The organism is Chryseobacterium glaciei (assembly GCF_001648155.1).
Lineage (GTDB): Bacteria > Bacteroidota > Bacteroidia > Flavobacteriales > Weeksellaceae > Chryseobacterium > Chryseobacterium glaciei.
In genome coordinates, this window is the sequence record NZ_CP015199.1 from 2,638,944 (window position 1) to 2,754,286 (window position 115,343).

General features: G+C 33.8%; 83 protein-coding genes, 8 tRNA genes and 1 other RNA gene (1 of these 92 only partly in view). 63 read left to right on the forward strand and 29 right to left on the reverse strand.

Features of this window, described 5'->3' with window-relative positions; genetic code table 11:
* The first annotated feature begins 207 nt into the window (after window positions 1–207).
* The 3 genes from A0O34_RS11805 to A0O34_RS11815 all read left to right on the forward strand — a co-directional run bounded on the left by A0O34_RS11805 (window position 208) and on the right by A0O34_RS11815 (window position 10,246).
* Complete coding sequence (locus A0O34_RS11805) at window positions 208–3,129, forward strand: reprolysin-like metallopeptidase (RefSeq protein WP_066754855.1); 2,922 nt, start codon at window positions 208–210, stop codon at window positions 3,127–3,129.
* 177 nt (window positions 3,130–3,306) lie between these two features.
* Window positions 3,307–6,285, forward strand: coding sequence for a reprolysin-like metallopeptidase (locus tag A0O34_RS11810; protein WP_066754857.1), 2,979 nt, complete (start codon window positions 3,307–3,309; stop codon window positions 6,283–6,285).
* A 397-nt stretch (window positions 6,286–6,682) separates the two neighbouring features.
* Entirely contained in the window at window positions 6,683–10,246 is a 3,564-nt protein-coding gene (locus tag A0O34_RS11815) for a GEVED domain-containing protein (RefSeq protein WP_066754859.1), read from the forward strand.
* Between the two features lie 109 nt (window positions 10,247–10,355).
* On the opposite strand, the gene coaE is transcribed toward A0O34_RS11815, so the two are convergent.
* The 4 genes from coaE to ruvB are packed head-to-tail and all read right to left on the reverse strand — an operon-like array spanning window position 10,356 to window position 13,531.
* The gene (gene coaE / locus A0O34_RS11820) at window positions 10,356–10,982 is read right to left on the reverse strand and encodes a dephospho-CoA kinase (protein WP_066754861.1); all 627 of its coding nucleotides are present in this window, start codon (window positions 10,980–10,982) and stop codon (window positions 10,356–10,358) included.
* Between the two features lie 9 nt (window positions 10,983–10,991).
* A complete protein-coding gene (locus tag A0O34_RS11825) occupies window positions 10,992–11,858 on the reverse strand; it encodes an MBL fold metallo-hydrolase (RefSeq protein ID WP_066754862.1) in 867 nt (288 codons plus the stop codon).
* A 35-nt stretch (window positions 11,859–11,893) separates the two neighbouring features.
* The gene (locus A0O34_RS11830) at window positions 11,894–12,502 is read right to left on the reverse strand and encodes an FMN-binding negative transcriptional regulator (protein WP_066754864.1); all 609 of its coding nucleotides are present in this window, start codon (window positions 12,500–12,502) and stop codon (window positions 11,894–11,896) included.
* Between the two features lie 6 nt (window positions 12,503–12,508).
* The gene (gene ruvB / locus A0O34_RS11835; protein WP_066754866.1) at window positions 12,509–13,531 is read right to left on the reverse strand and encodes a Holliday junction branch migration DNA helicase RuvB; all 1,023 of its coding nucleotides are present in this window, start codon (window positions 13,529–13,531) and stop codon (window positions 12,509–12,511) included.
* Between the two features lie 200 nt (window positions 13,532–13,731).
* On the opposite strand from ruvB, the gene hutI reads away from it, so the two are divergent.
* The 3 genes from hutI to A0O34_RS11850 all read left to right on the forward strand — a co-directional run bounded on the left by hutI (window position 13,732) and on the right by A0O34_RS11850 (window position 17,399).
* On the forward strand, window positions 13,732–14,955 hold the full coding sequence (hutI, locus tag A0O34_RS11840; protein ID WP_066754867.1) for an imidazolonepropionase: 1,224 nt from the start codon (window positions 13,732–13,734) through the stop codon (window positions 14,953–14,955).
* A 96-nt stretch (window positions 14,956–15,051) separates the two neighbouring features.
* Window positions 15,052–15,972, forward strand: a complete 921-nt coding sequence (gene hutG, locus A0O34_RS11845; RefSeq protein ID WP_066754874.1) for a formimidoylglutamase — start codon at window positions 15,052–15,054, stop codon at window positions 15,970–15,972.
* A gap of 134 nt (window positions 15,973–16,106) precedes the next feature.
* Window positions 16,107–17,399 carry an aldehyde dehydrogenase family protein gene (locus A0O34_RS11850; protein ID WP_066754876.1) on the forward strand — a complete coding sequence of 431 codons (1,293 nt, stop codon included), beginning with the start codon at window positions 16,107–16,109 and terminating at the stop codon, window positions 17,397–17,399.
* An 84-nt stretch (window positions 17,400–17,483) separates the two neighbouring features.
* On the opposite strand, the gene pyk is transcribed toward A0O34_RS11850, so the two are convergent.
* From pyk to A0O34_RS11875, 5 genes are read right to left on the reverse strand one after another with little or no spacing between them, the layout of a single operon-like run.
* Window positions 17,484–18,929: a pyruvate kinase gene (pyk, locus tag A0O34_RS11855; RefSeq protein ID WP_066754878.1), complete on the reverse strand. Its 1,446-nt coding sequence runs from the start codon at window positions 18,927–18,929 to the stop codon at window positions 17,484–17,486.
* On the reverse strand, window positions 18,922–19,395 hold the full coding sequence (locus A0O34_RS11860; protein ID WP_066754880.1) for an IPExxxVDY family protein: 474 nt from the start codon (window positions 19,393–19,395) through the stop codon (window positions 18,922–18,924). The genes pyk and A0O34_RS11860 overlap by 8 nt, the downstream gene beginning before the upstream one ends.
* Window positions 19,373–20,131 carry a ribonuclease III gene (gene rnc, locus A0O34_RS11865; RefSeq protein ID WP_066754884.1) on the reverse strand — a complete coding sequence of 253 codons (759 nt, stop codon included), beginning with the start codon at window positions 20,129–20,131 and terminating at the stop codon, window positions 19,373–19,375. The genes A0O34_RS11860 and rnc overlap by 23 nt, the downstream gene beginning before the upstream one ends.
* A 9-nt stretch (window positions 20,132–20,140) precedes the next feature.
* Entirely contained in the window at window positions 20,141–21,385 is a 1,245-nt protein-coding gene (fabF, locus tag A0O34_RS11870) for a beta-ketoacyl-ACP synthase II (RefSeq protein WP_066754885.1), read from the reverse strand.
* A gap of 35 nt (window positions 21,386–21,420) precedes the next feature.
* Entirely contained in the window at window positions 21,421–21,660 is a 240-nt protein-coding gene (locus A0O34_RS11875) for an acyl carrier protein (RefSeq protein ID WP_002976354.1), read from the reverse strand.
* A gap of 410 nt (window positions 21,661–22,070) precedes the next feature.
* Between A0O34_RS11875 and A0O34_RS11880 the strand changes: the two genes are divergently transcribed.
* Both A0O34_RS11880 and A0O34_RS11885 read left to right on the forward strand, forming a co-directional pair.
* On the forward strand, window positions 22,071–22,967 hold the full coding sequence (locus A0O34_RS11880) for an oxidoreductase (protein WP_066754886.1): 897 nt from the start codon (window positions 22,071–22,073) through the stop codon (window positions 22,965–22,967).
* Between the two features lie 72 nt (window positions 22,968–23,039).
* Entirely contained in the window at window positions 23,040–23,843 is an 804-nt protein-coding gene (locus A0O34_RS11885) for a helix-turn-helix domain-containing protein (RefSeq protein WP_066754887.1), read from the forward strand.
* On the opposite strand, the gene A0O34_RS11890 is transcribed toward A0O34_RS11885, so the two are convergent.
* A complete protein-coding gene (locus A0O34_RS11890) occupies window positions 23,840–24,568 on the reverse strand; it encodes an AAA family ATPase (protein ID WP_066754888.1) in 729 nt (242 codons plus the stop codon). The genes A0O34_RS11885 and A0O34_RS11890 overlap by 4 nt on opposite strands.
* A gap of 212 nt (window positions 24,569–24,780) precedes the next feature.
* Here A0O34_RS11890 and A0O34_RS11895 point away from each other — a divergent pair, with 212 nt between their 5' ends.
* Window positions 24,781–25,737 (forward strand): beta-1,6-N-acetylglucosaminyltransferase, encoded by a 957-nt coding sequence (locus tag A0O34_RS11895; protein WP_066754889.1) that lies wholly within the window; start codon window positions 24,781–24,783, stop codon window positions 25,735–25,737.
* A gap of 296 nt (window positions 25,738–26,033) precedes the next feature.
* A complete protein-coding gene (locus A0O34_RS11900) occupies window positions 26,034–27,329 on the forward strand; it encodes a phage integrase SAM-like domain-containing protein (RefSeq protein ID WP_066754890.1) in 1,296 nt (431 codons plus the stop codon).
* A 136-nt stretch (window positions 27,330–27,465) separates the two neighbouring features.
* Here A0O34_RS11900 and A0O34_RS11905 read toward each other — a convergent pair whose 3' ends face one another.
* The 3 genes from A0O34_RS11905 to A0O34_RS11915 all read right to left on the reverse strand — a co-directional run bounded on the left by A0O34_RS11905 (window position 27,466) and on the right by A0O34_RS11915 (window position 30,736).
* Window positions 27,466–29,292 carry an NACHT domain-containing protein gene (locus A0O34_RS11905; RefSeq protein ID WP_066754892.1) on the reverse strand — a complete coding sequence of 609 codons (1,827 nt, stop codon included), beginning with the start codon at window positions 29,290–29,292 and terminating at the stop codon, window positions 27,466–27,468.
* Window positions 29,293–29,437: 145 nt separating this feature from the next.
* Window positions 29,438–30,289 (reverse strand): hypothetical protein, encoded by an 852-nt coding sequence (locus A0O34_RS11910; RefSeq protein ID WP_066754894.1) that lies wholly within the window; start codon window positions 30,287–30,289, stop codon window positions 29,438–29,440.
* A 198-nt stretch (window positions 30,290–30,487) separates the two neighbouring features.
* Window positions 30,488–30,736 carry a helix-turn-helix domain-containing protein gene (locus tag A0O34_RS11915; protein ID WP_066754897.1) on the reverse strand — a complete coding sequence of 83 codons (249 nt, stop codon included), beginning with the start codon at window positions 30,734–30,736 and terminating at the stop codon, window positions 30,488–30,490.
* 135 nt (window positions 30,737–30,871) lie between these two features.
* On the opposite strand from A0O34_RS11915, the gene A0O34_RS11920 reads away from it, so the two are divergent.
* The 5 genes from A0O34_RS11920 (at window position 30,872) to A0O34_RS11940 (ending at window position 40,991) form a co-directional block, all read left to right on the forward strand.
* Window positions 30,872–32,323, forward strand: coding sequence for a hypothetical protein (locus A0O34_RS11920; RefSeq protein WP_157886008.1), 1,452 nt, complete (start codon window positions 30,872–30,874; stop codon window positions 32,321–32,323).
* Window positions 32,323–33,438 carry a hypothetical protein gene (locus A0O34_RS11925; protein WP_066754901.1) on the forward strand — a complete coding sequence of 372 codons (1,116 nt, stop codon included), beginning with the start codon at window positions 32,323–32,325 and terminating at the stop codon, window positions 33,436–33,438. The genes A0O34_RS11920 and A0O34_RS11925 overlap by 1 nt, the downstream gene beginning before the upstream one ends.
* 9 nt (window positions 33,439–33,447) lie before the next feature.
* Entirely contained in the window at window positions 33,448–34,602 is a 1,155-nt protein-coding gene (locus A0O34_RS22350; protein WP_066754903.1) for an RHS repeat-associated core domain-containing protein, read from the forward strand.
* A gap of 27 nt (window positions 34,603–34,629) precedes the next feature.
* A complete protein-coding gene (locus tag A0O34_RS11935) occupies window positions 34,630–35,088 on the forward strand; it encodes a hypothetical protein (protein WP_066754905.1) in 459 nt (152 codons plus the stop codon).
* Window positions 35,089–35,789: 701 nt separating this feature from the next.
* A complete protein-coding gene (locus tag A0O34_RS11940; RefSeq protein ID WP_066754907.1) occupies window positions 35,790–40,991 on the forward strand; it encodes an AAA domain-containing protein in 5,202 nt (1,733 codons plus the stop codon).
* A gap of 200 nt (window positions 40,992–41,191) precedes the next feature.
* Here A0O34_RS11940 and A0O34_RS11945 read toward each other — a convergent pair whose 3' ends face one another.
* The 7 genes from A0O34_RS11945 to A0O34_RS11975 form a co-directional block, all read right to left on the reverse strand.
* Window positions 41,192–42,034 carry a hypothetical protein gene (locus tag A0O34_RS11945; protein ID WP_066754909.1) on the reverse strand — a complete coding sequence of 281 codons (843 nt, stop codon included), beginning with the start codon at window positions 42,032–42,034 and terminating at the stop codon, window positions 41,192–41,194.
* A complete protein-coding gene (locus tag A0O34_RS11950) occupies window positions 42,018–42,452 on the reverse strand; it encodes a hypothetical protein (protein WP_066754911.1) in 435 nt (144 codons plus the stop codon). Before A0O34_RS11950 ends, A0O34_RS11945 begins: the two co-directional genes overlap by 17 nt.
* 19 nt (window positions 42,453–42,471) lie before the next feature.
* Window positions 42,472–42,879: a hypothetical protein gene (locus tag A0O34_RS11955; RefSeq protein WP_157886009.1), complete on the reverse strand. Its 408-nt coding sequence runs from the start codon at window positions 42,877–42,879 to the stop codon at window positions 42,472–42,474.
* A 12-nt stretch (window positions 42,880–42,891) separates the two neighbouring features.
* Window positions 42,892–43,176 carry a hypothetical protein gene (locus A0O34_RS11960; RefSeq protein ID WP_066754915.1) on the reverse strand — a complete coding sequence of 95 codons (285 nt, stop codon included), beginning with the start codon at window positions 43,174–43,176 and terminating at the stop codon, window positions 42,892–42,894.
* A 351-nt stretch (window positions 43,177–43,527) separates the two neighbouring features.
* The gene (locus tag A0O34_RS11965; protein ID WP_066754917.1) at window positions 43,528–45,411 is read right to left on the reverse strand and encodes a hypothetical protein; all 1,884 of its coding nucleotides are present in this window, start codon (window positions 45,409–45,411) and stop codon (window positions 43,528–43,530) included.
* Window positions 45,411–46,097: a recombinase family protein gene (locus A0O34_RS11970; protein ID WP_228394285.1), complete on the reverse strand. Its 687-nt coding sequence runs from the start codon at window positions 46,095–46,097 to the stop codon at window positions 45,411–45,413. The genes A0O34_RS11965 and A0O34_RS11970 overlap by 1 nt, the downstream gene beginning before the upstream one ends.
* The gene (locus A0O34_RS11975; RefSeq protein ID WP_066754920.1) at window positions 46,057–46,599 is read right to left on the reverse strand and encodes an antirestriction protein ArdA; all 543 of its coding nucleotides are present in this window, start codon (window positions 46,597–46,599) and stop codon (window positions 46,057–46,059) included. Before A0O34_RS11975 ends, A0O34_RS11970 begins: the two co-directional genes overlap by 41 nt.
* Window positions 46,600–47,012: 413 nt before the next feature.
* Between A0O34_RS11975 and A0O34_RS11980 the strand changes: the two genes are divergently transcribed.
* Window positions 47,013–48,311, forward strand: coding sequence for a PIN domain-containing protein (locus tag A0O34_RS11980; RefSeq protein ID WP_066754921.1), 1,299 nt, complete (start codon window positions 47,013–47,015; stop codon window positions 48,309–48,311).
* Window positions 48,312–48,333: 22 nt separating this feature from the next.
* Here the strand turns inward: A0O34_RS11980 and A0O34_RS11985 are convergent, their stop codons facing one another.
* Window positions 48,334–49,092 carry an XRE family transcriptional regulator gene (locus A0O34_RS11985; protein ID WP_066754923.1) on the reverse strand — a complete coding sequence of 253 codons (759 nt, stop codon included), beginning with the start codon at window positions 49,090–49,092 and terminating at the stop codon, window positions 48,334–48,336.
* Window positions 49,093–49,153: 61 nt separating this feature from the next.
* Here A0O34_RS11985 and dinB (A0O34_RS11990) point away from each other — a divergent pair, with 61 nt between their 5' ends.
* The 6 genes from dinB (A0O34_RS11990) to A0O34_RS12015 all read left to right on the forward strand — a co-directional run bounded on the left by dinB (A0O34_RS11990) (window position 49,154) and on the right by A0O34_RS12015 (window position 61,264).
* Window positions 49,154–50,296 carry a DNA polymerase IV gene (gene dinB, locus A0O34_RS11990; protein ID WP_066754924.1) on the forward strand — a complete coding sequence of 381 codons (1,143 nt, stop codon included), beginning with the start codon at window positions 49,154–49,156 and terminating at the stop codon, window positions 50,294–50,296.
* Between the two features lie 5 nt (window positions 50,297–50,301).
* On the forward strand, window positions 50,302–53,355 hold the full coding sequence (locus A0O34_RS11995) for a DNA polymerase III subunit alpha (RefSeq protein ID WP_066754927.1): 3,054 nt from the start codon (window positions 50,302–50,304) through the stop codon (window positions 53,353–53,355).
* A gap of 145 nt (window positions 53,356–53,500) precedes the next feature.
* The gene (locus A0O34_RS12000) at window positions 53,501–55,306 is read left to right on the forward strand and encodes an ATP-dependent nuclease (RefSeq protein ID WP_066754929.1); all 1,806 of its coding nucleotides are present in this window, start codon (window positions 53,501–53,503) and stop codon (window positions 55,304–55,306) included.
* Entirely contained in the window at window positions 55,290–57,314 is a 2,025-nt protein-coding gene (locus A0O34_RS12005; protein ID WP_066759674.1) for a UvrD-helicase domain-containing protein, read from the forward strand. Before A0O34_RS12000 ends, A0O34_RS12005 begins: the two co-directional genes overlap by 17 nt.
* A 121-nt stretch (window positions 57,315–57,435) precedes the next feature.
* The gene (locus A0O34_RS12010; protein ID WP_066754933.1) at window positions 57,436–60,132 is read left to right on the forward strand and encodes a UvrD-helicase domain-containing protein; all 2,697 of its coding nucleotides are present in this window, start codon (window positions 57,436–57,438) and stop codon (window positions 60,130–60,132) included.
* A gap of 121 nt (window positions 60,133–60,253) precedes the next feature.
* A complete protein-coding gene (locus A0O34_RS12015; RefSeq protein WP_066754935.1) occupies window positions 60,254–61,264 on the forward strand; it encodes a C40 family peptidase in 1,011 nt (336 codons plus the stop codon).
* A 177-nt stretch (window positions 61,265–61,441) separates the two neighbouring features.
* Here A0O34_RS12015 and ssrA read toward each other — a convergent pair.
* Window positions 61,442–61,840: a transfer-messenger RNA gene (gene ssrA, locus A0O34_RS12020) on the reverse strand.
* Window positions 61,841–61,967: 127 nt separating this feature from the next.
* Entirely contained in the window at window positions 61,968–65,105 is a 3,138-nt protein-coding gene (locus A0O34_RS12025) for a T9SS type B sorting domain-containing protein (protein ID WP_066754936.1), read from the reverse strand.
* 456 nt (window positions 65,106–65,561) lie between these two features.
* Between A0O34_RS12025 and rpsU the strand changes: the two genes are divergently transcribed.
* The 15 genes from rpsU (at window position 65,562) to A0O34_RS12105 (ending at window position 76,707) form a co-directional block, all read left to right on the forward strand.
* On the forward strand, window positions 65,562–65,759 hold the full coding sequence (rpsU, locus tag A0O34_RS12030; protein WP_066754938.1) for a 30S ribosomal protein S21: 198 nt from the start codon (window positions 65,562–65,564) through the stop codon (window positions 65,757–65,759).
* A gap of 85 nt (window positions 65,760–65,844) precedes the next feature.
* Window positions 65,845–66,732, forward strand: a complete 888-nt coding sequence (locus A0O34_RS12035) for a tyrosine-type recombinase/integrase (protein ID WP_066754940.1) — start codon at window positions 65,845–65,847, stop codon at window positions 66,730–66,732.
* Window positions 66,729–67,019: an HPF/RaiA family ribosome-associated protein gene (locus tag A0O34_RS12040; RefSeq protein WP_066754944.1), complete on the forward strand. Its 291-nt coding sequence runs from the start codon at window positions 66,729–66,731 to the stop codon at window positions 67,017–67,019. The genes A0O34_RS12035 and A0O34_RS12040 overlap by 4 nt, the downstream gene beginning before the upstream one ends.
* A gap of 111 nt (window positions 67,020–67,130) precedes the next feature.
* A tRNA-Thr gene (locus tag A0O34_RS12045) sits at window positions 67,131–67,204 on the forward strand.
* Window positions 67,205–67,221: 17 nt separating this feature from the next.
* Window positions 67,222–67,302, forward strand: a tRNA-Tyr gene (locus A0O34_RS12050).
* A 90-nt stretch (window positions 67,303–67,392) separates the two neighbouring features.
* Window positions 67,393–67,465, forward strand: a tRNA-Gly gene (locus A0O34_RS12055).
* 92 nt (window positions 67,466–67,557) lie between these two features.
* Window positions 67,558–67,631, forward strand: a tRNA-Thr gene (locus A0O34_RS12060).
* Between the two features lie 18 nt (window positions 67,632–67,649).
* Window positions 67,650–67,730 (forward strand) — tRNA-Tyr (locus A0O34_RS12065).
* 86 nt (window positions 67,731–67,816) lie between these two features.
* Window positions 67,817–67,889 (forward strand) — tRNA-Gly (locus tag A0O34_RS12070).
* Window positions 67,890–67,932: 43 nt separating this feature from the next.
* Window positions 67,933–68,004: transfer RNA gene (locus A0O34_RS12075), tRNA-Thr, on the forward strand.
* Window positions 68,005–68,538: 534 nt separating this feature from the next.
* On the forward strand, window positions 68,539–69,219 hold the full coding sequence (locus tag A0O34_RS12080) for a response regulator transcription factor (RefSeq protein WP_066754946.1): 681 nt from the start codon (window positions 68,539–68,541) through the stop codon (window positions 69,217–69,219).
* A complete protein-coding gene (locus tag A0O34_RS12085; protein ID WP_066754948.1) occupies window positions 69,220–70,584 on the forward strand; it encodes an ATP-binding protein in 1,365 nt (454 codons plus the stop codon). It begins immediately after the preceding gene.
* A 365-nt stretch (window positions 70,585–70,949) separates the two neighbouring features.
* The gene (locus A0O34_RS12095) at window positions 70,950–72,191 is read left to right on the forward strand and encodes a TolC family protein (protein WP_082891253.1); all 1,242 of its coding nucleotides are present in this window, start codon (window positions 70,950–70,952) and stop codon (window positions 72,189–72,191) included.
* A gap of 1 nt (window position 72,192) precedes the next feature.
* Complete coding sequence (locus A0O34_RS12100; protein ID WP_066754952.1) at window positions 72,193–73,281, forward strand: efflux RND transporter periplasmic adaptor subunit; 1,089 nt, start codon at window positions 72,193–72,195, stop codon at window positions 73,279–73,281.
* Between the two features lie 327 nt (window positions 73,282–73,608).
* Entirely contained in the window at window positions 73,609–76,707 is a 3,099-nt protein-coding gene (locus A0O34_RS12105; protein WP_066754954.1) for an efflux RND transporter permease subunit, read from the forward strand.
* A gap of 86 nt (window positions 76,708–76,793) precedes the next feature.
* Here the strand turns inward: A0O34_RS12105 and A0O34_RS12110 are convergent, their stop codons facing one another.
* The gene (locus tag A0O34_RS12110) at window positions 76,794–78,296 is read right to left on the reverse strand and encodes a DUF4394 domain-containing protein (RefSeq protein WP_066754956.1); all 1,503 of its coding nucleotides are present in this window, start codon (window positions 78,294–78,296) and stop codon (window positions 76,794–76,796) included.
* A 330-nt stretch (window positions 78,297–78,626) separates the two neighbouring features.
* Here A0O34_RS12110 and tuf point away from each other — a divergent pair, with 330 nt between their 5' ends.
* From tuf to A0O34_RS12220, 23 genes are all read left to right on the forward strand, one after another.
* A complete protein-coding gene (tuf, locus tag A0O34_RS12115; RefSeq protein WP_066754958.1) occupies window positions 78,627–79,838 on the forward strand; it encodes an elongation factor Tu in 1,212 nt (403 codons plus the stop codon).
* A 54-nt stretch (window positions 79,839–79,892) separates the two neighbouring features.
* Window positions 79,893–79,963, forward strand: a tRNA-Trp gene (locus A0O34_RS12120).
* Between the two features lie 12 nt (window positions 79,964–79,975).
* Complete coding sequence (secE, locus tag A0O34_RS22095; protein WP_072412212.1) at window positions 79,976–80,182, forward strand: preprotein translocase subunit SecE; 207 nt, start codon at window positions 79,976–79,978, stop codon at window positions 80,180–80,182.
* Window positions 80,183–80,199: 17 nt separating this feature from the next.
* Window positions 80,200–80,742, forward strand: coding sequence for a transcription termination/antitermination protein NusG (gene nusG, locus A0O34_RS12125; protein ID WP_066754960.1), 543 nt, complete (start codon window positions 80,200–80,202; stop codon window positions 80,740–80,742).
* Between the two features lie 388 nt (window positions 80,743–81,130).
* Window positions 81,131–82,003 carry a hypothetical protein gene (locus A0O34_RS12130; RefSeq protein WP_066754962.1) on the forward strand — a complete coding sequence of 291 codons (873 nt, stop codon included), beginning with the start codon at window positions 81,131–81,133 and terminating at the stop codon, window positions 82,001–82,003.
* A gap of 277 nt (window positions 82,004–82,280) precedes the next feature.
* Window positions 82,281–82,724: a 50S ribosomal protein L11 gene (gene rplK / locus A0O34_RS12135; RefSeq protein ID WP_034760648.1), complete on the forward strand. Its 444-nt coding sequence runs from the start codon at window positions 82,281–82,283 to the stop codon at window positions 82,722–82,724.
* Window positions 82,725–82,735: 11 nt separating this feature from the next.
* Window positions 82,736–83,428 carry a 50S ribosomal protein L1 gene (gene rplA, locus A0O34_RS12140; RefSeq protein ID WP_066754964.1) on the forward strand — a complete coding sequence of 231 codons (693 nt, stop codon included), beginning with the start codon at window positions 82,736–82,738 and terminating at the stop codon, window positions 83,426–83,428.
* A gap of 17 nt (window positions 83,429–83,445) precedes the next feature.
* Window positions 83,446–84,042, forward strand: a complete 597-nt coding sequence (gene rplJ / locus A0O34_RS12145; RefSeq protein ID WP_066754966.1) for a 50S ribosomal protein L10 — start codon at window positions 83,446–83,448, stop codon at window positions 84,040–84,042.
* A gap of 47 nt (window positions 84,043–84,089) precedes the next feature.
* Complete coding sequence (gene rplL, locus A0O34_RS12150; protein ID WP_066754968.1) at window positions 84,090–84,455, forward strand: 50S ribosomal protein L7/L12; 366 nt, start codon at window positions 84,090–84,092, stop codon at window positions 84,453–84,455.
* A 375-nt stretch (window positions 84,456–84,830) separates the two neighbouring features.
* Entirely contained in the window at window positions 84,831–85,292 is a 462-nt protein-coding gene (locus A0O34_RS12155) for a hypothetical protein (protein WP_162271027.1), read from the forward strand.
* A gap of 112 nt (window positions 85,293–85,404) precedes the next feature.
* Window positions 85,405–86,928 (forward strand): hypothetical protein, encoded by a 1,524-nt coding sequence (locus tag A0O34_RS12160; RefSeq protein WP_066754972.1) that lies wholly within the window; start codon window positions 85,405–85,407, stop codon window positions 86,926–86,928.
* A gap of 38 nt (window positions 86,929–86,966) precedes the next feature.
* A complete protein-coding gene (locus tag A0O34_RS12165; RefSeq protein WP_157886010.1) occupies window positions 86,967–89,561 on the forward strand; it encodes a T9SS type A sorting domain-containing protein in 2,595 nt (864 codons plus the stop codon).
* 162 nt (window positions 89,562–89,723) lie between these two features.
* Window positions 89,724–92,357 carry a T9SS type A sorting domain-containing protein gene (locus tag A0O34_RS12170; RefSeq protein ID WP_066754975.1) on the forward strand — a complete coding sequence of 878 codons (2,634 nt, stop codon included), beginning with the start codon at window positions 89,724–89,726 and terminating at the stop codon, window positions 92,355–92,357.
* 464 nt (window positions 92,358–92,821) lie between these two features.
* A complete protein-coding gene (gene rpoB, locus A0O34_RS12175) occupies window positions 92,822–96,643 on the forward strand; it encodes a DNA-directed RNA polymerase subunit beta (RefSeq protein WP_066754976.1) in 3,822 nt (1,273 codons plus the stop codon).
* An 82-nt stretch (window positions 96,644–96,725) separates the two neighbouring features.
* A complete protein-coding gene (gene rpoC, locus A0O34_RS12180; RefSeq protein ID WP_066754977.1) occupies window positions 96,726–100,991 on the forward strand; it encodes a DNA-directed RNA polymerase subunit beta' in 4,266 nt (1,421 codons plus the stop codon).
* An 86-nt stretch (window positions 100,992–101,077) separates the two neighbouring features.
* On the forward strand, window positions 101,078–101,392 hold the full coding sequence (locus A0O34_RS12185) for a DUF3467 domain-containing protein (protein WP_066754979.1): 315 nt from the start codon (window positions 101,078–101,080) through the stop codon (window positions 101,390–101,392).
* Between the two features lie 240 nt (window positions 101,393–101,632).
* Window positions 101,633–102,289 carry a Crp/Fnr family transcriptional regulator gene (locus tag A0O34_RS12190; RefSeq protein ID WP_082891150.1) on the forward strand — a complete coding sequence of 219 codons (657 nt, stop codon included), beginning with the start codon at window positions 101,633–101,635 and terminating at the stop codon, window positions 102,287–102,289.
* 118 nt (window positions 102,290–102,407) lie between these two features.
* A complete protein-coding gene (locus tag A0O34_RS12195; RefSeq protein WP_066754981.1) occupies window positions 102,408–103,250 on the forward strand; it encodes a DUF5777 family beta-barrel protein in 843 nt (280 codons plus the stop codon).
* A gap of 1 nt (window position 103,251) precedes the next feature.
* Window positions 103,252–103,602, forward strand: a complete 351-nt coding sequence (locus A0O34_RS12200) for a c-type cytochrome (protein WP_066754983.1) — start codon at window positions 103,252–103,254, stop codon at window positions 103,600–103,602.
* A gap of 15 nt (window positions 103,603–103,617) precedes the next feature.
* A complete protein-coding gene (locus A0O34_RS12205) occupies window positions 103,618–104,163 on the forward strand; it encodes a YceI family protein (protein ID WP_066754985.1) in 546 nt (181 codons plus the stop codon).
* The gene (locus A0O34_RS12210) at window positions 104,160–104,687 is read left to right on the forward strand and encodes an ankyrin repeat domain-containing protein (RefSeq protein ID WP_066754987.1); all 528 of its coding nucleotides are present in this window, start codon (window positions 104,160–104,162) and stop codon (window positions 104,685–104,687) included. The genes A0O34_RS12205 and A0O34_RS12210 overlap by 4 nt, the downstream gene beginning before the upstream one ends.
* 3 nt (window positions 104,688–104,690) lie before the next feature.
* A complete protein-coding gene (locus A0O34_RS12215; RefSeq protein WP_066754989.1) occupies window positions 104,691–105,467 on the forward strand; it encodes a T9SS type A sorting domain-containing protein in 777 nt (258 codons plus the stop codon).
* 180 nt (window positions 105,468–105,647) lie between these two features.
* Window positions 105,648–106,925: an alkaline phosphatase family protein gene (locus A0O34_RS12220; protein ID WP_066754991.1), complete on the forward strand. Its 1,278-nt coding sequence runs from the start codon at window positions 105,648–105,650 to the stop codon at window positions 106,923–106,925.
* Window positions 106,926–107,244: 319 nt separating this feature from the next.
* Here A0O34_RS12220 and A0O34_RS12225 read toward each other — a convergent pair whose 3' ends face one another.
* The gene (locus A0O34_RS12225; RefSeq protein ID WP_066754992.1) at window positions 107,245–108,123 is read right to left on the reverse strand and encodes an NAD(P)H-binding protein; all 879 of its coding nucleotides are present in this window, start codon (window positions 108,121–108,123) and stop codon (window positions 107,245–107,247) included.
* A gap of 81 nt (window positions 108,124–108,204) precedes the next feature.
* On the opposite strand from A0O34_RS12225, the gene A0O34_RS12230 reads away from it, so the two are divergent.
* On the forward strand, window positions 108,205–108,573 hold the full coding sequence (locus A0O34_RS12230) for a winged helix-turn-helix transcriptional regulator (RefSeq protein ID WP_066754994.1): 369 nt from the start codon (window positions 108,205–108,207) through the stop codon (window positions 108,571–108,573).
* Window positions 108,574–108,733: 160 nt separating this feature from the next.
* On the opposite strand, the gene A0O34_RS12235 is transcribed toward A0O34_RS12230, so the two are convergent.
* Both A0O34_RS12235 and A0O34_RS12240 read right to left on the reverse strand, forming a co-directional pair.
* Window positions 108,734–109,786 carry an NAD(P)-dependent alcohol dehydrogenase gene (locus A0O34_RS12235; protein WP_066754996.1) on the reverse strand — a complete coding sequence of 351 codons (1,053 nt, stop codon included), beginning with the start codon at window positions 109,784–109,786 and terminating at the stop codon, window positions 108,734–108,736.
* 22 nt (window positions 109,787–109,808) lie between these two features.
* Window positions 109,809–110,213: a cupin domain-containing protein gene (locus A0O34_RS12240; protein WP_066754997.1), complete on the reverse strand. Its 405-nt coding sequence runs from the start codon at window positions 110,211–110,213 to the stop codon at window positions 109,809–109,811.
* A gap of 131 nt (window positions 110,214–110,344) precedes the next feature.
* Between A0O34_RS12240 and A0O34_RS12245 the strand changes: the two genes are divergently transcribed.
* Together A0O34_RS12245 and A0O34_RS12250 are read left to right on the forward strand one after the other, a co-directional pair.
* Window positions 110,345–111,247, forward strand: a complete 903-nt coding sequence (locus A0O34_RS12245) for a helix-turn-helix domain-containing protein (protein ID WP_066759679.1) — start codon at window positions 110,345–110,347, stop codon at window positions 111,245–111,247.
* 165 nt (window positions 111,248–111,412) lie between these two features.
* Window positions 111,413–112,753 carry a carboxylesterase family protein gene (locus tag A0O34_RS12250; protein WP_066754998.1) on the forward strand — a complete coding sequence of 447 codons (1,341 nt, stop codon included), beginning with the start codon at window positions 111,413–111,415 and terminating at the stop codon, window positions 112,751–112,753.
* A 106-nt stretch (window positions 112,754–112,859) separates the two neighbouring features.
* On the opposite strand, the gene A0O34_RS12255 is transcribed toward A0O34_RS12250, so the two are convergent.
* Entirely contained in the window at window positions 112,860–114,332 is a 1,473-nt protein-coding gene (locus A0O34_RS12255) for an alpha-amylase (RefSeq protein WP_066755000.1), read from the reverse strand.
* A 42-nt stretch (window positions 114,333–114,374) separates the two neighbouring features.
* On the reverse strand, window positions 114,375–115,343 hold the 3' portion of the coding sequence (gene dinB, locus A0O34_RS12260; protein WP_066755002.1) for a DNA polymerase IV. It continues 129 nt past the right edge of the window; the window shows 969 of its 1,098 coding nt (coding positions 130–1,098); its start codon lies beyond the right edge, outside the window; its stop codon occupies window positions 114,375–114,377.

Genomic DNA, 115,343 nt, shown 5'->3' on the forward strand with positions numbered 1-115,343 from the left:
TAAAGTTGCTTTTAATTATTCGTTTGTGTTTTTTTTTATTTAAAATAATATTTTAAATAAGTTTATTGTTATTGATTTCATATGTAAAATGATAAATAAATAATATTTTGTAAGTTAGATTATTAATAATTTAGTAAGATGTTCATAAGTGTAAATTATTAAAAAAAATGTTTAAATTTATTACAATTATAAACATAAATATTTTTTATGAGAAAAAGAATTATTACTGCCTTATTGTGTAGTTTAATTGGAGGGTCTGCTTTAGGACAATGGACTCCAACTACATTTGAGAGAAAATCGACAGAAAAATTTTCTGGGATTAAAAATTATTACAAGCTGGACATTAGTAAAATTAGAACACAGCTTAAAGATGTTCAGGAAACAGGTAAAAATGCAAAACCTGTAGAAATTTCATTACCAACTTTAGAAGGAAAGATTGAAAAATTTGCTGTATATAGTTTTCCTGTAGTGGTTAAAGAATTAGCAGATCAATATCAATTGGGATCGTATGTTGGGGTAGGAATTAATGATCCTTCCAAATATGTGAGATTTTCTGTTTCACCTAATGATTTCCAATCAATGATTATCAAAGATGGAAGCTATGAATTTATAGAACCACAAAATACAGACAAAACAGTATATGGGATACATCCCAAAACTGATAAAAGTAAAGAAGGCTTTTTATGTTCTACAAATGAGACTAAATTTTCAAAGCAAGAGCTAGCTGATCTTTATGAAAAAGGAAAATCATTCAGTAACCAAACAACTGATTTTTCTAAAAATTCTGATAAGAAGTACAGAACAATGCGTTTGGCAATGTCTGTAACAGGTGAATATACACAGTTTTTTGGAGGAACGGTTGCAGGAGCCTTAACGGCAATTAATGCAACAATGACCAGAGTAAATGGTGTTTTTGAAAAAGATTTTGCATTACATTTAAATGTACAGAGTTATCCGGGGATTATTTATACCAATCCGGCTACAGATCCATATTCACCTTCAGCACAATTGGGTAATTGGAATCTTGAATTACAAAATACGTTAACTACTAATGTTGGAAATACCAATTATGATATCGGGCATTTATTTGGAGCTTCTGGAGGAGGTGGTAATGCGGGGTGTATCGGTTGTGTATGTACAGATCCTACCACAGCAGATCCAGAAGGAAAGGGTTCAGGAATTACTTCTCCTGCTAGCGGCGGTGCCCCACAAGGAGATAACTTTGATATCGACTATGTAGCCCACGAAATGGGACATCAATTAGGAGCTAACCATACATTTTCCAAGTCTCTCGAAGGAACCGGTGTTAATATGGAGCCTGGTTCAGGTTCAACCATTATGGGCTATGCAGGGATCACAGGTCCAACTACAGATGTTCAAGCTCATTCTGATGCCTATTTTCATATCGCTAGTATCAAGCAGGTTCAAGCGAATTTAATTAGTACAACTTGTGACGTAGAAACTACAATTACAAACAATCCTCCTGTAATTGCAGCTTTACCTACCTATAACATTCCTAAGGGAACGGCATTTGTGTTAACGGCTTCTGCGACTGATGCTGAGAACGATCCAATGACATATACCTGGGAAGAGGTTGACAATGCAAGTGTTACTACAAATGCTAATAATTTAGGAACAACAACCAGTGGACCTTCATTCAGATCTTTAACTCCTACAGTAACTCCTACAAGATATTTCCCTTTGCTATCTTCAGTACTAAATGGAGTATTGAATAATAGCGGAAATACATGGGAATCTGTTTCAATGGTTCCGAGAACAACTAAATTTGCAGTAACTGTAAGAGATAACAACGCTTCTGCTACTCAACAACAAACTCAATTTGCGGAGCAAACTATTACTGTTGGTAATGACGGTCCATTTAAAATAAATACGACTCAAGTTTATCATAATGTATCAACTGCGGTTTTATGGGATGTAGCTAACACAGCATCAGCTCCTTATAATGTTACGAATGTAAAAGTTGACTACACAACTGATAATGGTGTGACTTGGACGTTGTTGTCTGCTTCTACTCCTAATGACGGCGCAGAAAACTTTATGTTTCCTGTAGCGCTAAACGGACAAAATATAAAGCTAAGAATCTCATCGATAGGAAATATATTTTATGCTATAAAGCAAGTACTGGTAACATCTGCAGCCAATTGTGATGGGACTGCTCCTACTGGTTTAGCTATTAGTAATATAACCACATCTGCTGCATCAGTAAATTGGAATGCTGTTGTTGGGGCAACATATCAAATTAGATATAAAAAATCCACAGACACCACTTGGCAACAAACAACTTCCACAACAAATAATGTAACTCTTAATAGTTTAGAAGAGGAAACAAAATATGATGTACAGGTGGCAGCGGTTTGTTCTGGAACTCCGGGTGCATTTAGCTCAACAGTTCAGTTTACAACTTTATCCTCTGTGGTTTATTGTAATCTAACCTCTGGAGATTCGAATGATGAGTATATTTCAAATGTAACGTTAGCGAATGTAAATAATACTTCCGGAGCTGGTACTTATACTAATTATGGAATAGATCCTTCTAAAACAGTGAATCTGGTAAAAGGATCAACTAATAATACGGTATCAGTTACTAAAACGTGGACTGCGGATCTATATAATGAAGCAGTAAGAGTCTGGATAGATTTTAACAGAAATGGAACTTTTGAAACAAGTGAAATGGTTATGGATTCTGCTCCAAGTCAGGTTACCCCTGTATCGGTTACCTTTACAGTTCCTAATACATCAGTATTAAATAAAAATTTAAAAATGAGAGTCGCTCTACGCTATAATACAGTTCCGTCAGCATGTACATCATATACATATGGTGAAGTTGAGGATTATAATGTAGTCGTTAATGATGTTTTAGCTACAAATGATATTGCTAACCCTAAAGATGATATTCAAATTTATCCTAATCCTGTAAGTGATATTTTAAATATTACTAATGTTTCAGAAAAGACTACTTATAAAATTTATGGTGCTACAGGCCAACTTTTACAAAGTGGAAATATTAATAATAAACAAGTTAATGTGAGTTCTTTAATAAAAGGTGCTTATGTTATAACAATACAAGATAAAAATATTTCTAAAAATAACAAGTTCATAAAGAAGTAGTAAAAAACATAAAAATATAGTTTTTAGTGTGTAAAACAGACTCCAAGAATGCTTGGAGTTTGTTTTTTTTACAAGTAGCTGCGATGTTTCTTTGTGTTTTTATTATATTATTGTTTTATTTTTAGGGATAATAAATGGAAAATAGCTATATTTGGCGGAAAATATAATTAAAAATTTATGAAAAAACTACTTACTATTTTATTTTGTAGTTTGGTTGGTGGCTCTGCCTTTGCGCAATGGACGCCGACTACATACAAGAGAGGTACAGAAATAAAGTACGCTCTTGTTAACTACTATAAGCTAGATATTAATGCAATTAAAGAAAAGCTTAAAAATGCTCAGGAGTCAGGTCCTAATGCAAAGGCTGTAGAAATTTCTTTACCAACTTTAAATGGTAAAATTGAAAAATTTGCAGTATATAGCTCTCCGGTTGTTGTAAAATCTCTTGCAGACAAATATCAACTAGGATCTTATGTTGGTGTTGGAATTGATGATGCCTCTAAGTACCTAAGATTCTCTTTATCAGGTAATGATTTCCAATCTATGGTAATAAATGATGGGAATTATGAATTTATTGAACCGCAAAATGCAGATAAAACTGTATATGCTGTTCATCCTAAAACTAATAAAACAGAAGGAACAGGAAAAGGTTTCTTTTGTAGTACAACAGAAAACCCAGCTGAGGTAGCTCAGATTAATCAGATGTTGGAGCAAGGTAAATCATTTGCAAACCAACCAACTGATTTCTCAAAAATGTCTGATAAGAAATTCAGAACGATGAGGTTGGTTATGTCGGTTACTGGTGAATATACTCAGAAATTTGGAGGTACTGTTGCTGGTGCTTTAACGCAGATTAATGCGACAATGACAAGAGTAAACGGTGTTTTCGAAAAAGATTTTGCTTTACGTCTTATTTTACAGGATTTTCCAAATGTAATTTTTACGAACAGCTCAACAGATCCATATTCAATCCCTTCAGTTGGAACAGCTTCAGCTAATGCAAGTAATGCTAATGGTTGGAATGTTCAGCTTCAGCAAACATTGAGTGTGAATGTTGGAAGTGCTAACTATGATATCGGACACCTTTTAGGTGATTCTGGTGGTGGTGGAAATGCAGGATGTATCGGATGTGTTTGTATAGATCCTACAGGAACACCTGCTACTTCTCTTTCTAAGCAAAAAGGTTCTGGATTTACATCTCCTGGAGATGGTATTCCTCAAGGTGATAACTTTGATATTGACTATGTAGCTCACGAAATGGGTCACCAGTTAGGAGGTAATCACACATTCTCTCACGCTCTTGAGGGAGCAGGTGTAAATGTAGAGCCAGGTTCTGGAACTACAATTATGGGATATGCTGGTATTACAGGTACTACAACTGATGTTCAGGCGCATTCTGATGCTTATTTTCATAAAGTAAGTATTTCTCAGATTCAAGCTAACTTAATCAGCAAAACTTGTGATATAGAAACTTCTATCTCAAACAATGCACCGGTAATTACTCCTTTAGCTGCTTATAGCATTCCAAAAGGAACTGCATTCGTATTAACAGCTGCTGCTACTGATGCAGAAAACAACCCATTAACTTATACATGGGAAGAAGTTGACAATGCAAGTGTTTTAATTAATAAAACTAATTTAGGTACTACTACAACAGGTGCTTCATTTAGATCATTTACACCTACTGCGAGCCCAACAAGATATTTCCCTAAATTATCTTCTGTATTAGCAGGAGTTTTAGATAACTCAAATAATGGATGGGAGTCTGTTTCTATGGTTCCTAGAACAACTAATTTTACTGTAACAGTAAGAGATAATAACCCTGATCCGGCTCAACAGCAGAGTCAATTTGCACAGCAGACAATTACTGTAGGTAATGATGGACCATTTAAAGTTAATACTCAATATGCTAACGTAAACGTTGCAACTCCAATTGAGTGGGATGTAGCAAATACTACAGCTGCACCTTACAGTGTTGCTAATGTTAAAATTGACTATACAACAGACAACGGAACAACTTGGACTGTACTTTCTGCTTCAACAGCTAATGATGGTGCAGAATCATTTACTTTCCCTACTTCATTGAACGGACAAGTAATTAAACTTAGAGTTTCTTCAATCGGAAACGTATTCTATGCAGTGAAATCAGTAACTGTAGTAGCTTTCGCTCCATGTGATGGTACTGCTCCAGTGGGGATCACTACAAGTAATATTACTGCTTATGGTGCTACTGTAAGCTGGACGCCAATTTCAGGAGCAACTTATATGATTCGTTATAGAAAAGTAGGTCAAACTGCTTGGATAGCAACAACATCTACTTCTCCTACTGTAACGTTAGCTGGTCTTACAGATGCTACATCTTATGAAATTCAGATAGCGGCTGTTTGTTCTGGAACTCCTGGTGCTTATTCAGCTTCAGTAAATTTCACAACTTCATCAATATCTTATTGTGCTGCTGCATCAGTTACTGCTGCGAATCTATTTATTTCAAATGTAACGGTTGCGAATCTTAATAATACTTCAACTGGAGCTATTTATACAAACTTTACAACAAACCCTGCTCTTCAGGTTAATCTTGTAAAAGGAGTTAGTAACACGATGACTATTACGGCAAATGTTGCTGCTTATAACCTTGCAATGGTATTTATCGATTATAACAGAGATGGTACTTTTGATGCTTCTGAAAGAGTAATGAACTTCCCTGTAACGAATGTTGCTTCATTCACAGGATCATTTACAGTTCCAAGTACTGCTATCGAAGGACAGACATTAAGAATGAGAGTTCTTTTTGGTTTTGCCGGACAAGCTAACCTTGGATTAAACGGACCTGCAACTTGGGTTTGTGGAACTAATTACAATGACGGTGAAGTTGAAGATTACAACGTTGTTGTAGCTTCTACATTAGGTACAAGCGATGTTGCTAATCCGAAAGACGGTATTCAGATTTATCCTAACCCGGTAAGTGATATCTTAAACGTAACTAAAGTTTCTGACAAAGCTGCTTTCAAAATTTACAGTGCTGCTGGTCAGTTAGTAAATAGCGGAAATATCAACTCAGGAAAAATCAACGTTTCTGAATTAGTAAAAGGAGGATATGTAATTACAATTGAAGAAAAAGGAAAAGATTTATTCAAATCCAAATTCATTAAAAAGTAATAGAACTTTCATAACAATAATAAATCCTCAGGTTTTGCCTGAGGATTTTTTTATTATTAATATATAAGCTATGTTATTATGAGGTTTCCGTAAAAAAAATATTTCAATTGGCAAATTAATAACAAAAAATCATTAGATTTGTTTAATTAATATAATATAGAGAACATATGAAGAAAACCTTTACTTTTTTAATTCTTTTTCTGGCTCTGATAAATATAGGTTTTGCAACGCAATCCTATGAACAGGCAACAACATTGCCTTGCAGCCAAGTGAACAGTAATAATACTATTACAAATAATCCCCCTGTTGAAAGCGGATATTGAATTCTTAATTATTAAGAATATAAAAGTTATAAATGAATGTATTATGAATTTATTTTTTTAAAACAATTTGACTTATGAGAAAATTTTATCTTTTATTTTTATTTTTTCTGTCATTTTTGGGATTGAAAGCTCAGTACTGTACTCCAACGGCGGGTGGATCAAGTACGACCTATTATTTAAAAACAATCTCCCTATCTGATCAGAATAGTATTAATTATACAGCAACAGCATACCAAGCTTATGTTAATAATTCGGCCCAGGCAGTAAATACATCTCCGGGTGGAACTATACTTCTAAACTTGGCTACCAGTTCAAGTACGGCAAAATATTATGTGTACATAGATTGGAATAATGATCTTGACTTTAACGATGCTGGTGAAAACCCTATTGCTACTACAACGTATGCAGCTACTTATACCGGAAATATAACTGTTCCGGCTGCACAGGCTTATGGCTCTTACAGAGTAAGAATAGAGAATGGCTATATAACACCTGCTACTCCTATTACTGCATGTGGACCTAATGCCTGGGGAAACTTTGTAGATTTTACAATTCAGGTGGGAGCTCCTCCAACTTGTATTGTTCCTACAGCATTAGTATCATCAAATATTTTAGCTAATGCTGCAACCTTGTCTTGGACTGCTTCGGTGACGACTCCGGCAAATGGTTACGAATATTATATGAATACAACGGGTGTTCCTCCTACTGGTGCAACTGCGGGAACAGCAGTTCCTACAGGAACTTCAGTTACGGTAGGTAGCCTTGCAGCTAATACTACTTATTATTGGTGGGTTCGAGCAATTTGTTCTTCTACAGATAAGAGTTTCTGGGCTGCGGGAACACCTTTTAAGACACTTTGTACGGCAATTACAACTCTTCCTTGGACTGAAAATTTTGACACTCTAACTCCAATAGGATCAGGTATTGTACCAAGTTGTTGGAAACAAGTAACTGGTACTTATGCTTGGGCTTCTGCAAATACGGGCACTACAACATTTAATGCGCCAAAATCTGCACCGAATTATATGAGTATTCAATACGGTAATACCACTGCCAGCCAACTTTGGACACCGGGCTTTGCTTTGACAGCAGGTACAGCGTATGAATATTCTTTCTATTATAATACGGGAGGTACAACAAGTTCTTATATAGGATTTACAGGTAATGCATTAGTGAATACTTCACAGTCTGCTACAGGAGCAACAACTTTAGGAGCATTCATTACAGCAACACAAGGAACAAATGGATATGTATTGTATAAAGTATATTATACGCCTACAGTTTCTGGTACATATAATTTCGGAGTAAGCGTTAGTGCTACAAGTGCTCCTTGGTATTTAGGTGTGGACGATTTCAAAGTAAGAGTTGCACCAACATGTCTGGATCCACAAGGTTTAGCAGTAGTGAACACTACAACTTCAAGTACTACAATACAATGGACGGTACCGGCTCCGGCACCTGCAGGTGGTTATGATGTTTATTATACTACAAGTGCTGCAACTCCTGCTCCAACTGTTACTCCTCAATACACTGGAGTTACAGGGCCAACTCAATTAATCTCCGGATTAGCTGCAAGTACAACTTACTACATTTGGGTAAGAGCGAGATGTAGCTCAACTGATATTGGTGATTGGACAGGTCCTCTTTCGGTTTACACTAATTATTGTGTTCCTACAGGAGGTTCATCTTCAACAACATATTATTTGAAGAATATTACAACTACAGGAGGATTTACCAATCTTGCTTATACTGCTTCTACATATAGTGCATATGTGAACAATTCTGCAACAAGTTTCTCTGCATTGCCGGGAACTACTGTAGATGTTAGCATGACTACTGGAACAAGTTCATACTATTATTATTTATGGATAGACTGGAATAACGATATGGTGTTTGATCCTTTAACGGAAACGGTTTATGCTTCGACTACTTATGTTCCGACAGCAACAACAACAATTAACACAGCAGGTCGCCCTGCAGGTTCTTATAGAGCGAGATTTGCAACATCATTTAGTGGAGCAATCACACCTTGCGGATCAGCTCCTTATGGTAATTATGTAGACTATACTTTTATTATTAAACCTTGTTCTACAACGGCACCAACAAATGTTTATGTAGACACAATTAGCCATATTTCTGCAACGGTACATTGGACTCAATCTACTAATAACCTTAACTATAAAGTATATTGGAGAGAAGTAGGAACTGCCGGATGGCCAAATTCATCTGCATTATTAGCGCCACCTACAAACAGCTTTGTTATTCCAACAGGTTTACAGCCTGCTAAAAATTACGAAGCAATAGTAGTTGCTGTTTGTAATACGACTGAAGGAACTGCTACTCCTGTAGCATTTGCAACAAAATGTGATCCTACTCCTCCGAATGTTACGGTAAGTAATATCACAACAACTTCGGCATTGATAACATGGGCTCCTTTAGCTGCAAGTTCTACTTATGTAATGAGATACAGAATCGTAGGAAGCGGTGCTACAGGATGGAGCGCTAATATACCTTTACCGGTAGCTCCAGCAAATACTTATACTCTTGCTAATTTAAATGTATATACTTCGTATGAAGTTCAGATAGCAAATATTTGTAATGGTACTACACTTGTTAATCCGTGGTCTAATCCTAAAGTATTTACTACTGATAGAACTTGCGTATTGCCTCCTCCGGGATTAACGATTACAAATCTTACTCCTACTTCAGCAGTTGTGGTTTGGGATCCGTTCCCGGGAGCAACTTATATCTTAAGATATAGAAAAGTAGGTATTCCGAGCTGGACAAACGTACCGGTTTCAATAAATACTCTTACGTTAACAGGATTATTAGAATTAACTAAATATGAAATGCAGGTTGTAAATGTATGTTCAGGTACGCCGGGTACTTACACTCAACCATACTTCTTTACGACACCTACGGTAACTTATTGCCCAATGTCTTCAGGAAGTGCAGCTAATGAATTTATTTCAAAAGTAACGGTGAAGCCAAATGGTAAACCAGTAATGGAAAGCATCTCAGTAGGATCTACTTATACAGATTACACAGGTGTTCCGGCTAGATTCATAGAATTAATTCAAGGATCTACAGGAAACCAAATTACGATTGAAAAATCTTGGTTAGGTACTAATAATGAAGAAGGTGTTGCTGTTTGGATCGATTTCGACAGAAACGGATACTTCGACATTAACGAAAGAATCATTGCTTCACCTCCTAGTACAACAACTCCTGTTACAGGAACGTTTAATGTACCTGCAGATGCATTCATCAGCTTAACAGATTACAAATATGTAGTGATGAGAGTAGCATTGCAAAAAGATGGTATCCCAGTAAACTGTACAAGTTTTGCAAATGGAGAAGTTGAAGATTACACAGTGAGAATTTCAAAAACTCCTGTTCCTAATGCAACGAACCAGACTGAAATAATGATTTACCCTAACCCGGTAAAAACTACATTGAATGTGAAGAATACAAGTCCTAGATCTAATTATAAGATCTATAACGCAGCAGGACAAGTAGTATCAGCGGGAATTATCTTAAACAACAAGATCAATGTTAGTAATTTGATCAACGGAGTTTATGTAATAGATATCGATGATGTTAAGGGTACTGCCCAAAAGAAATTCATCAAAGAATAATAGTAAATTATCTTTAAAATAGAATAAGCTCTCAGAAATGGGAGCTTATTTTTTTTATTAAAATCAGGTCAACAAAAAACTCGCTAAATTTTTCTAACGAGTTTTTATTTTATTCTATTTCGAAAATAATCCGTTCGGTTTGTTCCTTTAGATCTTCGAGATTGGTATTGTTATAAATGATGCAGTCTGCGAGCTTTATCTTGTCTTTTTCAGACATTTGTTTCTCCATAATGGCTTCTATTTCACGATAGGTTTTTCCGTCCCTATCCATTACTCTTTTGGTTCTTATATTGTCTTCTGCAGTTACCAACAGAGATTTGTAGCATTGTTTATTAAGTTTTAATTCAAACAATAATGCAGTCTCTTTAAAAACTAAATATTTGGTTTGCTTTTCCAGCCATTCTTCAAAATCAATGCGAACAGCAGGATGAATGATCTCATTTAATTGATGAAGAAGATCTTTATCGTTAAAAACTTTTTCTGCAACAAATTTCCTGTCGTAAAGTCCGTTTTCATCGTAAGATTCTTCGCCTAGAAGTTCTTTAATTTTAACCTTTAATTCATCATTATCATTAACGATCGTTTTTGCCCTGTCATCCGAGTAATAAACGGGAAACCCGCACTCTTCAATAAAATGGGCAACAGTGGTCTTTCCAGAACCTATTCCGCCAGTTAAACCAATGACCTTGGATGATGGTGGTTCTGCTTTTTTTGTTTCTGAATGTAAGTCTTCCATAATTAAAAATTAATATCCAAAAACATCATTAAAACTAAAGGTTTCATCAAGTCTTACTCCTTTTTCGGTCATTTTAAGACTAGCCAATTCGTTATGGGCATCGTGTTCGAAGAACAGTAAATATTCGTTATCCACACATTGCTTCAGGAATTTTGATTTTTCCTCCATAGTTAAAAGAGGTCTTGTATCATAACCCATCACATAAACAGGGTTGATATGTCCCGCAGTTGGAATAAGATCCGCAGCAAAAACAACCGTTTTCTCCTGATATTGAATCACAGGAAGCATTTGCTTTTCTGTATGTCCGTCAACAAAAATAACGTCCATTTTCAAATCTGGAGCGAAACCATAATTTCCGTTTGCCGGAAGTGGCAAAAAGTTAAGCTGCCCGCTTTCCTGCATAGGAAGAATGTTTTCCTTTAAAAAGCTTGCTTTTTCTCTTGGATTAGGCTCAGTTGCCCACTGCCAATGATTTTCGTTAGTCCAGAATTGTGCATTTTTGAATGCAGGTCTGTAGCCGGTTTTGTCGTCATTCCATTCAATCGCCCCACCACAGTGGTCGAAGTGAAGGTGAGTTAAGAAAACATCGGTGATATCTTCCTTTACAAAACCATATTTTTTTAAGTTTTTATCTAAATTATCGTCTCCCCAAAGAGAGTAGTGACCGAAGAATTTATCATCCTGCTTGTTTCCAAGACCGCAGTCTACTAAGATTAATTTTTTTCCATCTTCAATTAATAAAGAGCGGGTTCCCAATTCAATTAAGTTTTTTTCGTCTGCTGGGTTAGTCTTCTCCCACAGACTCTTTGGGACGACTCCAAACATTGCGCCGCCGTCCAGCTTAAATTTTCCACATTGTATAGGATATAACTTCATATATATTTTTGATTAGTTTATTTTAATTGATAAAATTATTTAATATTTTTCATTCTTTCAGCAATCTTTTTTCCGTTTTCGTCTGTATTTTCAAGATTGGAAATAATATTTTGAAAGTCTGCTTCTTTTCTGTTTTGAGACAATTTTTGTTGAATAAATATCTCGGTCGGAATTATTTTTAACCCAAAAGCGCCTTTCATTTCCTTTTCCACAAATTCCTGACCCATTTTCTCTACAAACATCGGGCATTTCTGAAAATTCTCATATTTGGCAGTTAATTTTTCAAGATGATTGTAAAGCTCTTCCTGATTCATTAATTCTACTTTTCCATAGATCTGAACGGCTTCATAATTCCATGTTGAAACATTCACATGATCATACCAACTACTGGAAATGTAAGTATGAGCACCCAGAAAATCACATAAAACTTCATCGCCGTTTTTCAAGGTTTTTGCCTGAGGATTCGCTCTGGAAATATGAGATTCAATATAAATATTTTCAGGATCATCTTCATTGAGCATCATCATTGAATGAGTTGCTCTGATTTTATCGACCGAAGAAATAAGTAAAGCAAAAGCATTTTCTTTGATGATCTGTTTCATCAAATTATAGTCTTCACTTCGGTATATTTTAGGTATGAACATAGATTGTTAAAATAATTCTCCCGGATTTCTAGGAATGGCAATATTTAAATGTTTATACGCCTTGTCAGTAACTTCTCTACCTCTCGGCGTACGAATAATAAACCCTTCCTGAATTAAAAATGGTTCATAAACTTCCTCCAATGTTTCAGGATTTTCGGCAATGGATGTCGCCAAAGCTGAAATTCCGACAGGTTTTCCTTTGAAGTTTTCAATCATGACACGCATAATTTTGTTATCCATCTCATCCAGTCCGAATTCGTCTACATTTAAAGAATTCAATGCGTATTTTGTGATATTAATTTCAATTTCGCCATTGCCTTTTATTTCGGCAAAATCTCGAACTCTCCTTAAAAGAGCATTCGCAATTCTTGGAGTTCCACGACTTCTTCTCGCAATTTCAAGGGCGGCATCTTCATAAATCTTTATTCCTAAAACTCTAGAACTTCTGATAACGATCATCGATAAAAGCTCAATAGAATAATACTCCAATCTGCTTTGAATCCCGAATCTTGCTAGCATTGGTTTTGTCAGCATTCCACTTCTGGTTGTTGCTCCCACCAATGTAAAAGGATTAAGCCCAATTTGTACACTTCTTGCATTCGGGCCCGTTTCAAGCATGATATCAATCTTAAAATCCTCCATCGCTGAATACAAATATTCTTCTACGATAGGAGAAAGACGGTGAATCTCATCAATAAAAAGGACATCGTTTTCCTCAAGATTAGTCAATAATCCAGCTAAACTTCCCGGTTTATCTAAAACAGGGCCGGAAGTTATTTTACAGTTTACCCCAAGTTCGTTAGCGATAATATTGGATAGAGTAGTTTTACCAAGACCGGGTGGGCCATGCAAAAGAACATGGTCTAGAGCCCCGCCACGTTTTTTTGCAGCAGTAACGAAAACTTCAAGATTTTCTAGTGTTTTTCTTTGCCCTGCAAAATCTTTAAAGCTCTGCGGACGAATTTGTTCTTCCTGTATGAGCTCTTCATGGGAGTAATTTTCTTTATCTGGATGTAAAAAATCTGGCATTAATTCATTTCATTTACCTCAAAGATAGGAAAAATTGAGGTTAAGATTAGGGTTGAGGCTGAGATTATTTAAGGTTGAGATTTAGGATATGGCTATCATTGGGACAGGGAATGTTTATGTTTTAAAAGATTGAGATATTTTAAGTATTTTTGAGATGAAAAATTTTAATTAAAACAGACTTTTAGTCTTAATCATAAATAATGAAACTTATAGGGCCTTTTAAGCAGGTTGTAACGCTTGCCAATCTTCCGTTAAGAGGAAAATTATCTGACGAACAATTAGAAATTATTACTGATGGAGGAATTTTAGTAAATAACAACAAAATTCAGAGTGTTGGAAATTTCGAAGAATTAAAATCTGAAAATCAAAATATAGAGATAGAGACTATTGAAGGCGAACAAATTGTTCTTCCCGCTTTTGTAGATTCTCACACCCATATTTGTTTTGGTGGAAATCGTGCGAATGATTTTGCAATGAGAAATGCAGGAAAAACATATTTAGAAATTGCTGAAAGTGGAGGTGGAATCTGGAGTTCTGTTCAACATACAAGAAGTGCTTCTGAAGAAGAATTATTAAAAACTTTATTAGAAAGAATTGATTTTCTGATCTCATTAGGAATTACCACAATTGAAGTAAAAAGCGGATATGGTCTTGATGTAGAAAACGAACTGAAAATGCTTCGAATGATCAAAAAAGCACAGAAGCAGACTAAAGCGACTTTAGTTCCGACTTGTCTTTCTGCCCATTTGAAACCAAGAGATTTTGAAGGTAGCAATCAGGAATATTTAAATTATATCATTACCGAAATTTTACCAAAAGTAAAAGAAGAAGGATTAGCAAAACGTGTTGATATTTTCATTGAAAAGTCAGCATTTCAACCTGAAGAAAGTAAAGATTTCTTGCTTAAAACTAAAGACTTAGGTTTTGAAATTACAGTTCATGCAGATCAATTTACCCCCGGAAGTTCAAGAATTGCGGTTGAAGTTGGTGCTAAATCTGCAGACCATTTGGAAGCTACAATTGATGAAGATATTGAGTTTTTGGCTCAATCAAATACGGTTGCAACAGCTCTTCCTGGTGCAAGTTTAGGATTAGGCGAAAAATTTACTCCGGCCAGAAAATTATTGGATGCAGGAGCAATTTTAGCCATTGCAAGTGACTGGAATCCCGGTTCTGCACCGATGGGAAATTTAATTACTCAAGCTTCAATTTTAGCAACTTTTGAAAAATTAACAACAGCAGAAGTTTTAGCGGGAATGACTTTCCGTTCGGCATTTGCTCTTGGCTTGGAAGATAGGGGAAGATTAGAAAACGGTTTGAAAGCAGATTTTGTAACTTTTAAAACAAATAACTTCCAAAATGTTTTGTATAATCAAGGAAGTTTGAACGCTGAAAATATTTATATTGACGGAAATAAAATTTAAAATAACCAACCATACACATTGTCATTTTGTAAGAAGCTAAATTAACCAAATCGAGTTTTTTATCAACATGACAGCAACACACAAATTATTAAAAAAATGAGCAATATTTGGCAAGGTAGATTTGACGGAGAAGAAGCTCTTTTCCACAGAATATTTCAGAGAGTAAGAGAAGAAAGCAATTACGATAGTATTTCAACTAATGATTTCGTTTTACACGGTTTTGCCGTAGACGAGGGCGTTCGAAGAAATAAAGGAAGATTGGGAGCAAAAGATGCTCCGGACGTTATCAGAAAAAATATGTCTAATTTTCCTGTGATTCTTCCTGACTTTTCATTACTTGATTTTGGAAATATCACCTGTGAGGACGGGAATTTAGAAAACACTCAAAATAACCTTGCAAAAAATGTCTCGAAAGTTCTTTTAAAAGGTGGAAAATCGCTTGTTTTAGGTGGCGGACATGAAGTGACTTATGCCCATTATCTAGGTGTAAAAACGGCTTTTCCTGAACAAAAAATAGGTATTATTAATATTGATGCTCATTTTGATAACAGACAACCTGAAAATGGAGTAGGACCGAGCTCAGGAACGGGATTTTGGCAAATCGCTCAGGAAGGTGAAATCAATTCTTTACACATTGGAATTCAGAGAAATTCAAATACACTTAAATTATTTGATACAGCTCATCAATACGGAATGAAATATATTCTTGCAGATGAATTATTCTTTGAAAATCTTTCGTCAATTTATCAAAGAATTGATGATTTATTAAATGAAGTCGATTTTGCTTATCTCACCATTTGTATGGATGTTTTTAACGCTTCCATTGCACCAGGAGTTTCAGCTGCGGCATACAACGGAATCTTTGCTGATGCTGCTTTTATGCATTTTTACAGACATATTTTAAAGAACCCAAAATTGATTGCATTAGATGTTGCTGAAGTTAATCCGAGCCATGATATTCAGGATAGAACGGCAAGGTTAGCGTCTTGTCTGATGAACGAATGGTTTATGGTATGACATAACTAATATATTCAATAGAAAAAATCATTATTTTATTTAATCTAAAGGAACTAAATTTGTTGCTTTGATCATGCTTTTAAGAGAAAAGCATTTATAAATTCATTATTTGAATTTAAATTGAGAATTACGTTATGGAACAATTAATTGAAAACAAGCTTATTAAAGCTGACTTGGCTTTTTCGAGTTGGAAAAAGGTGTCGTTTGAGGAAAGACAAGGATTAATCAGAAAGGCTGCTGAAATTTTAAAGAATAATTCTGAAAAATTTGGTACAATCATTACCACAGAAATGAACAAACCGATTTCACAATCAATTGCTGAGGTGGAGAAATGTGCTTTAATGATGAATTATTATGCTGATGCAGAAAATATTTTAAAACCAGAAAAAATTGATTCTGAATTTACGTATTCTGAAGTTCATTATGCTCCAAAAGGAGTGATTTTAGGAGTAATGCCTTGGAATTTTCCTTTCTGGCAGGTCTTGAGATTTGCTGTTCCTGCAATTTTGGCGGGAAATACGGTTGTTCTGAAACATGCTTCAATTTGTTTCGGAAGCGGAAATGCTATTGAACAAGTTTTATTGGAGGCAGGTTTTCCGGAAGGTATTTTTCAAAATCTGGAAGTTGGACATACAGAAGTAAAAGGAATTCTTGAACATGATATAGTAAAAGGAGTAAGTCTTACGGGTAGCGGAAAAGCCGGAGGTGAAGTAGCTTCAATAGCAGGTTTAAATATCAAAAAATCTTTACTTGAACTAGGCGGAAGTGATGCTTTTATTATTTTTGAGGATGCTGATTTTGATAAAGCTGCAAAAGAAGGAGTGAAATCAAGACTTCAAAATTGTGGACAAACTTGTACTGCCGCAAAAAGATTTATTATTGATGAGAAAATTGAAGATGAGTTTCTTCCGAAATTCATCGAAGAATATAAAAAATACATTCCTGCAAATCCAATGGATAAAGAAACCTTGATCGGCGGGATGGCAAGACCTGATCTAGCAGATGATTTGGAAAATCAATTCAAAAAAGCTTTAGAAAACGGAGCAGAAATTATTATTCCGTTAGAGAGAATTTCTGATACTGAATTTAATCCCGGATTGATCAGAGTTCAGGAAGGAAACCCTATTCTTCAGGAAGAATTATTTGGCCCGCTTGGAATGATTATGACTTTTAAAAATGACGATGAAGCTTTACAAATGGCAAATGATATTCCTTTCGGACTTTCTAACTCTGTTTGGACGAATAATAAAGAACGTCAATTATTTTTCATTGAAAACTTAGACTCAGGAACGGTAAATATCAACAGAATGACAAGTTCTGACCCGCGTTTTCCTTTTGGAGGAACAAAGGCTTCAGGATATGGAACAGAGCTTTCATTGCATGCTTTAAAAGAGTTTGTGACTGCTAAAACGATTGTGGGAAATTAATCTTTTAAATGATTATATTTTTCAGATATAAAACAAAAAAACTCTCGAAAATATCGAGAGTTTTTAATTTTTGTATGATTGAGATTAAACCGTAGTTAATCTTAATGTATTCGTTTTACCACCTTCGTAAGATGGAGTAGCGTTGATGTTGATTACGAAATCTCCGGTTTCAATATAACCGTGATTATGTGTCAACATATTTACTTGAATAATTGTTTCATCCGTTGGCTTTTTCATATCGTAATAATAAGCACGAACTCCCCAAAGTAGGTTCAACATCGTGATTACTCTTTTGTTTCCACTGTAAACAATGATATGAGAGTTGGGTCTGTGTGCAGAAAGTTGGAAAGCCGTATATCCTGAATGCGTTAAAGTAACAATCGCTGAAACGTTTGTTGTTTTTGCAATTCTAACTGCCGCAAGACATACTCTGTTTGTGATGAATCTCTCATCAATACAATTGTAGTCTTTTTCCATTGGCTCGTTTTTGTTTTGATAAAAGCTTGTTTTTTCGATATTCAAGACAATTTTAGTCATATTTTCAACAACCTGTACAGGATATCTACCCACAGAAGTTTCCCCTGAAAGCATTACCGCATCAGCACCGTCCAATACAGAGTTAGCAACATCGTTTACTTCCGCTCTTGTTGGAGTTAAACTGTTGATCATCGTCTCCATCATTTGAGTAGCGATAATAACAGGCTTAGAATAGAATCTCGCTTTTTCAACCAAGTTTTTCTGGATTGCAGGAACTTCTTCCATAGGAACTTCTACACCTAGATCCCCACGAGCAACCATCAAACCGTCGCATTCCAATAGAATTTCGTCGATATTTTTAACACCTTCTGGTTTTTCAATTTTAGCAATAATCGGCGTTTTGAATTTTCCGTTTGGATGCTTTTTGATAAGTTCTTTTAAGTCGATAATATCTTGTGCGTGACGAACGAATGACAAAGCGATCCAGTCAACCTCCATGTCTAGCATGAAATTAGCATCCTGAATATCTTTTTCCGTCAAAGCTGGAAGAGAAACGTTCGTATTAGGAAGGTTAACTCCTTTTTTAGAACTCAAAGGTCCTCCTTGAATTGTTTTTGCTTTTACTGTATCTATTTTGTTGGTCTCAATAACCTCCAACATTAGTTTTCCGTCATCAATAAGGATTTTTTCACCAACATTTACATCCTGAGGAAACTGTTGGTAAGTCATATAAACCTTAGTAGAATCTCCTTCTATCTTTTCGTTGGTAAAAGTAAGAATGTCTCCAGGATTAAGATAAGAACCTTCTTTTACAACCCCAACTCTTAATTTAGGACCTTGTAGATCTCCTAAAATACTTACAGAATATCCGTGTTCTTTATTAAGCTCTCTAATAGTATCAATATTAGTACGAACAAGATCGTAATCTGCGTGTGAAAAATTTATTCTAAAAACGTCAACACCTGCTCTCATAAGTCCTAGCATAACTTCTTTCGATGATGAAGCCGGCCCAAGTGTTGCGATAATTTTTGTCTTCTTTAAATGCTTATTCATAATACTGGATAATTTGATAAAGTTCTTCCTCAGAACTTAGTGTATAATCTTGAATTGGAAAAACAAGATTTTCAGGGAGCAAAATTACGGAAAAATCAGGAAACTGTTCCGAACTATGTAGAATATATTCTACATCTACCTGATTATTTAATAAAAATTTAATATTCTCTTCTTCTGTAAAGAGCTCAGTTTGTAATTTTTTTTGTCTACTTTCTGATGATCTGTTGGAGATGAAAGTAAAGCAAGTCTTTGTAAACTTGTGGTATGCCTCAAATCTTGGAAAATGATAATCAAAATACGCCCCATGAAGGATCACATCTTTCTTTCTTGAAAAAGTAAGATCGTTATTTTGATTTATTTTAAAAAAAAACTCATAATCGGGTATATTTTTCGCTAATCTTACCAATCCTATGGCAATATCTTCAAATTCTATATCGTCTAGATCATAAAGTTTTTGGATTTCCAAGTATATTTTCTTTTTTGTTTAAAATATAAAATGCCCTCTGCGCTGCCTTCTCTTCTGCTTTCTTTTTGGAAGTTTCCGTGGCATTGGCAATCTTCTCTTCTCCAAGCCAAACATGGCATCGGAAGACGATCGCTTTATTTACCTGGATTTCCTCACAAGTTTCGTACCTTATATTTAATTTCTTTTTTTGACTCCATTCGAGCAGAAGACCTTTATAGCTTACAATCTTATTTTCAAGTTTATTTATTTCGGATGGTGTTAAAAGTCTTTCCAAGATGATCTTTTTACAGGTATCATAATGAAAGTCCAGATAGACAGCACCGATTAACGCTTCAAATAAATTTCCGGAGATATTTTCACCTAAAGCAACAGAATTTTGTTTCAGCAAAAGGTCTGTAAGTTTTAAGTTTTCACCTAATTTATTAAGATTCTTCCTATTAACAATCTTAGATTTCATTTGTGTTAAATATCCTTCATTAGCTTGAGGATAAGCTTGAAACAAATGACAAGAAATAATTGTACCCAAAACAGAATCTCCCAAAAATTCAAGTCTTTCGTAATTGCTGTCTTGATTTTTTGAAGAGCTTTTTAAAGAAAAAGCTTCACGGTAAAGAGCAACATTTTTTACCTCAGCACCTAACACCTTATTCAGATGAGTACTAAGGAAAGAATCTCTTTCCGATAATTTTTTTCTTTTTTTGAGAAGGAATTTAGAAATGTATTTCTTTAACTCCATTCAGTAAATTTAGATTTTCGTAAATAGAACGCAAGCATTGTGCCCACCAAATCCAAAAGTATTACTCATGGCTACTTTTACGTCTTTCTTCGCAGCTTCGTTAAATGTAAAATTAAGTCTGCTGTCGATCTTTTCATCATCAGTAAAATGGTTGATGGTTGGAGGAACGATACCATGAATAATAGTTCCTAACACAGCAATAGCCTCAATAACTCCGGCTGCACCCAAAAGGTGACCCGTCATTGATTTTGTAGAATTGATCTGAATGTCATAAGCATGCTCTCCCAATAATTTTGAGATTGCGCTAGATTCTGCAACGTCTCCTAATGGAGTAGATGTACCATGCATGTTGATATGATCTACTTCATCAGCAGTTAGCCCTGCATCTTCCAAGCAATTTTTCATTACTAAATAAGCGCCTAAACCTTCAGGATGTGGTGCCGTCATGTGATGTGCATCTGCACTCATACCGCCACCTTTCAATTCTGCATAGATTGTTGCTCCACGTTTTACCGCATGCTCATATTCTTCAAGGATAATAGTTCCTGCACCTTCACCTAATACAAATCCATCTCTGTCTTTATCAAAAGGTCTTGAAGCTGTTTTTGGACTATCATTTCTTGTTGAAAGAGCCATCATAGCATTAAATCCGCCAACACCACTTGCTGTAACGGCAGCTTCAGAGCCTCCGCATACAATCACGTCTGCTTTTCCTAGTTGGATCAGCATTTTTGAATCAATAATGGCATTCGCAGATGAAGCACAAGCAGAAACAGTAGTATAATTCGGTCCGTGGAAACCATACTCAATAGAGATGTGTCCAGGAGTAATATCCGCTATCATTTTAGGAATAAAGAAAGGGTTAAATCTCGGAATATCCGTATTTGCCCAACCCAAAACTTCTGTTTCAAATGTCTCTAAACCTCCGATTCCGGAACCCCAAATTACGCCGACTCTGTTTTTGTCTACATTGTCTTCCATTATTCTAGAATGTGCAACTGCCTCTCTGGCAGCTACCATTCCAAGTTGTGTATTTCGGTCCATTTTCTTTGCTTCTTTCTTGTCGAAATGTTGCAATGGATCGAAGCCTTTCACTTCGCAAGCGAACTTTGTTTTGAAGTTTGTGGCATCAAAAAGAGTAATCGGAGCAGCACCGCTCTCACCTTTAAGAAGATTTTCCCAGTATTCTTTTGCATTATTTCCAATTGGTGTTATTGCGCCAAAACCGGTTACAACTACTCTTTTTAATTCCATAAACTTGTTAAATTTTCTTTTTGTTGAAGAGAATATTATTTATTTACTACTTCTTCGATATAAGCGATAGCGTGCCCTACAGTAGTAATTTTTTCAGCTTGATCATCAGGGATTTGAATGTTAAATTCTTTTTCAAATTCCATAATTAGTTCAACTGTATCCAATGAGTCAGCTCCTAAATCGTTAGTGAAGCTAGCTTCAGGAGTTACTTCTGTTTCTTCAACGTCAAGCTTATCAGCGATGATAGCTTTTACTCTTGATGCAATGTCTGACATAGTAAATTATTTTTTTAATTGTTAGATTCTGCAAATATATAAAATTCTTTACGATAAAACATTTTTTTAGTCTTTTTTGTGGGTAGACTATCCGTATTTTATGGTTCGGAGATTTAGTCTTTTCGTTTTCAGTGGGTTATATTTTAATATTTTCAAAGGTTATATTATTAAATAAATGTCATGTCTCATCTATCTGTAGCGTTGATTTGGTTTTTGGGCTGAAAACAGGGCGATATGGTTTTAAAATATTCTAAGAAGTGCAATTTTAGATCATATTAATATTTATTAAAACTTTATTAAAGTGTATTTTTTTTTCTTGGATGACTCTTTTAACAAAGCATAATTGAGCTTTTTAACAAACTACAATGGTCTTGATTTGATGGAAATTTGTATCAATAAAATTAGATACAATGAAAAATGTTTGGTTCATAACAGGAAGCTCAAAAGGTTTAGGAAAAAGCCTTGTTGAAGCAGTATTATTACAAGGAGATTTTGTAGTTGCAACGGCAAGAAATCCTGAACAATTAAAATATTTATCTGAACAATATCCCAATCAGTTGCTGACTTTAAAGTTGGATGTACAGGTAAAAGAACAGATTTATTCTGCGGTGGAGGAAGCCATCAATCATTTCGGAAGAATTGACGTTTTAGTGAATAATGCAGGTTTCGGAATCACTGGTGCGGCTGAAGCTTTTACAGGTGAACAAGTTAGAAATCAGCTTGAAGTTAATCTTTTTGCACCAATTGAAGTCACGAGAGCGGTCTTGCCACATATGCGTAAACAAGGTTCCGGACGTATTTTGCAAATAAGTTCTGTTGGTGGAAGAGTAGGGAATGCCGGACTTTCTATTTATCAGGCTGCAAAATTCGGTCTTGCAGGATTTTCAGAGTCATTGGGTAAAGAAGTTTCTCCTTTGGGAATAAAAGTAACTTCGGTTGAACCTGGTGGTTTCCGTACCGATTGGGCTGGTGCTTCGATGAGTTTTGCAAAAGATGTTGAAGGCTATGAAGCTACTGTTGGTAGGATAAAAGAACATTTAACCTCAGGAAAGTTTCTTCCGATGGGCGATCCTGCAAAAGCGGCAAAAGTGATGGTTGATTTGGTGGATCATCCGAATCCGCCTGTGCATTTGGTTTTAGGTAGTGAAGCTGCCGCCATTTTAAAAATTGCCGATCAAAACAGAAAAGAAGAATTTGAAAAATGGCTGGATGTTACCGTTTCAACGGATCATGATGAAGCAGAGAATATTTTTGAGTCTGAATATGGAAAACAATATTTAGCTCATAAAGGAATTAATTTAGAATAATAATATTTCAATGATGGGGTTTGCGTTGATTTTCAGCAACCTCATCGTTGATTTTAATTATATTTGTATTAGATGAAATCTACAAGAGAAAATTTAGGAAATATTGTTTACTCCTGCTACAGTCAGTTGAGCAGGCAGGGTGAGCATTTTGTTTCTGATCATGTTTTGAGCTATCAAATTGCGGGAGATCTGACGTTTAATGATGGAATTAATGATTATTCGGCGACTGATGGTTCGATACGTTTTTTAAGAAGAAATCAATTATTAAAATTCACGAAAATTCCTCCTGCTAATGGAGATTTCAAATCGTTGTCAATTTATCTCGATCAGCAAATATTAAAAGATTTTAGCTTGGAATATGGTTTGACTTGTGAAAAGAAGCAATTGAGCCAACCATTATTATTGATCAACGAAAATGTTTTGTTTAAAAATTTTATGGAATCTTTGTTGGTTTATCAATTATCAGATCAGCTTTCGGATAAACGTTTGGTAGAATTAAAAATAAAAGAATTACTCATTTTGTTGCTTCAATATGATCCGGAATTAAAAAATATTTTGTTTGATTTTAATGAACCTGGTAAGATTAATATCGAAGCTTTTATGAATAAAAATTATCACTTTAATGTCAATTTAGACCGTTTCGCTTATCTAACTGGAAGAAGCTTGGCGACTTTTAAACGTGATTTTGAAAAAGTTTTTAACGCCACACCTGGAAAATGGCTGCTTCAAAAAAGGCTTCAGGAAGCTCATTATCTTTTAGAAAAAGGAAAAATGGCGTCAGATATTTATATGGATCTGGGTTTTGAAGATCTTTCTCATTTTTCATTTGTATTTAAAAAACAATACGGGTTATCGCCGAGTAAAATATTATCTTAAATATCATCATCGTCATTAAATAAATGTCGAAAATATAATTCCGGAGTATCAAGAAAGTTTTTCGTTATCTGATAATGCTCGGTATCTTTATAATGAATAGGCTCAAGGTTATTATCTAAAGAATAAACAGTTGCGCCCGGATAACTTAATAAAATAGGAGAGTGGGTTGCGATAATAAATTGTGCTTTTCCAGTTTTTTCCAACTTATTAATTATGGATAATAGTGCAAGCTGACGCTGTGGTGAAAGAGCAGATTCAGGCTCATCCAAGATATAAATGCCTTTGTCAAAATGATTGTGAAATAATGCTAAAAATGCCTCACCGTGAGATTGTTTGTGCAATGATTTTCCACCATAGGCATCCAAAATACGGGCGTCACTTTCGGCGACTTCATCGATATAGGTTGCAAAGTTGAAAAAACTTTCGGCTCGCATAAAAAATCCCTGATTTATTTTTGTTTTCCATGATAAAGTGAGAAAATCGGATAATGTATTTTCTGTTTTATGAAAGTCGTAATTGTGATTTCTGTTGCCGCCAGATAGATTAAAATCGCATTTATCTGCGATACTTTCCATTAAAGTTGATTTTCCGGTTCCGTTTTCACCAACAAAGAAAGTGACATTGGTTTTTAATTTTAAATCCAATCCATTTTTAAAAATAGGAAGATCGAAAGGGAATTCTTTTGGATGGTTGTCTTTTAAATAAATTCGTGATAAATAGGTCATTTTATTTTGAAGTTAATATTTTTTAATGAATGTATATCTAATAAAAATGTGCCAAAATATAAGCAAAATGTTATTTTTATAGTAATAATTGAATGTAGTTAATTAAATATTAATAATAGAATGCTTGTTTAATTGTCGTATATTGATAAAAATGTCTATTAATACTTTATAAAATAAGTTGTAAACATTCATAATTTTAAAAATAATATAAAATGAAAAATGTTTACATAGGTGGAAGTAACGAGCAACTTGATTTTTCCATAAAACCTATTAGCATTGCGTATTTGATCTTGGTACATCGTTTACCCGATCAATTCAAAAGACTTTTTACTGCAATTTACGAACCTTCCAATTTCTATCTTATTCATATTGATAAAAAAGCAAGTCTGGAAATCGGCGAAGAAGTCGCAACTTTTTTGGAAAAATATCCGAATGTGCACATTCTTAAAAGTGAAAATGTAATTTGGGGAGGGTACAGTATGGTTCAGGCTGAACTAGATGGAATGAATTATCTCCTGAATATGGATGAAAAATGGGACTATTTCATTAATCTAAGCGGACAAGATTATCCTTTGAAGTCACAAAAGATCATCAAAGATTTTTTATCTAAAAACAATGGTAAAAGTTATATAAAATTTGCCGATCAGGAAAAAGTGAGACCTGAAACTATGAACAGGATCGAAAATTATTTTGAAGAATCCGAGGATAATATCTCAGATAAGACTCATAAAAGAGAGTTTATGAAAGATGTAATTCCTTATATCGGAGGACAATGGATGATTTTAACAAGAGGTTGCTGTGAGTTTATCTGTAATAGTGTTGAAGTGAAAAAATTTGAAGATTATTATCTCAATACTCTTATTGCTGACGAATCTTTTTTTCAAACTGTTTTGATGAATACTTCGTTTAATGGAATTTTAGTTGATGATGATAAAAGAGCGATTATCTGGATTCCCGATGGAGATATTAAATTACGCCCAAAAACTTTCACGGGAACTGATTTAGATTTTCTACAAAAAGGGGGTCATCTGTTTGCCAGAAAGTTTGATGATAATGTGGACGATAAGATAATTAATAGTATTGAGCTTCAATATAATGAGCCTTTTAAAACATTGGTGAAAGTAACTGATGTGAAAAGTATCAGTAAAAGCGTAAATCATCTTAATTAAATAGTAATGCTGTTTTTAAGGTAAGTGTAAAAGTTTAGTTTCGTATTTTATATTAGCTTTGATCAATTTTGGTCAAAGCTTTTTTTTATTGTGAAATGGGAAGTTAATAAAAAACGTTGCAAAATATTTTAATTATATTTCACAACGTTTTTGTGGAGTTGGAGGGATTCGAACCCTCGTCCAAACAAGCAATACATAAGATTTCTACATGCCCGAAGACAAATCAGACCCATTGTTTTAGGCTTATCTTTTAGAGTTCGGATACAATTTTGGGAACAATTTTGAATCGAAAATTTATGGCATCAGTTAGTTTTTTTACAAGAGGTAAAGTTGAAAACAAGATTAGTACAATCTGGGTACGGTTAAGAGATAAGGGGGTAGATGTAAAAGTCCCTCTCCCACACTTAAAATGTAAACCCAAAGATTGGAAAAATGGAAAATGTGTGATAAGTTCACGAAATGTGAACAATGAGTTAGTTGAATTGAATATTGAGCTTATCAGGCTGGAAACAAAAATAATTTCAGATTATACCAACTACAAACCTGAAATAGATTTAAAGGGTTGGCTTGAGGTAACAGTGAGCCCCCAAAAAGCTATTTCAGAAATGAATGAACCACAATCTGACAACATACTTTTATTTATAGATGACTATATTAGTTTGAAGAAGGATGTAGTAAGTGAGTCAACCATTAAGAAAGCAAACGTTGTTAAGCAGTTGATAAAGCGTTATTGTGAAGACCTAAGAGCTAGAAAGAAAACCTTTAAACATTTGAAGTTTTCTGATTTAGATAATTCTTTCAGAGTGGATTTTGAAAAGTATTGTCTAAGAGAGAACTATAAAACATCTACTACTTATAGAAATCTTAAATTTTTGAAAATGATTTGTAAGGTTGCTGAGTCTCTTGACATACAGGTACACAAGCACGCTTTTCTATGGAAATTTGATATAGAGAAAGCATCTAGAAATGTCCCGAAGTCTGTCTATCTTACTTTTGATGAGCTAGACAAAATAGAAAGAACAGAGATGCCAAGTGAATACTTGGATAATGCTAGGGATTGGTTGTTGATAGCTTGCTATACAGGACAGAGAGTTAGTGATTATTTGAGGTTCAATTCCAGTATGGTTGTACAAGATGATGAAAATCAATCTTACATAGAGTTTAATCAAGTCAAAACGGGAACTAAGATGCAAATTCCACTACTACAAAAAGTACAAAATATTTTGCTGAAAAGAGGAGGTGAATTTCCACGCAAGATTTCTGATGTAAACCTTAATCTATACATTAAAGATGTTTGTGAGTTGGCGACTATAGATGAGGTTTTGTACAATGGAAAGGTTATGACAATTGAGAGAGAGGGGTTGCCAAGAATCACCAGAAAAGTTTTTGGTAACTATCCAAAGTATCAACTTGTAACTTCTCACATTGGAAGAAAAAGCTTTGCTACGAACTTCTATGAAAAGATTCCTATTACTTACTTGTTAAATTTTACTGGACATAAAACAGAGAGACAACTTCTTACATACATAAGTAAGACAGATGTAGAGAAAGCGAAATCAACAGCAAAAATTTTTAAAAGTCTGGGCTTTTAGGAAACTTTAAGGCTGGGTGAATAAAATGAACAGTTAATGAGGTTGTCTCAAAAGGTAAATTACTATTCTGAGAATCTTCTAAACGAGGATTCCAAGAGAGTTGCTTTTGAGACAGTTTCTTTAAAATTATACCGTTTTAAATATCCAACAAATCTTCGGTACCTTCTTGTTCTGAGATTATATACTTTTCGTAAAAGCTAAGTTGCTCCTTGAAATAATCGTAGTAGGATGAGCATGCTGATATAATCAAGGATTTTTCAAAAAATTTAACAACAATAGGGTTGGCTAAATCTGATTGCAGTATTTTACACATTGTGATATCTTCGCCAATAAATTCTTTTGTTGTTGATTTTTCTTTTAGTAATGAAAGCATTTCTGTTGATTCTTTTAATATTGTATCCACCTTACTAAAGCTGATGTCAGGATGAACATTGTTGATTAAGAAATCAATAACAGGGCTATTACTGCCACTCATGCCTTCCAGTTTGAATGAATATTCTTTTACGTAAGTACCTGTAAATAGTAATTCATACTCCAAAATTTTAAAAATCTCTAATGTTTTTTCTAAACCAGTATTTAAATCACGATTAAAATTGAAATTTGGATTTTCAAAAATTAAAAGGTTTAAAAAGTTTATGTTATCTAATTCAAAACATAAATTGTAAAAGTTTGAATTGCCACCATACGAATTTTCTACTAGTGCATCAAGCTTTTTAGTATATACATCTTTTTTTTGACTGTAATCTAAGGACTTTATTAGTGAAGCTGCAAAATATTCTTGTAATGATTTGTGGGGAAAAGTATATGATGTTCCGTCTTTGATAAGCATAGATAAGGATACGCTTAAATCATAAATTACTTTTTCTAAATCCGAAGTTCCATTAATCTTGGTATCAATTATACGTTGAATATTATTTTTTAAATAATCTAAATCAAAAGTATATGAGCCAGTGAATAAAGAAATGTATGAGAACCAACATAAAATCTTTTCTAATTCTTCATTTTTTAAGCCAGACTGTCTTTCGTGTTGCCAACCACCAGATTTTGAAAAAGAATCATGTCTAGTACACAAGGTATCAAAAACATTCCAATAAAATTTACTTCTTTTTTTAGGCAATTCTGGATAGTTTTTAAATGTAAAAATGAACATCGATAGAAGCAATGGACTTGACAAGTAGTGTCTAAAATCATTATTTACAGGATTTTCAATCTCTTCTAGAATTTTTTTTCCTAATTGCCTATCATACTTATCTAGTTGTAGTTTCACAAATTTCTTAATGTCAGTGCTTTTTAAAGCCCCAATTGAATAATTGTCGAACCTTTGTAAGGATTCAACTCCAGCTCCAGGGCGTGATGTAATTAAAAATTTATTATTACTGTATCTGTCTACGAACTGCTCTATGTCTCGGGTGATTTTCTCCTTGTGTTGTGAAAATATTTCATCGTAACCATCTATTATAAAGATGAAATTGCCTTCACTTAGAATTTTTTCAGTTATCTTATCACTAGGTGAAATATTATTATTTGTGATAATTTTTGTAACTAACTCTTCAATGTTGCTATCTGATGTATTGAGTTGTCTTAGCTCAATCAGTATGGGTACTGATTTGCTACTTTCAACACAAGACATGAAAATATGTTTCGTGAGCATACTTTTGCCACTACCAGCATTTCCAGAAATTGTAACAAATCTTTTTTCTTCTATTAGCTCAATTATATCTTTAACTGGCTTTTTAGCGGAGGTAACAATAGATACAGGGTAGAATACATCGTAAAATGGAATCCTAATATCTCTATGTATGAATGTTTTAATCTTTGAAAACTTTTCCAAATAGTTATCAATATATTCAACTAAACCGTTTTGATATAGAAATATATATTCATCTCCATACTCCTTGGCTTTTTTAAAAAGAGGTTCTTTAAGTGCATTTATTAAAGCAATTCCAGCAGTAGCAAATCCCATAATACTTATTAGTTTGATTAAGATGCAATTTAACAATTCTTTTTTTAGTCAGGTTGATTACTCAACAAGCTAGACATCTAAATAAATTGAATTTAAAGGTGGAAAACAACGGGTTTTTTATAAACTATAGTTGACTTTCATTCCATTAAAATTCTTCCATGTACCTTGAAATCGTTCGGCTAGAAATTATATATTTATATTTTTCTTCTAGAGTTATGCTAATTAACTCTGCTAATCTGTTTTTAGAAAAATCGACTCCTTGGTTAGTATACTCGATGAAAAGAGATTTGACTAACTTTTTTATCTCTTCTTTACTAGTATTGCTATTAATGATAAATTCGTCTTTTCTGATATCTTTTGAATCAGTAATCGAGAGATTCTTAATTTCTCTTTGCATTTCATTCAGCTTTTCTAGAATGTATTGATTTTCTGAAACAGTTTTGGTGTCTAATTCTTTAATAACAAATTTACCAAAGTCCTGTAGATACATGGAGTGATTAGCTTCCTTTGATTTTTTAAAGGTAGCTTTTAGTTTTTCAAATAAATCCTTTTTAAATTCTTCAATTGATGAAAAGCGTAAGTCCTTTCGATAATTAACATGTTCTACAGGACTAGTATCGAATGAATAACCAGTTTCATTATCTTTTATAATTACTGTTGCTTTATCAAATGCAAATCTTAATCCTAATTCAAACATAACATTTGGATTTTTTGAACTGACATCACAAATCACTATGTCATCATAGAATACATTTTGTACAATAGTTTTTTGAATTACATGTGTCTCTTCGCTTTCACTGACAAGTCTGGTTCTAAATCCAGCATCTTCAGCTACAGATGTTATAATTTTTTTGACTTCTTTCCAATGCCCTGGTGGGTAGCCCTCAGTGTCGGCAATTGGCATTATTAAACCACATACTGGACGATTGTCTTCTTTCTGGTTTGCTTTCTCTTGTGCGTTGTTATCATTTTCTAATTCGTCACTCTTTTTGGTCATGGTTAGATGTTTATAAAAACAAATATAATTAAAATACTTATGTAAGAATCTATAGATGAAAAGTAAGAAGAATGGAATAAAAATTCTCATCATGTAATTTTCATAATAACTTTAAATAAAATTTTAATGTGACATGTTTTGTCGTTACCCTATCCTACATTTGGATAAAATTAATTGATATGAAAAAAAAGAATTTAATTAAAGGTCTTGATTTATTGGAATATCAAAGAAATCTTTAAGCTGAATTTTTAAAGCTGTACAAAGTACAATGGCAGTCTTAAAGGTGATGTTGGTTCTGCCATTTTCAATTCTGGAAATAGCAGTTTTTTCCAAATCACATAGAGATGCTAAATCAGTCAAAGAATACCCTTTGGATTCTCTGATGCTTTTAAGCCTCTCTCCCAGATTCTTTTGATAGGATGTAAATTTGTTAGGGTCTATTGACATTGATGTCAATATTATCTTTTATATTTGCTCGGTGGGTAAACATTAATGTTTACTGTGATGGGAAACTGTTTTTACTTTTGTAGAAATTTTTGTAAAATTGCAACCACCAAAACACACGAATTATTAATATCTATGATGAAAAAATTACAAGTTTTGAGCTTGTTGTCTCTAAGTTTATATGGAGTTGGGCAGATTCCCAATTTTCCCACTTCTCAAGCTCCCAATCCAAATAGTCTGGGTAACTTTTCCAATCCAAACTATGGAAGCCCAGCAAGGTCAAACGTTCCCTCTGTTCCTCATGCTGGTTTACAAAGCCAAAGAAACTCACAGATAGACCAGCAAAACCAGAAAATGGTTCAGGAGGATTTTAAGAGAGTAGCTCAGGAGCAGGAAGCCAGAAGTAAACAGGAAGAATACACCAGACAACAAACCTTAGAACATTCATTTTATAACCTTCCATCTTTGTCAAGTAAGGCAGCAACACAAGCCTATTATGATGCTTACACTCAATTAGCATCACTTAATACTGAAAACTACCTTATAAGTGAAGCCAATTTCATTGTGGAAAATGCTTACTATGGAGGTAAACAAAACTACAATCAGTTTAAATCTGGAATTCAGAAAACTGCAAAACAACTCTTGCAGAAAATGAAGGAAAGAAAACAAGATACAGAAAGCAATACAGATAAAAATCTGATGGTGTTTGAATACTTCTCTAAAGACATGAAACTGGGAGGAGTTCAGCACAAAGCTATCAAATATGATTTTGAGGATTACATGGGTCAAAAAGACCATTCAAAGATGTTTGTTTCCAAACTGTTAAAAACAGGCTCAGGACAATGCCATTCCATGCCTTTGTTGTATTTGATGTTGGCAGAAGAAATGAATACAGAAGCCTCTTTAGCTTATGCACCTAATCATACTTACATTAAGTTTTTAGATGAAGAGGGAGAATGGCAGAATGCAGAGCTTACCAATGGCATTTTTACAGCCAATTCATTAATTCTGGAATCAGGTTATATAAAATCAGAAGCTTTACAGAATGACATTTACATGAAAAGCCTGAGTAAAAAAGAATTGTTAGCCCAGTTCTATGCAGATTTAGCCAATGGGTATGCTCATAAGTATGGTATGGATGAGTTTGTGGGAAAAACTTTGGATAAAGCACTTGAATACTCACCCAATAACATTTATGCCAATCAGCTTAAATCCATGTATCAACAGGCAAGATTGACTTATGTAGCCAGTCAATTAGGAATTAAAGACCTTGAAAATCCAGAGGAACTTCAAAACATTAGATTTTATCCTAAAGCATTGGCTTTACTACAAGAGACCAAAGCCCAGTTTAACAACATTGATAACTTAGGATTTGTAATGATGCCAGAGGGAGCTTACGAGCAGTGGCTGGGTAATATGAAAGGTGAAGCTAACAGACAGAAAAGTGAAGAACTTGCTGAAAGAATGAGACAGGTTAATGCTGAAAAACAAAAGCAAAAACTACAGGAAGCCCAGAAACAAAAGAAAAAAGAATCTGACCAGTCTAAGGAGAAAGCCCAGTATTTCCCAATAGACCCAAAACATTTATAATGAAAAGACATTTACTATATAGAACCTTATTCCTATCTCTACTATTTTTATTGATGAGTGCTGGAACTGGAACAGTTAAGGCACAAAATAACCAGTTTTATAACGAAGCCTATCAAACCATAGACAACATGCTGAATGACAAACAGCAGTACAGCTTCAAAGAGGCTGTTTTTAGTGTGGAAAATGCTTACTATCAGGGTAAGTTGGACACAGACAAATTAAATCAAGAAATAGCCTTTTTAAAAGGCTTTGCCAATGCTATTGTTCAGAGTAGAGATTTAACCTATAAACAATCAGACAAAGACAAAGTAAGCAAGTATGCAGCAGTCTATTCCATCATGTGCCAGACCCTGCCCATTGCTATTAAAGATACAGTAATCCAGTACAAACCTTTCAACTATGATTTTGAGGATGTATTCGGTCATAAAGACATTACCAATTTATTTGTATCTAAACTTCTGGCTACCAAAAAAGGGAACTGTAATTCTATGCCTTATCTGTACAAAATTTTAGCTGAGGAATTGGGAGTAGAAGCCAATCTGGCATTAGCACCGAACCATGTTTATATCAAGCATCAAATCAAATCTGATGGTTGGTATAATACAGAGCTTACAAGTGGGATATTTCCACAGGATTCATGGTTAATGGCTTCGGGATTCATTCATTTGGATGCTATCAAAAATGGGGTGTTTATGAAGGCACTGAACAATAAAGAAAGTCTTGCTCTATGCTTGTTTGATTTAGCACAAGCATACAACAGAAATTTTCCTGATAATGATGGAGAATTTGTATTAAAAGCTATAAACAGAGCCTTAGAAGTTTATCCTAACTTTGCTAAAGCCTTAATTCTGAAAGCTGAAACTCACAAAGAACAGTTTGAAATGCTTATGGATAAACAGAATTTGAGTTCCACTAATCCTGAAAACATAAAAAAGGCTCAACAAGACCCAAAAGCCAAAGAACTCATGGAGTTAATGACAAAAGAATACACTCACATCTATGAGATTGGTTACAGGCAAATGCCAGAGGAAATGTATCTGGATTGGTTAGTTTCTTTAAGAACGGAAAGAGAAAAATACGAGAATAAAAAATTATTAAATAACTTTACGAAATAACAAATGACCATGAAAAGAATTTTATTGACTGGTTTTGTACTTATAGCAGGATTTACACAAGCACAGGAAAAAAGTAAATCTCACACTAAACTCAAAGCAGAGAAACCTTTTGTAAACCCTGTAAAACTTACTAAAGAGGAAAGAAACAGACCTTATATGGATGAGGTTTTAAAATCCAGAGACCCTTTAACTCCAGAGGAAGCAGAAAGGAGAAGAAAGAACATTGAGGCTGGAAACCCATTTAAGAAATATGGTTACTATCCCAAAGTAGCTACTTTAAGCAAAGGAAAGTACTTGGAATTCCATGACAAGGATTCTATTGTAAGTATTGGCTCTGTAAGATTCAACAGAAAGACCAAAGAGATTGTTGAGTTCAGGGAGATAGATTTAAGTGACCCAGATGCGCAACCGTACTTAGATACTGCGGGCAGATGGTTCTCTCCTGACCCGTTAAGTGAGGAATATTCAAGCTGGTCACCTTATAACATGGTTATGAATAACCCAATAAAGAACATTGACCCTGATGGAAGAGGTGTTCTTGACAACTTCCAGTTACTTCAAAACGGACAGGTTAAGCTTATAGAGAAGACTGATGATAAAACTGATACTTTATTTGCATCAGATAAGAAAGGTAACGTGGATAAAAGTAATAGTGTGACAGTTGAAAAAGGTATTGTAGGTCAGTTACAATACTATAGAGATGGAAATACATCAGATAGCTATCCAGCCTATCACCAAGCTATAAAAGAAAGTACGGAATCTACCCAAAATGATATGTCTAAGTTATTTGATTTCTCAGCCAAAAATTCTACAGTTGAATTTTCATTGACTGACTTTAAAATAAACGATAAAAAATTTATCTCTCTACAAACGTACAACTCGGACGAAAGGTCACCAGGTATGAATCAAATTGGTGTTGCAGAAGGAAGTGAAATAAAACTGAAACATAATCATCCGAGCAAAGATACTTATGATAGCAGTTTTACAGAAATAAACTCTATGGGCTTTAAAGAACAAAATGGAAGAACAAAAATTTCTGGGGATTATTATAACGTAAGGGGAAATGGTAGTGGCAAACCAATCAATTACAAATATCAAACTTATTTTCCAAAATCAGGAAATCTATATAATGTTACACCTACAGGAATTAAGCTTGCTAGGTAAATAAACAATAATTTAAGATTCAGAATAATGAAAATTACAATAATTTTTGCTTTTATTTTTTTCTTGTTTACTTCATGTGAAGAGAAAAAAAACAATACGGATTTAAATGATAATTTATATAACGTTCTTATAGATTACCAGAAAAAAAATCCTTTTAAAGAGGTACCTGAAAATTCAATGTATGTTTATGAAGTTTATTTTTATCAGGATAGCACTCTATCTGTCTCACTTAGTCCGATTGGAGTTAATCTTGAAGAGAAGAATCCTTATGGCATTTATAAAGATGAAACTTTAAAAGCCACATACATTATTGATAAAAACAGAATTGGAAAAAATCTTGTAAAGAAATACATTCAAAGAGATTTGGATAAGTTTGTTTTAAAAGACTTTGTAATAAATGATGCAATGTATCCAGAATATATTTATAAAATCAAAGGGGAAAATCTAATATTTAAAGACTCTATAAGGGGGAATGTTCACAGGTAAATAGGACTAAATATAAACCTACTATTTGTTTTTAATAAAATACTGATATTTAAATTGTTAACGTGTGAAATATCGAATATATTGTCTTACAAGATAAAAAAAAAGAATAACTTCTCTCAAAAAATGGGAGAAGTTATTGTTTTCAGGAATATAGTTAAATGCTTACACCTCGATTTTTGTTTATTTTTTGAACATCAAAAAGTGATGAAAAATTGATGAAATTTCAATCTGCCTTTTGTAATAAGAAGTGTGATGAATATCAGCAACTTAAATGGAAAACAAAGCCTCTAAGTCGTTACAATGCATATAGTGATATTAAAAATTTCCTCTAAAAATGAGGAAATTATTTTTTTCAGAAATACCGTAGACAAGCTACGTCTGTTTCTTTTCTTATTTAAGAAATTATTTTTCCGTAATTGGACGTAAAGCTTTGCTGCGAATCTCTATGAAAACATTCCCAATACTTATTTGCTAAATTTTACTGAACACAACCAATTACTAACATGTATCAGTAAGATTGATGATGGAGAAAGCAAAAGCTAAAATTTCTAAAAGTATGGGCTTTTAAATTGGTTTTATATTTATGGAATCCCATAATATTATCAAGTACAAAATTTTGTAACTTGTGAAGTTAAATGCAATTAGTCGAAAATCTCAGGCTGGATGCAAAAGTTACATTTTAAACTAATAATCTAAAGCTGATGAATGTATTAAGCCAATACATAACATTTTTAAAGGAATACAAAAAGCTACTTGAAAGAGGGGTAAAAGATATATTATCTTCAGGGAATTCAAGTAATTTTATATGGATAGATGATATTGAGAATTTTGTAAATGAAGGGGTTTGTAGTACTACTTTACTGGAAATTTTTTCTTCTCAATTTAAGAAGCAATTGTCAATATTTACTTTAGAAAAACAACTTAAACCTCTTATAATAATCCCAGATGAATTTGTTGATATCATTGAATTTGATGAGGCAAAAAATCTATTTAAAAGTATAGCTGGAACTGAAGAGGATTTGGAAGAATTTAGCAATTCTGAAGTAGGTAAGAAACAAATAGAAAAATTAAAAAATTTTCGAAAAAATAAAGATTTATATTCTAAATTATATAGAGCTTATAATGATATTAGAAACGATTCGAATTTAGAGATTGTTTTGAGTATTGGATTGATACAGTATTCAAAATTTAATAATAATGGGAATTTATCGAAAACTAATCAGCATTTATTTCACTTTCCTTTGTCTTTAAATTTGGATTCAAGTAATTCCATTAAAATCAGTTTTTCAGAAAAAGAAGACCCTTATGCAGATTTCTTTTTTTTAAATAATACACCAAGTGAAAAGGAAATCTTATCTAATATAATTGATAGATTTGACCAAAAGATTTCAGAAAATGGATATGAGTATATTTTTAATGATGATTTAAGAGAACTTCTCTCGAAATATCTTCAAAGAATATCTAGTAACTCTATTTTTATAGATTCTATCTTTAAACCTGAAAAAGATTTTTATAAAGAAGATTATTTTAGAATTACTTATTCACCAGCAATAAATATTAAATATAAAAAACCACGCTTTTTTGAAAAGCTGACTAACTCAATAATACAATTTAGTGATGATAATAATGTTGAAGCTAAGTTATTTAATTTATTAATAAGAAATCCAGAAGCTATAAATAATAATTCATATACTAAAGCTAATTATTTTATAGACGAATTATTTGAGAAGAATAAATCAAGTTTTAAGCATTTGAATGGAGCTGATGATTTTTCTGTATTTTTCCCCTTGCCTTTTAATAAGGAACAAAAACAGATATATGAAAATTACCTTAAAAATAGATTAACTGTAGTTACTGGACCTCCTGGTACAGGAAAATCACATACAATCGTTAATATATTATGTTCTTTATTAGCACAAGGTAAAAGAGTTTTGGTTACTGCACAGACAGATAAGGCTTTAGAATCTTTACTAGATAAAATACCAGAAACCTTTGATGACCTGATTTTTACTAAAATTCAATTAGAAACGAATCAAAATCGATTTTCTTTAGAGAAAAGCATAGGAAATATTTCTAAAATTTTGACAGATGATTTTTATTACGATACTGAATCAAAGTTAAGTGATTTAGATAATTTGAAGTCAGAATATGTAAAAATTAAATTTCAAATAATTCATGCATTAGAAAAAGAATATAAACAAATTACTATTAATGACTCTTTTAATAATCTAAGAGCTTTTCAAGTTATTGAAAAATTTGAAAGAAAAGACTTGAAAGAGTGGAATTGGATAAAAGATGTATTATCTGATTCAGATTTAAAGGATTTTAGTTCTATTAAAGCTTCTATTGTTAAGTTAAGGAGCCTAGGAAAAACAGAAATTAAATATAGTGCTTTTACAGACATTGATATAACATCTATTTTAGAGCAATTAGAAAATTTTGATTTTAAAAACTATCTAACTATTAAAGAGCAATATAAGCAAATTCTAAATTATCTAAATCTAACAGAAGGGAATAAAAGAGGTCTATTAAAAGTAAATCTTGATAAAATTATTGAGATAGGTAATGAATTTTCAAATACTGATATTGTAGTTAATAGTTTAAAAGACTTAGATAATGTTACAAACCAACTAAACAATAGTTATAAAAATAATATTCTAAATTCTAATAAATCATTTTCTGATTTAATAGCAAATGGTGCTAAATATCTATTGGATATTGAAACTTACCTTTCTTTTTCAGAACAAGAAAAAGTAGGTTTTTTTACTCGTTTAAAGGCAGGCTTTAAGATTGTTTCTTATCTGGAAGAATTCACTATTAATGGTAAGAAATGTAACACAAAAACAGAAATTAAATTATTAAAATCCTTAATAGAAAATTTACTTATTTTAAATTATAACTATACTATACTACAGAATAGTGGTTATACTTTAATTATTGGAGAAAACTCAAACCTATCTGACAAGGTAAATGTTTTGAATTTAACCTTACTAAAGGTTCAACGAAATAAAGATGCTATTTCTAAAATTGAGTTTAATTCTGACTTTATTACTTTTTCTGATTACACTAAAATAAATTTACTTGATATAAATGCTTTGTCAAGAAAAGCAATTTTATTTAAAGAAGAATTAGAAAATTTTAGAAATATTGAATCGATATTTCAGCAAAAAGAAAAAATCTTAGAAGAAATAAGCTCAATAATTGAAAAGTCTAGCATAAGACAAGATTTTAATGAATTTTTGCCTGTAGATAATATAATTAACGAAGATGTATTTGAAAAGTTAAAAAATAGATTTTTGGAAATTGGGAATAAAATAAAAAGCGAGCAGGAATTTACTCGTTTGAATAATTTTGTTAAAACAAAACTTCCTAACACCTTTGATTTTTTAAATACTATTGATGAAAATTATATAACTAAAGAGAATTTCGAATTTTTTTCTGCAAGTTATTTTTTAAAGGAAAATCAATATGTAGATTTTCAGAGATTTACAGAAGAGCTCTCACAAATAAATAATAAGATTTATACAATTAAAAGTGAAATATTATTTGATTTGGCAAAAAAGAACTTTAAAGAAAAGTTCAGTGACAATGAAATTGATGCATTTATAAATCTTTTAGAGCAATACAGATATAATCAATCTCAAAGTGTAAGAAAAATTAAGAATCAGACACAATATCAAATTGTGACTCGAAATAATGGGATTGAGATTAGTAAAAAATTATCTTGTTGGGTAATGAAGTTCAATGATGTTTTAAATTCAATAGGAAATGAACCTGAAATTTTTGATTGTATCATTGTAGATGAGGCGAGTCAGTTGGATTTTAATAGTCTTATTCTAAGTTATTATGCCGAAAATATGATAATTGTTGGGGATGATAAACAGACTTCACCAACTAGTTTGACGGGAGCTGATAGTAATGATTTTGAAAGTATTAAAAATAAATATTTACAATTTTTAGGAATTAACGCAATTCAAATTAAAAGTGATAACAGTTTATTTACATTATCTAAAATGATTGCAGGAGCTTCAAATTTAATGCTAAGAGAGCATTTCAGATGTGTGCCAGAAATTATTGAATTTTCCAAGTTTCATTTTTATGATAATAATCTTCGCCCTTTAAAACAAATTAATTCAAATAGGCTTAATCCAAAAGAAAAAGTCTTTGTAGAAAATGCATTTTCGGAAGAAAAAGTAGTTAATAGAGAGATAGAAGAAATAAGAAAATTTTTAAAAATAATATTAAACAAAAAAGAATATTCCAATAAAACTATCGGAGTTGTCAGTCTTGGGTTGACTAAACATACTGAAAAGCTTAAAGATATAAAAGAAGAATTAGAAAATGAGTTTGGAAAGGAAAGAATAGATAAACATAAAATAATAATCGAGGACTCTCCTAAATTTCAAGGTGACGAAAGGGATGTAATGATTATATCGTTAGGTGTTGCGATTGATTATCAAAAGTTACAGGAAAACCAAAATGCGAAGCCAAGAGCAATCATAAGTGACCAAGACGAATTTAAAAAAATAAATGTAGCATTAAGTAGAGCAAAGGAGCAAATGATATTGTTTCACTCAGTTAAAGCTGAGCATCTACAAGCATTGGATTTTAGAAATAAAATATTAAATTTTTTTTATGAAGAACCTAAACCATTTCCTGTACTGACAATTTCTACTGATAAAATTGAACGTTATAGGCATAATGTACCTAAACCTTTTGATAGCTGGTTTGAAAGAGATATTGCCAAACATCTTATAGATATTGGATTTAATAATATTTTACCACAATATAATGTAAAGGAGCCAGAAGTATTTTATAATCATAAATTAGGGAAAAATGTATATGTCAATTTTAAAATAGATTTAGTGGTAATTAACAATGGTAAGATGGTTGCCATTGAATGTGATGGAGACCCATTTCATTCATTACCTGAAGATGTAGCGTATGATATTGAGAGACAAGAGTTCTTGGAACGAGTAGGATGGAAGATATGTAGAATTGTTTATTCTAATTACAAAAGAAATCCGAGTGAGGAAATTGAAAGAATAAAATCATTTATTGAAATTAATACAAAAAATGATGTTCAAGTAATTCTTGAAACTGAAACTGAATTTCTAGTTACTGAAGATATTCAAGGTGATATATTTCATGATGATACTGTTAAATATGAGGATTCCGAAAATATTGTAAATACAGATAATCAATATAAACTAGAAAAAAAATACAAATCGTATATTGATTTAATAGAAGATGATTTGGCTACAGTTCGCACTTCGAGTACATCTGAGTTAGATGGTGATTTTATAGAAGATGATAAGTCATCTGAAGAAAAATTTATTAGTGAAGATTTTGAAGAAGAGATTAGAGATAATGATAAAGTTTTAAGGTATTTTAATTTATTTGAAAATAATACCTATAAAGTTCAGGATTATGAAGATTCAGAAAGCCTTTTTTCTATTGCAATTAAAGAAAAACATGTTAATGGATTCTTGTTGCAGTGTTATGACAACGGACATATTAATAAAGTAAATGTTAAATCAATCTTAGATAAAAGATTAGATTATCATTACGCCAATGGTAAGAACCCAAATGCTAATCTGTTAAATTTAAAGTTGATTGAAAATGAGTCAATTATTGGCTTGAAAATTAAGAAAAAAGATGATTATTTGTTTAAAGCTCATAAAACAAAAAATATATCGGCTAGAGACACTCTCCATCTGCAAGGGTATAAAGTTATATATCAAGACTATGATGAGGTTCAATATTGCGAGCTTCCTAAAAATATACAGAGTGGATTAGAACGTCTAGTTTTTGAAAGCTTTAGTTCAGTTGGAAAATCTATTTATAATAATTATTATGATACAGAATGGGAGCTGTTAAAATATAATACAGAATTATTGTAAGTGTATTAGTTTAATTCACTGTAAATAATGTTTAAAAATGTAATCTGCCTTTTTTAGTTAAACAACTGAAAGGCGGTTTTTTAATCTGTAAAATAATAAGCCTACGTGGTTATTTATATTAAAAAAAGTAAAAATTCCCTCTAAAAATGAGGGAATTATTTTTTAAGAAACACAGTAAAAGGATTATGTCTGTTTTCGATTTATAAAGAATTTTGTTCTATAACAGTTACTTTATAATTTGGAATAGTCTGAATTTCTTTAAACCATTTATCATACCTACGATTTAAAGGAACCATTTTTATAAAACCTTCCATTTTACAATTGGTTAGCTCTTCAAATCGTTTTCCCAGAGTATCACCCAAAGATTCCCCTATAAGTTCCTTTAGATGTGGATTTATAAAGTAAGTCATACTAAATCTGCCTAACTCATCACAGTTCAAATCAATTTTTGCAAAAGCTGTTATAAACTCCTCATATTTAAAGCAGTTTCCTAAGTTTGGGTTTTCAGTATGATTGCATTCAATTCTGGTTCTTAAATCCTCGACCTCGAAAAAGCTTTGAATTTCTATTAAAAAAGCCTTCAATCTATCGTAATACTCCTTCGTTGTTTGGTTTGATTTTTGAGCCTCTAAATTGGTGAATTTAGTAAGTTTTGAATTATGGTAGCTATTATCAAGAAAATGAGCAAACAATACTGGATTCAAATCGGGTATTCTTTCCTTCATTTCCAGAAACTCAGAAACTACAAGTTTCTCAATATATTTACCCGTTGAAAATCCACATTTTGCAAGTGCTGTTTGGTTTTCCAGAATTTCAATATGAGTTGCATAAACTCTGTTACTGGTTACATTTCCCTTTTTATCAATTCCTTTCCAAGCTAAAAAATCTAATACAACCTTTTGAAAAGGTACAGAGTTAATATAGTTATAACGTGGAATAGTAACAATATCCCTTGCGTACTCATCTATTGGAAATAACCAATTGTGAAGTTTATCGTAAACATTACCGATTACCTTGACTTTTAAATTAATAATCCAAGTCATTACTCATTATTTTGTCATATATTTCTGCTTGTCTCGGGTCTTTGGGTCTTGGATGCCTTGACCTCAAATCATCATCTAAGTATTTTTCATAATTTTCAACGGTACGTCTTCTACTTTCGATTTTTCTTTGAAGTATTTGGTCCATGTAATCAGAAAAATCATAGTTAGTTCTATCTTCTGAATTTCTATACTTAAAACCATCAATAATTCCTTTTATATAACCTGTTGAATAATCAGCTTTCTCATTATAATTTGGAAGAGGTATATTACTATCGTAAGGTGCTCTTCGTTGGCAATAACTTCCTTTTTTATAACACAAGGCATCTCCAAAACCCTCTTTGTAAGCAGAATTATAATCATTTTGAGAGAATAAAAAGGAGGAAAACGTGATAAATGAAAGTAATAATAACTTTTTCATATTCAGTGATTTTAAATTATTATTCTTTGTCTAAAGTAATGTTGTTAATTCCGTTTATCCACTGTATTTTAGTAGCACTAATCTTTTTAAATTTATAAGAGCCACTGGAAGCACCTGCTGTAATAACAAAGTTATAATCAGTATCTGTTATTGTCTCATCAACCTTTGCTGTTTGCCCTGCTGATTTTGCCTGTTCTAATACAGTTTTGTAGCTGGTGTAAGGAGTTACCAGTATAAAATCATCATCCTTAAAAATAAAATAACTTGTGGAAGTACCAGAAATCTTATAACTTCCTATTATCCAATTAGGCACGTGGAAGTATTGGGTATTTACAGGGTTGGTTTGCTGAACAGTATTGTCATCATCATTATTGGAACACCCAATGAAAGACATCCCAATAAAAAGTGTAAATAAAATCTTTTTCATCTTGTTTGGATTTTAGTTTCCTACACTTTGCATAATATTTTGCATTTTTGAAGACTCCATAAAGGTTGTCCCAGCCTGTTTGTACACCATTCGTTTACCACAAACTTCTAAGGCATAAGACCCACTTCCCATACCTTTAACTTTGTCAATAATCTTAATGTTTTCAACAGGACAGCCCTGTTCAACCGATACGATTTTAATTAGTTTACTTTCTGTTGTTCCTGTTGTTCTTCTGGAAATAGCACCACATGAAGTGATAACGAATGCAGTTGTAACTGCAAGAAATAAATGTTTCATAAGATGAATTTTGTTAATCCACCCAGACCCAAAGTAGTATTTGTTAGTCTTAAAATAAGAAAGGCATGGGTCTGTAGTTCTTATTTGATGACTGGGGCTCTGGTAAGCCTAAAACACAAATAAGCAGATACCCATGCCCATATAGAGCATGAGCAATCAACTTACTTATTCCGTGTTTTAATTGAATTTACCAGATTCCAGTCAACAGAATAATAGCTAATGCTTTTCTTTTTTCGTAAATATTGGGGCAAAGATATTAATTCAATCTGAAACTTTCAATTCTATTTCTTGTAAAATAGCCTTTTGTGTTGTTTCAGTATGATAAGCACCTTTACCGTTCAGTAATATACATTACTCCAACTTAATTTTGGGACAACTCCCGAACCTTGAAATAAATGCATCTTTCATTTTTAACTCTGAGATTTCAATATTTTGCTCTTGTACAGCAATACAGTCATGGATGGTAAAGGTTGGAATCTTTTTCTTTATCAAGCCTCTTGCAATAGTATCAACAATGAGTTCAGCCTCTAAATCGAATAATTCGTGACTAATAACTTTGTGATTCCCTTTTTTCTTTTCCCTTATTAAATCATACAGGATTGGAAATTCTGATTTAAAAACTTCCTGCTCCTTGATATAACGATTGTTTGGAGCATACAACATAGAAATGAAAAGTTTTTTTGCCAACTCTCTATCTTGCTCATACAGGTAATTGTACTCATCATTAAACAGGCTTTGATAGTGTATACCCCATTCAATTAAAGTAAATTTGACTTTAAAAAGTTCTATAAAATGGTCATAAATAACTCCCTCAGTGGAGAGTGTGTTGAACTTTGAAATCTCTTTATCCATGAGAGTTTCAAGGATTTTTTTCGAGATATAGTTAGAGTATTCCATTGGTGCAAGGTTAAACCTTTCTGAAACGTTTGAACTGTTATAGTTTTCAGTATAAAGTGTAGCCAAATGGGAATTATCGTTCATGCCCTTAGCTTGACTTTGGCTGTTGGGATAGGTTCCCTTTTGTGTTTCTTGTTCACTTCTTGATTTCCAAGCCCCTTGAGTTGTCTTGCTAGGACTTTGATTCCAATTTCCCCTTTTTGAATAGTTAAGAAAGGGGGAATAAAATTTTTTATTAGAATGCTGAAAGTGGCTATCACTATCCTGAAACAAATTTTTAGGTATATCTAAGAAAAAGTTTTTGTTAACATCTTGCTGAACTAAACTCCCGTTCGTAGCTACTGACATTGATTTAGGTAAAAGTAAAGTTCCATATCTCTCTATGAGGTACTGTTCTAACCACTGGCTGGAAACAAACTTTTTAGATAGGTACGGAGCATTGTTTAATTTATATTTAGCTTTGAATACTGGACAACTTTGAAGCCTTTTAACTCTATGTGAATCTAAAATAGCTGTTTCCTTTAAATGCTGTGATAACAAATAGGGAAACATATTTCTTACATCTAACTGCTGTAACTTTTTACCTTCGTAATACAATAAACTACGGGTAATTTTATTTAAAAAAGTTAAAGAAGAATAAAATCTGCCAGATGGTTTTCTTTCGGATTGCTTTGTTTTTCGGATGAATGTATGTTTACCATTAAGGAACATCACCAATTGTTTTAAAGCTCCATGATATGCTGAATATCTTCTCCATTTGGATTTATCTTTTGAGTCAAGTGGAAAAGTAATGGTATCCAAATATTTATTGAATAAATTTTTCTCTGCAATATTAAAATCTATGGAAAATTTAGTTCTATCAAAGAGTTTATATAATATTTTTTCATATTTTTCCACATAGGATTTGAATTTTTTATCATAATTTATTGGCTTTGAATTATCTAATACGATTATTTGTAGCCTTCGAAATGCATGAGAATTAGTGAAGCCATATCCAAAGCTTTGTCCTTTTATTTGGGCATTAAATGGACTTCTGGTTGTCAGCACATCGGATTCATACAAAAAGTTAAAGTAAAGTTTGTAATTATTACTACAACACTTTTTTAGTTTATTACTATGAATGTTTATCTTTTTGTGTGTTACGTGTAATTCCTTTTCATAATTATAAGATGTTAATTCAGTGGTGATTAAACTCAATAAAGACAATAGTTTTTTAGGGTCTATTTCGGTAGAATATAAATTAGCAGCTTTAATAAGTTCCTCAGTATTAATAGTTTCGGGAATTAAAAGTAGTAATTCATACTTAGATAATGCTTTGGGTATGGTATTTTCTGTCATTAGTTTTTTTTATTTAAAATCTGTTTTACTTTTTGAACTGTCCCTAAACTAACGTGACACAGTTTAGCTGTATCTCTCAAAGATTGTCCTTTTTTTAGATATTTTACAACTTCTTTATACTTATCTAAAACCTGCTCATCTGTTTCTTTTGACCCTTTTTCTCTACCTTTATAAATTCCTTTGGCTTTAGCTATTGCGATTCCTTCTCTCTGTCTTTCCAAGAGTGAATCTCGTTCCATCTCAGCAATATTGCCAATAACAGAGATAATTAATTTAAAGGCAGAATTGGGCTTACCATTAACTAAACTTTCAATTCCGAGATTGTCTACTTTCAAAACGATTTTCTTTTCATTTAGGAGCTCTAAAGTGGTTAAAATGTCAAATAAGTTTCTGCCGAGCCTATCAATGGAGTGAACCGAAATATAGTCTATTAAACCAGCTTCTATATCTTCAAGCATCTTTTTCCCTTCTAGTCTTTGGCTGAATGGTGTAGCCCCACTAATGATGTCAATGTAAAGCTTTTCATTGGGGTGGCTCTTCTGTAATTGTCTTCCAGTATTTTGATTTCCAGTAGAAACCCTTATATATCTTGCTTTCATTTGATTATAGTATAAAGCACCCTGATAGCAGGGTGCAAGGTTGTTGTTAATTTCTGAAATAGTATCCGTTTGAGGTTGAATAGTCATACATTAGATGTCTTGCTGTAGAAGTCCAGTCAATGTAAATGTATGAGGGTAAATTTTCGGGAATGCTACCATCCTGTTCTAACATTTCCTGTACAAAGTCTTCATCTGAGTTATGCTCACCAGAATAAGATTCCGAAACTTCATCCAATAGCCCTTGTATGTTTTGAAAGTAGTTGCCTCTACAATCTACATAGGCTTCAATAATGTCAAAATCTAAATCGGAATCATTGATTTTCTCTGCAATCTCGTAAATGTCCTTTGAAATATGACATTCACTTATTAAACCCTGATTGATAAAGAATTTTGGGGCTTCATAATCCTGAAACATAAACTCAGGGTCGGATTCATCAAAGTGCAACTCATACATTGCAGTAAGTAATTCGTCATAATCGGAGTAATCCGAAAGATTTAGCCATTTTCCGTACAAACTTGAATTGTTGTACTTGCGATACGTTCCCACATAAATGCAGGCATTTTGAAGACAATTTTGTAACTTTGCCATAGTCTATAATTTTAAGTAAGAGTTAAAATTTATTGATTTGCCTTGTTGTGTACCACCACATCAAGGCTTTTTTTTTATTAATTCAAATGTACAACATTTTTCTAAATGCGCCAAATTTAGAGTGGGTGCTTTTAGTATATTTTAAAACTTTTATATCATCTTTTTAAAAAACTTTTTCTGTGTCACCTTTAGACTTTAGTCTAAAAATGTTACTTGTCAAAAAAATAAATTTCAAAAAGTTTATAAATGTTTTTTTTGTAAAACTTACAGTAAAAAACTTATTTTAAAAGTGGGGGGGTATAGGAAAAAGAGTTAGAAGACTGGGGGATTGTATTCTATATCACTACTGGAGTAGTATAAATTTGAGATATTTCATTATATTTAACATCAATAACCTATAAAATTTTCTTAAAATGAGTGGTGATAAAGATATGTTTATCATAAATAAGATTTTCCCAAACGCAAAAGATATTTTTGCTGTATCAGGAAGACCTGTCTCTGAAATAAAAAATGATTGTCTTTTTGTATTTGATACAAACTCTTTGATATTACCTTATACAACAAGTTCAGAAAGCCTTGATGAACTAAAAAAGGTATATACAAAAATTATTCAAGAGAAAAGGTTTTTCATTCCAGGGCAAGTAGCACGTGAGTTTGCAAGAATCAGACCTGAGAAAATTAAAGAAGTTTTCCAACAATTGACAAAAAGTAGAAATAGCATACCATCACTAGGAATAGGTAAATACCCATTGTTAGATGGTATAAAAGAATATGACGAGCTGTTTGCAAAAGAAAGTGAAATCAATTCTTTAGTAAAAGACTATACAAAACAATTAGGAAAAGTTATTGAGCATGTTAAGGAGTGGTCTTGGAATGACCCTGTAAGTCAGCTTTACAAAGGTTTGTTTACGGATGAAGTAATCTATGATATTGAATTGGATGAGGTGAAAATGAAACAAGAGCTAGAGTATAGATATGAAAATAAAATTCCTCCTGGATATGAGGATAGAAACAAAGAAGATGGAGGGATTGGTGATTTATTAATATGGTTTACTATTCTAGAGCTAGCTGAGAAACATACAAAAGATATAATTTTTATATCTGGTGATGAAAAGAAAGATTGGTTTTATCAAAGCGAGAAACAGAGTTTATATCCTAAATTTGAATTAACTGCTGAGTTCAGAAGTAAAGCTCCTGGTAAAACATTTAGTATCATTAAACTTTCTGAACTTTTAGAATTATATGGAGTAGATGAGAAGGTCGTAAAGGAATTAGAGCATGAAGAACAAGAAACTTTACATTCAGATTCATTAACCTTTAATAAATCTGATATTCAATCTAAAATTGTACAGTGGATAAGGAATAACTATAAATATCAGAATCTAATCAGCATTAATAATATTGATTTTCCCAGAATATCAATAAGTGTTGAAAATGGAAGAGGCAGGATAGGTTTTGAAATAATTGATTTTACTAGTATTGGTAATTTGAAATCTAGAGTTTTACAAGTGTTAAAGCAGATTCGTACTTCTACTAATCAATATGAAAAAATATGTTTCATTATCGCATATGGTGACTTTATGATGATGGAGGAGGTGGTTAATAGCCTTGATGCAATTAAATCAATACTTCTTATGTCAGATACAGATTTTAATGTAGAAATTATTCCCGGATTCATTAAGAGAGATGGGTTTGAAAAAATCTTTCAATAGACTTAGTTAATGAATTTTTGGATTAAGGACAATGCAATGATTTAATTTCATTTTGTAAAGCTTTGAACATTATCTTTATCTCTTCAAAATTGTTGCTGGGAGTTTCAAGTTCCTTTGTGTTAACGCTTCCAGCAAATTCCCAAATTTCTAGAATGTCTTTCCATTCAATCTCATAAGGTTCATAGAAAAGATTGTCAGAACTCACAAAAGTGCCAGAATTATCAAGTTTACCAAACCTTTTGTAAACTATACCGTCTCTAGTGACGAACATATAACTTTTACCTTTCTTCAAGTCTTCTTTACTTTCAAGGTATTTTCCGATTATGTGAGTTCCATCATTGTAAGGAGGCATAGAATCTCCCTCAACAGGAAAAGCTCTGTACTTACCATTTCTTAAAAAGGGAAGAGACATATGTTGTAAACGCTCAATGTAGTCAGGGTCATTGTAGCCAGTAAGATAACCCATCTTTCCTTTATGAGGGATAATCTCAATTTTATTTTCACCAGTTTTTCCAACTTTGATAGGTAAGACAATTCGGTTATCAGGAAGCTTTAAAATATCATCAATTGAATATCTTTTCAAATCAATAGTCAGTAATAAATCAATACTAATTTTATAATATCTTGAAACACTAATTAGAATTTCGGGTGATGGACTGTTAGCCGAATCTTCATACTTAGCGTATCTACCACGTGTAATGTTAATGCTATCAGCAACACTTTGTTGTGATACTCCAAGCTTACCTCTCAAATACCTGATGTTTTCTGAAAAAATTGACATTGCTATAAATTGTAGCAACAAAGTTACAATTATTTGCTATAAAACGTACTAGTTTTGTTTCATGAAACGGAGTATTGTACACATGGATTTGGATACTTTTTTTGTCTCTTGTGAAAGGCTTAAAAACTCAGAACTTATTGGGAAGCCTGTAATTATAGGAGGCGGAGATAGAGGTGTTGTTGCTTCATGTTCCTATGAAACAAGATTTTTTGGAGTAACAAGTGCAATGCCTATAAAAATGGCTTTAAGGCTTTGCCCAGAGGCAAGAGTGATTAAAGGAGATATGGAAATGTACTCTAACATGTCGCATACTGTAACAGAAATTATTCAGGAAAAAGTACCTGTCTTAGAAAAAGCCAGTATTGATGAATTTTATTTGGATTTATCAGGAATGGATAAGTTCTTCGGATGCTATAAATGGACTACCGAAATTGCCTCTAACATAACGAAAGAAACTGGATTGCCCATCAGCTTTGCATTGTCAACCAATAAAACTGTTTCTAAGATAGGAACAGGAGAATCTAAACCAGTTGGCAGATTACAAGTACAAGAGGAACTAGTAAGACTATTTTTAAATCCTCTTTCCATAAAGAAGATTCCAATGGTCGGAAATCAAACTTTCCAACTACTATCAAGAATTGGTGTAAGAACGATTCAAACTCTTTCTGAAATGCCAGTTGAGGTTTTGCATCAGCTAATAGGAAAAAATGGTATTGAGCTGTCTAAAAAAGCAAACGGGATTGATGAGACACCTGTAGTACCTTATAGTGAAAGAAAGTCCATTTCAACGGAAAATACCTTTGCACAAGATACAATAGACATCCAAGGAATTAAAAGTATTTTATCTGGTATGGTTGAGCAATTGGGATTTCAACTTAGAAAGGAAAAATGGTTGACTTCAACTGTAGTGGTGAAAATCAGATATAGCAATTTTGATACTGAAACTAAACAATTTAAAATTCCATATACATCAGCAGACCATACTTTGCTCAAGTACGCATTAGAACTCTTCAATAAACTTTATACAAGAAGAATTAGGATAAGATTGATTGGAGTCAAATTTACAGGCTTGGTACATGGTTGTCATCAAATGAACTTGTTTGAGGATACAGAAGAGCTGATATCATTATATCAGACTATGGATTATTTGAAACATAGGTTTGGTAGTAATAGTGTCATGAAAGCTTCAGGATTTCTAAAATAAATAACATGTTTATAAATTGTCATTCATATCATAGTTTACGATACGGAACAATCTCGATTGAAGAATTGGTTCAACAGGGTGTTGAATCTGGGACTAAAGTTTTAGCCCTTACAGACATTAATACGATTACTGGAATTTATGATTTTTACAAGCTGTGCAAGAAGAATGAAATCAAACCTGTGGTTGGGGTTGAGGTAAGGGTTGAGAATGAATTTTATTATATCTGTTTAGCTAAGAATAGAAATAGTATAAGTGAAGTAAATCGAATTTTAACAAACTATAATTGCGATGGAATTGAAATCCCTAAAACTAATCCTAAGTTGATAGATACTTATGTTATTTATCCCCTTGGCAATCTTCCTGAAGTGTTGTTTGAGAACGAGTTTATAGGCGTAAAGCCAGAAGAATTAAATCTTTTAATTAAGCCTGAGTTAAAGAAATTAATAGGCAAAATGGTTGTTTTACAATCAGTAACCTTTCAAACCAAAAGAGAATACAATTTGCACAAGATATTACGGGCTGTTGATAATAACACTTTACTGACAAAACTTTCAGTAAATGACTGTTGTGGAGAGAATGAAAAATTTATTAGTATTTCAGACCTCTCAAAAAAGTATAAACATTATCCAGAAATAATAGAAAATACAAAACGAATTCTGAATGATTGTGAAGTTGAATTTGACTTCTCAACTCCTAAAAATAAGAAATACTATACAGATAGTAAGGAGAATGATTTTAAGCTACTCAAGCAACTTGCCTACAAGGGACTACAACAGAGATATCCTAATGATAAAAGTATTGCATTGGCAAGAGTAGAAAAAGAGCTTGAAGTTATAGACCAGCTAAACTTTTGTGGATATTTTCTTATCACTTGGGACATTATTCAATACAGTAATGAGATGGGATTTATGCATGTTGGAAGAGGAAGTGGGGCAAACAGCATTGTAAGTTTCTGTTTAGGGATTACTGATATCTGTCCATTAGAATTGGATTTGTACTTTGAAAGATTTCTTAATCTAAATAGAAAAACACCACCAGATTTTGATATCGATTGGGGGTGGGAAAACCGAGACGCTATATTAAGATACATCTTCAATAAGTATGGAAAAGACTATGTAGCATTTTGTGGAACTAATGTTGAGTTTAAGTACAAGTCTATTTTTAGGGAGGTTGGAAAAGCTTTTGGATTGCCAAAAGAAGAACTTGATGTTTTGGCAACGAAGTCAATAAATGAACATGATGATAACTCAGTGTTCCGTTCTGTTCATAAATATGGAAAGCTTTTAGAAAAATTTCCTAATCAAAGAAGTATGCATGCTTGTGGAATCTTAATTTCTGAAGAGCCAATCACAAACTTTACAGCATTAGAAATGCCACCAAAAGGATTTCCTATTGTTCAATTTGATATGCATATTGCAGAGGACATAGGCTTTGAAAAGTTTGACATTTTATCTCAGAGAGGATTGGGAACAATCAATGATACAGTTAAGTTAATCGAAGAAAAAAGAGGTTTAAAGGTTGATATTAGAAATACTGCAATTTCTAAGGATGAGGTAAGTTGTAATAAATTTTTGAGTAAAGGAAAAACCATTGGGTGCTTTTACATAGAAAGTCCTGCTATGAGAGGTTTGTTAAGAAGGCTTAAATGTGATAACTACAAAGTTCTGGTTGCAGCATCGTCTATTATAAGACCTGGAGTTGCTCAAAGTGGAATGATGAAGGAGTACATTTTCAGGCATAACAATCCAGATAAATTTGAATATTTTCATGAAGTTTTTGAAAAGGAATTAGGAGAAACCTATGGCATTATGGTTTATCAGGAGGATGTGATAAAGATTGCTTTGCATTTTGGAGGCTTATCAGCTCCTGATGGTGATATCTTGAGAAGAGCTATGAGTGGTAAAGGAAGGTCACTTTCAGCACTACAGAAAGTAAAAGACCACTTTTTCGAATCATGTAAAGAAATAGGACACCCAGAACAATTGTCAAAAGAAGTTTATAGGCAGATTGAATCCTTTGCGGGCTATTCATTTTGTAAAGCTCATTCGGCTTCCTATGCAGTAGAAAGTTATCAAAGTTTGTATTTAAAGGTTTATTACCCTCTTGAGTTTATGGTGTCTGTAATAAACAATCAAGGAGGTTTTTATAGAACAGAGGTTTACATCCATGAAGCAAGAATGTCTGGTGCTAAAATTATGAATCCCTGTGTTAACAAAAGCGAATACAAAACTACTTTGTACAATGATGAGGTGTATCTTGGACTCATGCATTTAGAAAAACTGGAAATTAGATTAGGACAGTTTATTCCAGAGGAAAGAAAGAAAAACGGGGATTTTCAATCTCTAGAAGACTTTGTGAAAAGAGTTCCTGTAGGAGTTGAAACAATACAGATATTAATTTTTATTGGAGCATTTAGATTTACAGGTAAGAGAAAGCATGAATTACTTATTGAAGCAAGGTTTTTGCTATCTGAGAATAAATTTGATTTTAGATACTTAACATTACTGGAAGAGCCACCAAAGAATTATAAACTACCAAAGGTTGACATACATAAATTTGAAGATGCATTTGATGAAATAGAAATTTTAGGTTTTTCAGTTTCTTATAGCCCTTTTGATATTTTACAAACAAAATACAGAGGTAGTGTAATGGCTAAAGACTTAACAAAGTACCATAAACAAGAAGTGAAAATGTTAGCTTATCTGATTTCAAGAAAGCATGTGCCAACCAAGAGAGGAACCATGTTTTTTGGTACTTGGATTGATGCAGAAGGAGAGTACTTTGATACGGCTCACTTTTCTGATTGTCTAGAAAAGTATCCATTTCAAGGTGGGGGGTGTTATTTGCTCTTTGGAACTGTTGAAGTTGACTTTCATTTTCCAACAATTACAATTACCAAAATGGCAAAGATGCCATTTATTCCAGACCCACGATACTCTCTTGATAAAGAGATGGCTCAAAAAAACCAGACAAACATGAGGGAGGATGTTAGTATGACTTTTAGAAAACCATACCCACAAGAGCAAGAAATTGGATTACCTAGACATAAAATGATTTAGATATTTAATTTCACTAAAAAATTACTACCACTGATAGAATTCAATTATCAAATTAACAAAACCTATAAACCCTTTTTTGAGTGTACACTTTGAATGATAATTTATATCTTAGATGTTTATAAAACTAATAATAAATAACATAACCGTGTACTTGTCAAACATAAAACTTTGGAATTTTAGAAAATTTGGTACTGACGAAGAATTCGAAATAGCTAAACCGAATTTAAATTTAAATCTAACTGAAGGAGTCAATGTGATTATTGGTGAAAATGATTCAGGTAAAACATCTATTATTGATGCTATAAAACTAGTTTTGAGAACGCATAGTTATGAATACATTAGAGTTGATGATAAAGATTTTTTCAATAATACAAATCGTTTCCGTATACAATTAAAATTTGAAGGATTATCTCCAGAAGAAGCTAAAAACTTTACTGAATGGTTAGGCTGGCATAAGATTGGAGAAAAAGTAGAACCTTTTCTTAACCTTGTTTATGATGTAAAGAGAAACGGTAAAAAGATATTACCTGTAGATGTAAAAGCAGGAGTAAATGATGATAGCTATTTACTTACAGCAGAAGCAAAAGAATATTTGAAAGTTACATACTTAAAACCTTTGCGAGATGCAGAAAATGATTTGATTGCAAAGCGTAACTCACGATTGTCACAAATTCTTTTAGGTGATGATGGATTTAAAGGAGAGGAAAGTGACCATGAATTATTACAAATTTTTTCAGGCTTAAAAAGTAATTTGGAAAGTTACTTTAATGAAGTAAATGAAGAAGGTCAAGCTAAAGTTGGCAAACAAATAAAAGATAAAATTGATGGCTATGTTAAGGATTTTTATGGAAATGATTATGAAACTGAATTTGAAGCGTCTTCTAACAATATAAAAAATATACTCGAAAAACTCACATTGTCTTTAAAAGGTGAAGCAAACCCAGGTTTAGGAACTCTAAATCGCTTGTTTATGGCTGCTGAGTTACTTCACTTAAACAAATCAAACTGGACTGGATTACGCCTTGGGTTAGTGGAAGAATTGGAAGCACATTTACACCCACAAGCACAAATGCAAGTTATTGAAACCCTTCAAAAACTTGACAAAATTCAACTCATTCTTACAACTCATAGCCCAAGTTTAGCTTCGAAACTTAAACTTGAAAATTTAATTGTTTGTAACAATGCAAATGCTTTTCCTATGGGGACTACATATACTAAATTGGGTGAAGAAAATTACAAGTTTTTAGAAAAATTTTTAGACACAACAAAAGCAAATTTATTTTTTGCTAAAGGTGTGATTTTAGTTGAAGGTTGGGCAGAAGAAATTTTAATTCCAAGCATTGCCAATGCGGTTGGAATCAATTTGACTGAGAAGGGGATTTCTATTGTAAATATTGGGCATGTTGGTTTTGACCATTACGCTAAAATTTACTTACGACAAACCGAACCAAATATGAAAGTTCCTGTCGCAGTAATTACAGATTGTGACGTTAAAGAATATGAAAAAAAACTTAGGCTAGATAATAACGGAAAGCCGGTCAAAAATGATAAAGGTAAAAATCAATATGAATTTGTAAAAATAGATGTTCAGAAAATAACACAACAAGAGATAATAAAAATAAATAAAAAATCAGAAAGTAATGTAAAATACTTTCCTGCACCAAATTGGACTTTAGAATATTCAATATTTAAATCAACTACTTTTGGTACTGTGTTTCAGGACGTAGTCAAAGAAGTTCACAAAGGTACAGAGTGGACTATTGATTTTGAAAAAACACTTGCAGAAAAATTGATAAACAAAGGATTGAAGAAAACCGAAATTGCTTATCAGATTGCACATGTTATCGATGAAGATGTGAAAGCTGGATTTCAGAAAATTAAAATTTCAAACACTACAAATGATACGATTAATTATATTATAAATGCAATCAAGTATGTCGCAGGTAATTAACGTTACAGAAGATGAAATTCACTATGCTGAACAATTACTCCTACCTAAGGGTAAAGTATTTGAACGTGAACATAAAGATTTTATTCGTGATTTTACAGTTTTAGATTTACAAGCTGTACCTGGTAGTGGTAAAACGACAGCTTTACTTGCTAAATTAATTATCCTTGAACGTAAACTTCCATTTACTGATGGCTCTGGAGTTTTGGTTTTATCACATACTAATGCGGCTATTGATGAGATAAAAGAAAAAATACAAAAACACTGTCCTAAACTCTTTTCTTATCCTAATTTCATTGGTACAATACAAAGTTTTGTAGATGAGTTTTTAGCTATACCAATCTATAATCTTAAGTTCAAAAAGAAATTAGATTGGATTGATTCAGAAAGATATCAAGACGAGTTGGTAAAGCTCTTTAATATTATTGCCTGGAATAAAGATTATGAAGAACCTACCAAATGGTTTTATCAAAGACATATAAATAAAGCCACTTCAGAAGCCAATGGTAACGATTCTCTTAAAAAAGAACTATGTAAAAAGTATATAGAAAAGGAAATTCGCGACTTACATTATGATTTTATCACTAACGAGATAAAAAATAGTAATAATGATGTTCTCTTGAAAGATGTAACAAACAAAAAATTTATTGGGTTGAAAACAATAATTTTAGAAGTATTGAAAAGGGGAATAATGTCATACGATTATGCCTATCATTTTGCGGAGTTCTACATTCATAAAATTCCCGTAATTAAAGAAATCTTGCAAAAACGCTTCTCGTTTGTTTTCGTTGATGAAATGCAAGACATGGACACACATCAGTATAATCTCTTAGAGAAAATTTTTTATGATGGCGGAAGTAGTGTCTCAAAAATTCAAAGAATTGGTGATAAGAACCAATCAATCTATAACTCAGTCAAAGTGACAAATATTTGGTATGATAGAGCAAAAGTACTTAGACTTAACGGAAGCCAACGACTAAGTAAACCGATTGCTAACGTTTTGAAAAAATTTGCCTTGCATACCGACCAAACCTTCGACATTGTTGGAAGAAATGAATGTGATATAAAACCTCATATTTTAGTTTTTGAAAATAATAAAATCGAAAATGTTATTTCTTGTTTTGCTCAACTTGTAAAAAAGTATAAGTTATCTGATTCAAAGAAACCCATCAAAGTTGTTTGTTGGAATACTGATTGGAAAGACGACGAAACAAGTCGAAATGATGCGACAAAAATTCGGTTGGAAGATTACTATAAAGATTTTAAAAAACAAAAAAAGAAATTAAACCAAGATTTTGATAACTTGTTCAGTTATTTAGTTTACTATGAAAAAAAGAACACATTAGAACCATTACGTAAAAATCTTTTAAACGCTTTAGTTAAAATCTTACGTATAGAAAATATCAACGCTCATGATGAAAAACCTTATACTAAGAAAAAGTTGATTGACTTTATTCGTGACAGTAATATTGAAAAGTATGATGAATTGAATTTGAACCTTTTTAATTGGTCGATAGGAATACTACAAGGGGAAACAAATGAAGTTTTATTGAAAATGAAAGAATATTTGCCAACTATGCTTACTATTTTTGATAGGACTATTTCTAAAAGTTCAGAATTTATTAATAAGAAAGTTGAGATTTCTGAAGATATAATTAGTGATTTAAATAAAGCTAACTATTATGTAAAGGATGGATTTGAAATTGAAATAACAAGTGTTCACGCAGTAAAAGGGCAAACACATTGTGCTACTTTGTATCTTGAATCTTATTATCATAAAGATGGAAAAGGAACAAATTCTAAATCTTATGAGTCACAAAGATTGGCACAACAGTTTCTAGGAATGAAAGTACAAGCAAATGTTGGAAACAGAAGCAAGCAATCTGCAAAGATGGTATTTGTTGGTTTCTCAAGACCAACCGACCTGCTTTGTGTAGCAATACATAAAGATAGATTTGACAATCAACTGAAAAAAATTGATAGAAGTATATGGAATATAATTACTGTATAATTCATTTTACTTAAATTATCCAAAAATCATCAAGTTGCTTAACTTGTTGGATTGCAAAATAATATGTAATATTAAAACTTATTTCACATAAAAGTGTTAAGTTATTTAAAAAACATTGTAGATGATTTCATATTTAGTTGCAGGAACATTAACTCTTGGGGCAGTAGGTTGGATAACCAATACTATTAGAGAGCGGAAAGAACGAAAAATAAAAGAAGGAAACGAAAAATTAGAGAAGGAAAGGTTAATTAATCTTTTCAAATCCATTCTTCCTAGTGTCTATTCAGTAAATCGGAGTTTTCGAACTTTGACGAGCAATACGAATGGATATTTCTCAAACTATAAACTTGCTCAATGGAGAGAAAAGTATAGTGAAATACTGAAAAATACTATTTTTCAACAATCATTTAAAAACATAGGTTTAACATCTTCAGAAGAAAAGGAGATTGTTTTTTTTAAAAATCTTATCAGTAATGATGAAAACTCTCGTGAAAATTTTAATAATGAATTTTTAAAGTATGAATTAAAGCAAACCCAATCTCTATTGAGTAACATTGATGGTGGCAAATCTTTAGATGAACAACAAAGAGAAGCCATTATACGTGATGAAGATAATAGTTTAGTTATAGCAGGAGCTGGTTGTGGAAAGACTACAACAATTATGGGTAAAGTAAACTACCTTAATAGAAGTCTTAATGTTTCGCCTGAGAAGATTCTTTTAATTTCATTCACAAATCAAAGTGCAAAAGACTTAGCCAACAAAGTAAACATTACTGGAATTGACGCTAAGACATTCCATAAATTAGGATTAGACATTATAAAAGATGTTGAACAAGCAAAGCCATCATTATACAATGCAGATGAGTTACCCTATTTTATAAAAGATACATTTAAAAAGTTACTATCTGATGAAAGATACCTTAGGGTTTTGACAAGGTACTTCACAGATTTTATAAAGATTAGTAAAAGTGATTTTGAATTTAAGAATCAGGCAGAACATATACAGCATCTTAAAGACCAAAATTTTAGACCCTATAAAAAAGTTGAAGTTAAAGTAAATAACAAATTAACAGTTCTAAGGGAAATTGTAAAAAGTCAAGAAGAGTGCAAAATAGCCAATTTTTTATTATTTAACGGCATCGATTATAGATATGAGGAGCCTTATGAGGTAGTTACAAAAACTTTAGACCACAGACAGTACGAACCAGATTTTAGTTTATACCAAGGAAATAGAAGGATTTATTTAGAACACTATGCATTAGATAAGAGTGGAAATGTTCCCCCTTTTTTTGCTAACGAAAATACTAGTTTAGAGAAAGCAAAGATGAATTACCATACTGGAATTCGTTGGAAAAGGGAAACACATACAGAAAATGAGACTGTTTGTATTGAAACCTTTAGCTACCAGTTTAAAGATGGAACCGTTGAGAAAAGTCTTACTAGCTTACTTAAATCTAAAGGTTTTAACATTAAACCTTTATCTGAAGAAGAAAAGTGGAATTTAATTCAAGAGACTGCATCTGATGAGGTAACATCTCTGATTGCTTTATTTACGACTTTCCTAAATCTTTATAAATCGGCAAACATCACCTACGAAGAGCTAAAGAATAAAATTAAAGCTAAATCAGGCTTTGATAAAGAAAGATGTGAATACTTTATTGAACTATTTTATCCACTCTACAAAGCTTATGAAGAAATGTTGAAAAGAAAACAGCAGATTGATTTTAGTGATATGATAAATCAAGCTGTAAACTATCTTGAAAGAAACAAATATGTACATCAATACAAGTATCTCATTATCGACGAGTTTCAAGACATCAGTGTAGGAAGATACAAGCTCATTGATGCTTTTAAAAAACAAAGTGAGAATGTTAAATTATTTGCTGTCGGTGACGATTGGCAGTCAATATATCGCTTTACTGGTAGCGACATAAGTTTGTTCAATAGTTTCGAAAAATACTTTGGATTCACCAATACATCAAAGATAGAGACTACTTATCGGTTTGGTTTACCAATGATAGACATTTCTGGGAATTTTGTTATGAAAAATCCCGCACAAATTAAAAAAAGTCTTAGAAACAAGTTGGAAACTCAATCTGACATGGAAATTTTTTACACTTTTTCTGATGATAATGATGATACAGGGGCCTTAGAAAAAGCTATCAATAAAATAATCGAGTCTAAGATATTAAGTGGTGATGCCGAACCAACTGATGATGAAATAAAAGATATCCTATCGCATAAATACTATTTAATTGGCAGATACAACCACGACCTTAACAGAGTAAAAGTAGAGCAGACTAAGTTCAAAATTATAAAAGAAAACACTATAGAATATAAGTATAGTGAAAGATTAAAAGTTAAATTGGAATTCTTTACTGCACATAGGTCAAAGGGATTAGAGGCTGAATATACATTTGTATTAAATTGTAATTCTGGAAGACTTGGATTTCCATCTGAAATGTATGATGACCCCGTTCTCTTGCTACTATTGGGTGGTTCTGAAACATATCCCAACAGTGAAGAAAGGAGGCTTTTCTATGTCGCATTAACTAGGGCAAAAGTGAAAACTTCTCTAATTGCCAATAAGAGGTTTGCTTCAAAATTTATTATTGAGCTGGATGAAAGCCAGAATAACAAAGTAAATGGCAACCTAAAGTGTCCAAATTGTCGTTCAGGTGACTTAGAAGTGAAAACAGGATTTGGAATTAAAGATAAAAAAAAGTGGGCTTTTTATGGCTGTTCAAACTTTGCAATCTATGATTGTAAGTACAAAAGATGGCTTACTGACGCTCAAATAAAAATATTGGATAACTAGTAAGTACAGTATATTTAAACTGTTATAGAAAATCTGATTAGTCTATATACAAGATATTTAGAAAATTTCTTTCTGAACATGAATTTTAATATTAAAATGATAAACTAACTTAAAGTAACATATGAAGTATATATTACCTGTTCCTGAACTACAAATTGGAGATATTTTGATGGTGAATAGAAATGATACAACAGCATCTAGGATACGAGAAAAAACCAACAGTAATTATTCACACGTTTTGATTTATCGAGGTGATAATTGTTTTTTAGAGTCTGATGGCTTAGGGGTTACTTCTGTTAATCCGTGTAGGTTGCTATTTGAAAAATTTGAAGATGCTTGTGTTTTAAGATTGAAAGATATTTCAGAGCTTAGTAAACTAGCACAAAGTATAGGAAATGCTGCAAATAAAATTGGAACTAGTTATGCTAGCCCAAAAGAAGTATTACGAGGTATAAATTGCGAGGATGAGGAAGTGGTTGCAAATCAACCAAATAGGCAGTTTTGTACACGATTTGTTGCGCAAATTTACAAAGTAGCAGGACTGCCAATTGTGAAAAATGCAGATTACTGTTCACCAAAGGATTTTGAAGATAGCAGTATGCTATTTAATCTAAATATTTCTTTATTAGAAGCTTCTCAGAAACAGATTGATTTTGCTAATGAAAAGAATCCTCCAATTCAGCTTTCAAATGATGCTACTTATAACTTTTTTGAAGGTGTTAGAGCTATTGTGAGTGAAGATATCCAAACATTTCCTCAAGCTGAAGAGTTTTTGCTGTCTAACCCTCAGTTTGATGAGCAAATCACTACAATTCTTGAAACGACAGATTACTTATGGGTAGGTGATTTTGAGAGGGAATTGAATTCACATTTATATGATTTTGATTCATTTATACAGTATTATGGGTTTGAGGATGCCTTAAATTATGCAATATCAGATTTACAAAATGAAATTAATAGAACTTTTAATTTTAGAAATTCTATTGATAAGTATAAGAAATTGTATGATGAAACTTCGTTAAAGTATTTTGATGTTCATTATAAATGTTATCAAAGGCAATTACAGTTCTCACAAGAAAGGTTTACAGTATTTAGCCAAGTTATAATGAGTAGGCATGATTATGGTTACTAATCTTTAGTTTATGATAAAATGTATTTCAAGAAAGTAATTAATAATTTATATTTGTAAATAGTAATATGTATCCTTTCTAAAGATACTAAACTTGGGAACATTTTCGGACACAAAATAAAAAAAGAGAAAATGTAATTATTTAGAAATAAATAAGTTACATCTTCTCTTAAGCTTGAAAAGTGGAGTTGGAGGGATTCGAACCCTCGTCCAAACAAGCAATACATAAGATTTCTACATGCTTATTCTGCTATTGATTTTCGACTGGAGGCAGAGAGCAGACACCCAACTTCCAGCTTATCTTCTGAGGTTTTCGAGTTTTAGCCAAAGCATCTAAAACCTTATTTCTACATTCCTATATCTCAGGATCAAACGCCGTAGAACGGAGCATTTGTGAGACATCTTGCTTCCTTACTATCTTCGGGAAAGCGCTTGAATCTTACTTTATTCGGATTAAGCTGCAAGAGCGAACTCTTCGTTGCCAGTTAAAAGTTTGTAGCAAGGGATTAAAGAGATCGCGCTACGGTTCTCTGCATGCTTACTTACCCATTGACCTTGCTGTCGAAACCAGTCAACCCCATTAGATAAGATTGCAAAGATAATTTTTTTTGTTTAAATATGGTTAATAATAGACAAAGCATTTTTAAGAATGTCGTTTTAATCAAAAAAATGTCAGAATTTGCATCCTGACATTTTAAAATTTAATCTAATCTCTATTTTTAAGTAAAACCCATCCCGACAACTGAACCGGTTTTTTAGTTCTGCGGTCTTCCCAGAATAATTTATACCAATAAGTTCCGGTTGGCAGAGGTCTTTCTAGATGTCGTCCGTTCCAGATAGGATTTTTTGTGCTGGCATTAAATATAGATTTTCCATATCTATCGAATATACTTCCTTGAAAATTTCCGTATTTGCTGATTTCGCTGAAGTCGATAACATCATTTTTACCATCACTGTTTGGGGTGATAACATTAGACATGAAGAAAGTATAATATTCCATGTCGGAATAACAAAGCGCACCTCTGCTTTTTACTCTGATTGAATATTGAGTGTTTCTGAGAACATTTGTAAAAATATTTGAATTCTGCCAGCTAACTCCTCCGTCAATAGAATATTCTAACGGTAAATTTCCATTATTTTTCACATTGATTGTTAAAATATTGTCTTTGTAAATTACTTCCAGGATTTCTGGAGTTACAGTGTAAGAAACCGTAGCTGTGAATATTTTAGAACAAACTCCATTACTGATGATTACAGTATAAGTTCCGGCTAATTCAGTGGTTATTGTTTGTGTTGTAGCTCCTGTACTCCAATTGTAGGTGTAATTTTGTCCTGATCCTGCGTCTAAAGTTGCTTTGTCACCTTTACACATTTCAACATTACGTAAGGTAGAAACGATTTCAGGAACAACTTTAATTGTAATTGATGCTGGAGTTTGAGCAGTACAGCCATTAGCACCGATTCCTGTTACAGTGTAGATTGTTGTCGTCGTTGGAGAAACAATTTGAGTATTTCCGTTCCCTGTAAGACCTGTCCAAGTATATGTAACTCCTCCAGAAGCACTAAGTACAACAGATTCTCCTTGACAAATAGTGAGCTTTGGAGCAGTAACAATCAGAATAGGAGGTGTTGTATTTTTTATTACGGTTACAGAATTTTGTTTGGTACAACCTAATGAACTGGTAATAGTAAGTGTATAAGTTCCACTATTGTTTACGGTTGGTGTTAAAGTATTAGCTCCCGATACAATAGTTCCACCACCAGTTGCAGTCCATAAAAATGTGCTTCCTAATTGATATACAGAAGAAGTTGCGTTTAATGTAACTTGTGAATTGGTACAGGTAATTTGCAATGGAGTGTCAATATTTACTAAAATAGCAGGGCTCATTGTTACAGTTGCAGATTTTTGATATTGACATCCTGTAGGTGTAGTAACTGTTACTGTGTAAACTCCCGAAGCTGTCACGGTATTTGTTGGCGTGCTTGCTCCATTTGACCATGAAAATGTATTTCCTGTACCATTTGCTGTAGCTGTCAAAACTGACGAAGCGCCATCACAAGGTGTTAAATTTCCTGTAATTTGAACATTTGGATCTGTGCCTTGAGCAATTGTAATTGATGCAGGATCGCTCGTACAATTTCCGTTATTATTGGTTAAAGTATAAGTTCCAGCAGTATTTACGGTAATACTTTGGGTATTTTGACCTGTTGACCAAGTATTTCCTGTAGCAAAATTAGAGGTTAAAGTAATTATATTGTTTGTACAGATTAGATTTGAAGAAGCAGTAATCGTTGGAATTGGTTTTTGATTGACAATTAATTGTAATTCCGCAATTTTTGAACAGGTTGAAGATTTTACTCTTATATAAATGGTTGCACTTCCTGAAGTGTAAGTCGCTGGGGTAGAAATAGTATTTGTATTTCCAGCTAAAGCATCTGACTGATTGATATAATAATCAAAATTGATACTCGATGTTGTGCTGATATTTGGCTGTGCTGAGGTTAGGTCAAAAGTTGCCGTCGCAGAACCTGAACATTGACTTAAACTTGAATTCTGCACAGTCGGAACAACTCCCTGTGTCACCGTAACGGATTTTTGATAAAGACAATTTCCTGGAGTTTTTACAGTTACGGTATAAGTTCCCGCCGTTGAAACGGAAGTACTGTTTCCTATTCCCCCATTTGACCATGTGTAAATATTTCCCGTTCCATTAGCTGTAGCTGTTAACTGTGTCGGAGATTCACATAAAACAAGATTCCCCGCAATTTGTACATTCGGATCTGTATCCTGAGTGATTACAACAGAGGCTTGCGGACTTGTGCATGTTCCGTTAGTGCTTGTTAATGTGTAAGTTCCTGGTGTTGTTATGGTGATGGATTGAGTAGTTGCTCCGGTAGACCATGTGTTGCCGGTTGCGTTGTTGGAAGTCAATATTATATTTCCGCTAGGGCATAGAGTAGTGGTCGTAGAGCTTATATTGGCTGTTAAACTTTTATTTTTGAAAATAATTGCATTCGTTTGTTTACATGCATTAATTACACTCGTCGGATTATTCGGATCATGATAACTTACATTATAATAATAGATATTCGTTGTATTAACTGTGATTGGAGTGGTGATAGGGTTGTTTCCGGTCGTCGCATCATTAACATTGTTAAAATAAGACACCGTGAAATTCGGATTCCCATTTATTATTCCTGCAGATAATGAGCTGAAATCAAAAGTGTTACTATTGTTGCAGATGGAGATTTCTCTGGGCGAATTGGCACTCGGTCCCGGGCTTCCAGGAGCAATAAAAGGATTGGGAGCCAACGTAGAGTTGTTGAAAGGTGAAACAAATGTTGCTGTTCCTCCCCAAGTTAGATTAAAGGTATATACGGTTGTAGACCAATTGTCAAGGTATAAATAATAGGTTTGTCCGGCTACTACATCCATATATTTGCAATAAGGATCGGTAGCTCCTCCTCCGGATGTTGTGTTGGTGTTGGTCATGTTCATTCCGGTGCTCGTAAGGGCTCCCGATGCATTACATCTGATTGGGAATCCTCGGTTGGAGCAGCTTACATTCGGTCCGTAAATAGCCCAGTCGTAATCCACAGGTCCTGTAGGAACTAGGTTAAATGTAAGTGTTCCACTTGTTGCAATCGTGAATTTGTACCAAACCGAATTATGTTCACCGGTCGACAGGCATCCCCCAAGGTTTTCGTAAGTATTTCCGATTCCTGATGGAGTATAATTTATATTCGAATTTCCACAAACTGTAATCGCAGAAGTACAATCTTCCTGTGCGAAAACGGTATTATGAAGGATGAATAAAAATGAAAATAATAATTTTTTAATCATTGCTTAGTAAATAACAAGGGTGCGTTTATGTTTTTTTGTCAAAAAAAAGATCATTCTAAGATCTCGGAAAAATGATAAGATCTTATATGAATAGCGATGAATAAAGGAATTGAAATTATAGAAAACTTCATATCCTTAAAAGAGAAAAGATTAGGTGGGTAACAATAATATAGCTTTCATATTTGTTTGAATGTTAGTTTTTTGCAAAAATAAATAAAATAACAATAGATCAAGATAATTAATTTTATTTTGATATATATATTATCGTTTAGTTGTAATATTTCCTGTATTTAAGTTAATTTTTTAGGATAAGCATAAAGTTTTTTATAGTTGATTAAACCTTATAAACACTCCAAATAGATTCTTTTCCGGATAAATTTTAAATATTAATTAAAATAAAATTTTGTGGCTTAAGATAAAATGTATACTTTTGCAACTCAAAATGAGATGTAAAATATGTTAATAATTCCTGTAAAAGATGGTGAATCCATCGATAGAGCACTAAAGAAATATAAAAGAAAATTTGATAAAACGGGTACAGTTCGTCAATTGAGATCTAGACAAGCGTTTATCAAGCCTTCTGTAAGTTTAAGACAGTCTAAATTGAAAGCTGCTTATAAGCAAAGAGCACTTAGCAAGGAAGAACAGGCTTAAGAATTTTTTTTCTTAAACACATACTAAATTCACTTCTTAAATACTATATTTGAGGAGTGAATTTTTTCGTTTACGTCCTTCATCAATGTTAGATAAATTTTTAGAATATTTACAGTTCGAGAAGAGATATTCTCCTCACACCATTACAAGCTATAAAAAAGACCTTGAGGATTTTTCTCATTTCTATCTCAAAACAGAATCCTCCGAAGATATTTCCAAAGCAGACAAAAAAGTCATCAGAAATTTTATTGTTGAGCTCAGCGAAAATAATATTGCCAAGAGAAGTATCAACAGAAAACTCTCTTCACTCCGTAGTTTTTATCATTTCCTTTTAAAAATAGGCGAAATTAAGGTTTCTCCTACTGAAACTGTCTCTTCCCTGAAATTTTACGCAGAGAAGCAAATTCCCATGTCTAAAGAAGAAATGCAGGTTCTTAATGATCAGGTTTTTGAGGAAAAGCACAATATTCTCGAAAAATGCATCATGGAAGTCTTATATCAGACTGGAATTCGAAAAGCCGAACTTTGTGGCTTGATATTTGAGAATGTAGATTTAGGCAGAAACGACCTCAAAATTGTAGGAAAGGGAAATAAAGAAAGATACATCCCGATCTCCGAAGATCTTGCCAATCTGCTTAGAAGTTATTTAGAAATAAGGAAACCGCAGACCGAACACGAATTGTATTTTTTCGTCAGCAAGAAAGGCAAAAAACTCAATGAAAAATTTGTTTATGTGGTAGTTAATAAGTACCTTAGTCTTATAACAACAAAAGAAAAAAGAAGTCCTCACATCCTTCGTCATAGCTTTGCTACACACGTTTTGGATAATGGGGCAGAGATATCGAAAGTAAAAAAAATATTAGGACATTCCAGCCTTGCAAGTACACAAGTCTATACGAATGCTAATATAGAACAATTGAAAAAAGTGTTTAATCAGGCTCATCCAAGAGCATCTAAAAAAGAAGAATTATGAAGATCACAGTACAGTCAATTGGTTTAACTCCACACGAACCACTAGAGTCACACATTGAAAAAAAAGTAAGTAAACTTGAAACGTTTTACGACAAAATTCATGAATGTAAAGTGTTTTTAAAAGTAGAGAACAATGCAGATAAAGTTAATAAAACAACCGAGCTTATTTTGGCTGTTCCAGGCGATGATATTGTCGTTAAAAAGACTTCTGCAACTTTTGAAGAAAGTTTAGACCTTTGTGTTGATACTGCTAAAAAGCTACTAATCAAGAAAAAAGAGTTAGCATAGAAAAAAAAGATAAAAAAAGTCATAAAAAAATTTGAGAATTCAAAAAAACCGTTCTATCTTTGCAATCGCAAAAAGGGAGCAGCGTTCTTTTGAATTCTTTTTGATTTTAATGCCTCCATAGCTCAGTTGGCTAGAGCAGCTGATTTGTAATCAGCAGGTCGTGGGTTCGAGTCCCTCTGGAGGCTCTTTAATATAAACATTCGGGAAGATTCCAGAGTGGCTAAATGGGACTGACTGTAACTCAGTTGCTTCGGCTTCGCAGGTTCGAATCCTGCTCTTCCCACAGTTTATATTTAGAAAAAAAGTCTTGCAGGTTTAAAGAAATTTTCTTAGATTTGCAAACCGTTAAACCAATAGTTTTGGAAACAAAATTGCGAAAGTAGCTCAGTTGGTAGAGCGTCAGCCTTCCAAGCTGAATGTCGCGAGTTCGACCCTCGTCTTTCGCTCAAAAAGTCAGACTGAAAAGAATGATTTTTTTTACTACTGAAAAGTTTAGAGTAGAATTTTCTCAAAAGCTTTCAGTCACAATATTAAAATTGCCTCCATAGCTCAGTTGGCTAGAGCAGCTGATTTGTAATCAGCAGGTCGTGGGTTCGAGTCCCTCTGGAGGCTCATTTAATATAAACATTCGGGAAGATTCCAGAGTGGCTAAATGGGACTGACTGTAACTCAGTTGCTTCGGCTTCGCAGGTTCGAATCCTGCTCTTCCCACAGTTTATATTGAAAAAAAGTTTGCAAATTAAAAAGGATTTTCCTAAGTTTGCAAAACGTTAACCAATAATTTTGGAAACAAAATTGCGAAAGTAGCTCAGTTGGTAGAGCGTCAGCCTTCCAAGCTGAATGTCGCGAGTTCGACCCTCGTCTTTCGCTCAAAAAAAATCACTCTATCTTTAGCGTGATTTTTTTGTTTAAGGCCGACTTAGCTCAGCGGTAGAGTGCTTCCTTGGTAAGGAAGAGGTCACGGGTTCAAGTCCCGTAGTTGGCTCTCGTTACATCCCGAATTCACTTCGGGATTTTTTTTGCTTAAAACTTTTCTGTATCAAATAATGATTTTGAGAAAATAATTTCTAATTAAAGCATAAAATTTGTCAGGCTGGAACCACCTCTACATAGTTTAAGTTTTAAATTCCATTTAAAAAAAATCAATTTGATTTTACACTTAATTAGACTTAACTTCTTCACTATTCTTAATGGTTCAAATTATATTGAAATCAAAATGAGGTTCTATCAATAGAAATGGGCTTTAGCCTATTTAATAAATTAAAATCTTCCAATTTGGTTTTAACCAAAACTTATTACAATATTTCCACATTAAAATTACCTTTGCTGAGTGAATGTCCCTGCGAACGAAAATCAACAGTATTAAATTCAAAAAAACTTAGCGAGCCTTGCGTCAAAAAATATATTTAAGTTTTCACTCACAATCCTAACCTTAAAATTTAATTAAAGATTCCTCCACCCGTTTCAATTCCTTCACAATCATAAAAATTTTCGTTAAATTCGTGTAAAATAAATATTGATGAATATTCTTTTATTGGAAGACGACCTTATTCTCTCTGCAGAACTTTGTAAGTTTTTAGAATCAAACAATTTTACGTGTGATAAAATTTACGATGGCGAAACTTTTCTCCGTCAGATCAAAAACAATACATATAATCTGTATCTTTTGGATATCAATGTTCCGAAGATAAACGGACTGGATGTTTGCCAGACCATTCGTTCTTTCGATAAAAATACACCGATCATCATCATTTCTGCTTACGGAGATCTTTCAGATAAAAAAGATGCATTTACAAGGCTGGCAGATGATTATTTGGTAAAACCTTTTCAGTTTGAAGAGCTGCTTCTTCGTATGAATTCTTTATTGAGAAGAAAAACTCCTTTAGATAATTTAGATCAGGATATTATTAGAATAGATGATTTAATTATCAATAAAACCGAACAGAAAGTTTTCCGCGCCGGAAATGAAATTGCTCTTACCTTAAAAGAATTCCAATTGTTAGCTTATCTGGCAGAAGCGCAGGGAAGAACCGTTTCCAAGCAGCAGATCACGGAAAACGTTTGGGAACACAATTTCAATACCAATACAAATACTGTCGAAGTTTATATTAATTTTTTAAGAAAGAAAATTGATAAAGATTTCAAAGTTAAATTAATTCATACACGTTCCGGCTTCGGATATTATCTAAGTTCACTGTAAATGTCTTTAAAAAGAAAGATAGCGCTCAATCTCAGCATTGCCTTCTCATTACTTTTTGGTATTGTGATGGTAGTGATCTATATGTCTTTTAATGATTTCAGACGAGACGAATTCAAAGAAAGATTCAGACAGAGATTGGAGTTTACTTCGCATTTTATTTCAAAGTCTAAGGATTTTGAAGAAGAGGCACCTGTCTTTTTTAATGAAAACTCAGATAATATTCTTTTAAATGAAACAATTTTGATCTTTAATGGTCAAAAAGAATTGATCTACAGTACCATAAAAGACCGAAATGTCAGTTGGGACAATGCTTTACTGAAAGAATTAGACCGAAACAAAACCATTTACACCGAAAAAACTCAACCTGAAATATATGCAGCACTGAAAAGTATTAATGGTGAAAATTATTATATTCTTACAAGTGCTTTCGATACCAACGGAAAATCAAAACTAGAATATCTGAAATACCTTTTGATCGCGGCTTATGTGATGAGTACTTTGCTCATCGGCTTTTTTAGTTATTATTTTATGGGACAGTTTCTTCGCCCGCTGGAAGATCTTAATAAAGAGATTTCGGAGGTTACGGCACATAGATTAACGACACAGATTCCCGTTCAGCCTTCAAATGACGAAATAAGCATTCTCGCAAAGTCATTTAATACGATGATTGCAAGGTTAGACGATGTTTTTCAGTCTCAGAGAGATTTTACGGCAAGTGCTTCGCATGAGATCAGAACGCCGATTACCAGAATGGCTTTTCAGTTGGAAAATTTAATTAAACTACAACAGCATTCTCCGGAAACGTTGTCTTCTTTAAAACAGATTCAGAAGGATGTTTATCAACTGTCGGATCTTACAAATTCATTGTTGATTTTAACTAAATTCGATAAAGAAAACATTCAGACTTTATATGAAGAAGTAAGGATTGATGAAGTTATATTTGAATCCTATGAAGCGGTAGAAAAAAGCTATCCAAACCTTAAAATGGATTTTTTAATTTCTGAAAATACTTCCGAAAATGCTCTTCTTACCATTCCTGGTATTCAATCTTTATTAGATATTGTATTTATCAATTTGTTTAAAAATGCTGCGGTCTATTCCGACAATATGGAAGTGGATGTTTTAATAACAGAAACCAATTCTGATTTGACGGTTGATGTAGTTTCGAGTGGAAATGTTATCGAAGAACAGGATCGTTCAAAGCTATTTGAAGCTTTTATGAGAGGAAATAATTCTCAAAATATTTCCGGCTCTGGTCTCGGGCTTCGTATCGTAAAAAGAATTGTTGAATACCACGGCGCCGAAATTCTTTACTCTGCACCATCTGAAAAGACAAATCAATTCAGTGTAATTTTCAAAAAGTAGTTTTTATCTAATTACAACACACTCAATTTTTGTATTTCGAAAATAAGCGCAGCGGCTTTGTTTATCTTAAATTATTTTCAATACACTTTAATCCTTTGTCTGACCTTGCGATAAAATAAAAATTTAGCTTTCTTGAACCATTAATAATATTGAAGGAGTTAAGTTTAATTAAGATTAAAATCAGTTTTATTTTTTTAAGCGTAATGCAAAAATTTAATCTCTCAAAACAAAGAATATTTTCCATCAATTCTTTCATAATTCATTGTGAAAATCAGCCTTAAAAACCAAATTTAATTTTTTTTTAAGGCTCCTTTAAGGTCGTTTTAATCGAGCAAGGGCATTTTTGTAGCATGAAAACTGAGAGAATGAACAAAATTGCAGGACTGTTTGTTGTTATTTCTTCTTTAATGACAGCACAACAGCAAATGTCTCTTCTGGATTGTGAAAACGCTTTTCAGACGAATAATCTTCAGCTGCTCGCCGAACAATACAACATCAATATGGCCGACGCAGATATTTTGCAGGCCAAGATCTGGGAACTTCCACAACTAAGCGGATACATCAATGCTTACAATCCTGAAGATAAAAGAGCCTTTAATGTAAGCAAGGCAAAAGGCGCAGAAGTAACCCAGTTGATCTACATGGGCGGTAAAAAGAAAAACGAAATTGCTTTTGCAAAATCTAATAAAGAACTTGCTCAACTTCAGTTTTCTCAATTGTTGGTAGAGTTGAAAACGCAACTTCATACAACCTACTACAATCTTTACTATGAACAATTAAAATTAGACAATACCAATAAGCAATTAGGATACATGAATGATTTGCTGAGTGCTTATAAAGTACAGTCGGCAAAAGGAAATGTATCGCTAAAAGATGAGGTTAGATTGCAGAGCATCGTTATTCAATTAAATAATGATAAGATTGGAATTAATAAAAATATTCTTGAATTTGAACAAAATCTAAAAGTCTTAACCGGAGTTACGGAAGATATCGAGCCACAGCTTTCGGAATCGGAAGCTAAAGAAGTTCTAGCTGCTCAACCTTTCGGAGATGAAGCGGAATTAAAAAGAAAAGCGGTAGAAAATAATGCAGATTATCTATATAATTTAAAATTGATAGACAATAGCAAACTCTATTCTCAATGGCAAAAATCCTTAAATGTACCTGATTTAAATGTCGGAGCACAGTGGGATCAAAACAGCGGAACTTTTAGAAATGAAGTCAATCTGATGGTCGGAATTCCTTTGCCTTTATGGAAAAGCAATCAGGGAAATATAGAAAAAGCAAATTATGCGATCAAGCAAAATCAGAAGAATGCAGAGTATCAGAAATTAAACCTTGAAACTAAAGTTCAGTCTGCGTACAAAACCTGGAAAGGTCAATATGATCAATTAGCAGAGATCAAAACAACCGACCTCAATAATCTCGAGCTTGTCTACAACGGAATGTTGAAAAACTTCCGAAACGGAAATGTAAGTCTTATAGAATTCACAGACTTTATGGAAAGCTATAGACAGACCGCACTTCAGATCTATGATATGAAAAACGAGATCATACAATCCGCAGAACAATTGAATCAACTAGTACAAACGAAAATCTTCTATTAAAATGAAAAAATATATAATTGCTGTATTTGTGGCTTTGTCACTGTTATCTTGTTCTAAAAAAGAGGAAGAAGAAAAAGCACCACAGGCCAAAAAAGGATTTGAACTGAGCAACACCATGCTGAAATCTATTTCTTTAGCAAAAGTTGAGAAAAAATACATAGAAGATAACTATAGTTTTTACGGAAAAATATCTGCAGACAAAAACAGTTACATCGACGTTTATCCTTTGGTAGGCGGAAATGTCATGAGTGTAAATGTTGAATTGGGAGATTATGTGAGAAAAGGGCAGGTGCTGGCAACCATCAGAAGTACAGAATTGGCGGATGTTCAAAAAGATGTCAGCGATGCAAAAACAGACTTGGTTGTTGCTCAAAATAACCTTCGCGTTGCAAAAGAAATGTATGAAGGAAAGCTGACGACCGAAAGAGAAGTTCTGGAAGCAAAAAGTCAGCTTCAAAAAGCACAAGATCAAATGCAGAGATCAAACGCAGTAAGTACAGTTTATAATGTTAAAAAAGGAAATATTTACAGTGTGACAGCGCCAATTAGCGGATATATCGTTCAAAAAAACATCAATAAAGACATGCAGTTGAGAAGTGATAGAAGCGAAAATATTTTCGACGTTGCTAATACAACCAATGTTTGGGCGATCATGAACGTTAATGAATCTGATATTGATAAAATCAACCTCGGTATGTCGGCTCAGGTCTCCACATTATCTTATCCCGACAAAGTTTTTGACGGAAAAATCGATAAAATATTCAAAATTATAGATCCTCAAACCAACACGATGCAGGCAAGAGTTGTTCTGGACAACGCCAACGGATTATTGATTCCCGAAAGTAAAGCAACGATAAAAATTTCAAGTTCAGAAAATAATATGGCGCTTACAGTTCCTTCCAAAGCGGTGATTTTTGATGATAACAGAAGTTTTGTGGTGATCTATAAATCCAGAACAGATTTAAAAGTGAAAGAAGTAAAAGTTTTAAAACAGGTCGGCGACGTTACTTACATTTCCGAGGGCTTGTCTGAAGGAGAAGAAGTAATCACCAATAATCAATTATTGATTTACCGCTCTTTGAATAATTAAATTTTATTTTGAGTTTTAATTTGAAACATTAAGAATTATGTAGAGTTAAGAGGTTAATTTTAATTAAGAAAAACATCTAAACATATTTTTAAGTATTGAATCTTATCCAATTCGCTTGCGAATTACTTAATAACCCTTAACTCCTTAAATAACCCTTAATGGTTCAAAAAATAAATCTTAAAAATAAGATAATACATCTTTGCTGAGTGAAACGCCTTAGCAAACGTAGAAATATGCAGAACAATTTAAAAAAAAACTTTGCGAGCCTTGCGTTAAAATCAAGACAAAAAACTTTCAACGACTTTTTTAGGTCACAATAAATCTATCATGAATAAATTCATAAAAAATATAATTGCTTTTTCATTAAAAAATAAAGCATTTACCTTTATTTGGGTTGCTATTTTGGCGATTGCGGGATTTATAAGTTTCAAAAATATGCCGATTGAAGCTTTCCCAGACGTTACCAATACCCAAATTGTAATCATCACCCAATGGAATGGCCGAAGTGCAGAAGAGGTAGAACGCTTCGTCACGACGCCTATCGAGTTGGCGATGAGCCCGGTTCAGAAGAAGACAAGTGTGAGAAGTACCACAATGTTTGGACTTTCCATTGTAAAGATTCTGTTTGATGATGGGGTGGATGACATGTTTGCCAGAAATCAGGTCAATAACCAATTAAGAAATGTCAGCCTTCCTGATGAGGTAGACCCAGAAGTTCAGCCACCCTACGGGCCAACCGGAGAGATTTTCCGATATACATTGGAGAGTAAAACGAAAGATTCCCGAGAATTATTAACCTTACAAAACTGGGTGATCGACCGTGCATTGAGAGGCGTTCCTGGAGTTGCGGATATCAATGTTTTTGGAGGTCAGGATAAAGTTTTTGAATTAAGTATTGATCCGAGAGCGTTGGATAAATACAATCTGACACCGTCTCAGGTTTATGATGCAGTTACCCGAAGCAATTTAAATGTCGGAGGTGATGTTATCGAGAAAAACGGACAAGCCTATGTTGTCAGAGGAATCGGATTGGTGAAATCTGTTGCCGATATTGGAAATATTACCATCCAAAATGATAGCGGAAACCCTGTTTTGGTTAAAAATGTTGCTGAAGTTCATGAAAGTTCAATGCCTAGAGTAGGGCAGGCAGGATTAAATAACCAAGAAGATACCGTTGAAGGAATTGTCGTGATGAGAAAAGGCGAAAATCCGCGTGAAGTTTTGGTTGGGGTTAAAGCTAAAATTAAAGAATTAAATGAAAAGATTCTTCCAAAAGATGTCAAAATGGTCACTTTCTACGACCGTGATAACTTGATGGATTTTACCACTGAAACGGTAATGCACAACTTATTGGAAGGGATTGTGTTGGTAACAGTAATTGTTTTAATTTTCATGGCGGATTGGAGAACTACTTTAATTGTTTCTATTATCATCCCATTATCGTTATTGTTTGCATTTTTATGTTTAAAACTGGCGGGAATGAGTGCCAATTTACTTTCTTTAGGAGCCGTTGACTTTGGAATCATCATTGACGGAGCCGTCGTCATGGTAGAAGGAATCTTTGTAATGCTCGATCATAAAGCAAAAAAATACGGTCCTGAAAAGTTCAATAAAATGGCAAAAGCAGGCTGGATCAAGCAAACCGGAACAGGCTTAGGAAAGGCTATTTTCTTTTCAAAATTAATTATCATTACCTCATTAATTCCAATTTTCTCATTTCAGAAAGTGGAAGGTAAAATGTTCTCACCATTGGCCTTTACATTAGGTTTTGCATTAATTGGAGCTTTGATTTTTACCCTGACTTTAGTTCCTGTACTTTCACATATTCTATTAAATAAAAATGTTAGAGAAAAGAATAATCCTTTTGTTAATTTCTGGGACAGAATTGTTTTAAAAGGTTTCAGTTTTACATTTAAACATAAAAAAATGAGTTTAATTGTTGCCATTTCATTTTTGGCGGTGACTTTATTCTCAGGAAAATTTTTAGGAACAGAATTTTTACCTCAGTTAAATGAAGGTTCATTGTGGATCACTGCAGAAATGCCGATGAGTTCATCATTAAAAGAATCTTTGAAAACAGCCGATCTTTTAAAGAAAGACATTATGAGCTTCCCGGAAGTGACGGATGTTCTGGCGCAGACGGGTAGAAGTAACGACGGAACAGACCCTAATGGATTTGGTTTTGTACAATTTGCTGTCAACCTGAAACCCAAAGAAGAATGGAAACGAAACATCAGTTATGAAGAATTAATTGAAGGAATCGACAAAAAATTGAGAAATTATCAGGGAATCACTTTTAATTATTCTCAACCCATTTCTGATAACGTTGCAGAAGCAGTTGCCGGTTTTAAAGCCGAAAATGGAATTAAAATTTACGGAGATAATTTACAGACATTGGATCGATTAGCCGATGAGGTTCTAAAGCAAATTAAAGATGTTGACGGCGTAAAAGATCCCGGAATTATTAAAAATATCGGTCAGCCCGAAGTAAGTGTTGTACTTGATAGAGATAAAATGGCCGCTTACGGAGTAATGCCCGCCGACGCACAAGCGGTTTTGGAAATGGCTTTTGGTGGAAAAACAGCATCAGAAATGTTTGATGGAGAGAGAAAATTCCCGATAAGACTTCGTTATTCTCAGGAATACAGAAAAGATGAAAATGACATCGCTGCTTTGATGGTTCCTACACAGGACGGCGCAAAAATTCCATTAAAAGAGATCAGTAATATTGTTAAAGATAATGGAGCTGCATTTATTTATAGAGATGATATCAAACGTTACATCGGAGTGAAATTCTCAATTCGTGACCGAGATTTGGGAAGTACGATTGCCGATGCTCAGAAAAAAGTAGCCAATATTGAACTTCCGGACGGATATTCTGTAGGTTGGACTGGCCAGTTTGAAAATCAGCAAAGAGCTTCACACAGATTGGCGCAGGTAGTTCCCGTAAGTATTGTGATGATTTTCTTCCTTTTATTTATCCTTTTTGGAAACATGAAAGATTCTCTTTTGGTATTGGCCAACGTACCTTTTGCATTGATCGGAGGAATTATCGCGCTTCACGTTACAAGAATGAATTTCGGAATTTCAGCCGGAGTTGGAATGATCGCTCTTTTGGGAATCTGTATTCAAAACGGGGTTATTTTGATCACGGAATTCCATCAGAACGTCAAGAACGGATTAAATTTAGATACAGCCATATTTAGTGGAGTAAAATCCAGAACAAGACCTGTAATTATGACTGCGTTAATGGCATCGATCGGACTTTTACCTGCTGCCTTATCTACAGGAATCGGTTCAGAATCTCAAAAACCTTTAGCCATCGTAATTATTGGTGGATTGATAACCGCAACAGTACTTACATTATTGATATTCCCGATTATTTTCTGGATTTTCAACAGAACGAAAAAATCGGAACAGATTTAATTCTTCTATCATTATATATATATTAATTGAAGCGCGGAAAACAAAGTTTTCCGCGCTTCTTAGTATCAAAATAATTTGTTATGAATTTAAAATCCTAGCCCAACTGCAAAAGCTTTTACAGCATTTGGGTAATCAGAAACTGAAGTTGCAGCTCCTGTTGTTGTATTCACCGAATAAATTTTTGTTGATGAACCTACTGAAGCCATTAAATAAGCTTTCTGACTCATACTTCCGATATCAAAACCATTTGCACTCGTAATATTGATTCCTAAAGCTCCGGTTTCAACTAAAGTTCCGTTGTTTGGCGGGTTTTGTTGATATAATTTATCAGTATTATGATCAATAACAAATAGGGTAGTAGCGGTTGCTCCTGCAAAATTATTAGTGTAAGCAGCTGCACCTATCATTGCTCCGACAGGATTAATTGCCGTATCTACTGCTGTAATTCCTCCGGTAACCGGATCTAAACGAAGATTTTGCCCAGTGTTGCTTACTACTCGTATTTTATCTACTAATGGATTAAAATCAAATCCAAAATCAGTTCCTGCAAGTAAAGTGGCAAAAGGAGAGCTTCCGACTGCTGTTGCAGCGCCTGTTCCTAAATTAATAGTGTAAATTCTGCTTGTACTTCCTAATGCATACAATTGTCCGTTCAGAGGACGGAAATCAATTCCTAAAATATTTTCTCCACTTTGTAATCCTGCAACCGCTTTTGAAACCGGCATCGGACTGTTAGGATTAAATATTTGAAGATTATTAGTATTGTCGATAGCATAAGCTACTGCTTCCGTCGGGATCGCAAGATCAATAATAGGTTGTTGCAATACGCCAATATTGGTCGTTTTACCGTTGTTTAGATCTAATAAATGAAGATTGTTATTTAAGGCTAATAAAGCAACGCTGTTATCATATTTAATATCGAAAGCAGCCTGTCCAGTAAATGTAGTTCCCAAACTTCCCACTTCTACCAATGTTCCGTTGTTGGGAGGATCTTGTTTAAATAATTTCCCTGAAGTAACATCAATATCATATAAAACGGTAGAAGAAGCACCGGCTTTACTGTTGGTATAAGCAACTCCCGTAATTGATGGAGAACCAGATCCGCTAATATTGGTATCTGAAGCTGCAAGTGCTCCTGTTTCCGGATGCAGGCGCAGGTTTTGGCCTGTACTGCTCACCAAACGGATACGGTCAACCGTCGGGTTAAAATCAATCGAAGCAATAGGCCCTGAAATTGCTGGACTAAATGCTGTTGAACTCACCACTCTTGCTGATGCGTTAGAAGTATTAATAATGTATAATTTGCTAGCATTTGATAATGCATATAATTCGCCTGTTGCAGGTCTGAAATCTATACTTAATAATTTCTCTCCGGCAACAATTCCCGCCACAGCTGTTTTGGAAGTGAACATTTTAGGATTGTTAGAATTAAAAGCGACAAGCTCATTTGTACCTGTTAATCCGTAAACCATGACATCCGGTCCTTTTACATTTTCTTCGGCCATCATCATCTCATCATCGGAATCATCGCATGAAAATATTGTCGTGACAGTAAATAGAGCCAGACAAAGGTGTAGTAGTTTTTTCATAATATTAATTTTTATGGGTTTATATTATCTACGAGAAAAGATTTAATATGGTTTTTTTACGATAAAATTTTAACGTTATGATTTTTTAACTTCTCATAAAATATTCAGAATTAGTCAGATACTTCAGATTTCTTAGAAATTGGTTATTAGGATTTTTTCAATCGAGAAATTTGTGTAAATTTGCAGTCTCAATACATAGAAATATAGGGTTTGTAATTCTTTGAATTTGAATGTTTAAATTTTTTTAAATAAAAAGGTTTTGATATTTAAAAATTCATTATATTTGCACACCGAAAATTTGAATAAACAATAAATAAATAATTTTACATCATGGCAAAGGAAACGTTTAATCGTAACAAACCACACTTGAACATTGGTACTATTGGTCACGTTGACCATGGTAAAACTACACTTACTGCAGCAATTTCTGCTGTATTAGCGAGCAAAGGTCTTGCTGAGAAAAAAGATTTCTCTGCTATTGACTCTGCTCCAGAAGAAAAAGAAAGAGGTATTACTATCAATACGGCTCACATCGAGTACGAAACTGAAAATAGACATTACGCTCACGTTGACTGTCCAGGTCACGCGGATTACGTAAAGAACATGGTAACTGGTGCTGCTCAGATGGACGGTGCAATCGTAGTATGTGCTGCAACTGACGGACCAATGCCTCAAACTAGAGAGCACATCTTGCTTTGTCGTCAGGTAAATGTACCTAGAATTGTTGTTTTCATGAACAAAGTTGACATGGTGGATGATCCAGAATTGTTAGAGCTTGTTGAAATGGAACTTAGAGACTTATTGTCTACTTACGATTTCGACGGAGATAACTCTCCAGTAATTCAAGGTTCTGCACTAGGAGCACTTACTGCAGCTACTGCAACTCCTGTTAATTCAGAAGATAAGTGGTTCAAAAGTGTTGAAGAATTAATGGATGCTGTTGATACTTGGATCGAGCAACCACCAAGAGATACTGATAAGCCATTCTTGATGCCAATTGAAGACGTATTCTCTATTACAGGTAGAGGTACTGTTGCAACTGGTAGAATCGAAGCTGGTATTATCAACACAGGTGATCCTGTTGATATCATCGGTATGGGTGAAGAAAAATTAACTTCTACTATTACAGGAGTTGAGATGTTCAGAAAAATCCTAGACAGAGGTGAAGCTGGTGATAACGTAGGTCTATTGTTGAGAGGTATTGAAAAGACTGACATCAAGAGAGGTATGGTAATCGCTAAGAAAGATTCTGTTAAGCCACACAAAAAATTGAAGGCTTCAGTTTATATCCTTTCTAAAGAAGAAGGTGGACGTCACACTCCATTCCACAACAAATACCGTCCTCAGTTCTATGTAAGAACTACTGACGTTACAGGAGAGATCTTCTTACCAGAAGGTGTTGAAATGGTAATGCCTGGAGATAACTTAGAAATCACTGTAGAATTGTTACAACCAATCGCTCTTAACGTAGGTCTTAGATTTGCGATCAGAGAAGGAGGTAGAACAGTTGGTTCAGGTCAGGTTACTGAAATCTTAGACTAATCATCTTAAAATAAATAAAGCTTCCGAAAGGAAACTCTCGGAAGCTTTTTATCTACGGGCATCGTCCAATGGTAGGATACCGGTCTCCAAAACCGTTGATCAGGGTTCGAATCCTTGTGCCCGTGCAAATATAAATTATGAGTTCATTTATCGATTTTTTAAAAGGTTCTTATATCGAATTCAGACATAAAGTTGAATGGCCAAAATGGTCTGACTTGCAGTCGTCTACTATTGTCGTAACTATTGCAACAGTAATCTTGGCATTATTTACCTTTGGGGTTGACGAATTGTTTTCTAAATCAATTAGCAACATAATTGGAATGCTAATTAACGTGTTCAACTAAAAAAGTATTTTCCCATAATGAGCGAATTGAAATGGTATGTGCTGAAAGCAATCAGCGGACAGGAAAATAAAGTGAAAAACTATATTGAGACAGAAATCAAACGTTTAGGGTTTGAGCAGTACGTTACTCAAGTGGTTATTCCTATGGAAAAGGTTATTCAAATTAGAAACGGAAAAAAAGTTCCTAAAGAGAAACCTTACTATCCTGGGTACTTGATGGTTGAAGCTGATCTAATGGGTGAAATTCCTCACGCTATTAAGAACATTCCGGGAGTTATATCTTTCTTAAGTTTAACAAAAGGAGGAGATCCTGTACCGATGAGAAAATCTGAGGTAAACAGAATGTTAGGCAGAATGGATGAGCTTTCAGAATTTGCCAGCGATGTTGAGATTCCTTATATTGTAGGTGAAAACGTTAAAGTTATTGACGGACCTTTCAACGGATTCAACGGGACAGTTGAAAAAATTCTTGAAGATAAAAAGAAAATCGAAGTTTCTGTATTGATCTTCGGTAGAAAAACTCCAATGGAGTTAAGCTTTATGCAAGTAGAAAAAGTATAATTAAGCGTTTACTTTTTACATTATAAATTAGAATACCACCAATCGGTGGTATTTTTTGTTTTATACAGTACAAAATGAATTTCTGTATAATAATTAGATGATTTTACTTAAGGAAATTATCAATCTCTATCCTTAATTTAGGAATTATTATTAACCATTTAAATATTTTTTTACTTTTAAATATTTTATATTTTTTTTCAATTATTTTTTTGCTTTTCACTAAAATGAAAATTTAATATTGTTATAACCTTATTTTAAGGTGATTTATGTTATTAAATTTAATATCCAAATTTCTGTTTCAATTGGCCTTTAAATAGATTTTAATAATGATTCTTTTGATTAAACGTTTACCCATTTTACTTTTGGATTAAATTTAAATCATAAGGAGATGAAAAAAAGATTATTAGTTATTTTATTATGTGTGAGTAGTTTTCATTACGCTCAGGTAGGTATTAATACAACAAATCCTCAAGGTGTATTTCATATTGATGGAAGTAAGGATAACCCAACAACTGGAGTTCCTAGTGTTGTTCAGCAGTCAAATGACTTTTCAGTTATTGGATCATCGGGTTTAGGAACTGGTACAATAACAGTGGGAATTGGTACTACAGCACCAACTCAAAGTTTGGATATTGCCAATGGTAATTTAAGAATTAGAAATATCAATAATTCTGTAGGAATTTCCAGCGACAAATTATTGGTGGCAGACCCAAATGGCATAATAAAAGTGGCAGGTGGAGATTCATTCTCGGCATCGGATAGTGGAAATAGAATGTTAAATGCTGTTGGTGGAATCGATATGAATGCTGCGAATGACTGGAATGATAATGAATTCACCACCTTAAAATTGGATGAATCATACGATCCTCAAAACGCATACGATCCTACAACTGGAGTATATACTGTTCCTAAAGACGGACTGTACTTTTTATATGGTGTTTGTGGATTTACAACCCCTGGAAGTGGATCGGGAACTTTTGACGGAACTTCGGGGGATGCTTTTACAGCTTTATATGTAGATACAGGACGTGTTGCAACAACAAATACAGTAATTCACAGGGGTAATAAAAATCCATCTGTAACAATGCCTCCAAATAGTAATTTGTATTTTTTAACAAGTAATGCAACTATTTGGTTAAAGGTTGGGCAAAAGGTTTCATTACAGTTTTTGACCTACGGAACAAATAATATGGTAGGAAACTTAAGTGATTTAAAAATTAGCAGAATCAGTTCTAGATTAATAATTAATAAGCTCTTATAAAATTTTATTAAGTTTTTAAGTTTTGTGTTCCCTTCTATACTTTATACCGGTTAGAAGGGTTTTTGTTTTGTAGAACAGTATTTTTTCAACTTAATTAAGAAGAAGAAGAATTTATTTTTGATAATCTTGCTAAAAATCAAGTCATTCCGTTTGGTATTTCAAAAATATTTCATAATTTTGCAGTCCGAAAAGTAGGTTTACTTTATGTGAGTGCGGTAACCTGCTGAATAATAAATGCTTCCAAACTCATTAATTATTCAAATTAAAAATAAGAAAAATGGCTAAAAAAGTCTTTAAAATGGTAAAACTTCAGGTGAAAGGTGGCGCTGCCAACCCTTCTCCACCAGTAGGTCCAGCATTGGGTTCTGCAGGTGTGAACATCATGGAGTTTTGTAAGCAGTTTAACGGAAGAACTCAAGATAAGCCAGGACAAGTTTTACCTGTAGTAATTACAGTATACGAAGACAAATCTTTTGAATTCGTAATCAAAACTCCTCCTGCAGCAATCCAGTTAATGGATGCGGCTAAGATCAAGGGTGGTTCTGGAGAACCAAACAGAAACAAAGTAGGTGCTGTATCTTGGGCTCAGGTTCAAAAAATTGCTGAAGATAAAATGGCAGATCTTAACTGCTTTACAATGGATTCAGCTCTTTCTATGGTTGCAGGTACTGCTAGATCTATGGGATTAAGAGTAACAGGAACTAAACCAACTAACGCTTAAAACTTAAAGAAATGGCAAAATTAACTAAGAAGCAAAAGGAAGCTTTAAGCAAAGTAGAAAAAGGAAGAATCTATAACCTTGAAGAAGGTTCAGCTCTTGTAAAAGAAGTGAACACTGCAAAGTTTGATGCTTCTGTAGATATCGCTGTAAGATTGGGTGTAGATCCAAGAAAAGCAAACCAAATGGTAAGAGGTGTTGTATCTCTTCCTCACGGAACTGGTAAAGACGTTAAAGTATTAGCTCTTGTTACTCCGGATAAAGAAGCTGAAGCTAGAGAAGCTGGTGCTGATTATGTGGGTCTTGACGAGTACTTACAAAAAATAAAAGATGGTTGGACAGATGTTGACGTTATCGTTACTATGCCAGCTGTTATGGGTAAATTAGGACCTTTAGGTAGAGTATTAGGACCAAGAGGTTTGATGCCTAACCCTAAATCAGGTACTGTAACTATGGAAATTGGTAAAGCAGTAACTGAAGTGAAAGCTGGTAAAATTGATTTCAAAGTAGATAAGTATGGGATCATCCATGCAGGTATCGGTAAAGTATCTTTCGATGCTGACAAGATCAGAGAAAATGCTCAGGAATTAATCTCGACGTTAGTGAAAATGAAGCCAACTGCTGCTAAAGGAATCTATGTAAAAAGCATTTATTTGTCTTCTACAATGAGCCCAGGTATTGCAATTGATACTAAATCTGTTAACTAATATAAATCCTTAAGACAATGACAAAAGACCAAAAAGTTGTAGCAATACAAGAGATCAAAGACTTGCTTCAGGATGCAAAAGTAGTATACGTAGCAGATCTAGACGGATTGAACGCTGCTAAGTCTTCAGAATTCAGAAGACAGGCTTTCAAACAAAATATCAAAGTAAAAGTTGTAAAAAATACACTTTTGCAAAAAGCAATGGAGCAGATTGAAGGAGTAGATTACTCTGAAATGTTCCAGACTTTTAAAGGAAACACTGCATTAATGGTTTCTGAGACTGCAAACGGTCCGGCAAAATTAATCCAAGGGTTCAGAAAGAAAGAAGAGAAGCCAGCTTTAAAGTCTGCTTATCTTCAAGAAACTTTCTATGTTGGAGACGAAAACTTAACTGCACTTGCTAACATCAAGTCTAGAGAAGAAATGATCGGAGAAATCATCGGATTACTTCAATCTCCAATTCAAAGAGTTGTTTCTGCTCTTCAAAACAAACCTGAAACAGTAGAAGCTAAAGCTGAAGAAGCTGCTGCACCTGCTGTAGAAGAAACTCCTGCTGAGGCGGCTCCAGAAGCTCCTGCTGCAGAAAGCACGGAAGAAACTCCAAGTGCTGAATAATTAGACTCAAAGAATTAAATAAAATAATCAACAAAAACATTACAACAATGTCAGATTTAAAAAATTTAGCTGAAACGCTAGTAAACTTAACAGTAAAAGACGTAAATGAATTAGCTACTATCCTTAAGGATGAGTACGGAATTGAACCAGCTGCTGCTGCTGTAGTAGTTGCTGCAGGTGGTGGAGAAGCTGCTGAAGAAAAAACTGAATTCGACGTAATTCTTAAAGCTGCTGGTGCTTCTAAATTAGCTATCGTTAAATTGGTAAAAGATTTAACTGGTGCTGGTCTTAAAGAAGCTAAAGATATCGTAGATGGAGCTCCTGCTGCAATCAAAACTGGTATCTCTAAAGACGAAGCTGAAGCTCTTAAGAAGCAATTAGAAGAAGCTGGTGCTGAAGTAGAATTGAAATAATTCAATTTACACTGAAAATAATAAGCCTGGGCAATTTGCTCAGGCTTTTTTTTGTGCATTTTATTCTTTTAAAAATCATGTGGTATGTATATAAGTAATCAAATATTGTTATTTGATGAATATTTATATTTAATTATAATTATTTATTTAATAAAAAATCAAACTATGTATTAAATAATATTAGTTAAATTGATTGTTTTTATAATTATTTTACTAATAAAATATTGTTTAAGTTGAAAAAATACTATATTTGCATACGAAAAAAACACACGCACTAATTTGAAAAGAAACTACTTTCTTTTCCAAAGTTATTTCACTATCCTCCTTAATTGTGGGATTATTGTACTAACTGTTGGGAATCTTAAAGCTGGATCATTGTTAACGGTAATCGAACCGTCTAACGAGATCTCCGGCATCCCTCAGCAAGAATCTTTTGCTAATGATATTTCTGTTGCTCAAAATGTTGTACGTGGAAATAGACTCTTTAATCACTTTAATAATAGTGTTGAGAAGGTAAATACTTCTATTGTTTATCAAGAAAAAAATAAACTTTCTGATAATTTTTTTGAAAAAATACTCACTCCTTATCATTGTAAGGATACAAATAAAGAACTGTTGAAGATATCTTATTCAGAATGTGATAATAATGACGTTTTAGAATATGTATTTTCATTTCAAAATGAACTGAAAGAAAGAATAAATTTAACTTATAATGTAGACTTTAAAATTTTTAAGATATCCAAAAATGGGATTGGATATACTTTACTATTAAAGATTCCGGATAAAATATTTTCTGAAAGTTCTTCTACAAGACTTTCTTCTGGAATCTCCGTTTAATCAGACTTTTAACGATATCGAATATTGATTTTTCTCTTTTAAATAAGGGGAAAGGTTATCGGTCTGCTATTTTTTAAAGAAAACACACAAAAAACAACAAATATCATTACAAATGAAAAACAGATTATTCGTTATTTCGATGTTATCCTTTACAGGATTTCTGGCGACTGCGCAAGTTGGCATTAATACTAATCAGGCTCAGGCAACATTAGATGTTGTGGGATCTCCTGCCAATTCAAAATTTTTAGATGGAATTATTGCTCCAAGATTAACTGGGAATCAATTAAGGGCAAAAAATTATACCTCTCTTCAAAGCGGAGCAATGGTGTATGTTACTGCTGCAGATAGTGGCCCGACTGGCCAAACGATTAATGTAACAGTAGCTGGATATTATTATTTCGACGGAACAAAATGGGTAAGAACGTCAGAAGGAACCAATGTTGGAACTTTAACAGGTTTCACATCCGGAAATTTGTCTCCATTGTTTACTACAACTGTATCAAATCCTTCTACGAATCCTTCATTGGCATTTAATCTTACCAATGCTCTTGCAAATTCTATTTTTGGAAATAATACAGGTTCAACGGCAGCTCCGGCTTATTTTTCGGCTTCATCTTTAGCTTTGGCAGGAGATGTTACGGGAACTTTAGGTGCTACAACAGTCGTAAGAATCAACGGATCTCCGCTGGGAACTACTGCAACTGCTACTACAGGACAGGTTTTGACTTTTAACGGTACAAATTGGGTTCCTGCTACTCAGACACAGTCAAATGACTGGAAAGTTTTAGGAAATGCAGGTACAATAGCTACTTCAGCTGCTTTGGGAGCTACAATTGCATCGGGTAATTTCTTAGGAACAACTGATGCTCAGAATTTAGTTTTTGCTACAGGTAATAATGTGAAAGGTATTTTGGATACTAATGGGACATTAAATGGTGGAAATGCTAACACTTCTTCTCCGTATGCTTCTTTCTCTTGGGGATCAAATAATACATTTTCTAATAGTTCTTCATCAAACATAGCTTTAGGTAGAGGAAATACGGTTGCCGCTCAGGCTGCTAATTTCCCTGGAGTTGCAATTGGTGCTTCAAACTCTGCTTTAAATGGTGCGAAAGTAATTGGGAATACAAATTTTGCTACAGATGGAAACACTGTAGTTTTAGGAAATAATAATGGAACAGCAACTACCGCTGTAAGTGGTATCAATGTAGGAAATTCTAACATAAATTCAGGTGGTTTTGCTTTCGGTACAGGGAATAGCGTAACATCTAATAACTATGCTTTTGGTAATGCTAACACGGCAAGCGGTCCGGCAGGAGCGATTGGGTTTGGGTTTGGTGCGAATGCTGTGATTGCAAGTCAGACAGTGTATGCAAATACAACTCATACATTTTCGGGTTCAGGACTAATAGGTACAGCAATTACTGATGTGGGAATTAACATGACCCCGAGTGCTACTAATATTGCTGATTTGGAAGTAAGTAAAGGTGTTTTATTAAAAGGAATAACTCCTCCAGTGGCAGCTGATTGCAACGCAAGTAACGAAGGTACAATTGTATATGGGAAATCAGGAACTACCGGAAACTTTTATGGTTGCAAACAGACTGGGGGTGCTTTTGCTTGGCAGACATTATAAAAATAAACACAATAATTAACAAAAACAAACAAGAAAAAATGACAAAAAAATTATTCGGGAGAATTACGGCGTTCTTAATGACGCTTGTTGTATCTGTAATGGCTTTTGGTCAGGGTTACACACCTATACGAGGGATGGGTGTAGAAGCAAAACCTGTGAACGGAAGTGGAATTTGTTTAGCATGCTACAATGGAAGCATGAATCCTGTTATCGATTCTAATCTTGATAACAGTGTAAGCATGGGTAGCTTTGCTACTTTGGTAAGTGGCAACGGTATTTCGGTAAAAAACACAAACACAACATATCCGGCAGGTTATATTACCGGTTTTAATGTAGATTTAGGAACAAGCGTTATCACGGCAAGTTTTCTAAGCGGAATTAGAATAAGTACATACAAAGCTGGAGTTCTTCAGGAAACGTCAACAAATACAACGTTGCTTTCTGTTCCTGCATTTGGAGGAAGCAAAACAAGAATTTTCTTACACTTTAAAACTTCAAAAGAGTTTGACGAAGTAAGATTATATCAAGTAAATGTACTTTCTGTATTCAGTGCATTAAATGTATACTATGCTTTTGCTTTTGACCCAGCTAAAGTTCCTACTGATAATAATGGAATTTGTGATGATATCATCGCTGGAAGCGGTGTAGACGGAAATGTATCTGGAAGCAGCAGTTTCTTAGCCCCACTTTCTTATGTGAACAACAGAGAGAAAATTGGTGACGGAGATAAAAATTCTTACGGATCAATTGTTTTACCTGCAGGATTGTTAGGATCTTATTCTGTTGGAGTTTTAGATAAAAATCAGGTGTATCCGGCTGGTAACAAAGCAGGATTCGTGATCGAGCCTGATGATCAGGGAAAATTGTTAAGCGCAGAATTCTTAAAAAACATAACTGTTGAAACTTATTTATTCGGGCAACTGCAAGATTCTAAAAACCTTAGTGATGGAGGGGGACTTATTAACATTAAAGTATTGAGATTTGGTTCCAATAAACAAAAAATATCTCTTACTGCTACAAAACCTTTTAACGAGGTTAGACTTAAAATAACACAAACTGTCGGAGTAAACTTTGGAGCTTTAAAAGTATATTATGCTTTTGAAGAGCCTCAGGGATGCGACTGTAACGAAAATATTCAGACTTCCGGAACGTCAAGATTAGGAGATATTGTTCCCGGTGCTTCTTGGACGGGCGCTTCTGGAACTCTTTTCGGATTAACAAATATTACAAACACAGGAAATGTTGTAGATACAAATACTTCAAATTTTGCGACTGTAAATTTCTCACCGATCAATCTTCTGATTCCAACGGTAAGACTTACTGTAAAAAGTAACACAGGAGATTATCCTGCAGGAACTTTTGGTGGTTTTACGTTGACGAAAAGTGCTAATTTATTTACAATTAATGCTTTAGATTATATTACAATTACTTTCTATAAAGGAACAACTGTTACCGAATCCAGAACTTCTGGCGGATTGTTCAGCGGACAGTTTTTTACTTCTGCAACCAATCAGTTTTATGTAGGATTTACTTCTACAAAAGCGTTTGACAGAATGAAAATCGAGATCAATCCCGGAATCGGAATTACTTTAGCTCAACAATATTACATTCATAATGCATTTGTTCAGTTGGATGATGATAAAGACGGAGTTCCAAACTGTAACGATAAATGTCCGAACGGTGACGATAGCATTGACAATAACGGAAACGGTATTCCAGACTGTGTGGAAGGATGTTCAGTATTAAATGATAAATCTCCAGTTCTGGATTCAGATGGTGACGGTATTCCTGATGCTTGTGATGGTGATGCTGATAACGACAGTATTCCAGATGCTTTGGAAGATCTTAATCACAATGGAAAATTCGAAGATGATGATGTTGACGGAGATCAGTTGGTGATTGCAACTTTAGGTGATGGGATTTCAAGTTATTTAGACTTAGATTCTGATAATGACGGAATTTTAGATCTTTTTGAATCTGGTATTCCAACTTCTGTAATCAATCAAATCGATGCAGATCATAATGGAGTTATTAATGCTGGTGTTGCAACAGGAAGCAACGGTATTGCAGATGTTTTAGAAACTTCACCGGATTCAGGAGTAATGAAATATCCTCTAATGAACACAGATGGAGACGACAAACCGGATTTTGTTGATTTAAAATCAAACAATACAAACTATGATCTTTATGTTATCGGAAAAGATAATTTAGATGATCTTGGTGCTGGATTTATTTCTAAAATCAATGATGCAGATTTAGATGGTATTCAAGCAGTTGTGGATAATGATTTAATTAAAAAAGGATCTCCAAATTCTCCACTTTCTCCTTACGCATCTTTTGCAAAAACAGGAGCTAAAATGTCAGCAAAAGCTACAACAGATATTTCTGCTGTCGTGAATGATATTAAAGTATATCCAAATCCTGTAAGATCTGGTGAAAATGTTTACATCAAATCTTCAGGTGCTAAAGAAGACGGAACATACACAATGTTCTCAGCTCAAGGACAATTAATCAAATCGGGCAAATTCTCAGGAGATGCCGAAATCAATACATCTTCACTACCTACGGGTATGTATATCATTAAAGTAGAGACTAAATCAGTTGTGAAATCTTACAAGGTTATTGTGAAATAATTTTTAAATAGTTTCTACAGAAAGGCCACCCGAAAGGGTGGTTTTTTCAAATAACACCACTTAATTTCAAATTAAAACATAAATAGATATTATTCAAAATAATCGTATCAGAACTCCTTATAATAACGATTAGTATAAAATTTAACACAAAAACTAAAAAAAATGAAGAAAATTATCTCACTTATGGCAATGTTGCTGTTTGTCTGCAATGCATTTGCTCAGAACTACAAACCTATCCGAGGAATGGGGATCAGAGCTTATCTTGCACAAAACGGACAGTGTGTTGCGGCATCAAATCCAACCAATATTTATTCTGTAATAGATTCAGATACGGATAATGGGGCAAGCTTAGGTACTTTATTAAATAATACATCGAGTAATGGTATTTCCATTATTAATAACAATACTACATATCCGGCAGGATCGGTTACGGGGTTTAATGTAGATATGACAAACAGTGCTATTACTTCTACAGTATTGAATGCTCTTAGCATTGCAACTTACAAAAATGGTGTTCTTCAGGAAACATCTGCGGCAGGTTCTTTGTTGTCGGTTCCTGCATATGGCGGAAGAAAAGCCAGATCATTCTTACATTTTAAAACAACTAAAGCTTTTAATGAAGTAAGATTATTGAGATCAGGAAGCAGTACTTCTTGCAATGCATTGAATGTGTATTACGCATTTACATGTGATTCAAATAATATCAAATTAGAAAACAATGGTGTTTGCGATGATATTATTGGTGGCGGATCTTTTGTAGATTCTGATACCAATATCTCATGCAGCAGCAATATGACTTCTCCTTTATCTGTTGTAACTGATAGAGATAAGATTAGTGACGGAAGCAAAAGCTCTTTCGGAACAATTACTTTGCCTTCTGGTTTTATGGGGAATTTCAGTATTGGAGTTTTCGATAAAAGCCAATATTATCCTGCAGGAAATAAAGCTGGTTTTGTAATTGCTCCGGCAAACTCAAATTCAGTTTTAACAGAAAGAATGCTTGATAATCTTGTGATAGAAACGTATATGTTTGGTCAGTTACAGGATTCTCAATCTTATAATGATGGGGTTGGAGGAATGACTGTTTCTTCACTAAGCCTTGGTGGAAATAAGCAAAAACTTTCCATCACTACAACAAAGCCTTTTAATGAAGTAAGATTAAAGATTTCTCAAAATTCAGGTTGCTCTTCTATGGGAGCTTTAAAAGTGTATTATGCTTTTGAAGAACCCCAAAGTTGTGACTGTACTCAATATCTTCAGTGCAATAGAACGGCACCGTACAAAGGAAGTTTACTTTGTGGAAACCTTCCAAATGGTGGATTATATTGTGGAAAACGTGAACCTTGGACAGGAACTTGGAGTACTTCAACTTCTTATTTAGGAGTTTACAATCCTGAAAATATAGTAGATTCTAATGCATCAAATTATGCTACTTTCTCAGTTCCTTCCAATAAAAATAATATCACAGGAAATTTTGCGGTAGAATCTGTTGGAACAACTTATCCTGCAGGCACATTTGTAGGTTTTACAATTGCTAAAAATATTTCTACGGATTGGAGTTCTCTTGGAGTAATTTCTGTTCAGTTGTACAACGGAAATACTTTGGTTGAACAAAAAAGTACAATAAATAATGATTTAAAATTAATTACTGTTTCAGGAGGAAAAACGATTGTAGGATTTAAATCTACAAAAGCATTCAACAGAATCAGACTTTCAATTAAACATACGGCGAAAATCTGTTACTGTGTTAATTACTATGTATATAATGTATTTGTAGAATTGGATTCTGACGGAGATGGTGTTCCGGATTGTAGAGATATTTGCCCTGGTGGAGATGACAATATCGATACGGACGGTGACGGTATTCCTGATGCTTGTGACACAAAAAGCTGTGTTGCCGACAACGATAAAAGTTCTACAATAGACACAGATGGCGACGGTATTCAAGATGCATGTGACGGAGATTCTGATAACGATGGTATTCCTGATGCTTTGGAAGATCTTAATCACAACGGAAGATTCGAAGATGATGATGTAGACGGAGATGTTATTGTGATTCCTGTATTGGGAGACGGTATTTCAAGTTATTTGGATCTTGATTCTGATAATGATGGAATTTTAGATTTATTCGAATCAGGTATTCCAACTTCTGTAATCAATCAGATTGATGTTGATCATAATGGAGTTATTGATGCTGGAGTTGCGGTTGGGACTAACGGTATTGCGGATATTTTAGAAACTTCACCGGATTCAGGTGTAATGAAATATCCTCTAATGAATACAGACGGAGATGATAAACCAGATTTTGTAGATCTAAAGTCTAACGGAATTGAATATGATCTTTACGCAATCAGTAAAAGTGTTTTTGATGACTTGGGAGCAGGATTTATTTCAAGAATCAGTGATGCCGATACAGACGGTATTCAGGCTGTTGTAGATACAGATCTTGTAAGAAGAGGTTCACCGAATTCCCCACTTTCACCTTACGCTATATTGGCTAAGACTGCAAAAATGGGTATGGAAGCGAAAAAAGCTGCGATTGTAATGAATGAAACTGCTGCAATTGCAAATGACATCAAAATATATCCTAATCCTGTAAAAGCAGGTGAGAATCTTAACGTAAAATCTTCTGAAGAAGGCGTTTTCACCATATTCTCAGCTCAGGGACAATTAGTAAGAACCGGTATTTTCAAAGGAAATGCAGAGATTTCTACCTCTTCATTACCTTCAGGAATGTACATGATCAAAATAGAGACTAAATCTACAGTAAAATCTTATAAAGTTATTGTAAAATAATTTCTTGAGATAGTTTTAGTAATAAGGTGAGGTCGTCCAATTTGGGCGGCCTTTTTTATTTGTGTGATTTTTTAACTGCTTTAAAATGAAAGAGTTTTATTTGTAGATATAGATGATTTTTTGTATCTTTGCCAACTCTTTTGGCGCTAATAATTGTTTGTAAATCTATAATATATTAAATATCAACTCTTTCGTAATTATGAAAGGGATTTTAATTTTGTAGATATTGCGGTAATTTCTGCCTCAAAAAGTAAAATTTAAAAATATTTTGCATTACGCTGTGAAAAGATATACCAGCGTTGCAGTTAGAAATAAGAAATTAAGAATAAAAATATAGTATAAAAGACTGATTCTGATAGCGCCAAACTTCTAAACGTCTTTTAACCAATGTTTTCTTTTTTAATCTGTTTCTGATATTTTTTGTATAAATCAAAATATTTTTTAACCCTTTCTTTAAAAGTTTTATGAGTAAAACAACATCAACAACTAGGGGGAATCAGAGAATTAATTTCTCTTCAGCGAAAGGAAAAATTATTACTCCAGACTTCTTGGATATCCAATTAGAGTCGTTTAAAGAGTTTTTCCAGCTTGATACGCTTCCTGAAGACAGAAAAAAAGAAGGTCTGCACAAGACTTTCCAAGAAAATTTCCCGATTACCGATTCTAGAAACCAATTCGTTTTGGAATTCTTAGATTATTTGGTAGATTCTCCACGTTATTCTATCAATGAGTGTGTAGAAAGAGGATTGACGTATTCAGTCCCTCTTAAAGCAAGACTTAAATTGTATTGTACAGACCCTGAGCACGAAGATTTCCAAACTGTGGTTCAGGATGTATATTTAGGCCCGGTTCCTTACATGACGGATAGTGGTTCTTTCATCATCAACGGTGCTGAAAGAGTTATTGTTACGCAGTTACACCGTTCACCTGGTGTATTCTTCGGACAGACTTATCACGCTAACGGAACGAAGCTTTACTATTCAAGAATTATCCCTTTCAAAGGATCTTGGATGGAATTTACTACGGATATCAACAGCGTAATGTATGCGTATATTGACCGTAAGAAAAAATTACCATTAACTACTTTATTAAGAGCTATCGGATTCGAATCTGATAAAGACATTCTTCAGATCTTCGACCTTGCGGAAGAAGTGAAGGTTTCTAAAGCTGCCCTTAAAAAAGTTGAAGGAAGAACATTGGCTGCGAGAGTATTGAACACTTGGTTCGAAGATTTCGTAGACGAAGATACGGGAGAAGTTGTTTCTATCGAAAGAAACGAAATCATCCTAGACAGAGAAACTATTCTTGAAAAAGAACACTTAGATCTTATTCTTGATGCAGGTGTGAAATCTATCTTGATTCACAAAGAAAATGCAAATGAATTCTCTATCATCCAGAATACATTACAAAAAGACCCTACGAACTCTGAAAAAGAAGCAGTAGAGTATATTTATCGTCAGTTAAGAAATGCAGATCCACCCGATGAGGAAACTGCAAGAGGAATCATTGAAAAATTATTCTTCTCTGAGCAGAGATACTCTTTAGGTGAAGTAGGACGTTACAGACTAAACAAAAAGTTAAGCCTAAACATCCCAACTACAACTGAAGTTCTTACAAAAGAAGATATCATTGCGATTGTAAGACATTTAATTGAGTTAGTAAACTCAAAAACTGACGTTGATGATATTGACCACTTATCAAACAGAAGAATTAAAACTGTTGGAGAGCAATTAGCAGGACAGTTCGGTGTAGGTCTTTCAAGAATTGCTAGAACAATCAAGGAAAGAATGAACGTTAGAGATAACGAGATATTTACTCCGCTAGATCTAGTAAATGCTAAGACATTAACATCAGTTATTAACTCATTCTTTGGTACCAACCAGCTTTCTCAGTTCATGGACCAAACCAACCCACTATCAGAGATCACGCACAAGCGTAGACTTTCTGCACTAGGGCCTGGTGGTTTATCAAGAGAAAGAGCAGGTTTCGAGGTGCGTGACGTTCACCATACTCACTACGGAAGAATTTGTCCTATTGAAACTCCTGAAGGACCAAACATTGGTTTGATCTCTTCTTTGGGTATCTATGCGAAAATTAATAACTTAGGTTTCATCGAAACTCCATATAGAAAAGTAAACGATAGTACAGTAGATCTTAATGCTGATCCTATTTATCTTAATGCAGAAGACGAAGAAGATAAAGTAATTGCTCAGGCAAACGTTGAGTTGAATGATCAGGGGCAATTCCAAACTGATAGAATTATTGCAAGACTAGATGGTGATTATCCAGTAGTTGAGCCTTCTCAAGTTAACCTTATCGACGTTGCGCCAAACCAGATTTCTGGTATTTCAGCTTCATTGATTCCTTTCTTGGAACATGATGATGCGAACCGTGCGTTGATGGGATCAAACATGATGCGTCAGGCAGTTCCATTATTGAAACCACAGGCACCAATTGTAGGTACTGGTCTTGAGCAACAAGTTGCGAAAGATTCAAGAATCTTGATCAATGCTGAAGGTAACGGTATTGTTGAATATGTAGATGCAGACAAGATTACTATTAAATATGAAAGAAGCGATGACGAAGATCTGGTATCTTTCGAATCTGCTACGAAAACATATAACTTAACTAAGTTTAGAAAAACTAACCAGAGTACAACGATTACACTAAGACCAAACGTAAGAATTGGTGAAACAGTGCAAAAAGGACAGGTACTTTGCGACGGTTATGCTACTGAAAAAGGAGAATTGGCTCTTGGTAGAAACTTAGTAGTTGCGTTCATGCCTTGGAAGGGTTATAACTTTGAGGATGCGATCGTAATTAACGAAAAAGTTGTACGTGAAGACTGGTTTACTTCAATCCACGTGGATGAGTATTCTCTTGAAGTTCGTGATACTAAATTAGGTATGGAAGAACTTACAGCAGATATTCCAAACGTTTCTGAAGAAGCTACAAAAGATCTTGACGAGAACGGTATGATCAGAATTGGAGCTGAGGTGAAGCCTGGTGACATTATGATCGGTAAGATTACTCCAAAAGGAGAATCAGACCCAACTCCTGAAGAGAAACTTCTTAGAGCAATCTTTGGTGACAAAGCTGGTGATGTTAAGGATGCTTCATTGAAAGCAGACTCTTCATTAAGAGGTGTTGTTATCAACAAAAAATTGTTCTCTAGAAATATTAAAGACAAAAAGAAAAGAACTGAAGAAAAACTTAAACTTGAAGAGATTGAAAACACTTACAAAGCTAAGTTTGATGAGTTAAGAAATACTTTAATTGAAAAATTAAATACACTTGTAAGCGGGAAAACTTCTCAAGGGGTTCAAAATGACCTTGATGAAGAGATCATCGGTAAAGGTGTGAAATTTACTCACAGATTATTAACTTCAGTTGAAGATTACGTAAACGTAAGCGGTGCAGATTGGACAGTGGATAACGATAAGAATGAATTGATTAAACAATTAATTCACAATTATAAAATCAAGTTCAACGATATCCAAGGGGTTAAAAACCGTGAGAAATTCGCAATTTCTATCGGAGATGAGCTTCCAGCAGGTATCATGAAGTTGGCTAAAGTGTATATCGCTAAGAAACGTAAGTTGAATGTAGGGGATAAAATGGCAGGACGTCACGGTAACAAAGGTATCGTTTCAAGAATCGTTCGTGAAGAAGATATGCCATTCCTTGAAGACGGAACACCAGTAGATATCGTATTGAATCCACTAGGGGTACCTTCTCGTATGAACATCGGACAGATCTATGAAACAGTTCTTGGATGGGCTGGTCAGAAATTAGGAATGACGTTCGCTACACCAATCTTTGATGGAGCTACATTAGATCAAATTACTGAGTACACAGAAAAAGCAGGTCTTCCTAAATTTGGTAACACTCACCTTTATGATGGTGGTACCGGAGAAAGATTTACACAGCCGGCTACAGTAGGTATTATTTACATGCTGAAACTGGGTCACATGGTAGATGACAAGATGCACGCTCGTTCTATCGGACCATACTCATTGATTACTCAACAGCCGTTAGGAGGTAAAGCTCAGTTCGGAGGTCAGAGATTCGGAGAGATGGAGGTTTGGGCTCTTGAAGCATTTGGAGCATCAAACATTTTGAGAGAAATCTTGACTGTGAAGTCGGATGATGTGATTGGTAGAGCAAAAACTTATGAAGCTATCGCGAAAGGTGAAGCAATGCCTGAACCAGGTATTCCAGAATCTTTCAACGTATTACTTCACGAGTTACAAGGACTTGGACTTGATGTAAGACTTGAGGAATAATTTTAAATTTTGACGAATGAATTTTGAATCAGTTCAGAATTTATAACCCAAAATTTATAATCCAAAATCTAAAATCTAAAAAATGTCAAATAAAAATAAATCAAGTAGATTTAATAAAATAACCATCGGTTTAGCTTCTCCGGAATCCATTTTACAGGATTCTAGAGGGGAGGTTTTAAAACCGGAAACTATTAATTACAGAACGCATAAGCCTGAAAGAGACGGTTTGTTCTGTGAAAAAATCTTCGGTCCTATTAAGGATTACGAATGTGCTTGTGGTAAATACAAGAGAATTCGTTACAAAGGGATCGTTTGTGACCGTTGTGGAGTTGAAGTTACAGAAAAGAAAGTTAGAAGAGAGAGAATCGGGCACATCAACCTTGTTGTTCCTATCGCTCACATCTGGTATTTCCGTTCTTTACCAAACAAAATTGGTTACCTTCTAGGGATTCCTTCTAAGAAATTAGATATGATCATCTACTACGAAAGATACGTAGTGATTCAACAAGGTATTGCTAAGAAAGCAGACGGTTCTGATTTTGATGATAAAGAATTCCTTACAGAAGAAGAATACCTTGATATCATGGAAACTCTTCCTGTAGAAAATCAATATCTTGATGATTCTGATCCAAACAAATTCATCGCTAAAATGGGTGCTGAAGCGGTTGAAGAATTATTAAAAAGAATTGATCTTGATGCTTTGTCTTTCGACTTGAGACACAAAGCTCACAACGAAGGTTCTAAGCAAAGAAGAACTGAAGCTCTAAAAAGATTGAACGTTGTAGAAGCATTGAGAGGTGCTAACACTAGAATGATCAACAGACCGGAGTGGATGATCATGCGTGTACTTCCTGTTATTCCACCAGAATTAAGACCATTAGTTCCATTGGATGGAGGACGTTTCGCTACTTCTGACTTAAATGACCTTTATAGAAGAGTTATTATCAGAAACAACCGTTTGAAGAGATTATTGGAGATCAAAGCTCCTGAAGTAATCTTGAGAAACGAGAAGCGTATGCTTCAGGAATCAGTAGATTCATTATTCGATAATACAAGAAAATCTTCTGCAGTAAAATCTGAATCAAACAGACCATTGAAATCACTTTCAGATTCATTGAAAGGTAAGCAAGGTCGTTTCCGTCAAAACTTACTTGGGAAAAGGGTAGATTACTCTGCGCGTTCGGTAATTGTTGTAGGTCCAAACTTACAGCTTCACGAATGTGGTATTCCTAAAGATATGGCTGCGGAATTGTACAAACCGTTTATCATTAGAAAACTAATTGAAAGAGGGATTGTAAAAACAGTAAAATCTGCAAAGAGAATTATTGACAGAAAAGAACCAGTAGTTTATGATATCTTAGAAGGTGTAATGAAAGGTCACCCTGTTCTATTGAACAGAGCACCTACGCTTCACAGACTAGGTATCCAGGCTTTCCAACCTAAGATGATCGAAGGTAAGGCAATCCAGCTACACCCGTTAGTAACAACGGCCTTCAATGCCGATTTCGATGGTGACCAGATGGCGGTACATTTACCGTTAGGCCCTGAAGCGATCCTTGAAGCTCAGTTATTAATGTTAGGTTCTCAGAATATCTTGAACCCTGCAAACGGTTCTCCAATTACGGTACCTTCTCAGGACATGGTTCTTGGTCTATATTTCATGACTAAAGAATTGAGCTCTACAGAAGATAAGAAAGTTTTAGGAGAAGGTCTTGCATTCTATTCTCCTGAGGAAGCGGAAATCGCTTACGCAGAAGGAAAAGTTTCTCTAAACGCTAAGGTTAGATGTAGACTACCTGTTAAAGAAAACGGAGAGATTTCAACTAAATTAATTGAAACTTCTGTTGGTAGAATTTTATTCAACCAAATCGTTCCTAAGCAGTCAGGATATATTAATGAACTTCTTACTAAGAAATCATTAAGAAACGTTATCGGTAGAGTCCTTGATGATACAGATTTCCCTACAACTGTGAAGTTCTTGGATGCAATGAAAGACTTAGGGTATTCAAATGCATTTAAAGGAGGTCTTTCATTCTCATTAGGTGACATCGTAGTTCCTGTTGAGAAGAAAGCAATGGTTGCTACAGCAATTTCTACTGTAGATGAGATTAGAGCTAACTATAACATGGGTCTAATTACAGATACAGAACGTTATAACCAGGTAATTGACGTTTGGACAAACACAAACGCAGGATTAACTGAAATGATCATGAGCAGAATGAAAACCGACCAAGGTGGGTTCAACTCTGTATATATGATGCTTGATTCTGGGGCGAGGGGTTCTAAGGAACAGATCCGTCAGTTATCAGGGATGAGAGGTTTGATGGCAAAACCGCAGAAAGCCGGTTCTACTGGTGCGGAGATCATTGAAAACCCGATTCTTGCAAACTTTAAGGAAGGTCTTTCGATCCTAGAATACTTTATCTCTACTCACGGTGCTCGTAAGGGTCTTGCGGATACCGCACTTAAGACTGCCGATGCGGGTTACTTAACGAGAAGATTGGTAGACGTTGCTCAGGATGTTATCATTACTGAAGCAGACTGTGGTACTTTAAGAGGTACTGAAGTTACTGCTTTGAAGAAAAATGATGAGATCGTTGAAAGAATTTCTGAAAGAATCTTAGGTAGAGTTTCTCTACATAATATCTATGACCCTGAAAGTGATGAGCTTATTGCTTCTGCAGATCAGGTGATCAACGAGCCATTAGCTAAGAGAATTGAAGAAGCAGGATTAGAAGCTGTTGAAGTTCGTTCACCATTAACTTGTGAAACTAAGAAAGGTATCTGTGCGAAATGTTACGGAAGAAACTTAGCAACAGGTAAAGTAATCCATATGGGTGAAGCAGTAGGTGTAATTGGTGCACAATCTATTGGGGAACCGGGTACTCAGTTAACATTGAGAACCTTCCACCAAGGGGGTACTGCAGGTAACGTATCAGAAAACCCATCAATCGTAGCTAGAAGAGACGGTATCGTTGAAATGGATGATGTAAGAACAATTACATCTGAAGACGAAAGCGGTAATACTGCTGAGGTAGTAGTTTCTCGTTCTACGGAATTTAGATTGGTTGCTGATAACGAAACTAAAACTCCATTGATGATCGCTAACGTACCTTATGGATCTATATTAGCTGTGAAACCAGGTGATAAAGTGAAGAAAGGTGATACTATCTGTAGATGGGATCCGTATAACGCGGTAATTATTGCAGAAACTGCCGGTAAGGTAGAGTATGAAGATATCATCCAGGGTATTTCATTCCAATTGGAAATTGACGAACAAACAGGATTTGAAGAGAAAGTAATCTCTGAATCTAGAAATAAGAAAGCCGTACCTACTCTTAAGGTAGTAGATTCTAAAGGTGTTGAGCAGAAAGCGTACAACTTACCGGTAGGAGCCCACTTAATGGTAAACGATGGTGAAAAAATTAAGGCTGGTAAAGTTTTAATCAAGATCCCAAGAAAATCTGCAAAAGCAGGGGATATCACCGGAGGTCTTCCGAGAGTTACCGAATTATTCGAAGCAAGAAACCCTTCAAACCCGGCGGTTGTTACAGAGATCGATGGTGTAGTTTCTTACGGAAAAATCAAGAGAGGTAACCGTGAATTGATCGTTGAAGCAAAAACTGGAGAAAGAAAAATTTATTTAGTTAAATTATCTAACCAGATCTTGGTTCAGGAGAATGACTTCGTAAGAGCTGGTTCGCCACTTTCTGACGGTTCAATTACTCCGGACGATATCTTAAGAATTAAAGGTCCAACGGCGGTTCAGGAATATCTAGTAAATGAAATTCAGGAAGTTTACCGTCTACAAGGGGTGAAAATTGATGATAAGCACTTCGAAATTATCGTAAGACAGATGATGACGAAAGTATCTATCGTTGATGGAGGTGATACTCAATTCCTTGAAGGAGCTCTTGAGCACAAATTTGATTTCTTGGAAGAAAACAACAGAGTATTCGGTCTTAAAGTAGTAACTGAAGCTGGTGATTCTAAAGAATTCAAACCAGGTCAGATGATTACTGCAAGAGAATTAAGAGACGAAAACTCTAAATTGAAGCGTGAAGATCAGGCTTTAGTTGAAGTAAGAGAAGCTTTACCAGCTACAGCAACGCCTGTATTGCAAGGTATTACAAGAGCGGCTCTTCAGACTAAGTCATTCATGTCTGCAGCATCATTCCAGGAAACAACTAAGGTTCTTAACGAAGCAGCAGTTGCTGGTAAGGTAGATTACTTAACAGGTCTTAAAGAGAACGTAATTGTAGGACACAGAATTCCTGCAGGTACAGGTCTTAAAGAGTATCAGAATGTTATCGTAGGTTCTAAAAAAGAATTCGAAGATATTAACTAAAAAGTAAAGAAAAGTTTCAGGATTCGAGTTTAAATTTTAAATTAGAGGCCTGAAACTTTTTAAACAAAAAAATATTTAAAGAAAACATGGACAATCAAAATCAAAATCAAAATCAAGATCCAAACAACATCAACATCCAACTTAACGAAATGGTAGCTTCAGGGGTATATTGTAACCTTGCTCTAGTAAACCATTCTCCATCTGAGTTTGTTGTAGATTTTATCCAATTAATGCCGGGTGTTCAACAAGCGAACGTGCGTTCAAGAGTTATTCTTGCTCCACTTCACGCTAAGAGAGTATTAGCTGCTCTTCAACAAAACATCACTAACTACGAGCAACAATTCGGAGAGATCAAAGAAGTTGAGCCTTTCGTATTAGGTGGAAACAACGTACAAGCGTAAGATTTTTTCTTAACATACATAAGAATGCCTCAATTTATTGGGGCATTCTTTATTTGTTATATATTGAAGATTTACTTTCATATAAATAGTGTAGGCGATATTCAGAAGTTGGTGATCTTTTAGATCATTATTCACTTACATAATTTCAAAATCATCACTTACTGTTAATAAGTTTTAAAATAATAAAAAATTATCATACGGATTATTCAATTGTATATATTTGCGGTTAAATTTTATATAATGGATATGATAAATAATCAGTTTATTCTTAATAAGTTTGGGTTTCTGGGTGCTGATTTTTCAAGTGAAATCCAAAAAAACGCAATAATAACTACTATAAAGGCGAAAACAGAGATTGTTCGGGAAGGACAAAAAAACAAATATGTTCCTTTCTTAATAAAAGGTTCTATAAAAGTTTTTTCTCTAAATGATGGTAGAGAATTAATCTATTATTACATCAGACCAAATGATAGTTGTCTCATGACTTTTTCTTCTATTTTTGGTGATTACGTAAGCAGGATTTATGCAATAGCGGAAGAAGAATCAGAAGTTCTTCTGATACCCGTTTCTGTGGTACATGACTGGCTGATCAAATTTCCGGAAATCAACAGATTATTTTATAGTGAGTATGATAAACGTTTTTCTGATGTAATGAACATGGTGAATGAAGCTGTTTTTCATAGGCTGGACAGAAGAGTGTTAAGTTATATTAAACAACAGATTTCTATCACAGGAAATCATCCGATTAAATTAACCCATCGAGAAATTGCAAGTAATTTAGGAACTTCCAGAGAGGTGGTAAGCAGAGTTTTGAAAAAAATTGAAAACGAAGGAGAAATTACCCAAACCAAAGAAGGAATTAAAATCCCTGTAAATGAAAATGTTAGTCAAATCTAATAAATAATGTTTTTATTATTGTGATTGATAAAAACTATTTAGTCGGTGACTTTTATCACACACTTATGAATCCATAACTCTATAAGTTTGTCATATTAATATTTATCAAAAATTTTATATGACAAAAACTCTATTATTTTTGTCGATACTTTCATCAAGTCTTGCCTTTTCTCAGGAAGATTTGCTGAAAGATATTGACACTATCAAAACAAATACCGATACTTCACAGCCAGCTTTCAAAGGCTTACAGGTTGTTACCGCACAATCTACCAAACTTACTGCAAAAAATGAATGGTATATCGTAGTTGCGCATCGTTTTGGAGACATCAGTACAGGTTTTAAGAATTTCTTTGGTCTTGATGACGCTTCTACCAAATTGGGGGTTATTTATGGCGTTACAGACGGTCTTTCTTTGAGCTTTTCAAGAGAAACCAATATGAAAACCTTTGAATTGGGAGCCAAATACAGTCTCTTAAAACAAAATGATGACTTTCCTGTAGATATAGTAGGTTATAACGTATTGGCACTTAACACAGATTTGGATAAAGATAATTATCCGCATCTACAGTTCAGTGATAGACTTTCTTATCTTACGCAGGCTCTAATTTCAAGAAGATTTAATGAGAATTTATCTTTGCAGTTAACACCTTCCTATGTGCACAAGAATCTTTATGAACCGAAAGTTGAAGATAAAAATCAGTTTTTAACAGGATTGGGAGGGAGATACAAAATTTCTAAAAGGATCTCTATCAATGCAGAATATTTTGTGAATTTTGATAATCACAGTGTCTATAAAAATCCTTTGTCAGTAGGGATGGATATAGAAACTGGGGGACACGTTTTTCAGCTTGTATTCAGTAATTCTCAGCTTAATTCAGATATCGGATATCTTACCAATGCAGCCGGGAAATGGGAGAAAGGACAGATTTTCTTTGGGTTTAATCTTTATAGAGTTTTTTAATATGAAAAAGATACTATATATATTATCATCAGCAGTTTTATTAGTTGCTTGTGAAAGCAGAACCTATGAAGAGATTTCTGACAATACACCCATCACAGAGACCGTAAAATATACACAAGATGTAAAACCTATTGTTGAAGCTAATTGTATTAGTTGTCATTCAGCTACAGGCTCTGCATCTTACAAACCTTTTACTAATTATGATCAGGTAAAAACCAATATTGATGGTATTCTAGATCGTATACAAAGACAAAACGGAGATTCCCAAAAGATGCCTCAGGGCGGATCTTTATCACAATCACAAATCAATATTTTCATTAAATGGAAAGCTGACGGGCTTATTGAAAATTAAATCAAAAATAGAAAAATGAAAAATGTAGTAGTAATTATTGTATCGTTACTGTGTAGTAATCTTGCATGGGCTCAAAAATATAGCTCGAAAACAGGACAGGTAAGTTTTGAAGCTTCAGTTCCTTTATTTGAAGATGTAAGTGCAAAAGATAATAATAATATTGTTATTCTGAATGCCGATACCGGAGAAATAGCTTCTGTTTCTGCTGTGAAGAATTATAAATTCACTGTAAAATTAATGGAAGAGCATTTCAATGAAAATTATGCCGAATCAGCAAAATATCCTAAAACGACTTTTACGGGTAAGCTTGTAAATTTTGATAAAACTAAACTTTCTGCATCACCACAAAAATATACCATACAGGGAAAACTTAATTTCCATGGGGTAGATAAAGCGGTTGCTTCATCAGCAACAGTATATGCAAAAGACGGGAAGATTTATATTCAGGGAGGTTTTGTAGCAAGACCTGCAGATCACAATGTAACTATTCCTAAAATGGTTTCTAAAAAAGTTGCAGAGAACGTGAATGTTAAGTATGATTATGTATTATCAAAACAATGAAAAATTTAATAGTAATTGTAAGTGTTTTTCTGAGCTTTTCATTTGTATCAGCTCAGGAAAAAGCAAAATCAATTTTTGATATTGCAAGAAGTGGTAGCGTGGCTGAGGTTAAAGATTTGATGAAAAAAAATCCGAATATCATCAATGAAACCAATGAAGGAGGCTTTTCTACTCTCATTTTAGCATGCTACAGAGGCAACACAGAAGTGGCTAAGTTTTTGATGGATAACGTAAAAGATATCAACTATAAAAGTCAGGAAGGCACTGCTTTGGCGGGGCTTTCTGTAAAGTATAATAAAGATTTGGTTGAGTATTTATTAAATAAAAATGCTGATCCAAATATTGCAGATGCCACAGGATCTACACCTCTTTTCTGGGCTGTGAAATTCGGAAATAAAGAACTCATAGAATTATTGCTGAAACATAAAGCAGATAAATCTAAAAAAGATTCAATGGGAATGACTCCTTTTGAATATGCTCTACAAACAAACAACAAAGAAATTATCAACCTCTTAAAGAATTAACATATGAAAAAAGTTTTACTCACATTAAGTTTAGCTCTTGCAAGCGCTGTAGGAGCACAGTTTAGTTCAGGGACAGTAAGTCTCGGATCTACAGGAATGACTGTAAAGTTGGATACTTCTTCCACTTTAGCGACACTTACACTTACCGGTGCAGACACTTCCTACTTAGGAATAGGTTTTGGAGGAACAGGAACTACAGGAGGTATGGGAACTGGAGTTGATGGATTTATTTATAACTCTAATTCGACTACCAATTCTAATCTTGACTATACTTTTGCCGGAGTAGGTACTACGCCCAACGCGGATGCATCTCAAGATTGGACGATCACATCTAACACAACTTCTGGAGGTATAAGAACTATAATTGCTACAAGATCTCTTGCTGGAAGCTCGGGAGATACTGCATTTACGAATTCGGCAGGACCAGTAAATATTTTCTTTGCAAAAGGTCCTTCAACGACTTTAGCGGCTAATTATCATGGGTTTGGAAACAGAGGATATGCCATTCTAAATAAAACTGCAACTCTAGGAACCAACGATCTAGCTATGGAAAGCAAAAAAGTTGTTCTTTATCCAAATCCTGCAAGGGAAACTGTGAATTTCAAAAATGCTGATAAAATCAAATCTATTGATATTTACGAATCAACAGGAAGAAAAGTAAAATCTGTAAAAATAGACGGAGAAAACATTAATGTAGCTGATTTAAAAACAGGAAGTTATTATTTTGAAATTAAATTGAAAGATGGAACGTTATCTTACGAGAAATTAATTAAAGAATAAATTAAGAGCCACTGAAAAGTGGCTTTTTTATTTTAATATTAGAAAAGTAGTACGTCAGTTAACGTGGTCACAAAGAATAATTTATTTACATTAATTCTAAAAAATGCTTTTAATAATTTTTTAACCTAGGAAACTTTTCTCTCAGAAGAACACGCTGTAACTTTGCCGAAAATTTTTATAATGAAGCGAGGATTACATTTTTTAATGCTTTTGATGTCATTAACAATATTTGCTCAAAAAGCACCTGTTGATACTGCTCAAATAGTTATTCCTAATCGATATAATACGGTTGAGGCGCAAACAAAACCTTATGTAATCATGATTTCTACAGACGGTTTTCGATATGATTATACTAAAAAATATAACGCAGAAAATCTTTTAAAATATTCAAATGAAGGCATTCAGGCAAAGGCAATGATCCCGAGTTATCCGAGCATCACTTTTCCGAATCACTGGAGTTTAATTACCGGATTATATCCTGCTCATCATGGTTTAGTAGATAATTTTTTCTATGACTATAAACGAAAGGAAATGTATGCAATGAGTGATAGAAAAAATGCAGAAGATGGAAGTTGGTACGGTGGAATGCCACTTTGGGGATTGGCTGAAAAGCAGGGAATGGTCTCAGCTTCATTAATGTGGGTTGGTTCTGCAAGTGATGCTGGTGGAACAAGACCAACCTATTATTATCCTTATCATGAAAAATTTACTCCTTCTGAAAAAGTGGATAAAGTGGTTAATTGGTTAAAACTACCAATGGATAAAAGACCTCATTTTATTTCATTATACTTTTCTGAAGTGGATGGAAGTGGACATCACTTTGGCCCAGAAGCTAAAGAAACAGAAGATGCCGTTCATTTAATTGACAAAGCAATTGGAGAGCTGGTTCAAAAGGTTAATGATTTAGGATTAAAAAATGTCAATTTCATCTTTGTTTCAGATCATGGAATGATAAAAGTTGATGGTGGAACTCCTCTTGAAATTCCGGCGTTACTTTTAGATAAAAACAGATTTGATTTTTATAATTCCCAGACATTATTGAGAGTGGTGGTGAAAAATTCTTCCGAAGTTAAAGCTGTTTATAAAGAATTGAAAGCTAATAAAACGGATGATTACGAAGTTTATTTAGATAAAAAGCTTCCTAAATATTTACATTTTGGAACCAAAGACGATCAATATAATAGAATTGGACAAATTCTTCTAATTCCAAAAGCTCCGAAAATATTTTTAGAAAAAGGTAAAAAAACATCAGTAGGAAAACATGGTTATAATCCAAGACTTGTTCCTGAAATGAAAGCGACTTTCTTTGCTTGGGGACCTGAATTCAAAAATAATGTTGTGATCGATGAGTTTTCAAACGTGAATGTTTATCCTTTAGTTGCTGAAATCTTAGGGTTAAAAATTACTCAGCCGATTGATGGGAAATTCAAAGTGTTAAAAGAAACATTGAAGAAATAAGCAGGGAGTCCCGAAGGGACGACTTATGAGAGGATAGGGTGAAAACCCTATTTATCAAAAATGAAAAACAACAAGTTTCGGCGAGCCAAAGGCTCGCCGAAACTTGTTTATAAAACGACATAGGAAAATGGAGCGTTAAAAAAATGACTTCAGTGAACGTTAAGAAAATTCTACTGTTTGAGTGCGGGATAAAAATTAAATAATAAACTAATACTAAATCCGCACGAGTTTTAGAATTTTTAGTGAACAGAAGTCATTTTTAGCGGAATTTTCCAAGTCTTGAACTTTTGTTTCTTTTGTTTCAAGACAAAAGAAATAATTAATATTTAGAAGCAAACTCCTTCGCAAACTCCTCCAACTTAATATCTCCCGTCACTACCGAACCATGCTCAATAAAATCCTTTTGAACAACACCCGTTCTTACGCCTCTTCCCATTTCGGTATATAATTCAGCCATTTCCTGAGGAAGTCCGGCTTGTAACATTCCTTTTAGAGAATCTTCATCTTTAAATTCAACCCAAGGTAATTCTGGTTTTCCGATGGCTGTTCCAAAAACTTTTGCAAAATCAGAAGCTGGACGAAGATCACTTACAATATATCTTACATTTTTACCCTCAGAATTTTTCACTAATTCCTCTGCCGCAGCTTTTGCAATATCAACGGGATGAACTAATGGAACATTTATATTTTCAGGATAATTCGCACCAATAATTCCTGCATTTTGAATTAACGGAATATCATTAAAGAAATTAATGTAGAAATATCCGGCTCTTAAAAAGGTTACAGAGGTATTTTCTAAATTATTATAGAATTTTTCAATATGATGAAGTCCTTTTATCGGACCTGTTTCTACAGGAGATTCAACACCGATACTGCTTAACATTACGACTCTTTTTACGCCTGTTTTTGAAATGGCTTCAGCATAATTTTTTCCTGCATTAATGGTATTTTCAATAATATTCACTCCACCCATATTCGGAGGAGTCATTAAAAATGCTGCGTCTGCGTTTTCGAAAGATTGAACTAAAAAATCTAGATCTGTAATAGAACCGATGGCTGCTTTTGCTCCAAGAGATTCAATTTCACTTTTTTTAGATTCGTTGCTGCTGATTACGGTGATATCGTGACCTTCTGCAATTAATTGTTGAGCTAATGGTTTTGCTACATTTCCTAATGAACCTGTGATTGTAATTTTCATATGTAAATATTTTTTTATTTCTGAGAACAAAGGTATATTTGTACTTACTTTTATACAAGTACTTACCCTAAAGTATGTAATATGACAGCCATTAAAGAAAGCTCAACTATTCAGCAAAATAAGAAATATGCACTCGATCTTTGTCCGGTAACCTATGTAATGGAAAAAATCGGTGGATTCTGGAAACCTATTATTTTATATCATCTCTCAAACGGAGATAAAAGATACAGCGAACTAAAACGTGCAATTCCTGCAGTTACCGAAAAGATGTTGATTCAGCATTTAAAACAATTGGAAGCAGACGGATTGGTGATCAGAACCGCTAAACCGGTCATTCCTCCTCATGTAACCTATGAATTAAGTGAATCTGGAAAAGGATTAATCCCTGTCATTCATCAAATGGCAGAATGGGCATTTAAAGATATGGACGGAAAATATAAATGTGGATAATTGGATAGAATTTTTTTCTAAAGATCTTAAAAAGCATCAATAGGAATGGGCTTTAACCTATTTTCAAAATTAAAATAATCAAATGTGGCTTCAGCCAAAACCTATAAAAAAGACTGCTTACATACGTAAACAGTCTTAATACTCATAAATGAAAAATTTTTTACAAAGATTTCATATCAATTACGAAACGGTATCTCACGTCGCTTTTCAGCATTCTTTCATAAGCTCCGTTAATGTCTTGCATGTTAATCATTTCGATTTCAGAAACGATATTATGCTCACCACAGAAATCAAGCATTTCCTGAGTTTCAGCAATACCACCGATCACAGAACCAGCAACAGATTTTCTTCCTAAAATCATTGGAACAGTATTCAAAATAGGTTCCAAACCTCCTAAATATCCAACTAAAACAAGCGTTCCGCTGATATTTAAAGTCGTAACATAAGGATTTACATCGTGTACATAAGGAACAGTATCGATAATTACGTCAAATTTTCCTTTTACAGAATCCATTTGAGTATCATCTGTAGAAATTACAACATGATCAGCTCCCAATTGCTTTGCATCTTCCGTTTTTCCCGGAGTTCTTGAGAATAAAGTAACTTCAGCGCCTAAACCTTTTGCCAGTTTAATTGCCATGTGACCTAAACCTCCAAGGCCTACAACGGCAACTTTAGAATTTGGACCAACGTTCCAGTGTTTCAAAGGAGACCAAGTAGTAATTCCTGCACAAAGAAGTGGTGCAACTGCTGCAAGATCTAAATTTTCAGGCACTTTTAAAACGTGATCCGCATCTACAACTACTTTTTGAGAATATCCTCCGAAAGTATGACCTCCCAAATGCTTGTCTTTTCCGTTATAAGTTCCTGTAAATCCGTTTAGACAATATTGTTCAAGATCTTGTTTACAGCTGTCGCAATGTCCGCAAGAATCTACGATACACCCTACACCTGCCAAATCTCCAATTTTAAATTTAGAAACATCGCTTCCTACTTTTGTAATTCTACCTACAATTTCGTGTCCCGGAACTGCCGGATACATTGTTCCTCCCCAGTCGTTTCTTGCTGTATGAAGGTCAGAGTGACAAACTCCGCAATATAGAATATCAATTTCTACATCGTTGGGTGTTGTATCTCTCCTTTCAATGTTCATTTCTTTTAAATCTGCCGTCGTAGACTCTGCTGCGAAAGCTTTTACTGTGAATGTGCTCATTTGATTTTTTATTTAAGTTAGTTTATAAATTGTTGTATTCTTCGTCAGTTACAGGCTCCATCCATTCTACAATACCATTTTGTGTATTAGGATTAATGGCGATATGTGTTAATTCACTATCCGGACCTGCACCATGCCAATGGATTATATGAGGAGGTATATTTACAACATCTCCTGCTTTTAAAACTTGCGCAGGCTTTCCTTTTTCCTGATAAAAACCTGTTCCTGAAGTTACAATTAAAATCTGTCCGCCTCCATGAGAATGCCAGTTATTTCTGCAGCGTGGCTCGAAAATTACATTCCCGATCTGGCAGTTAAGTTCGTCTGCATTGGGTTTTAAAATCTTTACCCATGCAGTTCCGCCTGAAAAATATTCAGATGGCGCTTTTTCTCCTTTAGGAAAAATAGTAGTATTAAATGTTTCCATAACAATGCAAAAGTCGATACTTTTAGATGAACTATACTTATATAATTTACTGAAATACCTACCATTTTTACAGACTCGAGAAAAGGTACGAAAGAAAGTGGTAATTTTGAATAAGATTAAAAATGGAATTTATGGAAGATCAAGAGGTTGAAATCTACAATAGTGTTTCGGAATATAATAAAATGGCCAATCAGGAAACCTTACATCCTTTGGTTAGCGTAGTTGATTTTTCAAAATCTGATCCTATTAGCCAGCACAAAAGAACGTTTGGTTTTTACACCGTTTTTTTGAAGGATGTAATGTGTGGAGATATGTTTTATGGGAAAAACAGTTACGACTATCAGGAAGGAACTTTGGTTTTTATTGCGCCTGGGCAAACGTATGGAATTTACAACAAAGGAAAGCAGATTCAGCCCGCAGGTTTTGCCTTGATATTTCATCCTGATCTGATTAAAGGAACCAATTTAGGGAAGAATATAAAGGAGTATTCATTTTTTTCCTACGATGTTCATGAAGCATTACACCTTTCTGAAAAGGAAAGAGAAATTATTTTAGAATGTTTTAAAAATATTAAACTCGAGCTAGATCAGTCAATCGATAAACACAGTAAGTCATTAATTGTCAATAATATTGAATTGTTTTTAAATTACTGTATGCGTTTTTATGATCGTCAGTTTATCACGAGAGATCATATCAATCAGGGAGTTATTGGGAAGTTTGAAAATCTTTTGGACGAATATTTAAAATCTGATAAACCTAAAAACTTTGGTTTTCCGATGGTTAATTATTTTGCGGAACAGCTTAATCTTTCAGCAAACTATTTTGGAGATATCATTAAAAAAGAGTTGGGAATTTCAGCGCAGGAGTTTATCCATAATAAATTGATTGATGTTGCGAAAGAACAGATTTTCAATCCTGAAAAATCCATCAGCGAAATTTCTTATGATCTTGGATTTAAATATCCGCAGCATTTCACAAGATTATTCAAAACTAAAGTCGGTGTTTCTCCAAGTGAATATAAAATGTTGAACTAAGTCTTTTTAAACACTAATTTCACTAATGTTTTTCACAAATAACACAAACCTCTCATTTGTGAAAATTAGTGCTATAGAAATCTGTGTCATTTGTGTTTAAACAAAAAACAAAATTTGTAAATTGTAATTGAAATAAGCTTAAAATCTGTTTAAAGCCAACATCAAATGACAACACAACAAAATATTGGAACTCACACCTTTCATTCCTCTTTTGGGAAAATTTTAGCTATAAAAGAAAATGGGATTTTAAAAGCCAAAAGCATTCGTTACGCGCATTCTGAAAGGTTTCAAAAACCAGTTCCTGAAAAGCCATCAGATTTGGAAATTATCTTTCCCGAAAGAACTCCGGTTTGTCCACAAAATATCAGTCCGTTATTAGAAAAGATGATTGGGAAAATAGATCTCGATCTTTTTGAGGTGGAAGAATCAACGCAATATTTATCAATTTATCGACCTGAAAATCTTGATCAAAATGGAAAATTACCCGTTGTCGTTTGGATTCATGGTGGATCTTATGAAATCGGTTGTGGTGATTTGTCAACGGCTGATCCTACAGATTGGGTAAAAGAGCAAAACATTATTGTTGTCACGGTTTCTTATCGATTAGGGTTTTTCGGTTTCTTGGGCGGAAGTGAAAAAAGACCTGCCAATCTAGGATTATTTGATATTATTGAAGCGTTGAAATGGATCAAAATATACATTAATGATTTCGGTGGAGATGCTGAAAACATTACCCTTTTGGGGCAATCTTCCGGTGGTGATGCGATTGCTCATCTGATGATTTCTGATGGTGTGGAAAATTTATTTCAACGAGTTATTATTCAAAGTGCACCTTTAGGACTTCGAAATCACCGTCAAAAAATGCTCACCGAATTTTTAGAAAAAACAGAAAGATTTACAGCTGATACGGATCTTTTAGAGATTGTAGAAAACTATAAAAACTTTGTCCCGTCTTTCTTCAAATATGGATTAAAAGCAGCTATGCCTTTTGGGGCACAATATGGTTTTCCGCCTTTGTGTAATGAAGAAGAATCTATGGAAAAATGGAAAGAAAGTGCCAGAAAATATGATGTTTTAATTGGTTTAAATGATGATGAAACTTCATTTTATATTAAAGCTTCCGACTCGATGAATAAATACCTTAATCAAGGTTTTGGAAAAAAGATTCTCAATAAAGCGATTCGGGCAACGACAGAAATTATTTATGGAAAACCCGCTCAGACTTTTGCTGAAAACTATGCTGAAGCGGGAGGAAATATCTATCTATTCAGAATTCATTCAAAATTGATCAATAATTTTTTCGGGGCTGCCCACGCATTCGATCTTCCTTTGTTATTTGGAAATGAAAATGCATGGAAATCTTCAGGCTTATTAAAAGACGTTCCCTGGAAATATATTCATGAGAATGGACAGAGATTAAGAGCTCTTTGGGCAGAATTTGCACGCAACGGAACTCTATCAGAATCATTTGAAAAGCCTTCTATGCTGGAACTCCGAAAAGTTTAGTTTTATTTTTTAAACACGAATAACACAGATTATTTTCACAAATGACACTAATTTTATTTGTGAATATTAGTGCTTAAAACCTTCGTGCTATTCATGTTTAAATATTTTATTCAGGAATCCAGACACTCACATTTCCTGCCGGAACAGGGAAATTCCCGAATCCTTTTTCATCGATGGTTACTTTCTCTTCAGACCTTCCCAGAAAATCGTAAAAGATTTGTCCAATATATTTTTCGCCCATTTCCATCGGTTTGTTGTAGGCTTCTTTATTGCTCAGAACGACAGCACAACCTTGATGTTCATCATCACCTTCACGAACCCAACCCAAACAATTAGCATCTTCAAAATAATCTTTTTGAACGCCATAAGCATAATCCTTTCTGGCTTTTAATAATTCTTCAATACCATCAATTTTATTCAGAAATATTTCCTGATCATTTCCTTCCTTGTCTTTATCGATATAATGAACGCCAAATAAATCGGGATAAAAAATGCATGGATAACCGTTTTCTCTTAATAAAATTAAAGCATAGGCAAGAGGTTTGAACCATTCTTCAACGGGCGCTTCCAAATCCTGTAAAGGTTGTGTGTCATGATTATCAACAAGACTTACCGAATGCAGCGGATCAGCTTGGGTAAGTGTTTCATCAAAGATTCTTCTCAAGTCGTAATCGCCACCTTCTTTGGATGCAGTGTGAAAATTATTCTGCAATGAGCTATCAAATAAACTCATGGCACCTTCTGTAACTTCGATATATTTTTGAAGTAAGGCTAAATATCCCGGAGCCCAATATTCACCCACAGCAAATATGTTTTTTCCTGAATTGGAGCGAAGTAGGGTGAGCCATTCTTTATAAAAATCAAAAGAAATATGTTTTAAAGCATCAAGTCTTACACCGTCAAAATCAGTCTGATCAAAATACCATTTTGCCCAGTTATTAAGCTCTTCGCGAACATGAGGATTACGATGTTCAATGTCATTATACATCAGATAATCATAATTTCCTTTTTCATCGTCGATCATTTCTTCCCAGTCGTTTCCGTATTCAGACTGGATTTTGAAGATATGGGAATCCATTCCTTCAGCAAAATCAACACCGCTGAAACAAGTAAAGTTCCATTCAAAATTAGAATATTTTTTTCCTCTTCCTGGAAATGTAAATTTGGTATAAGATTCTATTTCGATAACATCAGAAATCACTTTTTCCCTGTTGTTTTCATCAACTTTTACCGCTTTGAATTTTTCCAGTTCGTCACCGCCGGCTTTATGCCCCAAGACAATATCAACAATGATCTGGATGTTTTGTTGTTTTAAAGCTTTAATAGCTTTAGTGTATTCGTCTTTTGTTCCGTATTTTGTTTTAACAGTTCCTTTTTGGTCAAATTCACCTAAGTCAAATATATCATACGCATCATAACCGACCGAGTAGCCGCCATTTGTTCCTTTATAAGCAGGAGGGAGCCAAATGGATGTAATTCCTAATTCAGATAAATAGTTTGCTTGTTTCTCTGCTTCTTTCCATAATTTTCCGTCTCCTTCCGAGTACCAATGGAAAAACTGAATCATCGTTTGGTTCATGTATTGTAAATTTGGTCAATACAATTTAGTGAAATTTATTCATTATTGATTTTCAAATTCTTCAAACGGTATCTTTAGTTGAATAGAAATCTGCTTTTTTTCCTCTGTATTAAGGTGAGAAAGAGATAGCCCTAATAATCTTACAGCTTTGTCAAAGGGGCGAAGTTCCCAAAGTTTTTTTGATGTTTTAAGATATTCTTCAGGGGAATTGAAGTATTCTTCTTTTGTGATACTTCGGGTAAATAGTGAGAAATCTTTATATTTAATTTTTAAGGTTAAAGATCTTCCGAGAATATTATTTTTTTTAAGGCGTTGATGAAGTTCTGCGCTTAAACTTTCCAGTTTTTCGTTAATCTGCTGTTCATCAAAAAGATCTTCAAAGAATGTTCTTTCCACCGCAACACTTTTCTGAATGCGATGAGGTTTTACTTCGGAAGTATGAATTCCGCGGACAACATTGTAGTAGTATCCGCCAGATTTACCGAACATTCTTGTAAGATCTTCGACGGATCTTTTCTTTAAATCTTTTCCTTTATAAATGCCTAAACTAAACATTTTGTTAGCCGTAACTTTACCTACGCCGTAAAATTTTTCAACAGGTAATTCCTCAAGGAAAGCTTCAATTTTATCAGGATGAATGGTTTTTTGTCCGTTCGGTTTATTAATGTCGGAAGCTACTTTCGCTAAAAATTTATTAATGGAAATTCCGGCAGAAGCTGTCAACCCTGTTTCTTCAAATATTTTCTGACGAATTTCCTTAGCAATCTGATTGGCAGATTCTATTCCTTTTTTATTTTCGGTAACGTCAAGATAGGCTTCATCTAAAGATAAAGGTTCTACAAGATCAGTATATTCATGAAAAATCTCCCGAATTTTTTTTGAAACTTCTTTATAACGTGCAAAATGAGGCGGAACAAAAATCAAATGCGGGCATCTTTCTTTTGCTATTTTACTAGACATCGCAGAACGCACACCGAATTTCCTTGCTTCATAGCTGGCCGCAGAAACTAC

Bases quoted from the DNA above. Each gene is read 5' to 3' on its own strand.
- A0O34_RS11805 (WP_066754855.1), top strand. From the start codon at position 208: ATGAGAAAAAGAATTATTACTGCCTTATTGTGTAGTTTAATTGGAGGG.
- A0O34_RS11810 (WP_066754857.1), top strand. From the start codon at position 3,307: ATGAAAAAACTACTTACTATTTTATTTTGTAGTTTGGTTGGTGGCTCT.
- A0O34_RS11815 (WP_066754859.1), top strand. From the start codon at position 6,683: ATGAGAAAATTTTATCTTTTATTTTTATTTTTTCTGTCATTTTTGGGA.
- coaE (WP_066754861.1), bottom strand. From the start codon at position 10,982: ATGGAAGACTTACATTCAGAAACAAAAAAAGCAGAACCACCATCATCC.
- A0O34_RS11825 (WP_066754862.1), bottom strand. From the start codon at position 11,858: ATGAAGTTATATCCTATACAATGTGGAAAATTTAAGCTGGACGGCGGC.
- A0O34_RS11830 (WP_066754864.1), bottom strand. From the start codon at position 12,502: ATGTTCATACCTAAAATATACCGAAGTGAAGACTATAATTTGATGAAA.
- ruvB (WP_066754866.1), bottom strand. From the start codon at position 13,531: ATGCCAGATTTTTTACATCCAGATAAAGAAAATTACTCCCATGAAGAG.
- hutI (WP_066754867.1), top strand. From the start codon at position 13,732: ATGAAACTTATAGGGCCTTTTAAGCAGGTTGTAACGCTTGCCAATCTT.
- hutG (WP_066754874.1), top strand. From the start codon at position 15,052: ATGAGCAATATTTGGCAAGGTAGATTTGACGGAGAAGAAGCTCTTTTC.
- A0O34_RS11850 (WP_066754876.1), top strand. From the start codon at position 16,107: ATGGAACAATTAATTGAAAACAAGCTTATTAAAGCTGACTTGGCTTTT.
- pyk (WP_066754878.1), bottom strand. From the start codon at position 18,929: ATGAATAAGCATTTAAAGAAGACAAAAATTATCGCAACACTTGGGCCG.
- rnc (WP_066754884.1), bottom strand. From the start codon at position 20,131: ATGGAGTTAAAGAAATACATTTCTAAATTCCTTCTCAAAAAAAGAAAA.
- fabF (WP_066754885.1), bottom strand. From the start codon at position 21,385: ATGGAATTAAAAAGAGTAGTTGTAACCGGTTTTGGCGCAATAACACCA.
- A0O34_RS11875 (WP_002976354.1), bottom strand. From the start codon at position 21,660: ATGTCAGACATTGCATCAAGAGTAAAAGCTATCATCGCTGATAAGCTT.
- A0O34_RS11880 (WP_066754886.1), top strand. From the start codon at position 22,071: ATGAAAAATGTTTGGTTCATAACAGGAAGCTCAAAAGGTTTAGGAAAA.
- A0O34_RS11885 (WP_066754887.1), top strand. From the start codon at position 23,040: ATGAAATCTACAAGAGAAAATTTAGGAAATATTGTTTACTCCTGCTAC.
- A0O34_RS11890 (WP_066754888.1), bottom strand. From the start codon at position 24,568: ATGACCTATTTATCACGAATTTATTTAAAAGACAACCATCCAAAAGAA.
- A0O34_RS11895 (WP_066754889.1), top strand. From the start codon at position 24,781: ATGAAAAATGTTTACATAGGTGGAAGTAACGAGCAACTTGATTTTTCC.
- A0O34_RS11900 (WP_066754890.1), top strand. From the start codon at position 26,034: ATGGCATCAGTTAGTTTTTTTACAAGAGGTAAAGTTGAAAACAAGATT.
- A0O34_RS11905 (WP_066754892.1), bottom strand. From the start codon at position 29,292: ATGGGATTTGCTACTGCTGGAATTGCTTTAATAAATGCACTTAAAGAA.
- A0O34_RS11910 (WP_066754894.1), bottom strand. From the start codon at position 30,289: ATGACCAAAAAGAGTGACGAATTAGAAAATGATAACAACGCACAAGAG.
- A0O34_RS11915 (WP_066754897.1), bottom strand. From the start codon at position 30,736: ATGTCAATAGACCCTAACAAATTTACATCCTATCAAAAGAATCTGGGA.
- A0O34_RS11920 (WP_157886008.1), top strand. From the start codon at position 30,872: ATGAAAAAATTACAAGTTTTGAGCTTGTTGTCTCTAAGTTTATATGGA.
- A0O34_RS11925 (WP_066754901.1), top strand. From the start codon at position 32,323: ATGAAAAGACATTTACTATATAGAACCTTATTCCTATCTCTACTATTT.
- A0O34_RS22350 (WP_066754903.1), top strand. From the start codon at position 33,448: ATGAAAAGAATTTTATTGACTGGTTTTGTACTTATAGCAGGATTTACA.
- A0O34_RS11935 (WP_066754905.1), top strand. From the start codon at position 34,630: ATGAAAATTACAATAATTTTTGCTTTTATTTTTTTCTTGTTTACTTCA.
- A0O34_RS11940 (WP_066754907.1), top strand. From the start codon at position 35,790: ATGAATGTATTAAGCCAATACATAACATTTTTAAAGGAATACAAAAAG.
- A0O34_RS11945 (WP_066754909.1), bottom strand. From the start codon at position 42,034: ATGACTTGGATTATTAATTTAAAAGTCAAGGTAATCGGTAATGTTTAC.
- A0O34_RS11950 (WP_066754911.1), bottom strand. From the start codon at position 42,452: ATGAAAAAGTTATTATTACTTTCATTTATCACGTTTTCCTCCTTTTTA.
- A0O34_RS11955 (WP_157886009.1), bottom strand. From the start codon at position 42,879: ATGAAAAAGATTTTATTTACACTTTTTATTGGGATGTCTTTCATTGGG.
- A0O34_RS11960 (WP_066754915.1), bottom strand. From the start codon at position 43,176: ATGAAACATTTATTTCTTGCAGTTACAACTGCATTCGTTATCACTTCA.
- A0O34_RS11965 (WP_066754917.1), bottom strand. From the start codon at position 45,411: ATGACAGAAAATACCATACCCAAAGCATTATCTAAGTATGAATTACTA.
- A0O34_RS11970 (WP_228394285.1), bottom strand. From the start codon at position 46,097: ATGACTATTCAACCTCAAACGGATACTATTTCAGAAATTAACAACAAC.
- A0O34_RS11975 (WP_066754920.1), bottom strand. From the start codon at position 46,599: ATGGCAAAGTTACAAAATTGTCTTCAAAATGCCTGCATTTATGTGGGA.
- A0O34_RS11980 (WP_066754921.1), top strand. From the start codon at position 47,013: ATGAGTGGTGATAAAGATATGTTTATCATAAATAAGATTTTCCCAAAC.
- A0O34_RS11985 (WP_066754923.1), bottom strand. From the start codon at position 49,092: ATGTCAATTTTTTCAGAAAACATCAGGTATTTGAGAGGTAAGCTTGGA.
- dinB (WP_066754924.1), top strand. From the start codon at position 49,154: ATGAAACGGAGTATTGTACACATGGATTTGGATACTTTTTTTGTCTCT.
- A0O34_RS11995 (WP_066754927.1), top strand. From the start codon at position 50,302: ATGTTTATAAATTGTCATTCATATCATAGTTTACGATACGGAACAATC.
- A0O34_RS12005 (WP_066759674.1), top strand. From the start codon at position 55,290: ATGTCGCAGGTAATTAACGTTACAGAAGATGAAATTCACTATGCTGAA.
- A0O34_RS12010 (WP_066754933.1), top strand. From the start codon at position 57,436: ATGATTTCATATTTAGTTGCAGGAACATTAACTCTTGGGGCAGTAGGT.
- A0O34_RS12015 (WP_066754935.1), top strand. From the start codon at position 60,254: ATGAAGTATATATTACCTGTTCCTGAACTACAAATTGGAGATATTTTG.
- A0O34_RS12025 (WP_066754936.1), bottom strand. From the start codon at position 65,105: ATGATTAAAAAATTATTATTTTCATTTTTATTCATCCTTCATAATACC.
- rpsU (WP_066754938.1), top strand. From the start codon at position 65,562: ATGTTAATAATTCCTGTAAAAGATGGTGAATCCATCGATAGAGCACTA.
- A0O34_RS12035 (WP_066754940.1), top strand. From the start codon at position 65,845: ATGTTAGATAAATTTTTAGAATATTTACAGTTCGAGAAGAGATATTCT.
- A0O34_RS12040 (WP_066754944.1), top strand. From the start codon at position 66,729: ATGAAGATCACAGTACAGTCAATTGGTTTAACTCCACACGAACCACTA.
- A0O34_RS12080 (WP_066754946.1), top strand. From the start codon at position 68,539: ATGAATATTCTTTTATTGGAAGACGACCTTATTCTCTCTGCAGAACTT.
- A0O34_RS12085 (WP_066754948.1), top strand. From the start codon at position 69,220: ATGTCTTTAAAAAGAAAGATAGCGCTCAATCTCAGCATTGCCTTCTCA.
- A0O34_RS12095 (WP_082891253.1), top strand. From the start codon at position 70,950: ATGAACAAAATTGCAGGACTGTTTGTTGTTATTTCTTCTTTAATGACA.
- A0O34_RS12100 (WP_066754952.1), top strand. From the start codon at position 72,193: ATGAAAAAATATATAATTGCTGTATTTGTGGCTTTGTCACTGTTATCT.
- A0O34_RS12105 (WP_066754954.1), top strand. From the start codon at position 73,609: ATGAATAAATTCATAAAAAATATAATTGCTTTTTCATTAAAAAATAAA.
- A0O34_RS12110 (WP_066754956.1), bottom strand. From the start codon at position 78,296: ATGAAAAAACTACTACACCTTTGTCTGGCTCTATTTACTGTCACGACA.
- tuf (WP_066754958.1), top strand. From the start codon at position 78,627: ATGGCAAAGGAAACGTTTAATCGTAACAAACCACACTTGAACATTGGT.
- secE (WP_072412212.1), top strand. From the start codon at position 79,976: ATGAGTTCATTTATCGATTTTTTAAAAGGTTCTTATATCGAATTCAGA.
- nusG (WP_066754960.1), top strand. From the start codon at position 80,200: ATGAGCGAATTGAAATGGTATGTGCTGAAAGCAATCAGCGGACAGGAA.
- A0O34_RS12130 (WP_066754962.1), top strand. From the start codon at position 81,131: ATGAAAAAAAGATTATTAGTTATTTTATTATGTGTGAGTAGTTTTCAT.
- rplK (WP_034760648.1), top strand. From the start codon at position 82,281: ATGGCTAAAAAAGTCTTTAAAATGGTAAAACTTCAGGTGAAAGGTGGC.
- rplA (WP_066754964.1), top strand. From the start codon at position 82,736: ATGGCAAAATTAACTAAGAAGCAAAAGGAAGCTTTAAGCAAAGTAGAA.
- rplJ (WP_066754966.1), top strand. From the start codon at position 83,446: ATGACAAAAGACCAAAAAGTTGTAGCAATACAAGAGATCAAAGACTTG.
- rplL (WP_066754968.1), top strand. From the start codon at position 84,090: ATGTCAGATTTAAAAAATTTAGCTGAAACGCTAGTAAACTTAACAGTA.
- A0O34_RS12160 (WP_066754972.1), top strand. From the start codon at position 85,405: ATGAAAAACAGATTATTCGTTATTTCGATGTTATCCTTTACAGGATTT.
- A0O34_RS12165 (WP_157886010.1), top strand. From the start codon at position 86,967: ATGACAAAAAAATTATTCGGGAGAATTACGGCGTTCTTAATGACGCTT.
- A0O34_RS12170 (WP_066754975.1), top strand. From the start codon at position 89,724: ATGAAGAAAATTATCTCACTTATGGCAATGTTGCTGTTTGTCTGCAAT.
- rpoB (WP_066754976.1), top strand. From the start codon at position 92,822: ATGAGTAAAACAACATCAACAACTAGGGGGAATCAGAGAATTAATTTC.
- rpoC (WP_066754977.1), top strand. From the start codon at position 96,726: ATGTCAAATAAAAATAAATCAAGTAGATTTAATAAAATAACCATCGGT.
- A0O34_RS12185 (WP_066754979.1), top strand. From the start codon at position 101,078: ATGGACAATCAAAATCAAAATCAAAATCAAGATCCAAACAACATCAAC.
- A0O34_RS12190 (WP_082891150.1), top strand. From the start codon at position 101,633: ATGGATATGATAAATAATCAGTTTATTCTTAATAAGTTTGGGTTTCTG.
- A0O34_RS12195 (WP_066754981.1), top strand. From the start codon at position 102,408: ATGACAAAAACTCTATTATTTTTGTCGATACTTTCATCAAGTCTTGCC.
- A0O34_RS12200 (WP_066754983.1), top strand. From the start codon at position 103,252: ATGAAAAAGATACTATATATATTATCATCAGCAGTTTTATTAGTTGCT.
- A0O34_RS12205 (WP_066754985.1), top strand. From the start codon at position 103,618: ATGAAAAATGTAGTAGTAATTATTGTATCGTTACTGTGTAGTAATCTT.
- A0O34_RS12210 (WP_066754987.1), top strand. From the start codon at position 104,160: ATGAAAAATTTAATAGTAATTGTAAGTGTTTTTCTGAGCTTTTCATTT.
- A0O34_RS12215 (WP_066754989.1), top strand. From the start codon at position 104,691: ATGAAAAAAGTTTTACTCACATTAAGTTTAGCTCTTGCAAGCGCTGTA.
- A0O34_RS12220 (WP_066754991.1), top strand. From the start codon at position 105,648: ATGAAGCGAGGATTACATTTTTTAATGCTTTTGATGTCATTAACAATA.
- A0O34_RS12225 (WP_066754992.1), bottom strand. From the start codon at position 108,123: ATGAAAATTACAATCACAGGTTCATTAGGAAATGTAGCAAAACCATTA.
- A0O34_RS12230 (WP_066754994.1), top strand. From the start codon at position 108,205: ATGACAGCCATTAAAGAAAGCTCAACTATTCAGCAAAATAAGAAATAT.
- A0O34_RS12235 (WP_066754996.1), bottom strand. From the start codon at position 109,786: ATGAGCACATTCACAGTAAAAGCTTTCGCAGCAGAGTCTACGACGGCA.
- A0O34_RS12240 (WP_066754997.1), bottom strand. From the start codon at position 110,213: ATGGAAACATTTAATACTACTATTTTTCCTAAAGGAGAAAAAGCGCCA.
- A0O34_RS12245 (WP_066759679.1), top strand. From the start codon at position 110,345: ATGGAAGATCAAGAGGTTGAAATCTACAATAGTGTTTCGGAATATAAT.
- A0O34_RS12250 (WP_066754998.1), top strand. From the start codon at position 111,413: ATGACAACACAACAAAATATTGGAACTCACACCTTTCATTCCTCTTTT.
- A0O34_RS12255 (WP_066755000.1), bottom strand. From the start codon at position 114,332: ATGAACCAAACGATGATTCAGTTTTTCCATTGGTACTCGGAAGGAGAC.